This window comes from Streptomyces sp. NPDC093598 (genome assembly GCF_044764825.1).
Lineage (GTDB): Bacteria > Actinomycetota > Actinomycetes > Streptomycetales > Streptomycetaceae > Streptomyces.
In genome coordinates this window covers 1,068,924-1,182,405 of sequence record NZ_JBIWIV010000002.1, presented here as the reverse complement: position 1 = coordinate 1,182,405, position 113,482 = coordinate 1,068,924, and the positions used below count along the sequence as shown (strand labels likewise).

At 72.1% G+C, this 113,482-nt stretch carries 101 protein-coding genes and 3 pseudogenes (2 of these 104 only partly in view); 49 read left to right on the top strand and 55 right to left on the bottom strand.

Annotation, left to right across the window (positions count from 1 at the left end):
- Positions 1-216, bottom strand: the 5' end (the start) of a protein-coding gene (locus ACIRDU_RS11385; protein WP_403577102.1) for a SpoIIE family protein phosphatase. It extends 2,232 nt beyond the left edge of the window; only the first 216 of its 2,448 coding nucleotides appear in the window; the start codon lies at positions 214-216; the stop codon falls past the left edge of the window.
- 404 nt (positions 217-620) lie between these two features.
- Here ACIRDU_RS11385 and ACIRDU_RS11380 point away from each other — a divergent pair, with 404 nt between their 5' ends.
- Positions 621-2,777: a SpoIIE family protein phosphatase gene (locus ACIRDU_RS11380; RefSeq protein ID WP_403577403.1), complete on the top strand. Its 2,157-nt coding sequence runs from the start codon at positions 621-623 to the stop codon at positions 2,775-2,777.
- A gap of 113 nt (positions 2,778-2,890) precedes the next feature.
- On the opposite strand, the gene ACIRDU_RS11375 is transcribed toward ACIRDU_RS11380, so the two are convergent.
- On the bottom strand, positions 2,891-4,240 hold the full coding sequence (locus ACIRDU_RS11375; RefSeq protein ID WP_403577100.1) for a S1 family peptidase: 1,350 nt from the start codon (positions 4,238-4,240) through the stop codon (positions 2,891-2,893).
- A 744-nt stretch (positions 4,241-4,984) separates the two neighbouring features.
- Here ACIRDU_RS11375 and ACIRDU_RS11370 point away from each other — a divergent pair.
- The 9 genes from ACIRDU_RS11370 to ACIRDU_RS11330 all read left to right on the top strand — a co-directional run bounded on the left by ACIRDU_RS11370 (position 4,985) and on the right by ACIRDU_RS11330 (position 14,592).
- Entirely contained in the window at positions 4,985-5,200 is a 216-nt protein-coding gene (locus ACIRDU_RS11370) for a type A2 lantipeptide (protein WP_390977767.1), read from the top strand.
- Positions 5,201-5,317: 117 nt separating this feature from the next.
- On the top strand, positions 5,318-6,124 hold the full coding sequence (locus ACIRDU_RS11365) for an HlyD family efflux transporter periplasmic adaptor subunit (RefSeq protein WP_403577097.1): 807 nt from the start codon (positions 5,318-5,320) through the stop codon (positions 6,122-6,124).
- Positions 6,121-8,346, top strand: coding sequence for an NHLP family bacteriocin export ABC transporter peptidase/permease/ATPase subunit (locus tag ACIRDU_RS11360; RefSeq protein WP_403577095.1), 2,226 nt, complete (start codon positions 6,121-6,123; stop codon positions 8,344-8,346). Before ACIRDU_RS11365 ends, ACIRDU_RS11360 begins: the two co-directional genes overlap by 4 nt.
- Before the next feature lies 1 nt (position 8,347).
- A complete protein-coding gene (locus ACIRDU_RS11355; RefSeq protein WP_403577093.1) occupies positions 8,348-11,209 on the top strand; it encodes an NHLP bacteriocin export ABC transporter permease/ATPase subunit in 2,862 nt (953 codons plus the stop codon).
- A 188-nt stretch (positions 11,210-11,397) separates the two neighbouring features.
- Positions 11,398-12,408: a Ppx/GppA family phosphatase gene (locus tag ACIRDU_RS11350; RefSeq protein WP_403577091.1), complete on the top strand. Its 1,011-nt coding sequence runs from the start codon at positions 11,398-11,400 to the stop codon at positions 12,406-12,408.
- A gap of 48 nt (positions 12,409-12,456) precedes the next feature.
- Positions 12,457-12,657 carry a hypothetical protein gene (locus ACIRDU_RS11345; RefSeq protein ID WP_403577089.1) on the top strand — a complete coding sequence of 67 codons (201 nt, stop codon included), beginning with the start codon at positions 12,457-12,459 and terminating at the stop codon, positions 12,655-12,657.
- Between the two features lie 62 nt (positions 12,658-12,719).
- Positions 12,720-13,727, top strand: coding sequence for an iron-containing redox enzyme family protein (locus ACIRDU_RS11340; protein ID WP_403577087.1), 1,008 nt, complete (start codon positions 12,720-12,722; stop codon positions 13,725-13,727).
- Positions 13,728-13,748: 21 nt separating this feature from the next.
- Positions 13,749-14,405: a HemK2/MTQ2 family protein methyltransferase gene (locus ACIRDU_RS11335; RefSeq protein WP_403577085.1), complete on the top strand. Its 657-nt coding sequence runs from the start codon at positions 13,749-13,751 to the stop codon at positions 14,403-14,405.
- Positions 14,386-14,592 carry a CDGSH iron-sulfur domain-containing protein gene (locus ACIRDU_RS11330; protein ID WP_010040530.1) on the top strand — a complete coding sequence of 69 codons (207 nt, stop codon included), beginning with the start codon at positions 14,386-14,388 and terminating at the stop codon, positions 14,590-14,592. Before ACIRDU_RS11335 ends, ACIRDU_RS11330 begins: the two co-directional genes overlap by 20 nt.
- Before the next feature lie 164 nt (positions 14,593-14,756).
- On the opposite strand, the gene ACIRDU_RS11325 is transcribed toward ACIRDU_RS11330, so the two are convergent.
- Positions 14,757-15,191 (bottom strand): protease inhibitor, encoded by a 435-nt coding sequence (locus tag ACIRDU_RS11325; RefSeq protein WP_403577083.1) that lies wholly within the window; start codon positions 15,189-15,191, stop codon positions 14,757-14,759.
- A 326-nt stretch (positions 15,192-15,517) separates the two neighbouring features.
- Between ACIRDU_RS11325 and ACIRDU_RS11320 the strand changes: the two genes are divergently transcribed.
- The 3 genes from ACIRDU_RS11320 (at position 15,518) to ACIRDU_RS11310 (ending at position 18,080) form a co-directional block, all read left to right on the top strand.
- A complete protein-coding gene (locus tag ACIRDU_RS11320) occupies positions 15,518-16,075 on the top strand; it encodes a hypothetical protein (protein ID WP_403577081.1) in 558 nt (185 codons plus the stop codon).
- A gap of 58 nt (positions 16,076-16,133) precedes the next feature.
- Positions 16,134-16,829 carry an alpha/beta fold hydrolase gene (locus ACIRDU_RS11315; protein WP_403577079.1) on the top strand — a complete coding sequence of 232 codons (696 nt, stop codon included), beginning with the start codon at positions 16,134-16,136 and terminating at the stop codon, positions 16,827-16,829.
- Positions 16,830-16,910: 81 nt separating this feature from the next.
- Entirely contained in the window at positions 16,911-18,080 is a 1,170-nt protein-coding gene (locus ACIRDU_RS11310) for a lactate 2-monooxygenase (protein ID WP_403577077.1), read from the top strand.
- 58 nt (positions 18,081-18,138) lie between these two features.
- Here ACIRDU_RS11310 and ACIRDU_RS11305 read toward each other — a convergent pair whose 3' ends face one another.
- The 3 genes from ACIRDU_RS11305 to ACIRDU_RS11295 form a co-directional block, all read right to left on the bottom strand.
- Positions 18,139-19,761 (bottom strand): RICIN domain-containing protein, encoded by a 1,623-nt coding sequence (locus ACIRDU_RS11305; RefSeq protein ID WP_403577075.1) that lies wholly within the window; start codon positions 19,759-19,761, stop codon positions 18,139-18,141.
- Between the two features lie 321 nt (positions 19,762-20,082).
- Positions 20,083-20,460, bottom strand: coding sequence for a toxin Doc (locus tag ACIRDU_RS11300; protein ID WP_097222448.1), 378 nt, complete (start codon positions 20,458-20,460; stop codon positions 20,083-20,085).
- 3 nt (positions 20,461-20,463) lie between these two features.
- Positions 20,464-20,709 (bottom strand): hypothetical protein, encoded by a 246-nt coding sequence (locus ACIRDU_RS11295; RefSeq protein ID WP_030845137.1) that lies wholly within the window; start codon positions 20,707-20,709, stop codon positions 20,464-20,466.
- A 175-nt stretch (positions 20,710-20,884) separates the two neighbouring features.
- Between ACIRDU_RS11295 and sigJ (ACIRDU_RS11290) the strand changes: the two genes are divergently transcribed.
- Positions 20,885-21,817, top strand: a complete 933-nt coding sequence (sigJ, locus tag ACIRDU_RS11290) for an RNA polymerase sigma factor SigJ (RefSeq protein WP_403577073.1) — start codon at positions 20,885-20,887, stop codon at positions 21,815-21,817.
- Positions 21,818-21,916: 99 nt separating this feature from the next.
- Here the strand turns inward: sigJ (ACIRDU_RS11290) and ACIRDU_RS11285 are convergent, their stop codons facing one another.
- From ACIRDU_RS11285 to ACIRDU_RS11275, 3 genes are all read right to left on the bottom strand, one after another.
- Positions 21,917-22,708: an alpha/beta fold hydrolase gene (locus ACIRDU_RS11285; protein ID WP_403577071.1), complete on the bottom strand. Its 792-nt coding sequence runs from the start codon at positions 22,706-22,708 to the stop codon at positions 21,917-21,919.
- Between the two features lie 75 nt (positions 22,709-22,783).
- On the bottom strand, positions 22,784-25,027 hold the full coding sequence (locus tag ACIRDU_RS11280) for a glycoside hydrolase family 9 protein (protein WP_403577069.1): 2,244 nt from the start codon (positions 25,025-25,027) through the stop codon (positions 22,784-22,786).
- 153 nt (positions 25,028-25,180) lie between these two features.
- Entirely contained in the window at positions 25,181-28,276 is a 3,096-nt protein-coding gene (locus ACIRDU_RS11275) for a glycoside hydrolase family 2 TIM barrel-domain containing protein (RefSeq protein WP_403577067.1), read from the bottom strand.
- 257 nt (positions 28,277-28,533) lie between these two features.
- On the opposite strand from ACIRDU_RS11275, the gene ACIRDU_RS11270 reads away from it, so the two are divergent.
- On the top strand, positions 28,534-30,918 hold the full coding sequence (locus ACIRDU_RS11270) for a SpoIIE family protein phosphatase (RefSeq protein ID WP_403577065.1): 2,385 nt from the start codon (positions 28,534-28,536) through the stop codon (positions 30,916-30,918).
- 111 nt (positions 30,919-31,029) lie between these two features.
- A complete protein-coding gene (locus ACIRDU_RS11265; RefSeq protein WP_403577400.1) occupies positions 31,030-32,289 on the top strand; it encodes an SLC13 family permease in 1,260 nt (419 codons plus the stop codon).
- Between the two features lie 12 nt (positions 32,290-32,301).
- Here ACIRDU_RS11265 and ACIRDU_RS11260 read toward each other — a convergent pair whose 3' ends face one another.
- Together ACIRDU_RS11260 and ACIRDU_RS11255 are read right to left on the bottom strand one after the other, a co-directional pair.
- Positions 32,302-34,536, bottom strand: a complete 2,235-nt coding sequence (locus ACIRDU_RS11260; protein ID WP_403577063.1) for a ricin-type beta-trefoil lectin domain protein — start codon at positions 34,534-34,536, stop codon at positions 32,302-32,304.
- A 372-nt stretch (positions 34,537-34,908) separates the two neighbouring features.
- Positions 34,909-35,847, bottom strand: a complete 939-nt coding sequence (locus ACIRDU_RS11255) for a helix-turn-helix domain-containing protein (RefSeq protein WP_403577061.1) — start codon at positions 35,845-35,847, stop codon at positions 34,909-34,911.
- A gap of 63 nt (positions 35,848-35,910) precedes the next feature.
- Here ACIRDU_RS11255 and ACIRDU_RS11250 point away from each other — a divergent pair, with 63 nt between their 5' ends.
- Positions 35,911-36,753, top strand: a complete 843-nt coding sequence (locus ACIRDU_RS11250) for a phytanoyl-CoA dioxygenase family protein (RefSeq protein ID WP_403577059.1) — start codon at positions 35,911-35,913, stop codon at positions 36,751-36,753.
- A 17-nt stretch (positions 36,754-36,770) separates the two neighbouring features.
- Here the strand turns inward: ACIRDU_RS11250 and ACIRDU_RS11245 are convergent, their stop codons facing one another.
- Positions 36,771-37,739 (bottom strand): aldo/keto reductase, encoded by a 969-nt coding sequence (locus ACIRDU_RS11245; protein ID WP_403577057.1) that lies wholly within the window; start codon positions 37,737-37,739, stop codon positions 36,771-36,773.
- A gap of 202 nt (positions 37,740-37,941) precedes the next feature.
- Positions 37,942-38,400 carry a nuclear transport factor 2 family protein gene (locus tag ACIRDU_RS11240; protein WP_403577055.1) on the bottom strand — a complete coding sequence of 153 codons (459 nt, stop codon included), beginning with the start codon at positions 38,398-38,400 and terminating at the stop codon, positions 37,942-37,944.
- A gap of 95 nt (positions 38,401-38,495) precedes the next feature.
- Between ACIRDU_RS11240 and ACIRDU_RS11235 the strand changes: the two genes are divergently transcribed.
- Positions 38,496-39,047, top strand: a complete 552-nt coding sequence (locus tag ACIRDU_RS11235; protein ID WP_403577053.1) for a TetR/AcrR family transcriptional regulator — start codon at positions 38,496-38,498, stop codon at positions 39,045-39,047.
- 9 nt (positions 39,048-39,056) lie between these two features.
- Here the strand turns inward: ACIRDU_RS11235 and ACIRDU_RS11230 are convergent, their stop codons facing one another.
- Together ACIRDU_RS11230 and ACIRDU_RS11225 are read right to left on the bottom strand one after the other, a co-directional pair.
- Positions 39,057-39,254 carry a ferredoxin gene (locus tag ACIRDU_RS11230; RefSeq protein WP_403577051.1) on the bottom strand — a complete coding sequence of 66 codons (198 nt, stop codon included), beginning with the start codon at positions 39,252-39,254 and terminating at the stop codon, positions 39,057-39,059.
- 13 nt (positions 39,255-39,267) lie between these two features.
- Positions 39,268-40,463, bottom strand: a pseudogene (locus tag ACIRDU_RS11225) (cytochrome P450).
- 348 nt (positions 40,464-40,811) lie between these two features.
- Here ACIRDU_RS11225 and ACIRDU_RS11220 point away from each other — a divergent pair.
- Both ACIRDU_RS11220 and ACIRDU_RS11215 read left to right on the top strand, forming a co-directional pair.
- The gene (locus tag ACIRDU_RS11220) at positions 40,812-41,444 is read left to right on the top strand and encodes a LysE/ArgO family amino acid transporter (protein ID WP_403577049.1); all 633 of its coding nucleotides are present in this window, start codon (positions 40,812-40,814) and stop codon (positions 41,442-41,444) included.
- Between the two features lie 114 nt (positions 41,445-41,558).
- Positions 41,559-42,008 (top strand): nitroreductase family deazaflavin-dependent oxidoreductase, encoded by a 450-nt coding sequence (locus tag ACIRDU_RS11215; RefSeq protein ID WP_403577397.1) that lies wholly within the window; start codon positions 41,559-41,561, stop codon positions 42,006-42,008.
- Between the two features lie 87 nt (positions 42,009-42,095).
- Here the strand turns inward: ACIRDU_RS11215 and ACIRDU_RS11210 are convergent, their stop codons facing one another.
- The gene (locus tag ACIRDU_RS11210) at positions 42,096-43,016 is read right to left on the bottom strand and encodes a cation diffusion facilitator family transporter (protein WP_403577047.1); all 921 of its coding nucleotides are present in this window, start codon (positions 43,014-43,016) and stop codon (positions 42,096-42,098) included.
- Positions 43,017-43,155: 139 nt separating this feature from the next.
- Here ACIRDU_RS11210 and ACIRDU_RS11205 point away from each other — a divergent pair, with 139 nt between their 5' ends.
- Complete coding sequence (locus tag ACIRDU_RS11205; RefSeq protein ID WP_403577045.1) at positions 43,156-44,181, top strand: glutathione S-transferase family protein; 1,026 nt, start codon at positions 43,156-43,158, stop codon at positions 44,179-44,181.
- Positions 44,182-44,222: 41 nt separating this feature from the next.
- Positions 44,223-44,519 (top strand): DUF4235 domain-containing protein, encoded by a 297-nt coding sequence (locus tag ACIRDU_RS11200; protein ID WP_403577043.1) that lies wholly within the window; start codon positions 44,223-44,225, stop codon positions 44,517-44,519.
- Positions 44,520-44,892: 373 nt separating this feature from the next.
- On the opposite strand, the gene ACIRDU_RS11195 is transcribed toward ACIRDU_RS11200, so the two are convergent.
- Both ACIRDU_RS11195 and ACIRDU_RS11190 read right to left on the bottom strand, forming a co-directional pair.
- Positions 44,893-45,285, bottom strand: coding sequence for a VOC family protein (locus tag ACIRDU_RS11195; RefSeq protein WP_030845174.1), 393 nt, complete (start codon positions 45,283-45,285; stop codon positions 44,893-44,895).
- A 79-nt stretch (positions 45,286-45,364) separates the two neighbouring features.
- Complete coding sequence (locus tag ACIRDU_RS11190; protein ID WP_403577041.1) at positions 45,365-45,829, bottom strand: pyridoxamine 5'-phosphate oxidase family protein; 465 nt, start codon at positions 45,827-45,829, stop codon at positions 45,365-45,367.
- Positions 45,830-46,661: 832 nt separating this feature from the next.
- Here ACIRDU_RS11190 and ACIRDU_RS11185 point away from each other — a divergent pair.
- A complete protein-coding gene (locus ACIRDU_RS11185; RefSeq protein ID WP_403577039.1) occupies positions 46,662-48,170 on the top strand; it encodes a hypothetical protein in 1,509 nt (502 codons plus the stop codon).
- 198 nt (positions 48,171-48,368) lie between these two features.
- On the opposite strand, the gene ACIRDU_RS11180 is transcribed toward ACIRDU_RS11185, so the two are convergent.
- From ACIRDU_RS11180 to ACIRDU_RS11155, 6 genes are all read right to left on the bottom strand, one after another.
- Positions 48,369-49,619 carry a cytochrome P450 gene (locus ACIRDU_RS11180; protein ID WP_403577037.1) on the bottom strand — a complete coding sequence of 417 codons (1,251 nt, stop codon included), beginning with the start codon at positions 49,617-49,619 and terminating at the stop codon, positions 48,369-48,371.
- Complete coding sequence (locus ACIRDU_RS11175; protein WP_403577035.1) at positions 49,616-50,218, bottom strand: GTP-binding protein; 603 nt, start codon at positions 50,216-50,218, stop codon at positions 49,616-49,618. The genes ACIRDU_RS11180 and ACIRDU_RS11175 overlap by 4 nt, the downstream gene beginning before the upstream one ends.
- Positions 50,199-50,570, bottom strand: a complete 372-nt coding sequence (locus tag ACIRDU_RS11170; RefSeq protein WP_030845180.1) for a DUF742 domain-containing protein — start codon at positions 50,568-50,570, stop codon at positions 50,199-50,201. Before ACIRDU_RS11170 ends, ACIRDU_RS11175 begins: the two co-directional genes overlap by 20 nt.
- Positions 50,567-50,977 (bottom strand): roadblock/LC7 domain-containing protein, encoded by a 411-nt coding sequence (locus ACIRDU_RS11165; RefSeq protein WP_003994857.1) that lies wholly within the window; start codon positions 50,975-50,977, stop codon positions 50,567-50,569. The genes ACIRDU_RS11170 and ACIRDU_RS11165 overlap by 4 nt, the downstream gene beginning before the upstream one ends.
- Complete coding sequence (locus ACIRDU_RS11160) at positions 50,974-52,740, bottom strand: ATP-binding protein (protein WP_403577033.1); 1,767 nt, start codon at positions 52,738-52,740, stop codon at positions 50,974-50,976. Before ACIRDU_RS11160 ends, ACIRDU_RS11165 begins: the two co-directional genes overlap by 4 nt.
- Positions 52,741-53,003: 263 nt before the next feature.
- A complete protein-coding gene (locus tag ACIRDU_RS11155; protein WP_403577031.1) occupies positions 53,004-53,948 on the bottom strand; it encodes a GlxA family transcriptional regulator in 945 nt (314 codons plus the stop codon).
- Between the two features lie 71 nt (positions 53,949-54,019).
- Between ACIRDU_RS11155 and ACIRDU_RS11150 the strand changes: the two genes are divergently transcribed.
- Entirely contained in the window at positions 54,020-54,970 is a 951-nt protein-coding gene (locus tag ACIRDU_RS11150) for an NADP-dependent oxidoreductase (protein ID WP_403577029.1), read from the top strand.
- Positions 54,971-55,324: 354 nt separating this feature from the next.
- On the opposite strand, the gene ACIRDU_RS11145 is transcribed toward ACIRDU_RS11150, so the two are convergent.
- Together ACIRDU_RS11145 and ACIRDU_RS11140 are read right to left on the bottom strand one after the other, a co-directional pair.
- Positions 55,325-56,431 (bottom strand): NAD(P)-dependent alcohol dehydrogenase, encoded by a 1,107-nt coding sequence (locus tag ACIRDU_RS11145; protein WP_403577027.1) that lies wholly within the window; start codon positions 56,429-56,431, stop codon positions 55,325-55,327.
- A 23-nt stretch (positions 56,432-56,454) separates the two neighbouring features.
- Entirely contained in the window at positions 56,455-57,909 is a 1,455-nt protein-coding gene (locus ACIRDU_RS11140; RefSeq protein WP_403577025.1) for an aldehyde dehydrogenase family protein, read from the bottom strand.
- 103 nt (positions 57,910-58,012) lie between these two features.
- On the opposite strand from ACIRDU_RS11140, the gene ACIRDU_RS11135 reads away from it, so the two are divergent.
- The 4 genes from ACIRDU_RS11135 (at position 58,013) to ACIRDU_RS11120 (ending at position 60,520) form a co-directional block, all read left to right on the top strand.
- Entirely contained in the window at positions 58,013-58,450 is a 438-nt protein-coding gene (locus ACIRDU_RS11135; RefSeq protein ID WP_403577023.1) for a MarR family winged helix-turn-helix transcriptional regulator, read from the top strand.
- Positions 58,451-58,642: 192 nt separating this feature from the next.
- Positions 58,643-59,020 carry an anti-sigma factor antagonist gene (locus tag ACIRDU_RS11130; protein WP_403577021.1) on the top strand — a complete coding sequence of 126 codons (378 nt, stop codon included), beginning with the start codon at positions 58,643-58,645 and terminating at the stop codon, positions 59,018-59,020.
- A gap of 102 nt (positions 59,021-59,122) precedes the next feature.
- Positions 59,123-59,785, top strand: a complete 663-nt coding sequence (locus ACIRDU_RS11125) for a DUF4230 domain-containing protein (protein WP_403577020.1) — start codon at positions 59,123-59,125, stop codon at positions 59,783-59,785.
- A gap of 189 nt (positions 59,786-59,974) precedes the next feature.
- On the top strand, positions 59,975-60,520 hold the full coding sequence (locus ACIRDU_RS11120) for a VanZ family protein (RefSeq protein WP_403577018.1): 546 nt from the start codon (positions 59,975-59,977) through the stop codon (positions 60,518-60,520).
- A gap of 193 nt (positions 60,521-60,713) precedes the next feature.
- Here ACIRDU_RS11120 and ACIRDU_RS11115 read toward each other — a convergent pair whose 3' ends face one another.
- Both ACIRDU_RS11115 and ACIRDU_RS11110 read right to left on the bottom strand, forming a co-directional pair.
- Positions 60,714-60,950 (bottom strand): hypothetical protein, encoded by a 237-nt coding sequence (locus ACIRDU_RS11115; protein WP_403577016.1) that lies wholly within the window; start codon positions 60,948-60,950, stop codon positions 60,714-60,716.
- A 66-nt stretch (positions 60,951-61,016) separates the two neighbouring features.
- The gene (locus tag ACIRDU_RS11110; protein ID WP_403577014.1) at positions 61,017-61,826 is read right to left on the bottom strand and encodes an SDR family oxidoreductase; all 810 of its coding nucleotides are present in this window, start codon (positions 61,824-61,826) and stop codon (positions 61,017-61,019) included.
- Between the two features lie 123 nt (positions 61,827-61,949).
- Here ACIRDU_RS11110 and ACIRDU_RS11105 point away from each other — a divergent pair, with 123 nt between their 5' ends.
- From ACIRDU_RS11105 to ACIRDU_RS11090, 4 genes are all read left to right on the top strand, one after another.
- The gene (locus ACIRDU_RS11105; RefSeq protein WP_403577012.1) at positions 61,950-62,990 is read left to right on the top strand and encodes a PHP domain-containing protein; all 1,041 of its coding nucleotides are present in this window, start codon (positions 61,950-61,952) and stop codon (positions 62,988-62,990) included.
- Between the two features lie 39 nt (positions 62,991-63,029).
- Positions 63,030-63,695 carry an HAD family hydrolase gene (locus ACIRDU_RS11100; protein ID WP_403577010.1) on the top strand — a complete coding sequence of 222 codons (666 nt, stop codon included), beginning with the start codon at positions 63,030-63,032 and terminating at the stop codon, positions 63,693-63,695.
- 166 nt (positions 63,696-63,861) lie between these two features.
- The gene (locus ACIRDU_RS11095) at positions 63,862-65,043 is read left to right on the top strand and encodes an aromatic acid exporter family protein (RefSeq protein ID WP_403577008.1); all 1,182 of its coding nucleotides are present in this window, start codon (positions 63,862-63,864) and stop codon (positions 65,041-65,043) included.
- Positions 65,044-65,251: 208 nt separating this feature from the next.
- A complete protein-coding gene (locus ACIRDU_RS11090) occupies positions 65,252-66,280 on the top strand; it encodes an SDR family oxidoreductase (protein ID WP_403577006.1) in 1,029 nt (342 codons plus the stop codon).
- 88 nt (positions 66,281-66,368) lie between these two features.
- On the opposite strand, the gene ACIRDU_RS11085 is transcribed toward ACIRDU_RS11090, so the two are convergent.
- The 4 genes from ACIRDU_RS11085 to ACIRDU_RS11070 all read right to left on the bottom strand — a co-directional run bounded on the left by ACIRDU_RS11085 (position 66,369) and on the right by ACIRDU_RS11070 (position 72,293).
- Positions 66,369-66,641, bottom strand: a complete 273-nt coding sequence (locus ACIRDU_RS11085) for a hypothetical protein (protein ID WP_403577004.1) — start codon at positions 66,639-66,641, stop codon at positions 66,369-66,371.
- 61 nt (positions 66,642-66,702) lie between these two features.
- Positions 66,703-67,992, bottom strand: a complete 1,290-nt coding sequence (locus ACIRDU_RS11080) for an ROK family protein (RefSeq protein WP_403577002.1) — start codon at positions 67,990-67,992, stop codon at positions 66,703-66,705.
- A 107-nt stretch (positions 67,993-68,099) separates the two neighbouring features.
- The gene (locus ACIRDU_RS11075; RefSeq protein ID WP_403577000.1) at positions 68,100-69,071 is read right to left on the bottom strand and encodes a phosphotransferase family protein; all 972 of its coding nucleotides are present in this window, start codon (positions 69,069-69,071) and stop codon (positions 68,100-68,102) included.
- A gap of 30 nt (positions 69,072-69,101) precedes the next feature.
- Positions 69,102-72,293 carry a cytochrome P450 gene (locus tag ACIRDU_RS11070; protein ID WP_403576998.1) on the bottom strand — a complete coding sequence of 1,064 codons (3,192 nt, stop codon included), beginning with the start codon at positions 72,291-72,293 and terminating at the stop codon, positions 69,102-69,104.
- Between the two features lie 152 nt (positions 72,294-72,445).
- Between ACIRDU_RS11070 and ACIRDU_RS11065 the strand changes: the two genes are divergently transcribed.
- The 5 genes from ACIRDU_RS11065 to ACIRDU_RS11045 all read left to right on the top strand — a co-directional run bounded on the left by ACIRDU_RS11065 (position 72,446) and on the right by ACIRDU_RS11045 (position 77,511).
- Positions 72,446-73,093 (top strand): PAS domain S-box protein, encoded by a 648-nt coding sequence (locus ACIRDU_RS11065; protein ID WP_403576996.1) that lies wholly within the window; start codon positions 72,446-72,448, stop codon positions 73,091-73,093.
- A 104-nt stretch (positions 73,094-73,197) separates the two neighbouring features.
- Entirely contained in the window at positions 73,198-73,692 is a 495-nt protein-coding gene (locus ACIRDU_RS11060) for an FBP domain-containing protein (protein ID WP_403576994.1), read from the top strand.
- Between the two features lie 111 nt (positions 73,693-73,803).
- Positions 73,804-75,057: an aromatic acid exporter family protein gene (locus ACIRDU_RS11055; protein ID WP_403576992.1), complete on the top strand. Its 1,254-nt coding sequence runs from the start codon at positions 73,804-73,806 to the stop codon at positions 75,055-75,057.
- 46 nt (positions 75,058-75,103) lie between these two features.
- Complete coding sequence (locus tag ACIRDU_RS11050) at positions 75,104-76,210, top strand: hypothetical protein (RefSeq protein ID WP_403576990.1); 1,107 nt, start codon at positions 75,104-75,106, stop codon at positions 76,208-76,210.
- 107 nt (positions 76,211-76,317) lie between these two features.
- On the top strand, positions 76,318-77,511 hold the full coding sequence (locus tag ACIRDU_RS11045; RefSeq protein WP_403577394.1) for a lactonase family protein: 1,194 nt from the start codon (positions 76,318-76,320) through the stop codon (positions 77,509-77,511).
- Here the strand turns inward: ACIRDU_RS11045 and ACIRDU_RS11040 are convergent.
- From ACIRDU_RS11040 to ACIRDU_RS10980, 13 genes and pseudogenes are all read right to left on the bottom strand, one after another.
- Positions 77,479-78,207, bottom strand: coding sequence for a DUF2470 domain-containing protein (locus tag ACIRDU_RS11040; RefSeq protein ID WP_403576988.1), 729 nt, complete (start codon positions 78,205-78,207; stop codon positions 77,479-77,481). The two genes, ACIRDU_RS11045 and ACIRDU_RS11040, sit on opposite strands and share 33 nt — an antisense overlap.
- An 85-nt stretch (positions 78,208-78,292) precedes the next feature.
- A pseudogene (locus ACIRDU_RS11035) lies at positions 78,293-78,388 on the bottom strand (TetR/AcrR family transcriptional regulator); the annotation flags it as partial.
- A 135-nt stretch (positions 78,389-78,523) separates the two neighbouring features.
- Positions 78,524-79,366 carry a pentapeptide repeat-containing protein gene (locus ACIRDU_RS11030; RefSeq protein WP_403576986.1) on the bottom strand — a complete coding sequence of 281 codons (843 nt, stop codon included), beginning with the start codon at positions 79,364-79,366 and terminating at the stop codon, positions 78,524-78,526.
- Positions 79,367-79,396: 30 nt separating this feature from the next.
- Positions 79,397-80,308, bottom strand: coding sequence for an RNA polymerase sigma factor SigJ (gene sigJ, locus ACIRDU_RS11025; protein WP_403576984.1), 912 nt, complete (start codon positions 80,306-80,308; stop codon positions 79,397-79,399).
- Positions 80,309-80,341: 33 nt separating this feature from the next.
- Entirely contained in the window at positions 80,342-81,076 is a 735-nt protein-coding gene (locus tag ACIRDU_RS11020) for a PIG-L deacetylase family protein (RefSeq protein WP_403576982.1), read from the bottom strand.
- A gap of 50 nt (positions 81,077-81,126) precedes the next feature.
- The gene (locus ACIRDU_RS11015; RefSeq protein WP_403576980.1) at positions 81,127-82,428 is read right to left on the bottom strand and encodes an alpha/beta fold hydrolase; all 1,302 of its coding nucleotides are present in this window, start codon (positions 82,426-82,428) and stop codon (positions 81,127-81,129) included.
- Positions 82,429-82,537: 109 nt separating this feature from the next.
- Entirely contained in the window at positions 82,538-83,563 is a 1,026-nt protein-coding gene (locus tag ACIRDU_RS11010) for a LacI family DNA-binding transcriptional regulator (RefSeq protein ID WP_403576978.1), read from the bottom strand.
- An 88-nt stretch (positions 83,564-83,651) separates the two neighbouring features.
- Positions 83,652-85,076 (bottom strand): BNR repeat-containing protein, encoded by a 1,425-nt coding sequence (locus ACIRDU_RS11005; RefSeq protein ID WP_403576976.1) that lies wholly within the window; start codon positions 85,074-85,076, stop codon positions 83,652-83,654.
- A 16-nt stretch (positions 85,077-85,092) separates the two neighbouring features.
- Positions 85,093-85,413 carry an L-rhamnose mutarotase gene (locus ACIRDU_RS11000; protein WP_376644912.1) on the bottom strand — a complete coding sequence of 107 codons (321 nt, stop codon included), beginning with the start codon at positions 85,411-85,413 and terminating at the stop codon, positions 85,093-85,095.
- Positions 85,414-85,430: 17 nt separating this feature from the next.
- A complete protein-coding gene (rhaS, locus tag ACIRDU_RS10995) occupies positions 85,431-86,513 on the bottom strand; it encodes a rhamnose ABC transporter substrate-binding protein (RefSeq protein ID WP_403576974.1) in 1,083 nt (360 codons plus the stop codon).
- Between the two features lie 30 nt (positions 86,514-86,543).
- A complete protein-coding gene (locus tag ACIRDU_RS10990) occupies positions 86,544-87,554 on the bottom strand; it encodes an ABC transporter permease (protein WP_403576972.1) in 1,011 nt (336 codons plus the stop codon).
- The gene (locus ACIRDU_RS10985) at positions 87,547-88,587 is read right to left on the bottom strand and encodes an ABC transporter permease (RefSeq protein ID WP_403576970.1); all 1,041 of its coding nucleotides are present in this window, start codon (positions 88,585-88,587) and stop codon (positions 87,547-87,549) included. Before ACIRDU_RS10985 ends, ACIRDU_RS10990 begins: the two co-directional genes overlap by 8 nt.
- Positions 88,584-90,101, bottom strand: a complete 1,518-nt coding sequence (locus ACIRDU_RS10980; protein ID WP_403576968.1) for a sugar ABC transporter ATP-binding protein — start codon at positions 90,099-90,101, stop codon at positions 88,584-88,586. The genes ACIRDU_RS10985 and ACIRDU_RS10980 overlap by 4 nt, the downstream gene beginning before the upstream one ends.
- Positions 90,102-90,362: 261 nt before the next feature.
- On the opposite strand from ACIRDU_RS10980, the gene rhaI reads away from it, so the two are divergent.
- From rhaI to ACIRDU_RS10940, 8 genes are all read left to right on the top strand, one after another.
- Positions 90,363-91,523 (top strand): L-rhamnose isomerase, encoded by a 1,161-nt coding sequence (gene rhaI, locus ACIRDU_RS10975; protein ID WP_403576966.1) that lies wholly within the window; start codon positions 90,363-90,365, stop codon positions 91,521-91,523.
- A 105-nt stretch (positions 91,524-91,628) separates the two neighbouring features.
- Positions 91,629-93,668 (top strand): bifunctional aldolase/short-chain dehydrogenase, encoded by a 2,040-nt coding sequence (locus ACIRDU_RS10970; RefSeq protein ID WP_403576964.1) that lies wholly within the window; start codon positions 91,629-91,631, stop codon positions 93,666-93,668.
- A complete protein-coding gene (locus ACIRDU_RS10965) occupies positions 93,665-95,113 on the top strand; it encodes a rhamnulokinase family protein (RefSeq protein ID WP_403576962.1) in 1,449 nt (482 codons plus the stop codon). Before ACIRDU_RS10970 ends, ACIRDU_RS10965 begins: the two co-directional genes overlap by 4 nt.
- A 70-nt stretch (positions 95,114-95,183) precedes the next feature.
- A complete protein-coding gene (locus ACIRDU_RS10960; RefSeq protein ID WP_403576960.1) occupies positions 95,184-95,939 on the top strand; it encodes a (Fe-S)-binding protein in 756 nt (251 codons plus the stop codon).
- Positions 95,936-97,423, top strand: coding sequence for a LutB/LldF family L-lactate oxidation iron-sulfur protein (locus ACIRDU_RS10955; protein WP_403576958.1), 1,488 nt, complete (start codon positions 95,936-95,938; stop codon positions 97,421-97,423). Before ACIRDU_RS10960 ends, ACIRDU_RS10955 begins: the two co-directional genes overlap by 4 nt.
- Complete coding sequence (locus tag ACIRDU_RS10950; RefSeq protein ID WP_403576956.1) at positions 97,420-98,070, top strand: lactate utilization protein C; 651 nt, start codon at positions 97,420-97,422, stop codon at positions 98,068-98,070. Before ACIRDU_RS10955 ends, ACIRDU_RS10950 begins: the two co-directional genes overlap by 4 nt.
- A 351-nt stretch (positions 98,071-98,421) precedes the next feature.
- Complete coding sequence (locus tag ACIRDU_RS10945) at positions 98,422-99,279, top strand: AAA family ATPase (RefSeq protein WP_403576954.1); 858 nt, start codon at positions 98,422-98,424, stop codon at positions 99,277-99,279.
- A complete protein-coding gene (locus tag ACIRDU_RS10940) occupies positions 99,276-100,634 on the top strand; it encodes a VWA domain-containing protein (protein ID WP_403576952.1) in 1,359 nt (452 codons plus the stop codon). The genes ACIRDU_RS10945 and ACIRDU_RS10940 overlap by 4 nt, the downstream gene beginning before the upstream one ends.
- 111 nt (positions 100,635-100,745) lie before the next feature.
- On the opposite strand, the gene ACIRDU_RS10935 is transcribed toward ACIRDU_RS10940, so the two are convergent.
- The 3 genes from ACIRDU_RS10935 to ACIRDU_RS10925 are packed head-to-tail and all read right to left on the bottom strand — an operon-like array spanning position 100,746 to position 102,823.
- A complete protein-coding gene (locus ACIRDU_RS10935; protein ID WP_403576950.1) occupies positions 100,746-101,105 on the bottom strand; it encodes a cupin domain-containing protein in 360 nt (119 codons plus the stop codon).
- A 60-nt stretch (positions 101,106-101,165) separates the two neighbouring features.
- Entirely contained in the window at positions 101,166-102,146 is a 981-nt protein-coding gene (locus ACIRDU_RS10930) for a pyridoxal-phosphate dependent enzyme (RefSeq protein ID WP_403576948.1), read from the bottom strand.
- On the bottom strand, positions 102,143-102,823 hold the full coding sequence (locus ACIRDU_RS10925) for a transcriptional regulator (RefSeq protein WP_403576946.1): 681 nt from the start codon (positions 102,821-102,823) through the stop codon (positions 102,143-102,145). Before ACIRDU_RS10925 ends, ACIRDU_RS10930 begins: the two co-directional genes overlap by 4 nt.
- 186 nt (positions 102,824-103,009) lie before the next feature.
- On the opposite strand from ACIRDU_RS10925, the gene ACIRDU_RS10920 reads away from it, so the two are divergent.
- The 3 genes from ACIRDU_RS10920 to ACIRDU_RS10910 are packed head-to-tail and all read left to right on the top strand — an operon-like array spanning position 103,010 to position 105,650.
- Entirely contained in the window at positions 103,010-103,930 is a 921-nt protein-coding gene (locus ACIRDU_RS10920; RefSeq protein ID WP_403576944.1) for a metal ABC transporter solute-binding protein, Zn/Mn family, read from the top strand.
- Entirely contained in the window at positions 103,927-104,775 is an 849-nt protein-coding gene (locus ACIRDU_RS10915; RefSeq protein WP_403576942.1) for a metal ABC transporter ATP-binding protein, read from the top strand. The genes ACIRDU_RS10920 and ACIRDU_RS10915 overlap by 4 nt, the downstream gene beginning before the upstream one ends.
- Positions 104,772-105,650: a metal ABC transporter permease gene (locus ACIRDU_RS10910; protein WP_403576940.1), complete on the top strand. Its 879-nt coding sequence runs from the start codon at positions 104,772-104,774 to the stop codon at positions 105,648-105,650. The genes ACIRDU_RS10915 and ACIRDU_RS10910 overlap by 4 nt, the downstream gene beginning before the upstream one ends.
- Before the next feature lie 7 nt (positions 105,651-105,657).
- Here ACIRDU_RS10910 and ACIRDU_RS10905 read toward each other — a convergent pair whose 3' ends face one another.
- Together ACIRDU_RS10905 and ACIRDU_RS10900 are read right to left on the bottom strand one after the other, a co-directional pair.
- Positions 105,658-107,355 carry an amidohydrolase gene (locus ACIRDU_RS10905; protein ID WP_403576938.1) on the bottom strand — a complete coding sequence of 566 codons (1,698 nt, stop codon included), beginning with the start codon at positions 107,353-107,355 and terminating at the stop codon, positions 105,658-105,660.
- A 29-nt stretch (positions 107,356-107,384) separates the two neighbouring features.
- Positions 107,385-108,124, bottom strand: a pseudogene (locus ACIRDU_RS10900) (LLM class flavin-dependent oxidoreductase).
- A 121-nt stretch (positions 108,125-108,245) separates the two neighbouring features.
- Here ACIRDU_RS10900 and ACIRDU_RS10895 point away from each other — a divergent pair.
- Positions 108,246-108,818, top strand: a complete 573-nt coding sequence (locus ACIRDU_RS10895; RefSeq protein ID WP_403576936.1) for a MarR family winged helix-turn-helix transcriptional regulator — start codon at positions 108,246-108,248, stop codon at positions 108,816-108,818.
- Between the two features lie 14 nt (positions 108,819-108,832).
- Here the strand turns inward: ACIRDU_RS10895 and ACIRDU_RS10890 are convergent, their stop codons facing one another.
- The 5 genes from ACIRDU_RS10890 to ACIRDU_RS10870 form a co-directional block, all read right to left on the bottom strand.
- Positions 108,833-109,537, bottom strand: a complete 705-nt coding sequence (locus ACIRDU_RS10890; protein ID WP_403577392.1) for a gamma-glutamyl-gamma-aminobutyrate hydrolase family protein — start codon at positions 109,535-109,537, stop codon at positions 108,833-108,835.
- Positions 109,522-111,012: an aldehyde dehydrogenase gene (locus tag ACIRDU_RS10885; protein WP_403576934.1), complete on the bottom strand. Its 1,491-nt coding sequence runs from the start codon at positions 111,010-111,012 to the stop codon at positions 109,522-109,524. Before ACIRDU_RS10885 ends, ACIRDU_RS10890 begins: the two co-directional genes overlap by 16 nt.
- A gap of 63 nt (positions 111,013-111,075) precedes the next feature.
- A complete protein-coding gene (locus ACIRDU_RS10880; RefSeq protein WP_403576932.1) occupies positions 111,076-112,536 on the bottom strand; it encodes an APC family permease in 1,461 nt (486 codons plus the stop codon).
- Between the two features lie 133 nt (positions 112,537-112,669).
- A complete protein-coding gene (locus ACIRDU_RS10875) occupies positions 112,670-113,272 on the bottom strand; it encodes a TetR/AcrR family transcriptional regulator (RefSeq protein WP_403576930.1) in 603 nt (200 codons plus the stop codon).
- A 62-nt stretch (positions 113,273-113,334) separates the two neighbouring features.
- Positions 113,335-113,482 carry the 3' portion of a fumarylacetoacetate hydrolase family protein gene (locus ACIRDU_RS10870; protein WP_403576928.1) on the bottom strand. 698 nt of this gene lie beyond the right edge of the window, so only the last 148 of its 846 coding nucleotides appear in the window; its start codon lies beyond the right edge, outside the window — the gene reads right to left on this strand; its stop codon occupies positions 113,335-113,337.

Sequence of the window (113,482 nt, the reverse complement as noted above, 5' to 3'; positions counted from 1 at the left end):
GACTCCGGCCGACTCCATCAGGCACAGCAGCTCGCCGTCCTCGCTGGGCGCGTACACGGCGGCGAACGCTGCACCGGCGAAGACGAGCGCCTGTTCGAGGACGCGACGCAGCCGTTCGGGCGACTCCTGATCGGCCGCGATCGCTCTGAGGGCACCTTCGGCACGCAACGTTCGCGTTCCGCGCTCTCGGGCGCCCTGACTGACCACGTTGGCCATTACAGCGCTAATAGGACACCTGCGCAGCCCCTGCGGGCGTTCCGTGGACCGGCGCTGACGCGAACGCTCGAAAGAGACCGAACATGTTTCCACGCATGCGTTCCGCACGGTGTTCTCGTGACAGGCGTGACTGTCCGGGCACGGCGTGTGGCTGGAAAGCTCGGTCCTCGTCAGGACGTTGAGCGCGTCCCCATTGTTCGCGAGTGACCCTGCGTGGGCGCGAAGAACCGGCCCCGGTCGGGGTCGGTGGGCGCTCCCTCCGCGGCCGGAACCTGTGTGACCGACCGTGACCGACGGTAACCGGGGTCGAGTAACCAGGACCGTTCCCGTACCGCTCGTCGTGCGGGACGGGCCGTCAGGGGGGAGATTTGTTCCTGGACCCGGTCGCGCGGCCGTGCGAGGAGGTGGTCGGCGTGTCCGACGGGCAGTCGTCCGCGCAGGCACCGGCAGCCGCCAGGACGCCGGTCGGGCGTCCCCTGCTCTCCCTGGCGCTGGCTTCGATGATGGACGAGGTGCACGCCCACTCCGGCGCGGTGTACCTGATGGTGCCGGACCAGCCGGTGCTGGAGATGGCGGTGATGGCCGGTCTGCCCCGGGCGTTCGCGGCCCCCTGGGAGCGGGTGGCCCTGAGCGCGTCGATCCCGGTCGCCGACGCGGCACGCGAGCGGCGGCTGGTGTGGGTCGGCGGCGAGGAGCAGATGGCCCGCCACTACCCGCGGATCGCCGTGGTGCTGCCCTATCCGTTCGCCCTGGCCGCGGTGCCGGTCGCCACCGAGTCCAGGGTGTACGGCGCGGTCTTCGTGACCTGGCCCGGCGCGCATCCGGCGGAGATGTCCGACCACGAGCGCGAGCATCTGACCGCGGCCTGCGGCCGGCTGGCGGTCCGGCTGGAGCGTGCCGCGGAGCACAGCATCCCGCCGTATCCCGAGACCGACATGCTGGCCTCGCCCCTGGTGAGCGGTCTGGCCGGCACGCTGGGCACGGTCGAGGCGGCCCGGATGGTGAGCCGGCTGCCGTACGGACTGGTCTCGCTGGACCTGCACGGACGGATCGGCTTCGTCAACGCGGCGGCGGGTGAGCTGCTGAACGTCCCCGTCAGCCGGCTGCTCGGCACCCAGCTGTGGGCGTCGGTGCCGTGGCTCAACGACCCGGTGTACGAGGACCGTTACCGGGCCGCGCTGCTGAGCCAGCACGTCACGTCGTTCGTGGCGCTGCGCCCGCCCGGTGAGTGGCTGTCGTTCCGGATGTACCCGAGTACGACGGGCCTGAGCGTCCGCATCACCCGGTCCAAGGCCGTGTCGCGGATGAACCGGACCACGCCGCCGCCCGACGGGACACCGTCCCGGCTCGTCACCATCTCGCAGGTGCTGGACCTGGCCGGCGCCCTCACCGAGGCGGTGGGGGTGCAGGACGTGGTGCAGCTGGTCGCGGACGAGATCGCCCCGGCGGTGGGCAGCCAGGCCCTCGTCGTACTGGGCTCGCGGGCGAACCGGCTCCAGGTGCTCGGGCATCGCGGGTACCGGGACCCGCACGTCGTGGAACGGTTCGACGGGATGCCCCTGACCGAGTCCACACCCGGCACCCAGGTGCTGCGCACGGGGGTGCCCGCGTTCTTCGAGTCGCAGGAGCAGCTGGAACGCCTGTACCCGGCGCGGATCGCGACCCCCGACGGGTTCGCGGCCTGGGCCTTCCTGCCGCTGATCGCCCAGGGCCGCCCGGTGGGGACGTGCGTGCTCTCCTACGCCGAGCCGCACCCCTTCCCGACGGAGGAGCGGGCGGTCCTGACCAGCATGGCCGGGCTGATCGCGCAGGCGCTGGAGCGGGCGCTGCTCTACGACGCCAAACACCGGCTCGCCCACGGCCTTCAGGAGGCGCTGCTGCCGCACTCCCTGCCGTCGCTGCCGGGCATCGAGGCGGTCGGCCGCTATGTGCCGGCCACTCAGGGCATGGACATCGGCGGCGACTTCTACGACCTGGTGGGCACCCAGGGGACGGCGGCCGCGGTGATCGGGGACGTCCAGGGGCACAACGTGACGGCGGCCGGGCTGATGGGGCAGGTCCGCACCGCGGTGCGCGCGTACACGACCGTGGGACAGGCTCCCGAAGAGGTCATGCGCAGCACCAACCGGCTGCTGCTCGACCTGGGGTCCGACCTCTTCGCCAGCTGCCTGTACCTGCGGCTCGACCCGGAGCACGGGCGGGCCGTGATGTCCCGGGCCGGGCATCCCCCGCCGCTGCTGAGACGGCCGGACGGCCGGGTGCGCGTACTCGACCTGGCGGGCGGCCCGCTGCTGGGCATCGACGCCTCGGCGGTGTACCCGACGACGGAGGTCGCCCTGCCGCCCGGTTCGCTGCTCGTCCTGTACACCGACGGGCTGGTCGAGTCCCCCGGCACGGATTTCGAGGAGGCCCTCGCCGATCTGGGCCGGCGGCTGGCCGACGCCGGGGACCAGCCGCTGGACGAACTGGCCGACAGCCTCGTCCACCAGGAGCGGCACCGGACGGACGGGGAGGAACGGCTCGACGACATCGCGCTGTTGCTGATCAGGGCCCTCGGGTAGGCCGGCGGGCGCCGGCACCCGGACGGGAACGCCGGTGCGCCGGCCCGGTTCCGCCAGGAAGGGGGCGGAACCGGGCCGGCGGCGTCGGACCGGCCGACGGCTTTCGGAAGGGGTCAGCGGGACTCGGTCAGACCGGAGTCGTCCTCGACACCCTGACCCGCGTCCTGACCGGCCCCCGCACCCGCTTCGTCGCCTCCGGCCTGCTCACCGGCACCGGCCTCACCGGCACCCGCACCGGCCTCTTCACCGGCGCCCGCACCGGCCTCTTCACCGGCGCCCGCTTCGCCGCCCGCACCGGCTTCCTGGCCCGCACCGGCCTCACCGGCACCGCCGCCCGCGGCACCGCCCGCGCCGAGGGTCGCGCCGACCGCCTCCAGGGCGGTGGTCACCGGCTGGAAGAACGTCTCGCCGCCGACCGTGCAGTCACCGCTGCCGCCGGAGGTCAGGCCGATCGCCAGACCGTCCTGGGTGAACAGCGAGCCGCCGCTGTCGCCCGGCTCGGCACAGACGTTCGTCTGGATGAGGCCCGTGACGGTGCCCTCCGGATAGTTCACCGTGGCGTCGAGGCCGAGGACCTGGCCGTCGTTGAGCCCGGTGGTGCTGCCCATCCGGAAGACCTCCTGACCGACGGTCGCCTCCGCGGCCTCGGTGATCTGGACGGTCTGGTTTCCGATGTTGACCTCGCTGGGCGCCTCGGTCGCCGGGTCGTCGTACTTCACGAGTGCGAAGTCACCGTCGCCCGGGAACGTGGACTGGTCGACGGTGGCGATCGGCTGACCGCCCTGGGTGTCCGACCACTCGTTGCCGCCGAGGGTGCAGTGACCGGCCGTCAGGAAGGCGGGCGAGCCGTCGCCCGCGGTGACGTTGAAGCCGAGGGAGCAGCGCGAGCCGCCCGCGAAGATGGCGTCGCCGCCGGAGACGAACGGCTTGAAGGTGCCGGCGGACTTCTTGAGAGTGGCCATGCCGGAGCCGAGCTCCTGCACGGTGGATTCCAGTCTGTCCCACTTGGCACCGGTCACGGTGCTGTCCGCCGTCACCAGGAGCTTGTTGGTGCGCGGGTCGATCGACCACGAGGTGCCCGCGATGGTCGCCTCGGACTTCAGCGTCGACGCTCCGTCCTGGAGCTCCGACCAGCTGTTGTCGACCTCGCGGACCTTCGCGCCTGCCGCCTTCGCCTGCACGATCACGTTGTTGTTGTCGCCCGGTACGACGTTGACGACGAGCTGCTGGCTGTCGCCGTCGTAGTAGGAGCCGCCGAACGCCTCACCGAGGAGCCCGGAGAGCTGCGAGGCGAGATCCGAGGCGTCGCCCGCCTTCAGTGTCTTCGGCGCGGCCGCCGCGTCACCGGACGAACCGTCCTGGGAGGCGTTGGCGTTGGGGAGCAGGATCGCGGCCGCGCCGAGCGCCACCACGCTGCCCGCCGCTATCGCGGCCTTGCGCTTCGGAATTCGCTTGTGACTCAAACTTCTCTCCTCCTGGGGGACGGAGTATGTGCCGCCGTCCGGCAGCTACTGGGGGGCGCCTGGATGGCTGTTGGTACGCACGGGCCGCACGGGGCGTTCAATTCCGTTTGCAAGTGATCCGTTCGCATCGCGGAATCAGCCAACTCCCGGGACCCCCGCACCGACACGTCCGGTCCGTCACCGCCCTGTTCCGATGGGCCGGTCCGGCAGGGCGGGTTCGGTGGCCCGTGGTGAGTTATGGCCGGATGACGGCCTTTCAGCAGCGGCCGTCACTCCGCCACAGCGGAACGGAACGCTCCGTATTCGCCCGGAAACGATCTGTCGCCATCACGGAGTCGAATCCCGGCTTCAGCGAATCTGCACATCGAATGCTCAACCCGGTCACCGAAAGGAGGGTTATCCACACCCCGGCCGCGTCGGTCACGCCTTTGGGGCGGGAGTGCCGGATTCGCCGCCCCGGGGAGCAAGGGCCCTGATGCGCCGATGCCGTGACTCATGTGAAGGACTCGCTCCCAAGCGGTGCACGGATCTGCACGGATCGGTGCGGCTGGGACGCAAGTTGCCTGGTGAGACGGCTGGTTGATTGGAAGCACGCAGCCGCAGCGTGCTTTGATCCATCGCACCGTGAGGGCCGCGAAGGGCATGCGGAAACGGATGCCCGGCGCTCGCGGTCGCGGCCGTCATCTGTCCCCAGAGGGGGCCGCTCCCCCCTTGTGAGATATCCATATGAAGGGATGTTCCATCATGAACTCCACCCCCCAGGTTGAGACCGTCGAGATCGCCGACGCCGAGCTCGACGCCGTCTCCGGCGGTCTGGCCGTGAACGCCGTGAACACCGTCACCGACACGGTGAACGGCATCGCTCCGGTTTCCGGCCTGGTCGACACGGCCGTCGGCACCGTCGAGGGCGTCACCGGCCTGAACACGGCCCCGGTCACCAACCTGGTCGCCGGTCTCTGATCGAGCCCCAGTGCCGTTGAGTCCCGGAGCCGCAGCCGGCGGTTCCGGGTTCTTCGGGTGCCGTGACAGTTTCCGTCGCGGCCGTCAGTACCTCTTCTACGGGTGAGGGAAGTTCCCTTGCAGTTCCGCCAACAGGCCCTCGCCAAACTCCAGTCACCGGAGGAGCTCGACCTGCCGGTGCGGTTCGCCCGCCCGCAGGGCTGGCTCGTGCTCTCGGTGACGGTGGTCGCGATGGCGGCCGCCTCGGTGTGGGCGGTGACCGGTTCGGTGGCCTCCACCGTCAGCGCACCCGCCATCCTCACGCACGGACAGGGCAGTTACGTCCTCCAGAGCCCCGTCGCGGGCCAGGTCACGGCCGTGCTCGCGAAGCAGGGCCGGCAGGTGCCCGCCGGCTCCCCCGTGCTCAAGGTCCGTACCGCCAAGGGCGAAACGGTCGTGCGCACGCTCGACGGGGGCCGGGTCTCCGCGCTCGCCGCGACCGTCGGGCAGATCATCCGGACCGGCGCGAACGTCGCCGCCGTCGAGAAGGTCGCCCACACCCGGGACCCGCTGTACGCGACCGTCTACGTCCCCGCCGAGAACGCCGCCTCGATCCCCGACGACGCCGCCGTGGACCTGACCGTGCAGTCGGTTCCGCCGCAGGAGTACGGCGTGCTGCGCGGCCACGTGAAGTCCGTGGACCGCTCGGCCCAGTCCCCGCAGCAGATCGCCTCGTTCCTCGGGGACAGCCAGCTGGGCGAGCAGTTCACCGAGAAGGGCAGGCCGGTGGCCGTGACGGTCCGGCTGGACAGGTCGTCCGCCACGAAGAGCGGCTATGCGTGGTCGTCCGCGGACGGGCCGCCGTTCAAGCTGACCTCCATGACGCAGGCCTCCGCTTCGATCCGGCTGGCCGACCAGCGCCCCGTCGACTGGCTGCTGCCATGAGCACGACCGCACAGGAACCCCGGAGCAGGCGCCGCGCCGCCCCGCCGAAGCGCAAGGTGCCCAAGGCCCGGGCGAAAACCGTCCGCACGCCCACCGTGCTCCAGATGGAGGCCGTCGAGTGCGGCGCCGCCTCCCTGGCGATGGTGCTCGGCCACTACGGCAAGCACGTCCCGCTGGAGGAGCTGCGCATCGCCTGCGGCGTCTCCCGTGACGGCTCGCGCGCCAGCAACCTGCTGAAGGCGGCCCGCTCCTACGGCCTGACGGCCAAGGGCATGCAGATGGACCTGGCCGCCCTCGCCGAGGTGAAGTCCCCGGCCGTCCTGTTCTGGGAGTTCAACCACTACGTCGTCTACGACGGCATGGGCCGCCGCTTCGGCCGCCGCGGCGTCTACATCAACGACCCCGGCAAGGGCCGCCGGTTCGTCCCCATGGAGGACTTCGACGGCAGCTTCACCGGTGTCGTCCTGGTGATGGAGCCCGGTGAGGACTTCGCCCGGGGCGGCCGCAAGCCGGGCGTCCTGGGCGCGATGCCCGCCCGGCTGCGCGGCACGGCCGGCACGATGCCGGCGGCGGTGCTGGCGAGTCTGCTGCTGGTGGCGGTCGGCGCGGCGGTGCCCGCGCTCAGCCGCACCTACATCGACGAGTTCCTGATCGGGAACCAGACCTCGCTGCTCGGCGTGCTGTTCACGTCGATGGCGGCGTGCGTGCTGCTCACGGTCGTGCTGACCTGGCTCCAGCAGGCCAACCTGCTGCGCGGCCGCATCATCTCCTCCACCCTCTCCAGCGCCCGCTTCCTGCGGCATCTGCTGCGGCTGCCGGTGACGTTCTTCTCCCAGCGCAGCCCGGCCGACCTGGTGCAGCGGCTCCAGTCCAACGACGCCGTCTCCGAGACCCTCTCCCGCGACCTCGCGGCGGCGGGCGTGGACGCGGTCGTCGTCGTCCTGTACGCGGTGCTGCTGTACACCTACGACCCGCAGCTGACGTTCGTCGGCATCGGCGTGGCGCTGCTGAACATCGTGGCCATGCGCGTCGTCATCCGGCTGCGCGCCACGCGCACGGCGAAGCTGCGCGCGGACACGGCCCGCCTCACCAACACCGCCTACTCGGGCCTTCAGCTCATCGAGACGATGAAGGCGACCGGCGGCGAGGACGGCTACTTCCGCAAGTGGGCCGGGCAGCACGCCACCACCCTGGAGGAGCAGCAGCGGCTCGGCGTGCCGAGCGCCTGGCTGGGCGTGGTCGCGCCGACGCTGGCCACGCTCAACAGCGCGCTGATCCTGTGGATCGGCGGCATGCGGGCGGTCGAGGGGCACATCTCGGTCGGTCTGCTGGTCGCCTTCCAGGCCCTGGTCACCCGGTTCACGGCTCCGCTGACCCGGCTGAACGGCGTCGCGGGCCGCATCCAGGACTTCGCGGCGGACGTGGCCCGGCTGAAGGACGTGGAGAACTTCAAGGCCGACCCGCTCTACGGCCGTCCCGGCGCCGGCGAGTCCACGCGCCGCCTCCAGGGCCATGTCGAGCTGGAGAACATCACGTTCGGCTACAGCCCGCTCGACAAGCCGCTGCTCACCGGCTTCGACCTGACGGTCGGCCCCGGGCAGCAGGTGGCGCTGGTGGGCGGCTCGGGCAGCGGCAAGTCCACGGTGTCCCGGATGATCTCCGGGCTGTACGCGCCGTGGGAGGGCGTGATCCGCATCGACGGGCAGCGCATCGAGGACATCCCGCGCGGGGCGCTGGCCGCCTCGGTCTCCTTCGTCGACCAGGACGTGTTCCTCTTCGAGGGCACGGTCCGCGACAACGTGGCGCTGTGGGACCCGTCGATCCCGGACGACGCGGTGGAGGACGCGCTGCGCGACGCCGCCCTGTACGACGTGATCACCCGCCGCCCCGGCGGCATCCACAGCAGGGTCGAGCAGGACGGCCGCAATTTCTCCGGCGGGCAGCGCCAGCGCCTGGAGATCGCGCGGGCGCTGGTACGCCGGCCGAGCATCCTGGTGCTCGACGAGGTGACGAGCGCGCTGGACGCGGAGACCGAGCAGGTCGTGATGGACAACCTGCGCCGGCGCGGCTGCGCCTGCGTGGTGATCGCGCACCGGCTGAGCACGGTGCGCGACAGCGACGAGATCGTCGTCCTGCAGCACGGCACGGTCGTGGAGCGGGGACGGCACGAGGACCTGGTGGCCCGCGGCGGCGCGTACGCGGCACTGGTCAGGGAGCGGTGAGATGACGGCCGTTCACGAAGGGCACGACGGCGACCTCGTGCTGGGCGCCTTCGGGCAGACGGGCTCGCGCATCGACTGCGCCGGGTTCAACCGCCTCGACCTCGAAGGCCCGCAGGTGCTGTGGCTGGTGGCGTCCGGAGCCGTCGACCTGTTCGCGGTCGACGCCGGACAGCAGGGCCACTGGCACCATCTGGGCCGGCTGGAGGCGGGATCGCTGGTGCTCGGCCCGGTGCCGGGCCCGCAGCACACCCTGGTGGCTCGCCCGCTGCGGGACTGCGTGGTGCACCGCATCGGCCTGCGCGAGCTGTACCAGCCCGCCAACACCGCGACCTGGTCGTACGACGAGTACGGCAACCCGCAGTACGTGCCGCCGACGACGAGCCCGCTGGAGTACGCGCTCGCCCTGGGGGTCGGCCGCAGCCTGTCCATCCTGTTCCAGGCGCCGATGGCCTCCGAGCGGACCGCCGCCCCCGGGGGTCCCCCCGCGCGAGCGTATTCGAGCGTGGGGGAGGACGACGAGGTGTTCTGGATGCAGGTACCGCCCGGCAGCGTGCAGTACGGCTCGCTGTACGGCGCGGAGGCCGCGGCCGACCTGCTGATGGACCCCGCGCTGTGGCAGTCCATGGTCGACCAGCAGTACCGGCTGCTGACCACGCTGGACCGCTGGATCGAGCAGCTGGAGCGCACCCACGAGACGCGCACGGCCGCGGGCATCAAAGCCGGTGAGGCGGTACGCGCCCAGGCCGACCAGACGCTGCTCGCCTCCATCGGCAAGCGGTCGTCCAAACGGACCACCGCGGCCGACGCCGACGCCACGTACGCGGCCTGCAGGCTGGTCGGGCAGGCGGCCGGGATCCGCCTCACCGAGCCGACCCAGAAGGGCACCGGAGGCGATCGCCTCGACCCGGTCGAGCAGGTCGCCCTGGCCTCCCGCGTCCGCACCCGGGCCGTACGGCTCGACGGCCGCTGGTGGCGGGACAACGTGGGGCCGCTGGTCGGACAGCGCGCCCTGTCCGGCGCGCCGGTGGCGTTGCTGTGGCGGCGCGGCGGCTATGTCGCGGTGCATCCGTCGACCGGCCGTGAGACGCCGATCGAGAAGGCCAACGCCGACGAGTTCGAGCCGCGCGCGGTGATGTTCTACCGCCCCCTGCCGGAGCGGGGGCTCAGTCCGCTGAGGCTGCTGCGATTCTGTATGCAGGGCATGCGCGGCGACCTGACCGGTCTGCTGCTCAGCGGTCTGGTCACGGTGGCGATCGGCGCGCTCGTGCCCGTCGCGACCGGCAAGGTGCTCGGCGAGTTCGTGCCGAAGGCGCAGACGGACCTGATCGTGCAGGTGTGTCTGGCGGTGATGCTGAGCAGCGTGGTGGCCGCAGCCTTCATGCTGTTGCAGAACCTGACCATCCTGCGGCTGGAGGGCCGGATCGAGGCCACGCTCCAGCCGGCGGTGTGGGACCGGCTGCTGAGACTGCCGACGAAGTTCTTCACCGAACGCTCCACCGGTGAGCTGGCCAGCGCGGCCATGGGCATCAGCTCGATCCGCAGGCTGCTGGCGGGAGTCGGGCCGACGGTCGCCCAGTCGGTGACGGTCGGCGCGATGAACCTGGGGCTTCTGCTCTGGTACAGCGTGCCGATGGCGATGGCCGCGATCGGCATGCTCGTCGTGATCGCGGCCGTCTTCCTGGGACTCGGACTGTGGCAGGTGCGCTGGCAACGGCGTCTTGTGGTGCTCTCCAACAAGCTGAACAACCAGGCGTTCCAGACGCTGCGGGGCCTGCCCAAGCTGCGGGTGGCCGCCGCCGAGAACTACGCGTACGCGGCGTGGGCCTCGGAGTTCGCGCGCAGCCGTGAGCTCCAGCAGAAGGTCGGCCGCATCAAGAACCTCACGACGGTGCTGGGCGCGGTGTATCTGCCGCTGTGCACCCTGCTGATGTTCATGCTGCTGGCCGGTCCGGCCCGGGGTTCGATGTCGGCGGCGGCGTTCCTCACGTTCAACACCTCGGTGACGATGGTGCTCACCTCCGTCACCCAGCTGACGGGCGCGTTCGTCTCGGCGGTGGCCGCGCTGCCGCTGTTCGAGGAGATCAAGCCGGTGCTGGACGCCACGCCCGAGGTGCGTACGGCGAGCACCCGGCCGGGGCCGCTGACCGGGGCGATCGAGGCGCGGCGGGTTTCCTTCCGCTACTCGGACGACGGTCCGCTGGTCCTGGACGACGTGTCGTTCGAGGTGCGGCCGGGCGAGTTCGTCGCGGTCGTCGGCCCGAGCGGCTGCGGCAAGTCGACGCTGCTGCGGCTGCTGATCGGCTTCGACCGGCCCGTGTCGGGCAGCGTGCTCTACGACGGGCAGGACCTGGCGGCCCTGGACCAGTCGGCGGTGCGCCGCCAGTGCGGGGTGGTGCTGCAACACGCGCAGCCGTTCACCGGCTCGATCCTGGACGTCATCTGCGGCACCGAGCCGTACACGCCGGAGGAGGCGATGGCCGCCGCCGAGATGGCCGGTCTCGCGGAGGACATCAAGCGGATGCCGATGGGCCTGCACACCATCGTGGCGGGCAGCGGAGCCGTCTCCGGCGGCCAGCGCCAGCGGCTGATGATCGCCCAGGCGCTGATCCGCCGGCCGCGCATCCTCTTCTTCGACGAGGCGACCAGCGCCCTCGACAACGAGACGCAGCGCACGGTCATCGAGAGCACCAAGGCCCTCAACGCGACCCGGATCGTCATCGCGCACCGGCTGTCGACCGTGATGGACGCCGACCGGGTCGTGGTGATGGAGGACGGCAAGGTCATCCAGCAGGGCCCGCCCGCGCAGCTCCTCGCCGACACGCACGGCCGGCTGCACGAACTGGTGCGGCGCCAGATGGCGTGACGTAGCGCACTGCGGTCCCGGGCCACGATCGAGAGCCACCACCGCCTTCACCGGCGCGGGGGGCCTGAGCAGGACGCGCAGGCGGCGCCGGTCGGTGCATGTGACCGTCGGGAGCTGCGGTGGCGAGTCCTCGCCGGTGCGCAGCGTGCGCTCTGTTGGCCCGCCTCGCAAATGGGTACCCACCGCGCATGCGAATCAGCGTGGTGGACGTGGGATCGAACACGGTCAGACTTGTGGTCGCGGACGCGGCGGACGGGGTGCCGCTGCCCGTGCACACCGCCAAGTGGCGACTCAGGCTGTCCGAGCAGGTCGCACCGGGGGGACCCATCCCGGAGGGGGCCGTGGGGCAACTCGTCGACGCGGTCGCCGAGGCGAGCAGGACCGCCACCCGGTGGGGTGCGGCGGGGCCGCTGGCGTTCGCGACCGCCGTGGTGCGCAACGCGCCGAACCGGCAGGAGGTGCTGCGCACCGTCCGCGCCCGTACGGGCGTCGACCTGTGCACCCTGCCGGGCGAGGTCGAGGCCGAGCTGACCTTTCTCGGGGCCCGGCGCTGGATGGGCTGGCGGTCGGGCCCGCTCGCCCTGCTCGACATCGGCGGCGGCACTCTCGAAGTCGCCTTCGGGCGCGGCCGGTTGCCCGACTTCGTGGCGTCGCTGCCGCTGGGCGCGCGGCGGCTGACGCACGAGTTCTTCGAGGAGGAGGACCCGCCGTCGCCGGAGCGGGTGCGGGCGCTGCGCCGCAAGGTGCGCCATCAGCTGCGGGACGTCGCGGCGCGGATCCGCTGGGAGGGCCCGCGCACCGCGGTCGCCACCTCCCGCACCTTCCAGCAGCTGGGGAGGCTGTGCGGCGCGGCGCCCGGACGCCACGGCCCGTTCGTGGACCGGCAGATGTACCGCTCCGACCTGCGGGCGGCGATCACGCAGCTGTCCGCCCTGCCGGCCGCCGAACGCGCGCATCTGCCCGGCATCTCCGCACCGCGCGCCGCGCAGAGCCTGGCGGGAGCGGTGGTCGGGCACACCGCACTGAAACTGACCGGCATCAAGGCCGTCACCGTCTGCCCCTGGGCGATCCGCGAGGGCGTGCTGCTGCGCCACATCGAGGACGGCCCCTCCTGGTGGGCGGAGGTCGTCCGCCACAGCGCGGAGGCAGCCCCTCCGGACCCGGTGCCTCTGCGCATCGCCTCCTCCGCCACCAGCTGAACACCCACCGCCATGACCGGATGTACCGAACACGGGAAGGAGACCGCCGTGTCCGCGCACAAGGACCACGACCGGGACAAGGACCAGCACAGCACGCCGCCCGAGACCGCGCTCGAGGAGGTGCTGCGGGAGGTCGCGGACGCCGAGAACCGCAGCCGGGACTCCGCCGAGCAGCGCCGCCACCGGGGCGAGGCCGGGGATGCCGTCACCCCCAACACGCGCGCGCAGGGGGAGTCGGACGGGGACTGACGGGGACCAGGCGGGTGTCACACGGCGGGTGACCTCCGTCGCCGGGCGGGTACCCGGCGCGCATGGAGCACGAAGGACCACGACTGCCCACCCCGCGCGGCCCGCTGAGCAGGGGTGTCGACGCCTACCTGCGGAGCGCCGGGCGGCTTCCCCGCCTGGAGGACGTCGCCCGGGCCGAGGTGTACGGCGACGACCTCCAGCTCGCCCTGTACCTCTGCTACGAGCTGCACTACCGCGGCTTCGCCGACGTCCCCCCGGAGCGCGAGTGGGACCCCGACCTGCTGCGCGTCCGCGCGGCCATGGAGCACCGCTTCCTGTCCGCACTGCGCACCGACGCCCACGCCCACGACAGCGTGGAGGAGGCACTCGCCGGCCTCCTGGTCGAGCCCGTCGACGGTACCGGCGTCAGCCATTTCCTGCGCGACGAGGGCGAGCTGTGGCAGGTGCGCGAGTACGCGGCCCAGCGCTCCCTGTACCACCTCAAGGAGGCGGACCCGCACGCCTGGGTGCTGCCGCGGCTGTACGGCCGGGCGAAGGCGGCGATGGCGGCGGTGGAGTTCGACGAGTGGGGCGGCGGCCGCGCCGACCGTGTGCACGCCTCCCTGTTCGCCGACCTGATGACGGACCTGGGCCTGGACACCACCTACGGCCGCTATCTGGACGCGGCGTGCGCCGAGGCCCTGGCCACGGTGAACATGATGTCCCTCTTCGGGCTGCACCGGGCCCTCAGGGGCGCTCTGGTCGGCCACTTCGCGACGGTCGAGATCACCTCGTCACCGGGGTCGCGGCGGCTCGCCGAGGCGATGCGCCGCACGGGCGCCGGACCCGCCGCCGAGCACTTCTACGACGAGCACGTCGAGGCGGACGCCGTCCACGAGCAGGTGGTGCGTCACGACGTCATCGGCGGGCTGCTGGAGCAGGAGCCGCATCTCGCCCCGGACGTCGCCTTCGGCATCGACGCCACCGAGTTCGTCGAGGAACGCTTCGGCGCCCGGCTGCTCACCGACTGGCGTGCGTCACGTTCGTCACTGCGTGAACCGCTTGCCCGGGAAACGACTCATATCTCCTGATGGCCGGGGTACCCGGCATCCGTGACTGCACTGGTACCCCCGGGCGTGTACGCCCCTCAGGAAGACACCGAGCTACTGGCCGGTGCCCTGTCCGACGAGCCGCTGCCCCCGGCCGCGGAAGTCCTCGACGTGGGCACCGGCAGCGGCGCCCTGGCCCTGGAGGCCGCGCGCCGGGGCAGCCGTGTGACCGCTGTGGACGTGTCCTGGAGCGCTGTATGGGCCGCCCGGCTGAACGCCAGGCTGGCGGGGCTTCCGGTCCGTATCCGGCACGGCAATCTGTTCGATCCCGTGCGCGGAGAGACGTTCGATCTGATCCTGGCCAATCCGCCGTACGTGCCGGCGCCGGACGGTCATCGCAGGCCGCCGCGGGGCGCGGCCCGGGCCTGGGACGCGGGTGACGACGGGCGCCTGATCGTCGACCGGATCTGCCGGGAGGCGCCCGGTCTGCTGCGGCCGGGCGGGGTGCTGCTCCTCGTGCAGTCGGCACTCAGCGGCCCGGATCAGACCGTCGGGCAGTTGCGCGCGGCCGGCCTGAAGGCCGCGGTGACCCGTCGGCGCCGGATCGAGTTCGGGCCGGTGCTGCGCGGCCGGGAACGCTGGCTGCGGGAGCGGGGGCTGCTGCCCGCCGCCGATGACAAGGAAGAGCTGGTGGTCGTCCGTGCCGAACTCCCCGTCTGACCGGTCCGCCGCGCCACGTCGCGTCACCGTCCAGCGCAAGGGCCCGTTGCTGATGGAGGGCCCGGTGGAGGTGGAGCTGGAGGACGGCTCCGTCGTCACCTCCGACCGCTTCCGCGTGGCCCTGTGCACCTGCCGCCGCAGCCGCCGCTACCCGTGGTGCGACACCAGTCACCGCGACCGGGCGTGACGTCCCTGGCGTAGAAAAGCCCAGGGGCCGGCGGGCGGCCCCACTCCGCCCGCCGGCCCCCTTGCGCGAGATCGCGACTCCCCGTGACAACGGCCCGGCTCCCCAGCCACGGCCCGCTGCGCTTCACGGATTCAGCGCGATCCCGGTCTGTGGGATCGGCCCTCTCAGAAGGAGAAGACGCCCGTGCCGTAGGCGTTCTTCATGCAGTCGTTGGAGAAGGTGCGCTCGTAGGAGACGCGCCGGCCCTGCCAGACTCCGTCGACCGTGACGACCACGGGGTCGTACTGCTTGGTGCACATCACGCCCTCCTTCGCGGTCAGGGCGTCGAAGTCACCGCCGACGCCGCTCAGTTCGGCGCAGGCCGAGCCGGCCGCCGGGTGCGTGCCGGCGGGCCTCGGGGCACAGGTCAGAGTGACCGCGCGTTCCGGAGTCGCTGTGATCGCGCTCTCACCGTGGCCCACCGTGAGGACGAGGGCCGACGGGGCGTAGAGCGCGGTGGGGGCCTGACCCGGGGTGGCGAGCGCGGCCCCGGAGAGGGGTCCGCAGACGGCGGTGGCCGTCAGGCCGAGGGTCATGGCCCAGCGCGCGGTGTTCCGCATTGTGTGCATCCTTCCGCATCGATTACATCGGGTGCCGTTCCGTGCTCGGTCGGTGCCCGGAGCGGCGAGCGCGAGTCTGCCGAGTCCGCCGCGGAAACACACATCGACCCCACGGGTTTCAGTAACATTGCGTATTTAATCAGTGGCGCGAAGTTACGGAATCCGCACGGGCAAAGCCCGTAACTGCGCGGCCTCCAGAGTCACGAAGCGGCCAGATGGCCGATTTCCCTGCGTTCGTTAATCGGCCTGAAACATTCCGATTCCGCTCTCGGCCGACTGCTTTGCGACCCCTTGTGTTCATGGCTCGGTCGAGTAATCGTCATTACATGATTACTACAGAGCAGCGAATCAAGCTTCGCGGCTGGTTCGCCGGCCGCCTGCCCGACGACCTCTTCGAGGAACTGACCGAGATCACGGTCGACCGCGAGGAGATCACCGTGATCGGCCGCGTCCCCGAACCCCGGCTGGCCGAGGACGCCCCGGCCGCAGAGCGGGAGGCGGCCCTGGAGAGCCGGGTGCAGGAGTTCCGGGAGCGCACTCGCGAGGACCGGATGGCCGTGGCCCGGGAAGCCGAGCACCGGTTCCGCCGTAAGGTGTCCTGGGGGGTGGAGTGCGGCGGACGGCGGACGCTCTTCACGCACGTGGCCGCGCCGGTCATGACGCGGCTGCGGCAGCCGGAGCGCCAGGTCCTCGACACCCTGATCGCCGGCGGCGTCGCCCGCAGCCGCAGCGACGCGCTGGCCTGGTGCGTGCGCCTGGTCCAGCGTCATACGGACGACTGGCTCGCGGAGCTGCGCGACTCGCTCGAACACGTGCAGCGCGTCAGGGCCCAGGGTCCGGACGCCGAGCCGGATCGCACACCGCCCACGGACGACCAGGAGTGACCCCGGAACGGGCCCGGGCGCAGGGAACGTTGTCGGACCCCTCGGCTACGTTGCCCGCATGACCGACTTCGTACTGGTGGCAGGGACATGGCTCGGGGCGTGGGCATGGGACGAGGTGGCCGCGGAGTTGCGCGGCGCGGGGCATGACGTCCATGCGCTGACGCTGTCGGGCCTCGCCGAGAAGCGGGACACACAGCCGGCCGGGCAGCAGACGCATGTCCGGGACATCGTCGAGGAGGTGGAGCGCCTCGATCTGCGGGACGTCGTCCTGGTCGGGCACAGCTACTCGGGCATCCCGGTCGGGCAGGCCGCCGAGCGGATCGGCGACCGGCTGCGGCGGGTGGTCTTCGTCGACGCCAACGTGCCGGTGGACGGGGAGTCGTTCCTGTCGGGCCGGCCCAGCGACCACGTACGGAAGGCGATCGACCGCCATGCCGGACACTGGCCGCCGCTCGGTCCGGAGGACTACGCGGGGCAGGGGCTGACGGACGAGCAGATCGCCCGGATCGTGGGCGCGACCCCGCACCCCGGTGCCACGCTCACCGAGCCGGCCGTCCTCGCCCGCTCCCTCGGCGCGCTCCCGGCGACGTATGTGAAGTGCCTGCTCGACGGGGACGAGCCGATGCCGGCGGTGGCCGCACTCCTCGAGAGCGACAGCTGGGAACTGGTGGAGCTGGACACCGGGCACTGGCCGATGTTCTCGCAGCCGCGCGCACTGGCCCACGTGCTGCACACGGCGGCGGCCCGGCCCTGATCCACCGCCGCGCATACCGCTCGGTATCGTCGGCCCTACGGCGCGGTCTCGGCGAGGAGACGACGAGAGGCGGGGCGTACGGTGGGCAAGCACTGGGCGGACTTCCAGTACGAGATCTATCTGAACGGGATGACGGGTGCCGTACCGCGGCTGCCCACGGATCTGACCCGGCTGGAGGAGCTGACCGAGCAGCGGCTCGGGCCCGGCCCGGTCGGCTATGTGGCGGGAAGCGCCGGCAACGGCAGTACGGCCCGGGCGAACCGGACGGCCCTGGAGCGCCGCCGGATCGTGCCGCGCATGCTGCGGGACGTGCACGAGCGCGACCTGTCGGTCGAGGTGCTGGGCCGCGCCCTGCCCGCCCCCCTCGCGCTGGCCCCGGTCGGTGTGCTGTCGATCATGCACCCGGACGCCGAGTCGGCGGCGGCGCGGGCCGCCGCGGCGCAGGGCGTGCCGTACATCCTGTCGTCGGCGTCGAGCACGCCCATGGAGCAGGTCGCCGAGGCGATGGGGGACGCCGAGCGCTGGTTCCAGCTGTACTGGCCGAAGGACCCGGAGGTGGCCCGCAGTTTCCTGAACCGGGCGAAGGCGGCCGGGTTCACCGCGCTGGTCGTCACCCTGGACACGCCGCTGCTGTCGTGGCGGCCGCGCGATCTGGACCAGGCCTACCTGCCGTTCCTGCACGGCGTCGGCACGGCCAACTACTTCTCTGACCCGGCCTTCCGGGCAGGCCTGGCCAAGCCGGTGCACGAGGATCCGAACGCGGCCGTGATGCACTTCGTCGGCATGTTCTCCGACCCGGCCAAGAGCTGGCCGGACCTGGCGTTCCTGCGGGAGAACTGGGACGGCCCGATCGTCCTGAAGGGTGTCCTGCACCCGGACGACGCGCGACGGGCCGCCGACGCCGGCATGGACGGCGTGGTCGTCTCCAACCACGGCGGCCGCCAGGTGGCCGGCTCCGTCGCGGCGGCCGACGCGCTCCCCCGCGTGGCGCAGGCGGCCGGTGACCGGCTCGCCGTCCTCTTCGACAGCGGCGTGCGCACCGGCGACGACATCTTCAAGGCCCTCGCCCTGGGCGCCCGCGCGGTCCTCGTCGGCCGCCCGTACGTCTACGGTCTCGGCCTGGACGGCCGAGCGGGCGTCGAGCACGTCATCCGCTGTCTGCTCGCCGAACTCGACCTCACCCTCGCCCTGTCGGGCCATGCGACACCGCGCACGCCCGGCCCGGCCGACCTCGTCGAGGATCCGGCCTGACGGTGGGCTGCGCGGCGCGTTCGCCGCGCAGCCCCGCTCGGACTCAGGGGGCCCGCCGTCACGCCGTCCGGCCGTGGGACAGCGTCACGTGACGGGCCGCCGGGTCGTCCTGCTCCTCGATCGAGAGGGAACCCGCCGTCGTCGGCAGCGGCTCCGACTGCCAGCGCTGGGCGTCGGAGGAGCGGTCGCGGACCTTGACGACGATGTCGGCGCCCGGGTCGTCGTCGGCCGGCGTGAGGGCGAGCCGCTCGTCCCAGCGGGGCAGCAACTCCCCCTGCACGGTGAGGTCGTAGCGCACGTCGTCACCCCGCTCGGCATCCTCGTCGGCGCAGGTGCCGAGGACGACGACGCCGGCGTCCTTGTGGGAGTCCAGGCACAGCCCCGGATCGGCGACGCTGCGCAGCAGACCGTCGTCCTCGTACGTCCACTGCTGGGTCCACACCGCCGAGCACTCCGCCAGCTTCGTGCCCGAACCCTCCTTCGGCAGGTCCCGGATGTCGAGGCACAGGTCGGCACCCGCGTTGCGCAGCCGCGTCACGCCCGGTGCCGCGGGAAGGCCGGCGGTGCCGGGCGGCGCCGCCGACGTGGAGCCGTTGCCGCCGGCCGCGCTGTTGGAGCCGGCGGGGTCGGCCTCGCCGCCGTCGTAGGACGAGGCGCTGATGATGAGCACCGTCGCCAGCACCCCGGCCGAGACCGCGCCGACGCCCGAGAGCAGTGCCCGTGAGGAGCGCAGCGCCTCCGGGACCCGGGCGGGCACGGGGAGCCGGGACAGCAGCCCGTGCCGCCCGCCGCCCCGACGCCCGCCACCGCGCCGGCCCGCGCGAGCGCCCCGCGTGCCGTGCGACGCCCGTCCCGGGCGCGAGTCGAGGTAGCGGCGGGCGCCCCAGCCGAGCACCGCTTCCGCGATCAACGGCCCCAGCGGGCCCTCGAAATGGCTCAGTTGCTCTGCCGCGTTCCGGCAGTAGCGGCACTCCTCCAGATGCTGCTGGACGTCCGGCAGCAGTGCGCCGCCGCGCCGGATCGGGACGTCGAGGAGGCGGTTGTAGAACCGGCAATCGTGGGTCGGCGCGAGTTCGCGATGGGCGAGTACACAACCCTCCCGGAATTTGTCCCGCGCCTGTTCGAGGGCCGCCGACGCGATGTCGGCGTCCATGCCCAGCAGTCCGGCGGGGACGCTGAAAGGATCTGCCTCGACCTCGACGTGCCAGAGCAAACAACGCGAGGCCGCGGGAAGTGCCTGGAATGCCCGCTCCGCGAGGGTGCGATTTTCGGGAGTCATGGACGTCGCCGCGCGCAGCCCGCGCCCGCCCGCCGGTTTCTGCAACGCGGGCAGAACGGCTGATATTCGATCGTCGCCGGACCACTCGCGGATGGTGTCGCGCACGGTCACCAGAAGGGCCGGGCGCAGTGCGACGGCCGACTCGCCGAAGGCGAGACGGTTGAGGGTCCGGTGGAAGGCGGTCCCGGTCACCATGGCGGCGACCTGCGCCGACGAGGCGAGACAGATGACCGCGTAGTCGTGCACCGGCTGGTAGTGCCGCGCCATCAGCAGCGCGACGGAATGGGCGGCGACCTCGCCCTCCGGGCTGCCTCTCAGCGGGGCGGCGAGTGATTCATCGGATTCCCCCGGATCCCCGCCGGGCGGGGGATACGGGGGACGAGGGGGGTGGGGGGTGGGCACTGAGATGGTTCCTTCCCACGCATGTGACACACAGGAGTCCTGCCGCCGAAAAAGGAGGCCCGGTTGGTGCGTACCTCTTTTGGCGCGGCGCGGGAGGTGAGAATTCACCGACGGCGAATCGGACGCGGTCCACAAATCACGTGCGACACCCGGCCTTTCCCCCCGCACGCGTGTTTCACTCTTGCACAACCCCCACACGGCCAACAAGGCGCCCGGACAACATCCCCGCCATTGACAGGAAGTCAGAAACGGAGAACGGATGCGCGAGGATCGCACCCGTTTTCGACATTTCCCTGCGCCCCGTGCGCATCGGGCAGTTCCTCAGATCTGCCAGGAGCGCAGCCGGTCCGCCGCACCGTAGACGTCGGTCGCGCCGGACAAGAGGTCGCGGGCCAGGTCGACGAGGGCGCCGTAGGGCGGGTCGATGCCGACGCCGCTGACGAACATGTACGCCACGGCGGTCGCGCAGGCGAACCGGGCGTTGGCCGAGGGCAGCGGCCGGAGCACCGTGATGGTGTGCAGCAGCGCGGCGGCCCGCCAGGCCGGGTCGGAGTTCACCCCGAGGCGCGGCGGGTCGACGCGGTGCCGGGCGACGGCGGCGACCAGCGCGGAGAAGTCGTTGACGGTGGGCTGGTCCGGCAGGACCTCCTCGTGGCGCTGAAGCAGCCAGGGCACATCGATGTGGATCACGGGCGCCATGGGTCAGGCAGCCCGCCCTTCGCCCTTGGCGGGCGGTTCGTCATCGGGGAACGCGGCGGCGAACTCGTCGGCGTGGGTGGCGAAGAACCGGCGGAAGGCCTCCGCGCCCTCCTGCAGGGCCCGGTGGCGGGCTATGTCGGCCGCGGCCGCCTCCCGCACGAGGGCCTTCATGGACGTACCGCGCTCCTTGGCGATCTGCCGCAGGTCCTCAAGTTCGCGGTCGCTGAACTCCACGTTGAGAGCTGGCATGCATTCACGGTACCGCTCGGGTACTGACTCGTAAATATCCCCAGGTCAGGAAGGCTGCCGGAAGGTACCGAGGACCGGACTCGCCTGAGATGTGGGTCACATCGGACCGTGCGATGTCACATTCCGGGGCCCTGCCCGGCTCGCAGTGGTGAGCGCACCCGAGGGAGGCCCACGCATGACCGAGAGCTCCGTACCCGGCACCGACGCCCCGCTCGACGCGGCGACCGGGGTGTTCGTCGACCATCGCGAGCTGCTGTTCGGCGTCGTCTACAACATGCTCGGCAGTGTCGCCGACACCGAGGACGTCCTTCAGGAGACATGGCTGTCCTGGACGGCCCGCGGCGGGAGCGCTGCCCTGGCCGGCATCGACCATCCGCGCGCCTATCTCGTCCGGGTGGCGGTCAACCACGCGCTGCGCCGGCGTGCCGTGATCAGCCGCCGGCGGGAGACGTACGTCGGCCCGTGGCTGCCCGAGCCCCTGGTCGAGGCGGAGGACACCGAGACAGCCGAGACCCCGGCCCTGCGTTCGGAGTCGGTGTCGCTGGCGATGCTGGTGGTCCTGGAGTCGCTGACGCCGCTGGAGCGGGCCGTGTTCGTCCTGGGTGAGGTGTTCGGCTACCCGCATGCCGAGATCGCGGAGATCATCGGCCGTTCCCCCGCCGCCGTACGGCAGTTGGCACACCGGGCCCGGGAGCACGTGCACGCGCGGCGCCCGCGGTACGAGGCGCATCCACGGGTGCGGCGGGAGGCCACCGAGCGGTTCGTGCGGGCGGCGCTCGGCGGGGACATCGCCGAACTGATGGAGGTGCTCGCGCCGGACGTCACGGCGTGGACGGACGCCGGCGGCAAGCGCCGGCGGGCGAGCCTGCGCCCGGTGCACGGCCGGGACAAGGTGACCCGGCTGCTCACGGCGGGCCGGGGCGGGCCGGACCACCCCGTCTGGCGCTACCGGCGCGTGAACGGCGACGACGCGGCGGTGCTGTTCGACGGCGACGCGCCGTTCGCCGTCCTGGTCCTGGACCTCACCCCGGAGGGCGACCGGGTGCGCGGCATCTACGTCGTGGCCAACCCGGACAAGCTCGCCCATCTGCCCGGGGCGGCGGCGTGAGCGCCGGGCCCGGTGAGCGGCTCGCCGACTGGTTCGACGGGCGGCTCGGCAGCCACACACTCGGCAGGAAGTACCTGCGCACGATAGTGGCCGGGCCGGTCAGGAGTGGGCGCGGCAGAACTCCCGGACGGTCCGGTTGAAGGGCTCCGGCGCCTCGATGTTGCTGAGGTGCCCGATGCCGGGGAGCACGACCAGCGTGGCCTGCGGGATCGCTTCGAGGAACTGGTGGGCGACGGGCTCCACGGGTGAACGCGCGTCGAGCTCGCCCCACAGCAGGAGCGTCGGTACCTCGATCCTCGGCAGCAGGTCCCGCTGATCGGCCTCGGCCATGACGGTGAGCTGGGTCCGCATGCTCCGGGGGCGGGTGCCGGCCGACATCACGGAGAGCAGGCGGACGGCTTCGGAGGGTGGCTGCCCGGCGAAGAGGCCCGGCATGGTCGGTGCGAACGCCTCGGCCGGGACCGCGAGCATCCGCTCCGCGCCCTCGACCCGTGCCCGTACGTCCGCCGCGGGCAGCGAGCCCTTCCAGCCGGCGTAGGTGTCGACGAGGAGCAGTGTCCGGACGAGTCCGGGGTGGTGCCGGTAGAGCTCCAGCACGACGGTCCCGCCCCAGGACAGGCCGAGGACGTGGGCCGGGCCGAGGTCGACGTCCTCGATGACGGCCGCAAGGCAGCGGGCGTAGTCGGCCAGGGTGAAGGAGAGCGGTACGTCGGAGGAGCGGCCTGCGCCCGGTTCGTCCCAGGCGACGACGGTGAACTCGTCGGCCAGTTCCTCGGCCTGGCCACTGAACAGCCGGGCGTCCGTCGTGGCGCCGTGCGCGAGCACGAGGGGCGGGCCCCGGCCCACCCGGTCGTACGCGACCTCGATGCCGTCGACCCGCACCGCTGGCATGACACCAGGCTACGCGGGCGTGCCGGGGGGCGTCCTGTCGGCGGACTCCCCCGGCACGCGGCACGCTGTCCGGCTCTACCCCTGGTCCGCCACGAAGGAGGCCATGCGGGTCAGGGCGGCGTTCCAGTTGATCGTGTGCTCGTTGGTCGACCAGGACTGGATGTCGTCGATGTAGCAGAACTGGCCGACGCAGCCCTGGAGCTTGCTCTGTGCGTAGGGGTCCTGGATGCTCGAGTTCGGCCCGCCCGCGAGGGTGCCCTTCGGCGGGCCCGGCTGGTTCGGGTCGAGCTGGCGGGCGTACCAGCGGCTGTGCTGGTTCTGCGCGCTCACCTCGCCGTAGCCGGTGACGTAGGAGATGTTCAGCGCGTTGCGGCCCAGGATGTAGTCCATGCTCTGCAGCGCGCCGTTCCGGTACTTCGAGGCGCCGGTGAGGTCGTACGCGGTGGCGAGGACGACGGCGTTGTTGAGGATCTGGTGGCTGGAGCCCCAGTCGTAGATGTTGCCGTCGGGTGCGTACGGCATGCCGTAGGGGTGCGCCTTGAGGGTCGCCAGGTAGCGGTCCGCGCCCTTGACGACGGACTCGCGCACCTTGTCCCGGCCCGGCAGCCTGCTCGGCACCATCGCGAGGTCGAGCCGGCCGGCCGCGCCGGTGCGGGCCCAGTCGAAGCCGATCGGCTTGAAGAGGTCGGCGGTGTGGACCGGGGACTTCAGGATGTACTCCTCGAACCGCTTCTCCCCGGTGGACAGGTACAGCTCGGCCGCCGCCCAGTAGAAGTCGTCGGTGACGTCGCTGTCGGCGTAGGCACCACCGCCGATGCCGTCGCTCTCGGAGGCGAGGCGGTCGGGGTGGGCGAGCGCCGCCGCCCAGGCCTTGCGTGCGGCTGCCAGTGCCTTGTCGGCGAAGGGCTTGTCATACGGGCGGTACAGACGGGCCGCCTGCGCGGCCGTGGCGGCCAGGTTCAGGGTGGCGGCGGTGGACGGCGGGTGCAGCTCGCGCTTCTGCGGGTCGTCATGGGGCATCAGCGGCAGGCCGGTCCACTGCTCGTCGTGCATCTTGTGGTGGGCCATGCCGGCCAGCGGCTTGCCGTCGGGCACCTGCATCTTCAGCAGGAACTCCAGCTCCCAGCGGGCCTCGTCGAGGAGGTCCGGAACCTTGTTGCCGCTCTCCGGGATGGCGAGCGTGCCGTCCCCGAGCTTGTCCGCCTGCCCGGTGCGGGCGTGCCGCGCGCGTTCGTAGGTGCTCAGCAGCTCCCAGGTGGAGATGCCGCCGTTGACGACGTACTTGCCGTGGTCGCCGGCGTCGTACCATCCGCCGCTGACGTCGAGGGTGTAGTCGCAGACACCCGGCTGGCAGGGCACGGCGGTGTCGCCCTTGTTGGGCGCCACACCCACGTGACCGGCCGGACGGCCGTAGCCGGGCCGCAGGTCGTCGCGTATCGCGAGGCCGCTGCGCTGCGTGTAGTAGTACTTCGCCGAGTCCAGCCGGAGCCGCTCGTAGGCGCTCGCGTCGATGTCGAAGGGCCGGCTGGTCTCGCCGTCGGCGACGAGCGTGAAGCCCGTGCCCTTCGTGCGGAAGGTGCCGAAATCGATCGAGTGGACGTTCTGCCCGGAGGAGGCGTCGACCCCGCGCGGCAGGGTCGCGCCCCGGGCGACCACCGTCCCGCCCGAGTTCTTGAGCTGCCAGGGCAGCTTCGCCGTGGCGTCGGTGACCAGGGTGGCGTTCTTCGGGCCGGCCGGCAGATAGGCGACCTGGTTCACGCGCACCCGGGGCCCGGTGTCGGGCTCGTACGGTTCCGGCGCCACGCCGCCGAGCAGCGAGACGTCGTCCATGCAGAAGCGCCAGGCGTCCGCGCTGCCGCCGAGCTGGAAGCCGACCTGCCCCTGGGCGGTGTCGACGGGCGAGGTGAAGGTGTACGAGTAGGTGTCGCCGGAGACGCTGAGCTGCGGTGTGACCTCGTGGTAGGTGTCGTACGGCGACACCGACAGGCCGACGATCGCCCGCACCACGTGCCCGGCGGGTGTCCCGGTCGCGCTGAACGAGAAGCGGTACGACTCCCCCTTCACGAGGGTGATGTCGTTCTGCCCGACAGCGGCGTCCCAGCGGTTGGCGGTACCGCCCGGGACATCGGCGCAGAGCCTGCCCTCGGACAGGCCCGCGGTGACGTTGCTGGTCGTCCACCAGGGCTCGGTGGCGGTGTCGAAGGTGCCGTTCCTGACCTGCTCTGTCTCCTCGGCCCCGGCCGGCGCCGAAGGCAGCGCGGTGAGCGCGGTCGCCAGCAGGGCCGTCAGGGACAGGAGAGCGGTTCTGCGTCGTTTCACGTCTGGGCTCCTCTGCGGAGGTGCGGGTGGCGCTCGGCGTGGGAGCGCTCCCAGAGGCGTACGCAGGCCATGGTTGTGGCTGATGTGACGCCCCGTCAACGGTCCGGACGAGACTGGCTGTTCACCGCCCGTCCGGACCGTGGGGCCGGGCGTTCAGGCCGCCGGGGCATCCAGCCGGCTGATGCGGAGCGCGCCTTGGGGCTCGCCGGGGTGGCGGCTCGTCAGGGTGAGCCGGATTCGGGAGCCGCGGACGGCCTTGAAGGTGATCACGGTGGGGGCGTCGGAGGCGGCGGCCCAGCCGATCTCGGTGTCCCGCACGGCCTGCCACGTACGGCCGTTCCACACCGCCACCTCGATCGCCGCGGGCAGGCTGTGCGTGGCGTCCACGGTGAAGGAGACGTCCACCCGGTCGTAGCGGCGGGTGCGCCCGTGGTCGACCGAGACCCAGTCCTCGGCCCGCGCCCCGTCGAAAGCCGGCAGCAGGGCCGTGGCCTGCTTGAAGAAGCCGTTGGACCAGCCGGTGGCCGGATCGCCGTCGAGCATGGCGGCGGGCAGCGTGTCCGGACGTCCGGAGTAACTGGCGTCCGCGTGCGGGAGGCCGACGGGGGACGGGTGCTCGGGCTTGAAGGCGGCCGGGGCCGTCTCGGCCCGGTCTTCCGCCCGGGTGGCGCGTACGGTCGCCGTGCCCGGGCGCAGACCGTCGGCGCGGGCGGTCACCTTCAGCGCGCCCGCCCTGGTGCCGGACCGGACGATGGCGAGGGCCTTGCCGTGGAAGGCGGTCCGGGTGCTCGCCTGGTAGCGCTCGGCGCTCTCCTGGCGGCCGTTGTCGAGCCCTGCGAGGGAGCCGCCCGCCGCCTCGAAGGACAGCAGGTGCTCCGCGTCGGGCACCACCACACCGCGCCGGTCGACGACCTCGGCGGTCACGAAGACAAGGGAACGGCCGTCCGCGGCGACGGACTCGCGGTCCGCGGTCAGGCGTATCGCGTGCGGGGCGCCGGCGGTGCGCAGCACGTCGGTGGCGACCACCTTGCCGTCCTGCCGTGCGACGGCCTTCAGCTCGCCCGGCGCGTAGGGCACCTTCCAGGTCAGGTGGAGCTTGCCGGCGCTGCCGTTCGGGCTGGTGTAGCTGCCGGGGTAGGGGCCGTCGGTGAAGCCCTTGTCGTCGCCGGTCGCCTCGGTCGTCTCCAGGTACGCCCGGCCGTCGACGGTCTTCTTGGTGTCGAAGCGCCGTACGCCCAGGGACTTCCCGTTGAGGTACAGCTCGACGGTGTCGACGTTCGTGTACGCCCAGACCTCGACCGTGTCGCCCTTCTCGTGGTTCCAGGTCATCGGCAGCAGATGGACCATCGGCTCGCTGATCCACTGGCTCTGGAACAGGTAGTACATGTCCTTCGGGAAGCCCGCCGTGTCGACCGCGCCGAAGAAGGACGCCTTGACCGGGAAGACGTCGTACGGCGTGGGCTCGCCGATGTAGTCGATGCCCGACCAGAGGAACTGCCCGGCGAACCACTTCCGGTCCCGGTCCTTCTTGTGGCCGTACTCGCCGCTCATGGTCCAGGAGGCGAGGTTGTTGTCGTAGGAGGAGGTCGCGCGTCTGCCCGGCGTGTGGTTCTCACCGGTGTTGAGGTGCTCCGGTTCCTGGTAGGCGCCGCGGGTGGAGGTCTCGGAGGAGGACTCGGACTCGAAGAGGAAGAGGTGCGGGTAGGCCGCGTGCAGCTGGTCCACCGACTTGGCGGTGTTGTAGTTGAGGCCGAGGCCGTCCAGCTTGGCCAGCATCAGATCGGCCGCGGAGCCCTTGGCCGGCAGACGGCGGTACTTGTCGGAGCCGATGACCAGCGGGCGGGTGTCGTCGGCGGCCCTGATCGCCTCGATGATCCGGTCGGCCATGGCGAGTCCGGCGGTGGAGGTGGAGTCGGGGACCTCGTTGCCGATGGACCAGCTCAGCACGGCGGGCGAGTTGCGGGCCGCCAGCACCATCTCGGTGGCGTCCTTCTCGCACCACTCGTCGAAGAAGCGGCCGTAGTCGTACCGGTTCTTGCCGGTGCGCCAGCAGTCGAACGCCTCCACCAGCATGATGACGCCCAGCTCCTCGCACACCTGGATGACCTCGGGCGCGGGCGGGTTGTGGGAGGTGCGCAGGGCGTTGACGCCCATGGACCGCATGATCTCCATCTGGCGGCGGACGGCGTCGACGCTGACGGCGGCGCCGAGTGCGCCCAGGTCGTGGTGGAGGTCGACGCCCTTGATCTTGTGGTGGGTGCCGTTGAGGAAGAAGCCCTCGTCCGGGTCGAAGCGGAAGGTGCGGAAGCCGAAGACGGTGCGGTAGGTGTCGGTGGTTCTGCCGCCGACCCGCAGTTCGGTGTGCAGGGTGTAGCGGTGCGGGGTCTCGAAATCCCACAACTCGGGGCGCCGGACCGTGAGTTCCTGGTTCTCGGTCCGCTCGCCGGTGACGGTGGCGGTGGCGGAGGTACGTGCGACCGTCCGGCCCTTGCGGTCGACGATCCGGGAGACGACCTCGACGTCCGCGTCCGTGCCCGAGACGTTGACGACGGAGGTGGCGACCCGTACGACGGCCCGTTCGGCGGTGATCTCGGGCGTGGTGACGCGGGTGCCCCAGCGGGCCACGTGGACCGGCTCGGTGATCACCAGGCGGGCCTCGCGGTAGATGCCGCTGCCCGAGTACCAGCGGCTGCTGGGGAGCCGGTTCTGGACCTTGACGGCGATCACGTTCTCGGTGGTGCCGTCGGTGTGCATCAGGTCGGTGAGGTCGAGGGCGAAGCCGGTGTAGCCGTAGGGGTGGCGGCCCGCCTCCTTGCCGTTGCAGTAGACGGAGGAGTCCATGTAGACGCCGTCGAACTCCACCGAGATCCGCTTGCCGGCGAGGGCGGGCGGCAGGGTGAAGGCCAGGCGGTACCAGCCGAGGCCACCGGGCAGGAAGCCGGTGCCGCTGGTGGTGCCGTGCTCGGTGGTGGGGGTCTGCTCGATGCTCCAGTCGTGCGGGACGGCGGTCTCGCGCCATCCGGAGTCGTCGTAGCCGGGCAGGTGGGCGTCGGCGTAGGCGCCGGTGGGGTCGGTGAGGCCGCCCGGGTTCACCAGCGCGAACCGCCAGCCGTCGCGCAGGGCGACGGTACGGCGGCCGGACGCGCCGCGGGGGTCCCCGGCGGCCCACGCCTCCGGGGCGGTGAGCAGCGTTCCGGCCGCGGGCGCGGCAGCGGAGGCGAGCAGAACCGATCTGCGAGTGACCGACATGACGATGCTCCCTCATCAGGGCCCAGAAGTACTCACAACTAATCGCGAACAAACAGATTCTGTCGATGTGTCACACAGGGCCGTCAAGGGTGCGGGAGCCTCCTTCTGCCTCACGGGACGCTTCGGCCGGATCCGCGCCACGACCCCGGCCGGGGAGGCGGTACCGGGGTTACCGGTCCACGCCGGGCGCTCACGGACTACGCTGGAACTCAACCGACCTCCCTGTTCACTGTGAGTGCCCGTATGGAGTCGCGACGATGAGCCCGGACGAGGCGTTCGACGACGGCGTGGCCGCCCGTGCCGTCATCGCCGCCGACGGCACGCTCACCGGGTGGAGTGAGGGCGCCCGCCGTCTGCTGGGCCACACGGCCGACGAGGTCGTGGGCCGCCCGGCCGCCGCGCTGCTGGCCGACGGCGCCGACGCGCCGCCCGTGCCGGACGACTCGCGCTGGAGCGGCACACTCACCCTGCGCCACCGCGACGGCCACCCCGTGTCCGTGTGGGTGCTCGCCCACAGCCGACCGCCGGACGGAGCGGAGACGACCGACTGGCTCGCGGTGTCCCCGCCGGCAGCCGCCGTTCAGGAGCTTCCGGACGACCCGCTGGTGCGCATGGCCCTGACACAGTCGCCCTGCGCCACGATGATCTTCGACGAGCGGCTGCGGCTGCGCGGCGTCAACGAGGCCATGGCCGACCTCCTGGGGCTGCCCGCCGGGCGGCTGCCGGGCCTGCGGCCCACCGACATCGGCAGCCGGCCGCAGAACGCCGCGCTCGAAGAGCATCTGCGCCAAGTGCTGAGCACCGGCCGGCGGCAGGACATGCAGACCTACATGAAGGCGACCGGCGAGAGCCGGGGCGCGCACGCCTGGCTGGCCCGGATGGCACCGCTCACCGACGGCACCGGCCAGGTGCGGGGCGTGTGCGTGACCGCCCACGACTTCTCCGACCAGTACCGGGCCCGGGAGCGGCTGCAACTGGTCAACGAGGCGAGCGTGCGCATCGGCACCACCCTGGACGTCACCCGTACGGCCCAGGAGCTGGCGGACGTGTGCGTCCCGGCGCTCGCCGACTTCGTCAGCGTCGACCTGCTCGACCCGCAGGAGCACGGCGGCGAGTCCGCAGGACCGCCGGCCCCGCCGGTGAACCTGCGCCGGGCCGCCCACCGGTCGGTCAACGCGGGCAGCCCCGAGGCCGTCGCCAAGCCCGGACAGGTCGACGTCTACCCGGAGAACTCCCCGCAGGCCGCCTCGCTGGTCGCGGGGCGCACGGTCGTGGCCTCGGGAGCGTCCGGCAACCTCGAACAGTGGCTCGCCTGGGACCCGGTCCGCTTCCGGCGGATCCAGGAGTACGGCATCCACTCCACGATGTCCGTGCCGCTCCAGGCCCGCGGCACGACCCTCGGTGTCGCCGTGTTCACCCGCTTCCGGAGCCCCGAGGCGTTCACCGAGGACGACGTGCTGCTGGCCGAGGAGGTCACGGCCCGGGCCGCCGTCTGCATCGACAACGCGCGCCGCTACTCCCGCGAGCGCGAGACGACCCTCACCCTCCAGCGCAGCCTGCTGCCCCGCACTCTGCCGCGCACGGCGGGGGTGGAGGCGGCCTCCCGCTACCTGCCGGCCACCCGCTCCGGTGTGGGCGGCGACTGGTTCGACGTGATCCCGCTGTCCGGGATGCGGGTCGCCATGGTCGTCGGCGACGTCGTCGGCCACGGCATCCAGGCCTCCGCCACCATGGGCCGGCTGCGCACCGCCGTCCGCACCCTCGCCGACATCGACCTGGCCCCCGACGAACTGCTCACCCACCTCGACGACCTCGTCGTCCGGCTGTCCCAGGAGTCCGGCGGCGGCAACGGCACCGGAGAAGTGGGCGCGACCTGCCTCTACGCGGTGTACGACCCGGTGTCGCGGCGCTGCAACCTGGCCCGGGCCGGGCATCCGCTGCCCCTGCTGGTGCCGCCGGACGGCCCGGCACAGCAGCTCGACCTGCCCTCGGGTCCCCCACTGGGCGTCGGGGGGCTGCCGTTCGAGTGCGCCGAGGTGGAGCTGCGGGAGGGCAGCGTCCTGGCGTTCCACACGGACGGGCTGCTCGTGAGCCGCGAGCGGGACGTCGACGCGGGCAGCCTGATGCTCCGCGAGGCCCTGTCGGCGCCCTCCGACTCCCTGGACGAGACCTGCGACCGCGTGCTGCACACCCTGCTCCCGCCGGGCGGGTCCACGGACGACGTCGCCCTGCTGCTGGCCCGCACCCGCGGCCTGCCGTCCGCCCAGGTCGCCACCTGGGACATCCCCGCCGACCCGGCGCTGGTGGCCCCCATCCGCAAGCAGGTCGTCGACCAGCTGGAACGCTGGCAGCTGCTCGCGGCCACGTTCACCGCCGAGCTGGTGGTGAGCGAGCTGGTCACCAACGCCATCCGCTACGGCGCCCCGCCCATCCGGCTGCGGCTGATCCATGACGCGTCCACCCTGATCTGCGAGGTGTCCGACACCAACCACACGGCGCCGCACCTGCGCCGGGCCAAGACCTGGGACGAGGGGGGTCGTGGTCTGCTCCTGGTCGCCCAGCTCACCCAGCGGTGGGGCAGCAGGCACACCGCCGAGGGCAAGACGATCTGGGCGGAGCTGACCCTGCTCGAAGAGATCTGAACCTCCTCCGGGCAGCGGCCCTGACCAGGACGGCGGGGCCGCCGAGGGTCTCTTACCGGCGCCTGGTTTCATGGGCGGGCACGACCTGATCACGCCCCGGAGGACCCCGCCCTGAACACCCCGCTCGCCGAAGTCCTGTCCGTGGCGCTGCTGGCCGCCGTGCTCGTCTGGGCCGTCGCCCGCCCCAAGGGGCTGCCCGAGGCCCTGCTGGCGGTGCCGGCCGCCGGGCTCGCCATCGCCCTCGGAGCGATCTCACCGGACCACGCCTGGGAGGAGATCCAGCGGCTGGGGCCCGTGGTCGGATTCCTCGCGGCCGTGCTGGTGCTCGCCCACTTCTGTGACGTCGAGGGGCTGTTCACGGCGTGCGGAGCGTGGATGGCCCGCTGGGCGGCGGGGCGCCCCACGCGGCTGCTGACCGCGGTGTTCGCGCTGGCGTCCGTCATCACCGCCGTGCTCAGCCTGGACGCGACGGTCGTCCTGCTCACACCGGTGGTCCTCGCCACCGCCACTCGCATGGGCGTCCGCGCCCGGCCTCACCTGTACGCCTGCGCCCATCTGTCGAACACCGCCTCGCTGCTGCTGCCGGTCTCCAACCTGACCAATCTGCTGGCCTTCACGGCGAGCGGGCTGAGCTTCACCCGCTTCGCGGCACTGATGACGCTGCCCTGGCTGGTCGCGATCGCCGCCGAGTACCTGGTGTTCCGGCGGTTCTTCGACGACGAACTCGCGGCGCCCCTCCCCTCCCCCGACCCCGCGCCGCGTCCCGAGCCGCTCCCGCTGTTCGCCCTCGTCACGGTCGGCTGCACGCTCGCCGGGTTCGTGGTGGCCTCCGCCGTCGGCATCGCGCCCGCGTGGGCCGCGCTGGCCGGTGCCCTGGTGCTGGCCGGGCGGGCACTGGTACGGCGCCGGGCCACACCGCTGACGGTGCTGCGGTCCGCGGCCCCGGCCTTCCTGGCGTTCGTGCTCGCGCTGGGGGTCGTGGTGCGCGCGGTCGTCGACCACGGGCTCGCCGACGCGCTCCGGCGTGTGCTGCCGGGCGGAACGGGCCTGCTCACGCTGCTGGGCGTGGCCGCGCTGGCCGCCGTGCTGGCGAACCTCATCAACAACCTGCCCGCGGTGCTGGTGCTGCTGCCCCTGGTCGCCGGTTCCGGCCCGGGCGCCGTGCTGGCGGTACTGCTCGGTGTGAACATCGGCCCCAACCTGACCTACGCCGGGTCGCTGGCGACCCTGCTGTGGCGGCGGATCGTGCAGCAGCACGGGCACCGGGTCGGGCTCGGCGAGTTCACGCGGCTCGGGCTGCTCGCCGTACCGGCCGCACTGGTGCCGGCCGTGGTGGCGCTGTGGCTGTCCCTGACCGTCCTCGGCGCCTGAGCGCGCGCCGGATCAGCGGCGGCCGCCTCCGTCGTAGCCGTATCCCTGGCCCCCGTAGCCATAGCCGTAGCCGGGGTAGCCGTAGCCCGGGTTGCCGTACCGACCGTCCGTGTCGCAGTAGTACCCGTGGTCGTGGCAGGACGAGTCGGTGGCGGCCGGGCTGCTCGGCGCCGGCTGCGGGGCCGAGGAGGTCGCGGACGGGGTCGGTGTGGGCCCGGGCGTCTTCGACGGTGTGGGGGTCGGCGTGGGCGTGGGGCGCGGTGCGGGAGCGGCGGCGTTCCAGGTGACGGCCTCCATCCGGAGGTCGGCCTTGGAGGTGTCGATCACCCAGCGCTGGGCCTCGTCGTCCGCCCGGGACTTGACGACCAGGGCGCCCGAGCCGTCGGTCGCCGCCGGGGCCAGGGCGAGATCCTGATTCCAGCGGGGCACGAGAGCCCCCTGGAGGGTGAAGTCGTAGCGGATGTTCTTGGGGTCGGGCCGGTCAGCGCCCGAGCACGGGGCCAGCCGCACCGAGTAGCCGAGCCGGGAGTCCAGGCACAGGTCGGGGGCGGCGCCGTTGCGCAGCAGCCCATCGGTCTCGTACGTCCATTGCTGGGCGGAGTCGGCGGTGCAGGTCGTGAGCTCGGCCTCCCCGCCCTCCACGGCCTTTTTGCCGTCGATGCCCACGCACAGGCCCGAGGCGACGTTGTGCAGCCGGCCGCGCAGGGCGCCCTTCTTGGCGTCGCCCGCCCCGGCCCGCGACGGGTCGGTGGCCGACTCGGCCGCGTCGGAGTCGGGGGCCTCCTCGGCGGGCCGGTCCGGGGCGCCGTCGCCGGAGCTGCCGGTGGACCACAGGACCAGCGGCAGCGCGACGAGGCCGCTGACGGTCAGGATGCCCGCGGTGAGGTTGCGCCGCCGGGCGGCGCGGCGGGCCGTCTTGTGGGCGGATCTTCGGGCGGCGGTTCGGGGGCCTTCGGGCCGACGGCCGGGCGAGGCGGTGGCAGGCGGTACGGAGTGCCCCGTCGGCGCGGGGACCGGAGCCTGTACCGCCTCCAGGGCCGGGTCCGCGCCCTCGGCGACGGGAGGGGGCGGCGGCACGACCGCCGGGCCGCCCGGGGCGGTGAACGACTCCCCGACCGTGCCTGCGAGGGCGACCGGATCCGGGAAGACCTCACGCGCCGTGCCGGCCGGGTCCCGGAAGACCTCACGCCCCTCACCGGCCGGATCGGGGAAAGCCTCACGCGGTGCACGAACCGGGTCCGGAATGATCTCGTACGCCATACCGGCCGGGTCCGGGAAGACCTCGCGCGCCAGGGCCACCGGGTCCGGGATCAGCTCGCGCGCCGCACCGGCCGGGCTCTCGGCGACGGCCGCACCGGCCGATCCCCCGCGCCGCCCACGCCCCACGGCACGCCCACCCCCGGCGCTCTCCCCCGCATCGCTCGCGCGGCCCTCCGCGTAACCCCGCCCGCCCCAGCCCAGCACCGCCTCCGACAGGGCTACACCGAGGGCGTGGTTGAACTGGTCGAGCTGGTCCGCGGTGTCGCTGCAGTGCCCGCAGCCCTCGATGTGCGCGCGTAGATCGGGGTCGACGGCGAGACCCCCGCGCCGGTACGTCACGTCGAGCAGGCGCAGATAGCGCCGGCACTCCTCGTCGGGGGCGAGTTCGCGGTGCAGCTGGAGGCACTCCTCGCGCAGCCGGTCCCGGGCCCGGCCCAGTTCGACGCGGGCACCCTCCTCGTCGAGGCCGAGCAATCCGGCCGGGGCGGTGAGCGGTTCGGCCTCGACCTCGACATGCCACAGCAGGCAGCGGGCCGACTGGGGCAGCCTCTGGAAGGCGCCGGACAGCAGACGCCGGTGCTGCGACGGCAGCAGACGGGCGGCGGGCCGCTCCCCCTCGCCGGTCCCGGACAGCAGCTCCGGGTGGAGCATGTCGCACCGGTGGTCACCGGCCCACTCGGACGCGATACGCCGTACGGTGACGAGCAGGTGGGGCCGCCAGGCGGAGGTCGGACCGTTCTGGCGGAGGGTCTCGCCGAACAGCCGGGTGAACGCGGCAGTGGTGAGCATTCCCGCGGAGCGCGGGCCGTCGGTGCACAGCCGGGCGTAGGCGAAGGCCGCCTCCCAGTGCCGGTCCAGCAGCTCGCCGACGGGATGCAGCGCGGGCGTCGCCCCGGTCCACTTCCTGAGCTCCGTGCTCAGTTGCTCGTCGGTCGCGTCGAACCTGCGGGCCGAGGCCGGGGAATTCGACGGGCCTGCGTCTTTCACGCTGCATTCCTCTCAAGGACATGCGGAACAAAGTCCGTACCAAGGGGTATGCCGGCCCGTCGGCCTCGCGCATACGAAAGAAAGGCGTGATGTGGGCACGCCGACACGGCACACCTTTGCACAGCTCAGGGACGGGGAACAAGTGATCTCGCGGTTTCGTGCATTGTGGGCGCGGCCAGCACCTTTTGACAGAATGTCAATCGGCGGAGCGAAAGGCATTTCCGTGCTGTCTGCCCGCTTTAGCGACTGGTATTCGCCCGCCTCCCGAAGCCTCCCGGAAACCATTGAGCCACCCCCTGCACAGCAGCTCACGCCGCCCACCGCCTTTCCGCGCCGGCCTTTCGGCGCCGCACGCGGAACCAATGGCGATGCTCAGCCGGGTGGCCCGCCCTGCGTCGTGCGGTACGCCCCGGGCGGTGCCCCGTAGCGCTCGCGAAAGGCGCGGTTGAAGTGGAACGGGCTGGCGAAACCCGAGGCCGCGGCGACGCGTTCCACGGGCAGGTCGGTGTTCTCCAGCAGCCGGGCGGCGTGGCGCAGCCGCGCCTCGCGCAGGGCGCGCATGGGTGACTGGCCGAGCTGCCGGTGGAACAGATGGGCGAAGCGGGACGGCGACAGCGCGACGTCCTCGGCGAGCGAGCGGACGGTGTGCCGGGCGCCAGGGTCGGCGTCGATCAGCTCCTGGGCGCGGCGGATCCGTGCGTCGAGGCCCGGCCGGGGCGCCGTCGGGCGGGCGCCGGCGGTGGTGAGGAGGACGATCTCCTCCAGTGCGCACAGGGCCAGTTCACGGGCCGCGCTGCCGTGCGCCACGGCGACCCGCGCGTCCGGGGACGCCGCGTCGGGCGGTGCCCCGGTGCCGGTCCAGCGGGCGTCGGCGAGCATCCGCCGGAACGCCGTCCCGACGCGGTCGTGCACCGCGGCCGGAGCGGAGGTGACCACGTGGACCCCGTCGCCGGCGTCGTACGGCCGTAGCCACGCGGCCCACGACGGGCGGGCCTGGCAGTGCGCCCACCAGAACCGCCAGTGCCCGGCCCCGGCCTCGACCTCGTAGCCGTGCGGGACACCCGGGGCGAGCACGACCAGGTCCCCCGTGCCGGCCGAGGCCCGCACACCGCCCTGCCACAGCTGTCCCCGGCCGCCGGTGGTCCAGGTGAAGAGCCAGCTCGCGGACCCGTGCGGCCTGCTGACGCGGTAGCCGGGCGGCTGGTCGAAGTGGCCGAGCACGACCAGCCCGGGCGGCGGGGCAGGGTCGCCGCGGTCTCCGGTGCTCCCGTGCTCAGCAGTGTCGGGCAATCGGTCAGCACGCACGGGCATCCTCCTCGGCGGCCGGTCGGCCTAGCGTTTCGAACCGAGGACACCTGACCGAGGAGTGCGTTCATGACAGTCACGGGCAACGGCGCCGTCGGCGCTTCCATCCTGGACCCCGCCGGGCTCCGGCGGTACCGGGAGGGTTTCGAGGAGGACGGTTTCACGGTGGTGCGCGGGCTCTTCGGGGCCGACGAGATCGACCGGCTGTGCGGCGAGTTCGCGGCGCTGCGGGCGGCCGGTCCGGTGCCCGGGCACTTCGAGCCGCGCGCGGCGGACACGCCGGGCGCGGATCCGCTGCACGTCTGGCCCCGGGTGATGCACCCGCACGAGATCAACGACCTCGCGCGTGAGGTCCTGCTGGACGCCCGGCTGCGCACGGTTCTGGAGGTGCTCCTCGGGGAGGAGGTGCTGGCTGCGCAGAGCATGTTCTACTTCAAGCCGCCGGGAGCCCGGGGGCAGGCGCTGCACCAGGACAACTTCTATCTGCGGGTGGAGCCGGGGACGTGCGTGGCGGCGTGGGTGGCCTGCGATGCGATCGACCGGGAGAACGGCGGGCTGGAGGTCGTGCCGGGCACGCACCTCATGGACTTGTTCTGCCCGGAGACGGCAGACCCGGAGGTGTCCTTCGCCCGGGAGTACGTTCCGCCGCCGGCCGGCCTGGCGCCGGTTCCGGTGGACATGGCGCCGGGGGACGTCCTGTTCTTCAACGGGAGCCTGGTGCACGGGTCGCAGCCGAACCGGGCGGCCGATCGGTTCCGGCGGTCTTTCATCGGGCACTACGTGGGGCGGTCGGCGGAGCGGATCGGGCGGTTCTACCGGACGCTGGCGATGAGCGGGGCGAGGGTGGAGCTGACGGAGAGCGAGGGGGCGGGGCCCTGCGGAACGGAGTTCGCCCCGCAAGGGCCGCACTGAGCTTCCGGGAACCCGCTTCAGTGCCCGGCTATGGGGTGGGGGCCGTACGGGCGCTGGAGTTCCTCCAGCTCCTTGTCGCTCAACCGGATCTCCACGGCGGCCACCGCGTCCTCCAGATGCCCGGGCTTGGACGCTCCGACGATCGGGGACGTCACCGTGGGCTGGTGGAGCAGCCAGGCGAGGGCGATCTGCGCGCGGGGGACGCCCCGCTCCCCGGCGATGCGGGTGACCGCCTCGACGATGCCGCGGTCGCCCTCCTGGTAGAGGGTGCCGCCGAAGGTGTCGGTGGCGCTGCGCCCGGTCGTGGTGTCCCAGTCCCTGGTGAGGCGGCCGCGGGCGAGCGGGCTCCAGGGCAGGACGCCCACGCCCTGGTCCGCGCACAGGGGGAGCATCTCGCGCTCCTCCTCGCGGTAGATCAGGTTGTAGTGGTTCTGCATGGAGACGAAGCGTGTCCAGCCGTTCAGCCGCGCGGTGTACTGGGCCTTGGAGAACTGCCACGCGTACATCGAACTCGCCCCGATGTAGCGGACCTTGCCCGCCCTGACGGCGTCGTGCAGGGCCTCCATCGTCTCCTCGACCGGGGTGTGCGGGTCGAAGCGGTGGATCTGGTAGAGGTCGACGTAGTCGGTGCCGAGGCGGGTGAGGCTCTGGTCGAGCTCGGTCATGATCGCCTTGCGGGACAGTCCGCCCCCGTTCGGCCCGGGCCGCATCCGGCCGTGGACCTTCGTCGCGAGGACGATCTCGTCGCGGCGGGCGAAGTCGCGCAGGGCCCGGCCGACGATTTCCTCGCTCGTGCCGTCGGAGTAGACGTTCGCCGTGTCGAAGAAGTTGATCCCCGCCTCGACCGCCTGCCGGATCAGCGGGCGCGATGCCTCCTCGTCGAGGGTCCACTCGTGCGTGCCGCGGTCGGGCAGACCGTAGGTCATGCACCCCAGACAGATCCGCGAGACGTCCAGGCCCGTCGAACCGAGCTTCACGTACTGCATCGTTGCTGCTCCTGCCTTCGGAGGGTTTCCACGGGGAGCGTACGTGTTCGCGTGCGCTCGAAGACGCGGCCGGACTCACGCCTGACGGGCTGATCAGCTTGCTGACGTCCGCGGCGATGCCCGCGGCGCAGACGACGACGTAGAGGAAGGGCTTGCGAGCGGCCTGTTCGGTCATCCGGGGAACCCTGGCGACCGCCCGGACTCACCGGACGGGGAACGTGGTGCCGCGCTCCGACTCCGGTCGTGGACCGTGGATGCGGCGCTCCCTCTCCTCGATCGGCACGTCGTTGATGCTCGCCTCGCGGCGGGTCATCAGGCCGTGCCCGTCGAACTCCCACAGTTCGTTGCCGTACGAGCGCCACCACTGCCCGTCTGCGTCGCGGCACTCGTACTGGAAGCGGACGGCGATGCGGTTGCCGTCGAAGGCCCACAGGTCCTTGCGCAGGGCGTACTCCCGCTCGCGCTCCCACTTGCGGGTCAGGAACTCGGCGATCTCGGCGCGGCCGGTGACGAAGGTGTCGCGGTTGCGCCAGACGGAGTCCGGCGAGTAGGCGAGGGAGACCTTGTGCGGGTCGCGGGTGTTCCAGGCGTCCTCGGCGGCCTGGACCTTCTGGGCGGCGGTCTCGCGGGTGAAGGGCGGCAGCGGCGGGCGGTCGGTCATGGATGCTCCCTGTCGGCAAGGGAGAACGAGCGTTCTCCATTAGGCTGCTGCTACCGTAGGAGAACGCTCGTTCTCGCGTCAAGGAGGGTCCGTCCATGGACAGCGCAGTGGCCCGGGAGCGGGCGCTGGACGCCGCCGAGGAACTGTTCTACGGGCGGGGTGTGCAGTCCGTCGGCATGGACGACGTCCGCGGCACCTCCGGCGTCTCGCTCAAGCGGCTCTACCAGCTGTTCCCGGCCAAGGAGCACCTGGTGGAGGCCTATCTGGAGCGGCGCGACACGCGCTGGCGCGGGCAGCTGGCCGAGTACGCCGAGCGGCACGGGGAGCCACGCGAGCGGATCCTGGCCGTCTTCAACTGGCTCGGCGAGTGGTTCGGCGAGCCGGGCTTCCGCGGCTGCGCCTGGCTCAACGCGTACGGCGAGCTGGGCGCCACCTCGGCGCGCGTGGCCGCCCAGGTGCGTGCGCACAAGCGGGCGTTCCGGGAGTACCTCGGCTCGCTCGTGGCGGATGCGGGGCTGCCCGACGCGCTGGCCGGGCAGCTGTTCCTGCTGGCCGAAGGCGCCATGGCCACGGCGGGCGTCACCAGGAGCGCCGAGCCCGCGGCCGAGGCGCGCGAGGCGGCCCGGCGGCTCCTGGACGCCGTGTGAGAGCGGAGGTCAGCTCACCGTCCCGGACACGGTGATGGCGCCGACCGGGCAGGCGCGGGCCGCTTCCCGCAGCAGCGGGCTGCCGCTGTCCTCCCCGCCCGGCAGCAGGGTGCTGTAGCCGTCGTCGTCCTGGGTGAACACGTCCGGGGCGGTCAGGGCGCACTGACCCGCGCCGATGCAGACGTCCTCGTCGATGTCGATGTGCATGTGCGGGGCCCTCTTACCAGGTCACGGGGAGTTCCAGCATCCCCTGGATCGTGTCGCCCGGCTTGAAGGGGATCTCCTCGGCCGGAGCGGCCAGGCGCAGGGTGGGCAGCCGGTCGAAGAGGCTGTGCAGGGCGATCTCCAGCTCGGCGCGGGCGAGGTTCTGGCCGAGGCACTGGTGGATGCCGAAGCCGAACGCCACGTGGTGACGGGCCGGGCGGCTCCAGTCGAGCGTGTCCGGCTCCGGGTAGACCGTCTCGTCGCGGTTGATGACGGAGGTCGCGAAGACCACGCCCTCGCCCTTGCGGATCGTCGCCCCGGCCACCTCGATGTCCTCGACGGCCAGGCGCAGCATGCCGTCCGCGATCGACAGCATCCGCATCAGCTCCTCGACCGCGGCCGGCAGCAGCCGGGGGTCCGCGCGCAGTTCGGCGAGCCGTTCGGGGTGCTGGAGCAGGGTGAAGGTGCCGAGCGAGATCATGTTGGCGCTCGTCTCGTGGCCCGCGACCAGCAGGATGAGGGCCATGGCGATCAGGCCCTCGCGGTCGAGGTCGCCCTCACGCAGCTGCCGGTGGACCAGGTCGTCCAGCAGGCCGGTGCCGCGGTCCCGCTGCTTGCGGTCGATCAGCTCACCGAAGTACGTCTCCAGCCGGTCCCGGGCGTCCAGGACGTCGGCGGTCTCCGGGCCGCGCAGCAGCCTGCGGGACTGGGTCTCGAAGAAGTCGTGGTCGGCGTACGGGACGCCGAGCAGGGCGCAGATCACCATGGACGGCACCGGCAGCGCGAAGGCGCTCACCAGGTCCGCGCCGGGCCTTCGGCGATCATCGCGTCGAGCCGTTCGTCCACGATCTGCTGGATGCGTGGCCGGAGTTCGACGGCCCGCTTGAGGGTGAAGTCCCCGACGACCATGCGCCGCTGGGCGCGGTGCTCGGGGTCGTCGACGCCCAGCAGGGCCGTTCTGCGGTTGCGGATCCCGGCGAAACGCTGGGTGGGGGCGGGGAAGCCGGGCCGGTCGCGGTCGGACGAAAGACGGGGGTCGGCCAGCAGCGCGCGGGCGGTGGCGTGCCCGCTGACGAGCCAGGCCTCGCGGCCGTCGAAGAGGGTGATCCGGGTCAGGGGGCGCTCGGCGCGCAGCGCGTCGTAGGCGGCGGGCGGGTGGTAGGGGCAGGTCCGGCTCTGGGGGAAGGCGACGGGTGCGGTCGTGTCCGTCATGAAGACCTCGCAGACGAGTAGTGCGTCGTGCCGATCTTCATTAGATGCCCCAGGCACCTATGGGGCGACGCGAAGTTCGGCCAGATCGCCGGCGACGGCAACATGGCCGGGGATTGCCGTCCTCCCGTTCGAACACCCGAACTGTGGCCCGGGTAGCGGGATCGGCGTCCCTGCCCGGACACGAGTGTCGCGACCCCGATGCGAAAACCGGTTGTCGGTACGGCGGGGCAGGCCCCAGGATCCAGCCATGTCTACGTTCACTGTTCTCCTGCCGCTGTCCGTCGCCGCTTCCGCCGCGCGCCGACAGCAGCAGTCCGGCCGCCGGGGAGGACCGACTCCGCCGCGGTCATGACGGCCGCGCTCGTCGCGGGGCTGCTCGCCGGATACGGCATCGCCGTCCCCGTGGGCGCCGTCGGGACCTACCTCGTCTCCCTCACGGCCCGCACGTCCCTGCGCACCGGTGTCTGCGCCGCGCTCGGCGTCGCCACCGCCGACGGGCTCTACGCCCTCGCGGCCACGCTCGGGGGCACGGCCCTGGCGTCCGCGCTGCGGCCGGTGCTCGGGCCGCTGCGATGGGTCTGCGTGCTGGTGCTGCTCGCACTGGCGGCATGGGGCGCGGTCACCGCCCTGCGCGAGTACCGCGGCCACCGGCTCGCGACCCGGTCCGCCCCCGCTCCCCCGGGCCCCGCCCGGGCCTATCTGGGCCTGCTGGGCATCACCCTGCTGAACCCCACCACCGTCATCTACTTCGCGGCCCTCGTGCTCGGTTCCCAGGCCACGGGCCCGGCCGGCCCTCTGGAACAGGGCGTGTTCGTGCTGGCCGCCTTCGCCGCCTCCGCGAGCTGGCAGGTGCTGCTGGCCGGGAGCGGGGCACTGCTCGGCCGCGCGCTGACCGGCCATCGGGGGCGGCTGGTGACGGCACTGGTGGCGAGCGGGGTGATGACGGCGCTGGCCGTGCGGATGGCGCTCGCGCCGGGGTGAGGTCGGCTCGGGGACCCCTGAGACCGGATCCGTCGGGGTACGGATGATTCCCGGGGGCACGGGTGTTGAACACAGGCGGCGATGAGCCGCCGACCGACGATGGGACGGATGGTCATGCCTCTCGAGGGCGAGTACGAACCCAGTCCGACGCAGTGGGTGCGCAAGCAGGTGGAGCTGTACGAGAGCTCCGGCGGTACGCAGGGGACGACGCTTCAGGGCTCGAAGATGCCCGTCGTGATCCTGACCTCACGGGGTGCCAGGAGCGGGAAGCTGCGCAAGACACCGGTGATGCGGGTGGAGCACGAAGGGCGTTACGCCGCGGTGGCCTCCCTCGGCGGGTCGCCCAAGCACCCCGTCTGGTACTTCAACCTGCGGGCCGACCCGCACGTGGAGCTCCAGGACGGGCCGGTGAAGCAGGACATGACCGCCCGTGAGGTCACGGGCGAGGAGAAGGCGGCGTGGTGGGAGCGGGCCGTCGCGGCGTACCCGGCGTACGCCGACTACCAGAAGAAGACCGACCGGGAGATTCCGGTGTTCGTGCTGGAGCCGGCCGAGGCCGGCTGAGGCGGGGCCGGCTGCCCGGTGCGGGCAGCCGGCGGGCAGTTCTTCCTTCCCGTGTGCATGAACCGGCTTCGACGGGGCACGCGTGGTTCAGGCCCCGCCGCGTTCCCCCGTCGCGGCGGGGCTTTCCGCTGCCTCGCGGGCCGGTCGGTCGGTCACGTCGAGGAATATCTGGGCCGCCTCGGGCACCATCCGGGCGATGGATCGCTTGATGCGGACGGCGACCTCCTCCACGCGCTCGCTGTCCAGGCCCGGCACCAGGTCGACGCGGGCGGCCACCAGGGCCGTGTCGAGGCCGGTCTTCATCGTGAACAGCGCCTCCACGCTGTCGATCTCCGGCTGGGCCCGCAGCAGCGCCTCTATCCGCCCGCTCGACTCCGGGTCGGCCGCCTCGCCGATCAACTGGTCACGGGCGTCGCGGCCCAGCCGGAAGGCCACGTAGACCAGCAGCGCGCCGATCGCGAGTGAGGCCGACGCCTCCCACACCACCTGCCCGGTGACCATGTGCAGCGCCATGCCCACGATGGCCAGGGTGACGCCGAGTACCGCGGTGCCGTCCTCGGCGACGACCGTCCGCAGGGCCGGATCGCGCATCCCGGCGGCCGTGCCGCCCTGCCGGCGCACCTGGTACAGCGCCCGCAACAACGAACCGCCCTCCGCGAGGAGGGCGATTCCGAGCACGATCAGGCCGGCCACATAGCCGCCGAGTTTCTCCTGTGAACCGCTCGTCAGGGCCTCGAAGCCCTGGAAGAAGGAGAAACAGCCGCCCATGACGAAGATCCCGACGGCCGCGAGGAGCGACCAGAAGAACCGCTCCTTGCCGTAGCCGAAGGGATGACGCCGGTCGGCGGGGCGGCGGCTGCGGCGCAGTGCCGCGAGCAGGAACACCTCGTTCATACTGTCGGCCACCGAGTGGGCCGCCTCGGACAGCAGGGCGGGTGACCCCGCTGCCAGGCCGCCGATGGCCTTGGCCACCGCGATCACCAGATTGGCCGCGAGCGCCACCAGCACGGTGACGCGTGTCCTGTGATCACTTCCTTCATCAGTCACCCACGCCGATTGCCCCGGTCGGCGGTGCTCACACCGTGCCGTCGGCGGAAAACGGGGAACGCGTTCACCAGGGCCCACGTACGGCAAGGAGGTCACCCCCATGAGCCGCGACGACGGCGACGACGGCAACACCGGCTACGGAAGGAGGGCGTTCAAACGGTCCAAGGCACATTTCGCGGACCGGATCACCGCGGACGGCGGGGACGGCTGGCCGGTGGAGGCCGGCCGCTACCGTCTGGTCGTCAGCCGGGCCTGCCCGTGGGCGAGCCGGTCACTGGTCTCCCGGCGGCTGCTCGGTCTGGAGGACTCCCTGTCCCTGGCCGTTGCCGACCCGATCCAGGACGACCGCAGCTGGCGCTTCACGCTGGACGAGGAGGGCCGCGACCCGGTCCTCGGCATCCGCTATCTCAGCGAGGCCTATGACCGCCGGGAGAGCGACTACCCCGGCGGGGTCAGCGTGCCGGCGGTCGTGGACGTGCCCAGTGGGCAGCTGGTGACCAACGACTACCAGCAGCTCACCCTCGACCTCGCGACCGAGTGGTCGGCCCTGCACCGGGACGGCGCGCCCGACCTGTACCCGGACGCGCTGCGCGACGAGATCGACGAGGTGATGGCGGACGTCTACGAGGACGTCAACAACGGCGTCTACCGCGCGGGTTTCGCCACCGGGCAGCAGGAGTACGGGGCCGCCTGCACGGGCGTGTTCCGGCGGCTGGAGCTGCTCGCGGCCCGACTGGAGCGGCAGCGGTACCTCGTCGGCGACACGATCACCGAGGCGGACATCCGGCTGTTCACCACGCTGGTCCGCTTCGACGCGGTCTACCACGGCCACTTCAAGTGCAACCGCTGGAAGCTGACGGAGAACCAGGTGCTGTGGGCGTACGTCCGCGACCTGTACCAGACGCCGGGGTTCGGCGACACCGTCGACTTCGACCACATCAAGCGCCACTACTACCAGGTGCACACGGGCATCAACCCGACCCGCGTCGTCCCGCTGGGCCCGGACCTGTCCGGCTGGCTGACCCCGCACCACCGCGAGGAGCTGGGCGGCCGGCCGTTCGGTGACGGCACGCCGCCCGGGCCGGTCCGCGCCGAGGAGCGGATACCGGCGGCGCACACCCCCTGACCCCCTTCACCCCTCACCACTTCAGCGAACAAGGAGTTCCCGTGGCAAAGAAGAAGAAGATGTCCCTGGCCTACCAGCCGCTCGGGTTCGTGCTCGGCTGGTCGGGCGGCTGGCTGGCCGGCCTCGCCTTCCGCAAGACGTGGATGGCGATCCGGCACGAGGAGGACGCCCCCGACGCGCTGGACAAGGACCGCAGCTGGGGCGAGGTCCTGGTGGCCGCCGCGATCCAGGGCGCCATCTTCGCGGTGGTGCGCAGCGCCGTGGACCGCGCGGGCGCCAAGGCCATCGAGCGTTCGACCGGCACCTGGCCGGTCGGCGAGAAGGGCGGCCGGGACTGACAGCCGCCCGGCCCCGCCCGGCCCCGCCCGGCGGCCGCCGGGCGGGGCCGGCCTGCGCTCACCCGTCCACTTTGATCGCCTTCATGGTGAGGTGGACTCGAGGCGCAGCAGGAAGTAGTCGGGCGTGCGTACATCCGCCGGGATTCGACGAGCCTGCTGAGTATTCTCGCCGGCACGGCCCTCCATGTGGCCTTGGCCCAGCACGCTCTTCACCCACTGACCCCCGACCGGCAGCGGGCCGCACGGCCGGACAGCGGGTCCGCCCTGTCCCGGATCGGTTTCGACGTCCTCGGGCGCCTCGCCCTGGACGAGTGCGAGGCGCCGAAAGCAGATCTCACGGTCCGGCCGCTGCCGGCGTCCGGCCGAACCGCGCTCAGCCCTGTTTGGGGGCCGTCGGTGCGGTGCGGCGCAGGGTGAAGGAGTGGCCTGCCGGGTCGGCGTAGCCGCGCTCCTCCAGCGGGCCCGAGGGCTCCTTGGCCTCCAGGGGGCGGCCGCCGAGGCTGATGACGCGGCGTTCGACCGCGTCGAGGTCGTCGACCACGAACTCCAGATGGGCCTGGAGGGAGTTCTCGGGGCGCGGCCAGCTGGGCGGGGTCGCGTTGACGTCCCGGCGCAGTGCGATCCGGAAGCCGTCGGCGCTCTTGATCTCCACCCGGTTGGCGGTGGCGTCCGACTCCTCTCCCTCCAGCAGTTCCTTGTAGAACACGGCGAGCTTCTCGGGCTCGGCACAGTCGAGCACGAGGACCCCCGCTTTCACCAGTGCCATGTCTCCTCCGCAGGATCGCGGTCGCGGGGCGGTCGTGCCCCGCGGACCCGTACCTTGCGGATATCCCGGACCGGCGGTTTCAGTCGGTCTTCAACCACCGTCCGTCGCGCATGAGTTCGCGGCCGTCGAGTTCGTCGGCCTCCCGCCAGGCCTGCACCCGCCGCGGCACGACCCGGAAGTAAAGGTACGGCGTGGCGAGCCGGCGGGGGTCGAACCCGGTCTTGGCGGCGAAGAGTTCGGCGTCCTGCTCGGTCAGCTCGCCGGGCTGGACCGTCTCGACGGTGCCTTCGACGAGGACGACGTCACGGGTCGGCCCGATGCCCACCCGCGCCCGGCCGGACGCGGCCAGGTTGCGTCCGGTGGGACTGGACGCGGGTGTGGCGAACAGCAGGTACGAACCGTTCCAGAGGAAGGACAGCGGGACGAGGTACGGAGTCCCCGTCGCACTGTCGGCCGTGGCGACCCAGGCGTCCACGTCGTGTTCGAGACGGTGCAGGGTGTCCTTCTTGCGCTGCTCAGCGCTGCGTGCCGGTGCGGACGTCATCTCGGTGCGCCTCCTGGAGAGTCGTCGAACGGACTGCGACCAGTGTGGCGTTCCGGGCCTCCGGAGGCTCGGCGGACAAGCCGGTACCGAGTGAGGGAGGAGGGAGTATACGCAGCTCATGCGCTTCGGGCAGTAACGGAGATCACGGCAGGGTCACGGAATGGCTCATTCACGTCGTGGGCAGCCTCGTACCGCTTCTCGGTTCAACTTTCGAACTGCGAAGTCCAGTTCGAGTGCGCGGGCGGTCACGGCACCGTCCGTTCGCAGGGGTGGGGGACTCTGCGTTCCGTCTCCCGAAAGGAAACGCATGCCTCAGGACGTCCGGTTCGACCTGCCCTTCGACACCCCTGTCAGCTACCCACACGCCTCGGGCGAAGTAGCGCATCTCGGATCCAGTGGTCGCGCTACGCCTGACGGGCCGCGAGTGCTTCCTGATCAACACAGCTGAGGCGGCTCACGGTCGTTCGCAGCAGGAGCCAAAGCCGGTCGCGTGAGTCCGGCTGTCCGGCGAGGCCGTCGCGGCAAGTACACAAGATTCCCGGACACGGCCGGTCAACGACCACGGTCGATCGATTCCGTTGCCAGGACCACAGCTTATGGGGAGACCGGTGTGAAATCTCGAGTCGCAGGTGCTGTTCCGAAGGCGTCCGCCGACAGCTTGCTCCCGGCGCAGCCAAGCGCCCAGCTCCAGCCCACGGAGGCGGGGAACGCCCTGACCCGCCTCCTGGTGAAACACATCAACGGGAGCACTGAGCAGTACCGAAGGTCCCAGAACGCCGCTCAGCAGCGGCTGAACGCATTCGGCTCCCCCCACTCCAGCACCACGCTGCATGTGGAGGGAGCCCTCCATCTGGCGCGGCCCGCGTTCCTCCCGCCCGACGAGGAGGGCTACGCCAGGTTGAGGCACCTCGACACCAGCCTGCGCATGATCGAAGCAGCCTTCCCCCAAGTCAGCACCGACATCGAGGTCTGCAGACTGACCTGCGCGATGCTGGAAGGGGCCTGGAGGAGCCGGGCACTCACCCCGCCGCGCGAGGAGGAGCAGACAACCGTCTGCGCCTGCCCTCTGTGCCGTCGGCTGCCCACGCCCCCCGCACGCACGCTGGACGACTACCGTTGGCGGCAGAGCGCCGGCCGTCCCCTCAGCGTCAAGACCTGGCCACACCGCCGGGAACTCGACAGCGTCCTGACCGGTGGATGGTCCTGGACCCGGCAGATGAACGACCTCGAACGAGACCTCGGCCACCGCCACCGCTTCGAGGACGACATCCTCGTCTTCCACGAATACAAACGCGTGATCGACACCATCGACACAACGCGCCTCACCCGACACGTCGAAGACCGCCTGGCCGAGAATTTCAGCACCAACAGCGCACGGGCCCTGGTCTCCGGACTCTTCGCAGCCCACAAGCGATCCGTCGACGAGTACTGGCTCCGACAGCACGACGCGGGCAGCGTCATGCTCCCCCAGACCAACCCGCTCAACCAGAGCACCTACTCAGCCCTGCAGATGCTGGACTGCCTGTTCTGGCACGTCGCTCCGGACACCGAACTCTGGCAGGAAGAAAACCTCGCCTCCCTGCTGCTGTGCCGCGTCATCGACGACATGGCCGACGTACGAGCCGACGCCCTCACCGGCGAGATCAGCAACTTCTGGCTCGCCGAAATGCCCACCCACACCAAGGCGCTCTACGCTGCCTGCGCGATAGCCCTCGTCAAGTACGGCTGCATGCCCGAGGCCCACAGCCCGATGTGGAACACCTGGCTGATGACCACCACCATCGTCTGGATGGGGCTCACGGGCCGCCACGCCCTGTGGTTCGACGGCATCACCCAGGGCCTCCCTCCGGCCGAGGAGTGCCCGCTGTGCGACCTGCAGCCCAACCCATGCACCGGCATCCTCACCCACGGCACCACCCTCACCATCGCCCCGCGGCCCACCACACCAGCACTGAGCACCCGGACCGCCGAGCTGTCCGCACGCTGTCGAGCCCAATACCCCCGGACATGGCCTCTCTTCGACGCCGAGCTCCATGCCTTCGAAGCCCTGCACGGCCCGTGGTACGGCAACACGGACAGCACATGGGAGATCTTGCGCCGTACCTACATCGCCGCAGTGGAGGCATCCAGCGCCGCACCCTCGCCGGACCGCGCCCGTCATGTCCAACAAGACGCCGGCGTAGTCGGATCCGAGAGGTTCCACACCCTGCACGACCCTCAGACCGGGAGGGAAGACACCGCACTGCTCGCCTACATGTTCGGCTGTGCCCACCCGCATTTCCTCTGGAACGCCACGGGATACCGGCCCACGGGCGTCGCAGGCGACTGGCTCGACGGCTGACGCCTCGACCTGAAGGCCCGGACCGCTGCTCGCACCCGCCTGGTGGTGGTGGGGGCCCGGCCTGCGCCCGGCCCCACCGCGGACGCGAAAGCACTGCCAGGGCATGGCCGTACTCGGCTGCGGCGCTTACCACCGCCTGCACCCACGTACGGCGTTGCCCGGCCGGAAGCCGGCCGGGCAACGGTCTGCCGGCGTGGCCTAGACGGCGAACTCGACCGGCAGGCTGTCCAGCCGGGACTCCCACGTGGAGGCGGTCGAGCTGAGTTCTTCCGGCGGTACCGCCAGGCGCAGGTCCGGCAGCCGGTGCAGCAGGACGTCCACGCCGATCTCGATGATGGACTGGCCGATGTTCTGCCCCGGGCACTCGTGCGGTCCGGAGCTGAACGCCAGGTGCGACTGGTTGCCCTGCACGGCGACGGCCGAGTCGGGCCGTACCTCCGGGTCGACGTTGCCGGCGGCCAGGCCCAGGATGAGCAGTTCTCCCTCCTGGACGTGATGCCCTCCGAGCTCCAGGTCGGCGGTCGCGAACCGGCCCGGCAGCACGGACAGCGGCGGGGTGTCCCACATGACCTCTTCCACCACTGAGGAGATGTTCAGCTCCCCGCTGACCAGACCGGACAGCCGGGCGGCGTCGGTGAGGACCCGTTGCAGGACCCGGGCCAGCAGGTTGCTGGTGGTGGTGTGCGCGGCGATCAGCACCAGGCGCAGATGGCTGACCACCTCGTCGTGGTCGAGGCCGGCCGGGTGCTCCAGCAGGGCCGTGGCGAAGTCGGAGCCCGGCTCGGCCCGCTTGCGCTCGGCGAGTTCCGCGAGGATCTGCATGATGCGGTCGTTGTGCTCGAGGGCGCCCTCACCGCCCTTGAAGACCTGGGCGCACGACTCGATCAGGCGTAGCCCGTCCGCCGCGGGCAGGCCCAGCATCCTGGTGAGCACGAGCATCGGCAGTTGCTCGGCGTAGTCGGCCACGAGGTCGGCGCGCCCGGCGTCGGCGAACGCGTCGATCTGCTTGTTCGCGAAGTACGTGACGTGCCGCCGGATGCCCCGGGCGGCCGCCGCCTGCAAGCCGTCGGTGACGGCGCCGCGCAGCCTGCGGTGCGGTTCGCCGTCCTGGGACACACAGTCGGGGCGCCAGCCGACCATCGGCATGATCGGCGAGGTCTCCTCGATCCGGCCCTCCCGCCAGTCCCGCCAGATCCGCGCGTCCCGGCTGAACTGGCGGGGATTGTCGAGCACCCGCCGGTTGTCGCGGTATCCGAGGACCAGCCAGGCGGGCACGTCGCCTTCGAGCAGGATCGGCGCGACCGAGCCGTGCTCCTTGCGCAGCCGCTCGTAGATGCCCATCGGGTCAGTTGCGGCGTCCGGGCCGTACAGCCTGGTCAGGTCGGCGCCGTGGTGGGCGACGGGGCAGCCCCGCACGGCCTGGAGTCCGGATTCGGTCGAGTCGTTCATCGGGGCTCCAGGGCCACGGCCGAGCGTTCCTTCAGATGGTGGATCAGGGCGACCAGGACGTCCCGGCTGGAGGACCGGTCGCGGGCGTCGAAGGCCACGACCGGGGTGTGCTCGGGGATGTCCAGGGCGTCCCGGATCTCCTCCACCGGGTAGTTCCGCGAGTCGGGAAAGACGTTCAGCGCGACCACGAAGGGGACTTCCAGCCGCTCCATCTCCTCGATCGCCCGGAAGCTGGACTCCAGGCGGCGCGTGTCCACCAGGACGACCGCGCCGAGGGCCCCCTTGAACAGCCCGTTCCACAGGAACCAGAACCGTTCCTGCCCGGGCGTGCCGAACAGGTACAGCACCAGGCTCTCGTTGATGCCGATCTTGCCGAAGTCCAGGCTGACGGTGGTCTGCGTCTTGTCGGCGACGCCGATGAGGTGGTCGACGTCGGCGCTGGCCTGGGTGAGCGTCTCCTCGGTGGTGAGCGGCTTGATGTCGCTGACCGACCGGACCATGGTGGTCTTCCCGGTGCCGAACCCGCCGGCGATCATCACCTTCACCGAGCGGGTGTCCCCGGCCGAGCCTCCGGGTTGGTCAAAGCCTTTCAAGTCCACTGAGTACCTCCTCAAGGAGCGCGAGGTCGGGCCCGCGGCCGGCTTCGTGTGCCGGGATGGGGTTACGGGCTTCGACGCGACCTGCGTCCAGCAGGTCGGACAGCAGCACCGCGAGAATGTTGAAGGGGAGCCCGAGGTGAGCGCCGAGTTCGGCGACCGACAGCGGGTCGCGGCAGCGGCGGAGTATCTCCTCGTGCTCGTGCTGCATGCCCGGTAACGGGGCGGCGCGGGAGACGACCAGGGTCGCCACGTCGAGGCTCGACGCCGAACCGCCCGGTCCGCTGCGCCCTCCGGTGAGGACGTAGTAGCGCTCGAGACCGGACGGGTCCGACGGCCTGCGGGGAGCACTCATCCAGAGTGCTCCTCCAGGCGCGGAGTGGTGCCGAGGAGCTCACCCATCCTGCGGGCCAGGTCCCTCATCTGATGCCCGAGCAGGCCTTGGTCGAGGCCTTCCCTGGCGAGGACACCGAGGTACGTCTCCACACCCGCGCGCACGACGAAGAGGTGCCCGCCGTCCACCTCGATCATGGCCAGGCGCAACTGGCCGGCGTACTTGGGGAACTGCTCGGCGACCGGCTGGGCCAGGGCCTGCAGGCCTGCCACCACGGCGGCGAAGCGGTCGACGTCGTCGGGGTCTTCGGCGCCGTAGGAGGTGATGGCCTTGCCGTCGCTGGAGGCCACGAGGGCGAAACGGATCTCCTGGATGCTCTCGACGAGATCGCGCAGCGCCCAGCTCACGTCTGTTCCTTGTTGCGTCATGAGGAGTGGTCGCTCTCTTCGGTGCGGTGCTCGGTGTACTCGCCTCCGGCGAGGGGGTCGCGGTCGTCGGCCGCCGGGGAGGCCTCCGCCGCGTCGCGTCCGGCGGTGGCGAAGGCGGCGAGCCCCGAGAAGGACGCGTCCGGCGGGACGGCGGCGACGGTGCCCCGGTCGGTCCGCTCGGCCGGCCTGGGCGCCTCCGTCTCGCTCCGCCTGCTGCGGCGCCGGGGCAGTCCGCCGGGCGTGGTCTCGCCGGTCTCCGCCTGCGCGGCCGGTGCCGGCGCGGTGACCGTCTCGCGGGCCGGTGCTGCCGTGGCGGTGCGGACCTCCGGGTCGGGCGCGGCCGGTGCGGTCGCGGCCGTGGGCAGCGGGCTGAAGTACTTGTGCGGGACCACGATCACCACGGAGGTGCCCAGCCACGGCGAGTCCGCGAAGGTGACGCGGATGCCGTAGCGGCGGGCGAGGGCGCCGACGACCCGCAGGCCGATGTTGGCGTCCTCGGTGATGCCGCCGAGGCCCGCGCCGGGCGCGGTGCCCGCGAGGGCGTGCTCGGCCTCGCGCTTCTTCTCCTCGCTCAGGCCCTTGCCGGAGTCCTGGATCTCGATGCCGACGCCGTTGGGTACCTCCTTGCCGGAGATGAGCACCGGCTCGGTGGGCGGCGAATAGCGGGCCGCGTTGTCCAGGAGGTGGGCCAGGATCAGCGTGAGGTGGTCCACGAGGCCGCCGTCGACGCCCAGTTCGGGCAGGTGGCGCACCTGGATCCGGTGGAAGTCCTTGATCCGGCCGATACCGCCGCGCACCACGCTCAGCAGCCGCTGCGGCTCCTGCCACTGCCGGCCGGGCCGGTCCGAGCCGCCGAGCACACCGATGCTCGCGGCGAGGGAGTCGGCGGGGCCGAGTTCCTGGTCGAGCTCCATCAGGCCCCGGGCGACGGCCGGCAGCCGGCCGTGCTCGCCCTGCATCTCGTGCAGACGGCCGCGGAGCTTGCTGGTCAGGACGTGGATGCGGTTGCCGATACTGATCACGGCCTGCTCGGCGGAGGTGGAGCGGTCGAACTCCGCCTCCAGGCCGATCAGGGAGGTGCGCAGCAGCTTGCGCAGGTGGGCTTGGAGCTCCGCACTGACCTTGGCGCACTGGTTGACGGTGGGCAGCAGGTCGTCGATGGCGTCACCGGCACGCAGCTTCTCCATCGCGTCGGGCAGCTGCTCGTCGGCGAGCCGGGCGACCGCGGCGAGCTGGTGGGAGAGCTGCTCCTGCCAGACCTCGGCCTGGTCGGCGAGCTGGGCCTCGTAGGACGTGGCCTGCTCGGTCAGCCGTTCCTCATAGGCCCGGGACCGGTCGGCGAGCTGCGTCTCGTAGGTCGCGCTCTGGTCGGCGAGCTGCGTCTCGTACGTGGCGCTCTGGTCGGCCAGGCGCCGCTCGTACATCGCGTTCTGCTCGTTGAGCTGGGACTCCAGGCCGGCGCGCTCGGCGGCGAACTTGCGTTCCAGGGCCGCCACATGCTGCTGCCACTGCTGGTTGTGCTCGGCCTGCGTGGTGCGGAAGGAGTTCTCCGCCCGGTGCAGTTGTGCCCGGGTGCGCAGCAGCAGCCGTACGCACACGGCACCGGCCGCCGTCGCCGCGACTCCGGCGACGGCCGCGGTTATTCGCTCCGAGCTCATGAACGTGGCGGCAACGGTCCCGCCTCCCAAGCCCAGCGGCATCAACCACCAGCTGTACCAGGCGACAGGGGCCCGCGCCGCCGGTGGCGGAGTGGCGAGTTCCATCTGCATCCTTCGAAGCAACACGAACGAACAGGGGGGGTGTGTGGACCGCACTCATGAGTACGCACCGAGAGTCGACTGGACACGATCGCGTCAACTCGCAGCGCCGAGGGGAACCTTATCGGGTTTGGACCCGAAAGGATCAAACTCGCCCCCCGCCGGACGTGAGGGTTCCGTCACGCTCCGACAGAAGGCAACAGGTCGACAAATGTCTTTGCTGTCAGTGGACTTGGGCGTGCACCAGCCGCGCACGCGTGCCGCCGACGTCAGCGGGCGGTCTGGAACGTGCGGCGGTAGGCCTGCGGGGAGACCCCGATCGCCGCGTGCAGGTGCTGGCGCAGGGAGGCACCGGTCGCGAAGCCGACCCGGCCGGCGATCTGATCCACCGTCAGGTCGCTGGACTCCAGCAGGTGCCGGGCCCGGACCACGCGCTGCTGGATCAGCCAGCGGCCGGGGCTGAGACCCACCTCGTCGTGGAAGCGGCGGGCGAAGGTGCGCTGGCTCATCCGGGCGTGGCCGGAAAGGTCGGCCAGAGTGAGCGGTTCGTCGAGGCGCTCCAGGGCCCAGGCGCGGGTGGCGGCGGTGCTCGCGGCGCCCTGTTCGGGGACGGGCTGCTCGATGTACTGGGCCTGGCCGCCGTCCCGGAAGGGCGGGACGACGCAGCGGCGCGCGACGCTGTTGGCCAGGTGGCTGCCGTGGTCCTTGCGGACGAGGTGCAGGCAGATGTCCACGCCGGAGGCGGCCCCGGCGGAGGTGAGGAAGGGGTGGTCGTCGACGAACAGGACGTCCGGGTCGAGGTCGACGCGCGGGAACATGCGCCGGAAGTGGTCGGCGACCTGCCAGTGAGTGGTCGCCCGGCGCCCGTCGAGGAGGCCCGCGGCGGCGAGGACGAAGGCACCGGTGCAGATGGAGACGATGCGGGTGCCGGGGCGGATGAACGCGAGCGCCGCCAGGACCTCGTCGGACACCTCGTCGGTCAGATGGGAGGGTGCGACGGGCGCGATCACCACGGTGCCGGCCGTGGCCAGGATGTCGGGGCCGTGCTCCACGGTGACGCCGAAGTCCGCGTCGGTCCGCACCGGACGGCCGTCGACCGAGCAGGTGACGACCTCGTACCGGCCGTCGGCCGCGCCCAGGATCCGGCTGGGGATGCCCAGCTCGAAGGGGTACACCCCGTCCAGGGCCAGGACCACCACTCGCTCACGTCGCATGGCACGATTCTATCGAATGTTGGCAATCTTGCCATTGGCGGGCGGCGGGCGGACCGGCACGCTGGTTGACCATGAGCACACAGAACACGATGCGAGTCATCAGCCAGGACGTCCTCGGCGGTCCCGAGGTCCTGAAGGAAGTGGAGATCGAGCGCCCGGTACCGCGGCCCAACGAGGTACTGGTCCGAGTGCGGGCCGCCGGGGTCAACCCGACCGACTGGAAGCACCGCGCGACCGGCGGTTTCCTGGGCGAGCCGCCCTTCGTCCTCGGCTGGGACGTCTCCGGGGTGGTGGAGGCGGTCGGCATCGGCGTCGTGGCCTTCGCACCCGGTGACGAGGTCTTCGGCATGCTGCCGTATCCGTACGGGCACGGCTCGCACGCCGAGTACGTCATCGCCCCGGTCCGCGCCCTCGCCCGCAAGCCGGCCGGCGTCGACCACACCCAGGCGGGCGCGCTCCCGCTGGTCTCGCTCACCGCCTGGCAGGCGCTGACCGAGCACGCGCAGCTCCAGCCGGGGCAGCGCGTGCTGATCCACGCCGCGGCCGGCGGGGTCGGGCATGTGGCGGTGCAGATCGCCAAGGCGCGCGGCGCCTACGTGATCGGCACCGCGAGCGCGGGCAAGCACGGGTTCCTGCGCGACATCGGCGTCGACGAGACGATCGACTACCGCGAGACGGACTTCACCGAGACCGTGAAGGACGCCGACGTCGTCCTGGACACGATCGGCGGCGACAACTCCCTGCGCTCACTGCGCGTGCTGCGCCCCGGCGGTGTGCTGGTCTCGATCCTCCCGGGCGGCTCGGACGACCTCTACGAGGAGGCCGAGCGGCTCGGTGTGCGGGCGCTGCGGATGCTGGTGGACGCCGACCGCGGCGGCATGGAGGCGATCGCGGAACTGGTCGAGGCGGGGAAGCTGCGCGCCACCATCGCCGGGACCTTCCCGCTGGCCGGAGCCGCCGAGGCACACGCCCTCGGCGACACCGGACGCACGACGGGAAAGCTGGTGCTGCTGAACGACTGAGCGGACCGTCAGACCGAACGCGCCGACCGGCCGGGCAGTGCGTGCCCCCGGCCGGATAGCGGCCGAGCGCGCACGGGGCAGCGGGTCGGGCGCCTGCCGCGGGGGGCCAGGCGGGCGTCCGCCTTGCATGAGGGGCCGGGCGAGCGTCTGCCGCGTGGTGCCGGGTGTGCAGGCGGCCGTCAGGCACCCGCCACGCACGTGGCGCGCCAGGCCGGCGTCCGCCGCGTGGTGGCCGGTGTGAAAGTGGCCGTGTGGGAGTAGCCGGTAGGGCGCTGGTCCTCGGGTGGTTTCCCGTCCTGGTCGTTCGGGCGTCTTCCGACGAGCCGTTCCGCCGCCCGGTCCCTGCCGACCGTGTCAGAACGTCAGGACCGGCTTGATCGTCTTGCCCGACCTCATGTCCTGGACCGCCCGGTCGATGTCCCCGAAGGGGTACGTGCCGATCAGGCGGTGCAGCGGGAGCCGCCCGTCCTTCACCAGGCGGACCAGCGCCGGGATCATGGTCTGGGTCTCGCTGTCGCCGAGGGTGAGGCCGACGATCCGCTTGCCGCCGAGGAGGCCGTTGACGTCCAGGGCGACCTCCGTGCCGAAGGGCGGGGCGCCGACGACGACCAGGGTGCCGCGGGCGGCGAGCGCGTCGACGCCCTGGCGCAGGACGGCGACATTGCCGGTGGTCTCCACGACCCCGTCCGCGCCCTGACCGCCGGTGATCTCGGCGAGGGCAGGGGCGAGGTCCGTGGCACTCGTGTCGACGGTGTGGGTGGCGCCCAGCTCCTGGGCCAGCGACAGGCGTTCGGCGACCCGGTCAACGGCGACGATCCTGGTGGCCGGGGTGAGGGCCGCAGCCATCACGGCGGACAGGCCGACCGCGCCGGCGCCCAGGACGACGACCGTGCCGCCGGTCTCCGGCTTCAGAACGTTCCACACGGCCCCGACACCGGTCTGTACACCGCAGCCCAGCGGGGCGATCGACTCCAGCGGCACGTCCGGGTCGACCTTGACGAGGCTGCGTTCGTCAGCCAGGGCCCGCTCGGCGAAGGAGGACTGGCCGAAGAAGTGGCCGCCCAGGGTCTCGCCGCCCCGGCTGATGGTGCTCGTCCCGTCGGCCCGGCGGCCGCCGATCAGGTTCAGCGGCAGCCAGGTCGCGCAGTACGCGGGGTGCCCGCCGCGGCAGTTGCGGCAGTCGCCGCAGGAGGTGAAGGAGAGCAGGACGTGGTCGCCCGGCGCGACGCCGGTGACGGCGGAGCCTACGGCTTCGACGACGCCCGCGCCCTCGTGGCCCAGCACGCCGGGCAGCGGGAAGGGCAGTCCGCCGCTCGCCACCCCGAGGTCGGTGTGGCACAGGCCGGCGGCGACCATGCGGACCAGCGCCTCGTGCGGGCCGGGTGCGTCGAGGACGACGTCGGAGAGGGTGAAGGGCGCGCCGCCGGACTCGACGACCGCGGCACGGGTGGTGGTGGGCATCGCGATGACTCCTTGGGAGTGTCTCAGCCGAGCGAGACGACGACGGACTTGACCTTGGTGTAGCCGGCGAGGGCCTCGGGCCCGTACTCCCGGCCGTAGCCGGAGTCCTTCACCCCGCCGAAGGGGACCGCGGGGTCGAGCATCGCCCAGTCGTTGACCCAGACGATGCCCGCCTGGAGCCGGTCGGCGACCCGGTGGGCGCGGGCGAGGTTGCTGGTCTGGACGCCCGAGGCCAGGCCGTACGGCGTGGAGTTGGCGAGGGCGACGGCCTCGTCCTCGTCGTCGAAGGGCTGCACCGTGAGGACCGGGCCGAAGATCTCCTCCTGGATCACGCGGGAGTCGTTCGTCAGGTCGGCGATGACGGTGGGCCGGTAGTAGTAGCCGCCGTCGAGGTCGAGCCGCTCGCCGCCACAGACGATCCGGGCGCCCTCCTTGCGGGCCAGGGCGACGTACTCCTCGACCTTCTTCAGGTGCTTCTCGGCAGCCATCGGGCCGATGACCGTGACCGGGTCGCGCGGGTCGCCCACCGGCACACCGGGCACGGCCTCGGCGAGGATGCCGAGCAGCGTCGAGTACACCGAGCGGGCCACCAGCAGGCGCGGGCCGCCCATGCAGAACTGGCCGGTGTTGAAGACGAACCCCTTGATGACCGCGCCGACCGCCTTCTCCAGGTCGGCGTCCTCGAAGACGATGTGAGCGGCGTTCCCACCGAGTTCCATGGTGACGGGCTTGAGTGCCTCGCCGGCGACGCTCGCCACATGGCGGCCGATCGCGGTGGAGCCGGTGAAGGCGACCTTGTCGACGCCGCGGTGCCGCAGCAGCGCCTCGCCCGCCACCGGGCCGGTGCCGGTCACGACGTTGACCACGCCGTCGGGGACGCCCGCCTCCTGGAGCAGCCGGGCCATGCACAGGGCGCTGAGCGGGGTCTCGTCGGCGGGCTTGTGGACGACGGTGTTGCCGGCCGCCAGAGCCGGGGCGATCTTCGAACCGGCCAGGATCAGCGGGAAGTTGAACGGGGTGATCGCGGCGACCACCCCGAGGGGCTCGCGCTTGGTGTAGGCGAGGGCGTTCATGGGGACGTCGCGCAGGGCGCCGTCCTGGCTCTGGGCGAGATGGGCGTAGTACTCGTAGTCATTGGCAGCGTTGGTCACGTCGACCGCGCCGCACAGCGTGATCGGTTTGCCGACGTCGAGGCTCTCCAGCGCGGCGAGCTCGTCGGCGTTCTCCCGGATCAGCTGGGCGACCCGGTACAGCACCCGGCCGCGCTCGCGGCCGCTCAGGCCGGACCAGGCACCGTCGTCGAAGGCCTCGCGGGCGGCGCGTACGGCCGCGTCGACATCGGCGGGGCCCGCTTCGGCCACGGTGGTGACGACCGTGCCCCGGGACGGGTCGACCACCCCGGTGCGCGCCCCGTCGGCCGCCTCGCGCCATCGGCCCCCGATGAACAACTGCCCGGGTGTGCTCTCGAAGGTGGTCATCGCCACTCCTCAGCATCGTCGCCAAGATTTCAACAAACAGGATTCCTGTCTGTGCGCAGTCTCTTTACGGACAGGTTTCCTGTCAATGGTCTAGCCTGCCCTCATGCTCGACTCACAGGTGACCAAGGCACCCCCTTCCCTGCTCTACATGGTCAAGCAGGTGGAGCTCGTCGTGCGCTCCCATCTGGACGAGCTGGTCAGACCCTCCGGGATCACCGCTCTTCAGTACACCGCCCTGACCGTGCTGGAACGGCATGACGGACTGTCCGCCGCCCAGCTGGCACGCGACTCCTTCGTCACCGCCCAGTCCATCGCGGACCTGGTCCGCTCCCTGGAGGGCCGCGGGCTGGTGTGCCGGGAGCGCAACCCCCGCAATCGCCGTGAACTGCTGATCCTGCTCACCGACTCCGGCCGCGAGCTGCTCGCCCGGCACGCCGGGCCCGTCCGGGAACTGGAGGAGCGGATGGTGCGCGACCTCACGGCGCACCAGACGGAGCAGTTCCGTCAGGCGCTCACCACGGCGTGGCACGCCCTGTCGTAATACGGAGCACGCCCCTGCGATGCCCCCCGCGTACGCCCCGGCGCGAACCTCGGCCAACTCGGCCGGAATTCAGAGACATATGTCAATCGAACATGCTCAAATTCACTCGTTGGAGGGTAACTTGCAGGGCGGGGAACGGTGTTGAGGCCGTAGCCCTCCCCACGCACGGAGCAGGCTGGAGGCGATCTCGTCGTGCGGCAGGAACCTGCACCGCTCACCCGGCATCTGCGCGTCCGCCAGGAACGGGGGCACACGGTGCTGGAGTTCCGCGGCGAGATCGACCTCGCCGCGGCGACGGAGATCGCCCCGCATCTGGACCGGGAGACGAACCGCCCCGCCGCCCGGGTCGTGATCGATCTCAGTGGGATCGAGTTCTTCGACTGCTCCGGCCTGCGGCTGCTGTACCGGGCCCGCAGCCGTGCGCTCGACCGGCGGGGATATGTGCTCCTGGTCTGCTCGCATCCGCTGACCCTGCGTGTCCTGCGGATCACCGGACTGTCCCGGCTGCTGCCTCCGCAGCCGACGCTGGACGCGGCGCTGGAGCAGCCGGAGGCGACGTCCCGCCCGTGACGAGTGCGCCCTGCGTGCTTCCGCCGAGGTCGTCCGATCCCGACTCGGCGGTCTGGCAGGGGATGTGGCGGGCATCCGGACAGGAGGAAGGAGGGCCGTTGCATGACGACTCCCGTCAAGCGTCTCCCCAGGCGCATGCCCGGCTGGGCGAAGGTGGTGGCAGCGTTCGTGCTGGTGCTGGTCGTGTTCTTCGCCGGGCTCCGGCTGAGCGTGCTCCCGGGCCTGAAGGACCTGTTCGGCACCGACACCCACGACCGGTCCGGCCCCGCGCTGCTGAAGTCCGTCCAGGACATCAGCCGTTACCACGCCGCCTCCGGCAACTTCCAGGTCGTCGTGGACCTGGAGAAGGACGCCAAGCTCCTGCCCGACGCGATCCGCGGCACCCGCACCCTGTACGTCGGCGCGGGCACCGTCGACGCCTATGTCGACCTGGGCAAGGTCGGCGAGAACGACGTGAAGGTCAACGGCGACCGCACGTCCGCCACGCTCCGGCTGCCCCACGCGCAACTGGGCAAGCCCGCCCTCGACCCCGACCGCTCCTACGCGGTCTCCAAGCAGCGCGGTCTCCTCGACCGCCTCGGCGACCTCTTCTCGGACAACCCCAACGGCGAACAGGCCGTGCAGAAGCTCGCCGTACGGCACATCGGCGACGCGGCGAAGGAGAGCGAGCTGACCGCACGCGCCGAGTCGAACACCACCGGCATGCTCGAGGGCCTGCTGCGCTCCCTGGGCTTCAAGGAAGTGCGTGTCTCGTACGGGAGCTGATCAGCTTCCGAGGACCCCGGGGCACTCCCGGCCGGGAGTGCCCCGGCGGAACGCGGGAAACCGAGGGTGGAAACGGTCCCCGGCGATACCGCCGGGGACCGTGGCCGGGAACGCCCCCCCACGGCATCGTCGGCCCGCCCGGGGGTAACCGCCTTGTCACGCAGGGAAGTTGAAGACTGGAGGATCCCCATGGCCAGTGCAGCCTCACGTCCCCGGACCACCGGGTCCGGGAGCGAGCGACGCCCGCTCCCGTGGCCCGTCCGGCTGCTGGCGATGCTGTGCGCGTTCCTGTTCATGGTCGCCTTCGCCGTGGTGCTGGCCCGGCTGACCCTGCAGCCCTCGCCCGCCTCGGAGGCGCTGACCCACAGCAATCTGCAGCCGGGCAGTTCCGTGAAGGCCTATCTCGACCAGCCCGAACTGCGGGACGCCGTCAAGCAGATCGGCGGCAACATCCTGCTGGGCGTGCCCTTCGGCGTCCTGGTGCCGGTGGTCGCGCCCCGCACCCGCGGCATCCTGCGCGTGCTGCTCCTCACCGCGCTCGTGATGCTGCTGGTGGAGTTCGCGCAGGGCGCCCTGGTCACCGGACGCGCCTTCGACATCGACGACGTCATCCTCAACACGACGGGCGCGCTCATCGGTTACCTGCTCCTGGGGCGCCGGCTCAGCAGGGCCGTGCACGCACGCAGGCCCCGCCCGGGCCGGGCGGGGAAGGAACCGTCGGCCGGCAAGGCCTAGGGGGTGTCCGCAAAGTCGCGTCGTTCGCCCGGAGGGCGGGCCCCGCGGCGTTCGGTGCGTGCTCTCGGCGTGCCGGGCGGGCACCCGCGTACTGGTTGTACTTGGGTGTTCGCCCGGTGCGGCGAGAGTGCGTGCCGGGCGTCGCGGGGCAGGCGGGACTTTGCGGACACCCCCTAGGGCACGGCGACAAGGCTCAGTGCACGGTCCAGGTGAACTTGTCTCCGCCCACCCAGCGGACCACGTCCGGGTCGTCCATGTCGTGCACGGTGATGCCGAACGCGGCCGCGGCCGTCAGTACGTCGGTGACGGCGCGGGCCTCCCCGACCACCTGGCCGTCGATCTCCACGATCCGGAACGGCGGTGTGCCCGGCTGCACCCCGAGCACCATGATCCGCGGGTGGGACATGTACGGGCTCGCGCTTTCGGTCATGCATCGAGCGTAGAACGCAACCGGCGGCGGCGCGGGTTCAGGGCGCCCGCCGGACCGGCCGCCCGCTCAGGGGCGTCGCCAGTCGTCACCGGTCAGGTGTGAGCCGGCCTGCGGACCCATCCGGAGCATGCCGCCGTCCACGCTCCACGAGGCGCCCGTGACGTACGAGGCGTCCGGGCCGGCGAGGAAGGCGATGACGGCGGCGACCTCGCGGGCGTCACCGGGCCGGCCGAGCGGGATGCCCGGGCGGTTCTCGGTGTGCGGGTCGGTGTCCTCCTGGCCGGTCATGGGCGTGGAGATCTCCCCCGGCGCCACGGCGTTGACGGTGATGCGGTGCTCGGCCAGTTCGAGCGCCATGACCTGGGTGAGCAGCCCGAGACCGCCCTTGGCGGCGCAGTAGGGGGCGGCGCCCACCCGCGGCTGGTGCTCGTGGACGGACGTGACGTTGATGATCCGGCCCCCTTCGCCCTGCCCGATCATGTGCCGGGCGGCCTTCTGCCCGCACAGGAACGGCCCGACGAGGTCGACGTCCAGGACCTCGCGCACGTCGGACAGCTCCAGGTCGAGGAAGGGCGTCATGGTGCCGGTGCCGGCGTTGTTGACCAGCACGTCGATGCGGCCGAGCCGCTCGGACAGGTCGTCGACGGTGTCGGCGGCGTCGGGCAGCCGGGTGAGGTCCATCCGGGCGACCTCGGCCCGCTGCCCGTGCGAGCGCACCTCGTCGGCCGTCTCCTCGGCGCCCTTGCGGTCGCTGTGATAGGTGATGCCGACGTCCATGCCCGCCCGGGCCAGGCGTACGGCGGTGGCCCGGCCGATGCCGGAGTCGGCGCCGGTGATCACGGCGACCTTGCCGGGTGACGCGCTGGGGACGGACATGACGAGCCTCCTCGTCGACGGGGTCGGGACGAGGCATCGCAGTACCCGGGGGGATACCGGGCAAACCGCCCGCCCGTCGTGCGGCCCGCCGGGCGCTGGGGAACTCTTGAGGTGGAGGTGGCGATGGACCCCGTCGAGGCACTGGACCGGATCGCCTTTCTGCTGGAGCGGTCCCTGGCACCGACCTACCGCGTGCGGGCCTTCCGTACGGCGGCCCGGGTGCTGAAGGACCTGGGCGAGGACGAGGTGCGCCGGCGGGCGGCGGACGGGTCGCTCGAGAAGCTCAAGGGGGTCGGTCCGAAGACCGCGCAGGTGGTGCGGGAGGCGCTGGCCGGCCAGGTGCCCGGCTATCTGTCGAAGCTGGAGGGTGAGGCGCGGGAGCAGCCGGCCGTGCGGGGCGGGGAGAAGCTGCGGACGCTGCTGCGGGGGGACTGTCATCTGCACTCCGACTGGTCGGACGGCGGCAGCCCGATCGAGGAGATGGGCCGGGCCGCCGCGGCTCTGGGGCACGAATGGGCGGCGCTGACCGACCACTCGCCCCGGCTGACGGTGGCCCGCGGGCTGTCGCCCGAGCGGCTGCGGGAGCAGCTGGACGTGGTGGCGGAGCTGAACGAGACCTGGGCGCCGTTCCGGCTGCTGACCGGCATCGAGTGCGACATCCTCGAGGACGGCTCGCTCGACCAGGAGCCGGAGCTGCTGGACCGGCTCGACGTGGTGGTGGTGTCGGTGCACTCCAAGCTGCGCATGGATGCCCGGTCGATGACCCGGCGGATGGTGGCCGCCGTACGCGATCCGCATGCGGACGTGCTCGGGCACTGCACGGGGCGGCTGGTGACCGGGCGGGGGCGGCCGGAGTCGGAGTTCGACGCGGACGAGGTGTTCGCGGCGCTCGCGGAGACGGGCACGGCCCTGGAGATCAACAGCAGGCCGGAGCGGCTGGACCCGCCGCGGCGGCTGCTGCGCCGGGCCGTGGACGCGGGGGTGCTGTTCTCCGTCGACACCGACGCGCACGCGCCGGGGCAGCTGGACTGGCAGATCAACGGATGCGCTCGGGCGGAGGAGTGCGGGGTGCCGCCCGAGCGGGTGGTGACCACGTGGTCCCTCGACGAGCTTCTGGCCTGGACGCGTGAGCGGCGGGTGCCGTCCGGCGTGGCGGGCGGCTGACGTGGTACCCGCGCGGCCGGAGACGAAGGGACTGCACTTATGGGAAGCGCGGGACGGGCGGCCGTGTTCGACGTCGACGGCACGCTGGCCGACACCAACCATCTGCATGTCGTGACCTGGTGGGAGGCCTTCCGGCAGGCGGGCCACCAGGTGCCGATGCACGCCATTCACCGGGCCGTGGGCCTGCCGTCGACCGATCTGATCGCCCATCTGCTGGGCGACGACCGGGACCCGGACCAGGACGCCGACATCAGCGCCGGACACAAGGCGCTGTACGGGCAGTACTTCGACCGGCTGCCCGCGCTGCCGGAGGCCGGAGCGCTGCTGCGGCGGCTGCACCGGGACGGCTGGACGGTGGTGCTGGCCACCTCGGCGGGCGGCGCCGAGCTGGGCGCGCTGCGCCGGGCGATCGACGCGGACGAGGCCATCGCCGCCACGGCCAGCGCCGACGACGTCGACGAGGGCAAGCCCGCCCCCGAGCCGGTGGAGCACGCCCTGGAGCTGGCCGGGGTGCCGGCGGAGCGGGCGGTGTTCATCGGCGACACCGTGTGGGACATGCGCGCGGGCAGCAGCGCCGGGGTGCGGTGTGTGGGCGTCCTGTGCGGCGGCATCCCGCGCGCCGATCTGGAGGAGTCCGGCGCGGCCGCGGTCTACGCCGACCCCGCGCACCTCCTGTCCGCCCTCGGCGACAGCCCGCTGTCATGAAGCGACGTGAAACCCCCGGTCGCGCGGATACCCGCAGCACATGACGCGTGTGACGAGTGCGGTACGGCGGGCGGCGGGAGCCTTCCGCGGGCGGCGGGACAGGGACGGGGACACGGGAGCGGCCTCAGGTGCGCGGCCCCGGGGAGCTCCGACGGCTCAGGGGCGGATGCGCAGCCTGGGGCAGGGAGCGCGCGCCGTGCGGCCGGTGGATGCCGTGCGGCGCGACACGCGGGGTGCCTTGAACGCCGTACGAGCGGCGTGGCGCGGGCCCGGCCGGGAGCGGGATCTCGTCGTCCAGTCGCTGAAGGCGGCCGGGGCGGCGGTGCTCGCCTGGCTGGTGGGCGGCGTCTGGATGGGCGACCCGCTGGCACTGATGGCGCCCTGGGTGGCGCTGGTGCTGGTGCAGGCCACCGTGTTCAGCTCGCTGGTGCAAGGCGCGCGGCAGTTCGGGGCGATCTGCGTCGGCACCCTGGTCGCCTCGGGGGCGCAGGCGATCACCGACGACACGACGGGAGCGCTCGCCCTGTCCGTGCCGGTGCTGATGCTCCTCGCGAACTGGCCGCGCTTCGGTGACCAGGGCATCTACGCGGCGACCACGGCCCTGTTCACCATCTCCTCGGGCATGGTGAGCCTGTCCGCCGTCGGGCATCGGGTGGGGCAGGCGGCGATCGGCGCGGTCATCGGCGTCGCCGTCAACGCGCTCGTGCTGCCCCCGATCCACCTGCGGGACGTGCGGGAGAACCTGGCGGCGCTGGCCCGGGAGGCCGGGGGCGTCCTGCACACCGTCGCCGCCGATCTGCGCGAGGGCGAGTGGGACGCGCAGACCGCTTCAGGCTGGGTCAGTGCCTCGGCCCGGCTGGACCACCGCCTGAAGGCGCTGGGCTCGGCGCGCCGCTGGAGCCAGGAGAGCCTGCGCCTGACCTACGCCCCGCTGCGCGCCCTGCACCGTGTACCGCACGAGGGTGTTCTGCCCGCGGTGGACGAGGACGAGCGGCTCGGCCGGGTCACCGGGCACGTCACCACGCTCACCCGGGCCCTCGCGGTGTCCGTGGACGACAACCGGTCGCCCGCCCCGCCCGAGGGTCCGGCCCTGCACGCGTACGCGCGGCTGTTGGAGCTGATCGGGGACGCCCTGCGGGCGCAGGCCGACAGCCTGCGCGACGGCGGCGTGACCGCCCGGCCGGACGACGAGACCGAGAAGGCGATGCGGGAGCTGCACGAGGAGTTGCAGGAGAAGCTGCGCCATCACGCCGGGGAAGGGGCCGCCCACACCGCCGTCCTGGGCACGCTGCTGCTCCAGGCGGAGAACCTCTGGGCCGAGACCGTCCCGGGCGACCAGGAGGGGTGACGCAGTTCACCGGGCAGGTGGTCCGGGCACGGAACACCCAGCGGTGGTTGCCCGTTGAACAAGGCGTGGGTCCGGACAGGACCCGCCCCTGAGCCGCCCCGGCCGTGATTCCCCCGTCCGGCCGGGGCTTCTCTCCGCCCACGTGCAATCCGCGCCACCCGGGTACTCGGCTCCTCTCGCGGAACCACGCGGCCGAGAGGAGCGCGAAGTGAGCAGCGCAGCAGGCATGAGGGTCGTCGTCACGGGCGCAACCGGCAACGTGGGCACCAGCGTGGTGCGCCTCCTCTCCGAGGACCCGGAGGTCGCCTCCGTGCTGGGCCTGGCCCGGCGGATTCCCGACTGGTCGCCTCCGAAGACGGACTGGGCCGCGGTCGATCTGGCCTCCGAGCGGTCCGATCTGGTGGAGCAGTTCACGGACGCCGACGCGGTGGTCCATCTGGCGTGGGCGTTCCAGCCGACGCACGACCCGGCGGTGACGTGGCGCACCAACGTGCTCGGCAGCATGCGGGTCTTCGAGGCGGTGGCGGCGGCCGGAGTGCCGACGCTGGTGCACGCCTCGTCGGTCGGCGCGTACTCGCCGGGCCCCAAGGACGAGAAGGTGGACGAGTCCTGGCCGACGCACGGCTGGCCGGACGCCGCGTACTGCCGGGAGAAGGCCTATCTGGAGCGCGCGCTGGACACGTTCGAGCGCGACCGTCCGGGGACGCGGGTGGTGCGGATGCGGCCCGCCTTCCTCTTCCAGCGGGAATCGGCGAGCGAGCAGCGCCGCATCTTCGGCGGCCGCTTCCTGCCCGGCCCGCTGGCCCGCCCGGAGCTGCTGCCCTTCCTGCCCGACATCCCGGGGCTACGGGTGCAGGCGCTGCACACGGACGACGCGGCGAACGCCTACCGGCTGGCCCTGCGCTCCGATGTCCGGGGCGCCTTCAACCTGGCGGCCGACCCGCCGATCGACGCGCGACTGCTGGGCGAGATGTTCGACGCGCGCCCGGTGCGGCTGCCGCGCACCGCGGCCCGGTCGGCGATCGCCGCCGCCTGGGGCCTGCATCTGCTGCCCGCCTCCCCGCACCTGTTCGACGCGGTGCTGCGGCTGCCGCTGATGGACTCGACGCGTGCGCGTACGGAGCTCGGCTGGCGGCCGGAGCACACGGCTCCCGAGGTGCTGGAGGAGTTCCTGCTGGGCCTTCAGCAGGGGGCGGGGGCGCCGACAGAGCCGCTGCGGGGACGCAAGGTGGGCTGATCCTGGGCGCCCGCGAGCGCCCCGGGACATGCCCGAGGGCCGCAGCCGACCCCCACAGCCGGCTGCGGCCCTCGGTGGGATGCCCTCCTCAGGCGGAGGGCTCGTCCGGCACCGGGTGCTCGGGGTGGACCGTTCCCGAGCGCGGTGCTCCCTGCCGGCCAGTCCCCGCTTCGTCCGTGTCGGGGACGTCACCGGCGGGCTCTTCGGTCTCGTCGTCGCTCTCGCGCGTGTCCTTGCCGGTACCCGTGAAGCGCGGGGCGACCTCCCACGGGTCCTCGCCGTCGTCGGCCTGCTGGTCCGGCATGTCCCGCGGGATGGGCTCACCGTTCTCGCCGGGTCCTTCGAGGCGGTGGTCGGTCACGGCGTGCTCCCTTCTGTGGTCCGGGCGTCACGCGAGTACCTCCGCGGTGATCGGCGAAACCTCAGCGCGGTGTCCGCTCCTGAAGCGCCGTGCGCCAAGCGGGGAGCTGGTACTCCGGAGCCGGGTCGGGGCGCCGTCCGCCGCGTGCGAAGAAGTCGGCCAGCGGCAGGATAGCGGCGCCCACCGTGACCGCGTCCGGCCCGAGCCTCCCCAGGTCGACGGTCACTTTCCCGGCCGGGTGGCGCAGTGCGTACGACATGGCGTGGCGGCGTACGGCGGGCAGGAAGCGCGAACCGAGCGCCAGGCCCGCCCAGCCGCCGATGAGGATGCGCTCGGGCTGGAAGAGGTTGATCAGGTCGGACAGGCCCGCGCCCAGGTACTCGGCGGTCTCCTCCAGGACGGCCAGCGCGACGGGGTCGGCCGCAGCGCCCTCGGGCGGGTAGGCAGCGGCGAGCATCGTGGTGAGGGCGCTCTCCTCGTCGGTGCTCTCCGGGACCCGGCCACCCTCCTCCCGCCAGCGGGCGAGCAGCGATTCGGCGCCCGCGTACGCCTCCAGGCAGCCGAGGGCCCCGCACCGGCAGCGACGGCCGCGGACCCGTACGGTCAGATGCCCCCACTCGACCGCGCGGCCCTGCTCCACGTCGGGGGTGACGAGGCTCGCGCCGACGCCGGAGCCGAAGAGCACCACGACGGCGTTGCGGGCGCCGCGCCCGGCGCCGAACCACATCTCGGCCTGCCCCAGCGTCTTCGCGCCGTTGTCGATGAAGTACGGGACGGTGTCCGGCAGGGGCGAACCGGCGCGGAGCAGGGCCTCCAGCGGGACGGCGTCCCAGCCGATGGTCTGCCCGTGCACGAGCGCGCCGCGGTCGGGGGTGCGCTCGACGATGCCGGGGACGCCGACGCCGGCGCCGAGGAGCCGCTCGGGCGCGAGGCCCGCGGTGTCCAGCACCTCGGCGATGCCCTGACGGATGTGGTCGACGATGACCTCGACCTCGTAGCGCTGCGGCGTGAGCGGGTGCTCGGCGCGGGCGAGTTCGGTGAGGGTGAGGTCGAAGAGCTCGACGCGGACCCGGGTCTCGCCGACGTCGACGCCGATCATGTGGCCGCTGCCGGGCGCGACGCGCAGCAGGGTGCGGGGGCGGCCGCCGTCGGAGTCGACGCTGCCGGCCTCCTCGACCAGCCCGTCGGCGACCAGGTCGGCGACGACGTTGCTGACGGAGCCGGAGCTCAGGCCGGTCGCCGGGCCGAGTTCGAAGCGGCTGAGCGGACCGTCGAAGTAGAGCCGTTGCAATACCGCCGTGCGGTTGGCCCGCCTGAGGTCGCGTACCGTGCGCCCGTTGCGCGCCGCCATGTGAATCCCCTCGCATCCCCTGTCCGACCTGCAACATACCGTCGGGCGGGGCTCGGCGCGACATTCCTCCACCCCTTATTTCACGATGTGAGCTAACTGGTGTCCGGTCAGGCGGACCGGGAAGTCTCCTCGATCTCGTCCAAGGCCGCGACGAGCTCCGGGCCGACCCTCTCCCGCACCCAGCGCTCCTGCTCCTCGCCGGCCTGCCGGGGAACCGTCTCGGTGAGCATGATCAGGTACAGGTAGGCGCGGTACAGGGCGAGCCGCAGGCGGGCCGGGGCGCCGAACCCGGCCCGGCCGCCCTCCTCCCGGTAGCCCAAGAGGAACGCCTCGTCGTCCCTGATGTCGCCGAGCAGCGCCAGGGAGACGAAGTCGGCCAGGGGGTCGCCCCAGAACATGCGCTCCCCGTCGATGAGGCCTCCGATGCGGGCCCGTCCGCCGGTGCGGTCGACGAGGATGTTGCCCCGCCACAGGTCGAAGTGGACCAGACACGCGTCGGTGACCTCGTCGAGGGCTCCGTACGCGGACGCGGCGGCGCGGGCCACCGCGTCGACGGGGCGCGGCAGCCGGGCCCCGTAACGCCGGGCGTCGTCGAGGACGGCGTCGAACATCGTCGTGAACGCGGTCCGCCAGTCGGGCACGAGCGGGCCGAGGGCGCCGGAGGGATAGCCGAAGCCGGGTCCCCTCACGCGGTGCAGGCGGGCCACCTGGCGTCCCAGTTCCGTGCGCAGGGCGGTGTGCTCCGCGTCGGTGAGCGTGTCGTCCCACGGCTCGCCAGGGACGGCCGTCATCAGCAGGTAGTCCTCCCCCGCGGACACCTCCCGCGGGGCGGGGACCCCGGCCCGGGCGGCCGAGCGGTAGAACTCGGCCTCGGCGGCCAGCAGCCGCTTCTCGTGCCGCATGCCGGGGACGGCCGCGGCGGGCGGGATCTTCAGCACGTAACGGCCGCCGTCGGTGAGGCGGAGTTCCTCGACCGTGTTGTACGTGCCGCCGGTCAGCGGGGCGAGGTGGGCGAGACTGCCGGGGTCCAGGCCCGCCGCCCGAAGGATGTGCCGGGCCCGTTCCCAGGAGTCCACCACCGTGTGCCCACCCCTCCCCTGCCGTTTCGGTCAGCCGGCCGCGTACACGTCCTCGACGTAACGCCCGTCCGCGATCAGCCCGTCGAGCCACTGCTCGGCGGCCTTCTCGTCCGTGCCGTCGACGGCCCGCGTGTGCTTGCGGAACAGCGTACGGAACGCCTCCCGCACCCCGGGCGCCATTCGGGAACCGTCTCCGCAGACGTACACCCGGGCTCCGGCGTCCAGCAGGGCCCAGACCTCGTCGGCCTCGGCGGCGATCCGGTGCTGCACGAACCGCACCTCTCCCTCGGGGGTCTCGCTGAAGGCGGGCCGCAGGGAGACGGCTCCGGCGGCCTCGGCGGCGCGCAGTTCCCCGGCGTGCAGGAAGTCCGCGTCGGGGGCGTCACAGCCGAAGTAGCAGAGGGCGGGGGCGAGTTCGGCGCCCGCCGCGACGGCCGCCGCACGGTCGGCGATGACGCCGCGGAACGGGGCGAGGCCGGTGCCCGCCGCGACCATGACGACCGGTGCCGAGTCGTCGGCGACGTCGATACGGAAGGCCTCCCGGCAGGGCTGCACCCGCGCGTACACGGTGTCACCGGGCTCCAAGGTGGTGAGGTGGCCGGAGCCGGTGCCCCGGTAGACGCCCCTGCCGGAGCGGGCCGGTGCCTCCAGCAGCGAGACCATCAGGTCCACATGGCAGGGGTCGGCCGCGGGCGAGGAGGAGATGGAGTAGTGGCGCGGGCGCAGCGGGGTCAGGAGGTGCAGGAGCAGGGGCCAGTCCAGAGCGCCCCGCAGCGCCGGGTGGTCTTCCAGGATCTCCACGAGGGTGCGCGGGTCGTCGGTGAGGGTGGCCAGGGCCGCACGCTCCGGCGGGCACGGGTTGGCGGCGGCGAGCGCGGCCAGCTGCCCGGCGCTCGGGCGCTCCTGCAACTCCACGTGGTGGGTGAGGAGCTGCCGTACCGTCACGGGCCGGTCGACGGCGATGCCGTCGCGGCGCGGGCGGGTGGCGCGGATGTCCAGGACGGTGTCGAGGTCGGCGCCGAGCGCGGTGGCGACCCGAGTGACGACGTCAGGGGCGTTGGCGGGGAGCACGGTGAGGTGGTCGGCCGTGCGGTAGGTGACGCCGTCCGGCAGCGCGACGCGGACCAACCGCTTGCGGCGCGCGTAGCCGGGCGCGGTGAGGTCGCGTGCCTCGGTGACGCGCATGGGGACGAGTTCGTGCCGTTCGGCCAGCGCGTCCAGCGGGCCGCCGGTCAGGGTGCGGACCTCGTAGGCGGTCGTGGGCTCGGGGTCCGGGGTCGTGGCGTCCGGGTCGCCGTAGCGCTCCAGGAGGGCGGTGCGCAGGGATGCCGTGAAGGCGCGGACGGTGCCGGTGAGGTCGCCGGAGGCGTCGGCGGCGGCGCGCTCCAGCAGCCGGACGGCGCCGCACTCGGCGAGCCGTTCGTCGATCCGGGTGGGGACGTGCTGGTAGGTGGCGGCCCAGTTGCGGTCGCCGACGCCGAGGACGGCGTACGTCACGCCGGACAGGTCGTGGGTCTCCTCCAGCCGGGCGGCGAAGGCGGTGGCGTCGTCGGTGGGGCGGCCGTTGTAGGAGGCGGCGGTGATGACGACGGGCCGGTCGGCGGGCAGGCCGCCCGCGTAGGCGTCGAGAGGTGCCACCTCGGTGTCGCAGCCGATCGCTGCGGCCTCGTCGGCGAGCTGGGCCGCGAAGTCGCGGCAGGTGCCGTAGTTGCTGCCGTGCAGGAAGAGAGCGGCCGTGCCGGGGCGGACGCGGGCGGGCAGGCCCTGCGGCTCGGCCGACTCGGCGTCCTGGGCCGGGGCTGCTCCGGGCAGCGGGGTGTGGACGCGGTCGGCGGAGGTGCGCGGGGTGAGCGCGAGGGTGAAGCCCTCGGGCTTGAGGGTGAGGGTCTCCTTGACCGTGAGCCGGTAGTCGGCGTGATCGCGCAGCCGGTAGCGGTGGACGAGCATGGCCAGCAGCATGGTCGCCTCGTGCAGCGCGAACTGGCGCCCGATGCAGGCGCGCTCGCCGGTGCCGAACGGCTTGAAGGCGTGCACCGGGCGCTCCGCCTCCGCCTCGGGCGTGAAGCGGGAGGGGTCGAACAGCTCGGGGTTGTCCCCCCACACGGGCTGCCGGTGCAGCATCGGCGCGAGGACCAGGGCTGACTGTCCGGCGCGCAGCGGGATGCGCCCGCCGAGCAGGGTGTCCTCGCGGGCCTGCCGGGAGAAGACGGCGGCGGTGGGCCAGAGCCTCAGGGCCTCGTTGAGCACCTGGCGGGTGTAGGTCAGCCTGCCGACCTCGTCGTACGTCGGCTCGGGGTCGGCCTGGTCCCCCCACAGCTCGTCGACCTCGCGCCGCACCAGCTCCAGGGCGGTGGGGTGCTTGGCGAGGTAGTACAGCGCGAAGGACATGGCGCCGGAGGTGGTCTCGTGGCCCGCGATCAGGAACGTGATGACCTGGTTGCGGATGTTGGCGGTGTCGAGTGTGGTGCCGTCGGCCGGGTGCTCGGCGGTGAGCATCAGGCCGAGGAGGTCGTCGGCGTCGCTCTGGTCGGTGCCGGTGCGGGCGGCGATGACGTCGTCGACGACCCGGGCGAGGTAGGCGGAGTCGGTGCGGAAGGCCGCGTCCCGCGCCGAGTAGTCCTGGCCCGGCACCCGCGCGAGGCGGGTCATGCTCCACTCCAGGCAGCGGACCATCGACTCGACGAAGGGGTGCGGTTCGGTCCGCTCGAAGGAGCCGAAGTCGTAGCCGAAGCCGGCGAGTCCGATGGTGTCGAGCGTCATGCGGGTCATGTCGTCGGGGACGTTCACCGGCTGCCCGGCCCGGGCGTCGCGGTCCCAGGACGCGATGAGCCGGCGGGCCACCTTCAGCATCACCGGATGGTAGGTGCGCATCGAGCCCAGCGCGAAGGCGGGCATCAGGATGTCGTGCGCCTTGGCCCAGTTGGGCTCGTCGTTGTACGCGGTGAACAGGCCGTCGGCGGCGAACTCCCGGACGTTCTCCAGACCGGGCCCGATGTGCTTGGCGAACCGCTGCTCGTCCGCGAGGTCGGCCACCAGGTCCAGGTCGCCCACGAACAGGGTGTCCCGCCCGTACAGCCGCCGCACGAACACGGACCCGTGCTCGCGCATCAGGTCCATGGCCTGCTGGACGGGCGCACCGCCGGGTCCGGTGGCGGAGATGTCGGCGACGGGGACGCCGGGGAGGGCGTCGGCGGTCAGGGGAGTCTGTCCGGTGGGGGGCATGACGCGGCAACTGCCTTTCGCGGTACGGAAGTACTGCGCTCCAGCGTGATCCACGCGGCCCGGGGGGCGGTGCCGCGGCACTGCATGATTGTGTAGTGCGAGCAGATGCGCCGCTCTTGCGCGGGAGCGGCCCGGCGTGGCAGGAGAGGCTCGTGGACCTGGCCCGGCAGGAGGCCGTGACGTGGCGCAACCGCGCCCTGCTCCTGTTCGACCGGGTCGCGATGCCGGTCGCCGTGTGCGACGTGTACGGGGCGGTGCTGCTGGCCAATCCGGCAATGGCTGCGGAGTGCGGTACGACGCCGGGGCGGCTGCGCGGCCGTGACGTGCTGGAGTTGTTCAGCCCTCGGGAGACCACGCAGGTGGAGCGCATCGCCGAGGCCCTGCGACTGCGCCACCGCTCGCGCTATCAGGTGTCGGTGCGCTGGCAGGCACCCGGCAGCACCGAGCGCTACGGCGAACTGACGGCGGATCCCGTCAGCGACACGGTGGAGGACACCCCGGCCCTGCTGGTGATGCTCCGGGTGGACACCGAGCCCGCCCCCTCCCCCGCCGTACCCGCCGAGCGGGCCCGGGTGGCACCGATGGAGGCCCGCATCCTGGCCCTCCTGGCGGCCGGCGCCACGACGGCCCGGGCGGCCCGCGAAACCGGCCTCACCACCGACGGCGTGACCTACCACCTGCGCCGCCTGTCGTCCCGCTGGGGTGCGTCGAACCGCACGGAGCTGGTGGCCCGGGCGTATGCGCTGGGGGTGCTCAGGGCCGGGGTCTGGCCGCCCGGTGTTCCGGCCGGCGAGGCCTGACGAAAATCCGGTGGCCCCGTGCCGGCGCGGCTGTCTACCCTGACCCGGCCCCCTGAACCTAGGACCCCTAGGTTTTGCGACGACCACTCCCGAGGAGACCTCCCATGAAGCCGCTCACGGAGCAGGACATCCGCGCCTCCTTCATCAACTGCTCGAAGGGAGAGGCCAAGCGCCTCGCCGTGCCCCGGGATCTCGGCGAGCGGCCCTGGGACGACCTCGACTTCCTCGGGTGGCGGGATCCGGGGGCGCCGGATCGGAGCTACCTGGTGACCGAGCGGGAAGGGCGGCCCGTCGGGGTCGCGATGCGGTTCCAGGCCGCGCGGCGCGGGTTCCTGCACCGCAGCATGTGTTCGCTGTGCCTGACCACGCACCCGCGGGGCGGCGTCGCGCTGATGACCGCGCGGAAGGCGGGGGCGGCCGGGCGTGAGGGCAACTCCGTCGGGGCGTACATGTGCACCGACCTCGCCTGCTCCCTGTACCTGCGCGGGAAGAAGGCGCTGGAGACCGGGTCCCGGTTCGAGGAGAGCCTCACCCTGGAGGAGCAGATCGAGCGGACCACGGGCCATGTGGCCGCCTTCCTCGACAAGGTGTCCGCCTGACCGCCCTCGGTCGCCCGCTGTTTCCCCCGGCATTAACGTCCTTCATGAGCGTCCCTCATGGATGTGATCATGGATGCGTTCGTTACGCCGGGGAAGGGGAACAGCCTGAGGATGCGAGAGGTACGTGAGTGGACGGCGCACGCCGAGCGGATCGTGAGGAAGCGTCGTGATCCCGTGGTCGTCCAGACGCTGCGGTCCGCGATCGCGGCGACGATCGCGTATGTCATCGCGCTGCGGCTGAGCCCCGAGCCGGCACCTCTCACCGCTCCCCTGACGGCGCTGCTGGTCGTGCAGGTGACGCTGTACGCCACGATCACCAACGGCTTCCGGCGGGTGAACGCCGTGGTGACCGGCGTCCTCGTCGCCATCGCCTTCAGCCTGCTGGTGGGCCTGACCTGGTGGAGTCTGGCACTGCTCCTCGTGGCCTCGCTGGCCGTGGGCCGGCTGGTCCGGGTGGAGGAGTACGTACCCGAGGTCGCGATCAGCGCGATGCTCGTCCTCGGCGTCACCAGCGTCGGGGACACCGCCTGGGCCCGGGTGGTGGAGACGCTGATCGGCGCGGTCGTCGGGCTCGCCTGCAACCTGCTGCTGGCTCCGCCGGTGTGGGTGGAGGAGGCGGGCGAGTCGATCGAGGGGCTGGCGCGCCGGCTGCGGCAGCTGATGCTGCGCATGGGCGAGGAGGCCGCCGGCGGCACGCCCGTGCACCGTGCGGAGAAGCAGCTGCACGAGGCGCGCCGCCTGGACCACGACATCGTCGAGGTGGACGCGGCCCTCAGACAGGCCGAGGACAGTCTGCGGCTCAACCCGCGCGTGCAGGACAGCGTGCTGCACCGGGTCGTGATGCGCACCGGCCTGGACACGCTGGAGATCTGCACGGTCGTCCTGCGCGTGCTCGCCCGCTCCCTCACCGACCTCGCGAAGGAGCGCGAACCCGAACCGCTGTTCGGGGCCGAGACGGGCGCCGCCCTGGAGCAGCTGCTGTCCCAGATCGCCGACGCCGTGGTGAGCTTCGCGGTGCTGGTGACCACCCATCTCAGCGCGAGCGCCGAGTCGGCGGAGGAACGTCTCGCCGCGGAACTGCGCACCGCGGCGGGCACCCGCGACAAGCTGGCCCTGCTGCTGCGCGAGGAGGCCGAGCGCGACCTCGGGCACTGGCAGCTGCCGGGTGCCGTTCTGACGGAGGTCAACCGCATCCTCGACGAGCTCGACACCGAGCACCGCACCCGGCGCCTGTTCGAGGAACTGGACCGTGTGTCGCGCGAACAGCGCGCCCGGATGCCCCGGCTGACGCGGCTGCGGGAGCGGCTGGGCGTCACGGAACAGATGTGGCGGAACCGCGCGGGCTTCGGCGGGCGTTCTCGCTGAGGGGAACGTCGGCAGGGGGCCGGCACCTGATGCGAGGAGCGGGCCGATGGCCGACACGACCGTGCGGATCGACGGGAACACACTGCGGCTGCCGGGCGGCGTGGCCGTGCGGTTCGTCCGCACCCTGCGCCTGCCGGAGACGGGCACCCATCCGCTGCCGCCGGGCCTGGGCGAGTTCCCGGTGCGGCGGGTCGCGGACTACGGGGACAGGGTGCCCGAGGCGTGGCGGGCGCGCGACGGTGTGATGCTCCCGGTGTATCTGCGCGAGGCGATGTGGCTGAGCTTCGCGGGCACGTCGGAGCCGGCCGCGCTCCAGGTCGGCGTCGGCAAGGTGTGCGCGGTCTCGGGCCGCCCCTGGAGCGACCGTCTGGCGCGCGGCCCGCAGAACTATGTGGTGCTCCCCCGCCAGCCGTGGCTGGACGGCATCAACTCCGGCACGGGCACGGTCCGTCAGTTCGTGGCCGTTCCGCTCGGCCTGGGGGCCACCGTCGAGGGGCAGGTCACGGGCGAAGAGGTGTTCGGCGGCGTCCAGTTGCAGTCCTTCGCGCTGAACGACCGGGAGCTGGCGCGGTGGCGTGAGGAGGAGCGGCAGCGGGCGGAGCGGAAGAGGTCGATGGCCCCGCCGAGTGGCTACGGCGCCGCGATGCCCATGGCGGCCCCGCCCTCGTCGGGAGGTTTCGGTGCCGCGCTGCCCATGGCGGCCCCGCCCGCGCCCGGGGCGGTCCCGGCGCCCGCCGCCGGTGCCGCCCCGGCGGGTCCGCCGCGCGCGGCGGTGGCGATGGGCCTCGGCGTCGGCGGATCCATGCGGCAGGAGGTCTACCAGGACGACCGGCCACTCACGGACTGGTCGGAGCAGCCGCAGGGGCGGGTGTTCGTGCACCTGGTGACGCCGCCGGAGTGGCGCCGCATCACCGGAGAGGCCGCGCCGCCGTCGCCGGTGGACCGGGCCGCGTACACCCGCGCGGGTCTGCCCTGGTTCGACTACTACGACGAGGACGCGGAGGACCTGGCGTCCACGGACACGCTCCAGTCCGTGAAGCCGGTCGGCGACTGGCTCGGCGACGACCACGACCCCTGGCAGCCGCCCACACCCGGGCAGGTGCAGCAGCTCAAGGACGCCCCGGGCAAGCCGGTCGAGGACGGGGACTGGTAGCCCGGCCCGTTGCGCTTCGTGCAACACCCTGCCGTTGTTGCACCCGACGGTCGAAGAACGTCAAGGTGGCTGTCACGACCGGGACGAGTGACGATCTGAGGGGCGACATGGACAGTGGTGGCTGGAGCAGGCGCCGGTTCGTCGGTGCGCTGGCGGGCGGGGCCGCGGCGGCGGCGCTGTCGGCCTGCGACAACACGCCGACGACCACGACGACTCCGACCCCGGCGCCCGAGGCCAGTACGAGCCCGTCGCGCGAGGCCCGGCGCCCCTCCGGGCCCCGCCCGCTGTACCTCGGCACCTACACATCCGCCGAGGGCGGTGGCAAGGGCATCGGCCTGGCCACGTACGACGAGGCGACGGGCCGGATCACCGGCACCGGCACGATCACCGGCGTCGGCGACCCGTCGTATCTCGCGGTACACCCGGACCGCCGCACGCTGTACGCGGTGGACGAGCGCGACGACGGTGCCGTGACCGCCGTCCGGCTGTCCGACCGTAAGGTCCTGGGCAGCCGTAGCACCGGCGGCGCGGCCCCCTGCCACCTGTCGGTGCATCCGGGCGGGCGCTGGCTGCTCAGCGCGAACTACGGCTCGGGAAGTGTGGCCGTGCACCCCGTCGGCGCCTCGGGCGCGCTCGGTGAGCGCACCGACCTCGTCCGGCACTCCAGCCCGCCGCCCGGCCCCGGCCAGGAGGGCCCGCACGCCCACCAGGTCGTCACGAGCCCGGACGGGGGTCATGTACTCGCCGTCAATCTGGGGACGGACACCGTCCACACCTACCGGCTGGACGAGAAGGCGGGCACGCTCACCGAGGTCGCGCAGGCGCAGACCCGGCCGGGCGCGGGGCCGCGCCATCTCACGTTCCACCCGGGCGGCCGGTACGCGTACCTCGCCAACGAGGTCGACAACACGGTGGCGGTCTGCTCCTACGACAAGGCCTCCGGCCGGGTGACCGTCGGCGAGTCGCTGTCCACGGGCACGGGTTCGGGCACGAGCTACCCGGCGCAGATCCTGGTGACCGCCAACGGCCGGTACGCCTTTCTCGCCAACCGCGGCCACAACAGCCTCACGCGCTACGCCGTCGAGGCGGACGGCGCCCGGCTCAAGCTGCTCGACACGGTGCCGGTGGGCGGGGACTTCCCACGGCAGATCGCCTTCTCACCGGAGGGCAGGCTGCTGTTCGCGGCGAACCAGAAGTCCTCCACCGTCACCGTCTTCCACGTGGACGAGACCAACGGTGAACTGCGGCGCGCGGGCGAATCGTTCCCCTCACCCGTCGCCGTCTGCGCGCTGCCGCTGTAGGGCCCGCGGGCAGGACACGGCACCGGCCTGGCCGAGCAGGACGTGCATGCGCTCGGTGAGCTGCGCGACGTCGTCGGCGGGCGCGTGGAACGCGAGGCGTACGTCGCCGTGGGCGCGGGCGCGTTCGATGCGCAGCGTCAGCCCGTGCCGGTCGATGGCGAGCGGCTGGACACGCACCGCGCCGTGCAGGCTGTCGGAGTCGACGAGCCGGGTCAGTCGCTCGACGGCGTCGGGGTGGCACTCGGCGAGGTGGGTCAGCAGCCGGGCCTCGGCCGTGGTGAGCGGGTCGGACGCGGCGGCGGCGAACTCGTCGAGGTCCACGACCACGGAGCCGGACGGCTGCCGGAGCACCACGCGCGTGGGCGTGAAGGCGAGCCTCTCTCCCTCGACGGCGAACCAGCCCGCGAGCCACAGCCGGGCGCGGATCCGGTTGCGGACGGGGACGGGCGCGACGTCGGCGAACTCCAGCACCGCGGACGGCTCGCCGCGGGGCGCGCAGATCGCGGCCGCGAGCAGGGCGCTGTCCTCGGGCACGTCCACGAGCACCCGGCCGTCCTCGCCCACCGTGTGCGCGCCGACCAGTTCCTGGCGCGTTCCCCCCGCGGTCACCGAGCAGGACCACGCGGCGGCGAGCACCGAGCGCGCCCGTTCCGCGGCGGCGGGAACCGCCGTCCAGCTGTGGCTGTCGTCACCCATCCCAGACCTCCTTAGGTAAGGCTCACCTAACCTACCGAAGATCGGCGTGCACGCCAACCATGTGGCGTGATCTTTGCGAGGCCTCTCAAGGAGTGAGGACGCCCAGCAGGGCGCGTGCACACAGCTCGCGCACCTGTTTCCGGCTCGACTCCGTGTCGCGCAGCCACTCCAGACAGACGGCCGCTCCCATACGGCGCGGGGCGTGGGCGCTGGTGCTGACGCCGATGCTGCACCGAACCCCGACGGACGGCTGACGCTGACGCCGGAGGGCCTGCGGCTGCGCCCGGAGCGCCGCACCGCGGTACGGGAGCCGGCCTCAGACCTGCGCTGTCCAGTGCCCGGGGCGGTTGACTGACCCGGGCAGCCGGGTCCCGGCGCTCCCCCGGGCCGCGTTCAGCTGCGGCTGGGTGAGGAAGAACGCCCCGGTCAGGTCGGCATCCGTGAGGTCCGCGTCGCGCAGGTCGGCACCGATCAGGTCGGCGCCCCGCAGGTCCGCGCCGGTGAGATCGGCGGCGATGAGGCAGGCGCCGCGGAGGCTGGCACCGCGCAGGTCGGCGCCTTTGAGACGGGCGCCCATGAGGTCCGCGCCCCGGCGGTCCTTCCTGCGGCCCTTGGTGCCGGCCCTGGCCAGCTCGCTCGTCCTCAGCAGCAGGACGTTGACCTCCTGACGGTGTGACGCCACGTCCAGTCCGGCGAGCTCCTCCGGGGTCCCGGCGGTGAACTCCCGGGTCTTCTCCAGCGCCTTGCGCAGCTCGGCATGGACGGGGCGGGCCGCCGGCAGGGCGAGCGCCTCGGTCAGGTACCAGAGCAGCTCGTGCAGCTGCCGGACGACCGGGAACACGTCGAACATGCGGCGGGCCTGCTCCGGCGATCCGGAGCGCCAGTCCCGGCCGCCGAACGTGATCTGCGAGACCTGCTGTCCGGCACCGAAGCAGTCGTAGACCGTGCAGCCAGAGAATCCTTTCTGCCGGAGCCTGGCGTGGATGCCGCAGCGGTGGTCCTCCCGGAGGTTGCGGCAGGGTGTGCCGGCGGCCTTGTCGACCGCGAAGTCGGCCGAGGCGGCGAAGGGCAGGGCGACGCAGCACAGCCCGAAGCACCGCTCGCAGTCGCCGCGCAGGTCCGCCTGCTCGGCCTGGTGATCTCGCATGCCGTTCAGCATACGGAACGACAATTCACCGGTGAGATGCGGTCACCCCGCCGCCCCAGGCGCCTCCAGCCGCTCCAGCCGCTCGGGGTCGGCCAGGATGTACATGCCGGTGATGCGGCCGTCGGCGATGGTGACGCCCATGACCGACCGGACGCGGCCCCCGGGCGCGTCGACCATCCCGATCGAGCCGTTGACCAGCACCAGCTCCGCGGACTGCACGAACGGGGTGAACATGAGCGCCTGCTCCGCCACCGCCTTCGCGCCCTGGACCACCTTGGAGGCGGCCGCGCCCCGCACGAGCGCGCCCGAGTCGGCCCGCAGCAGCACATCCGGGTGCAGGACGGCCAGCAGCGCGTCGAAGTCCCCGGCGCGCGAGGCGGCCAGGAAGGCGTCGAGCACCTCCTTCTGCCGGCCGAGGTCCGGATCCGTCGACGGCGTGGCGCCGCGTACCCGGCGCCGGGCGCGGCTGGCCAACTGCCTGGTCGCGGCCGGGCTGCGCTCCACGATCGGCGCGATGTCGTCGAACGGCACGGCGAACATGTCGTGCAGCACGAACGCGAGCCGCTCGTCGGGTGCCAGGTTCTCCAGCACCACGAGCAGGGCCAGGCCCACGGAGTCGGCCTGGAGCACCTCCTCGGCCGGGTCGATGTGTGACAGGGGCCGGAGCACCGGATCCGGGACGAAGGCCCGCACGGTGTCCTGGGTGTCGCCCATCGGCTCCTCGCGGCGCGCGGTGCGCGAGCGCAGCAGGTCCAGGCAGACCCGGCCGGTCGCGGTGGTGAGCCAGCCGCCGAGGTTCTGGATGTCGGCCGTGTCCGTGCGGCTGAGCTTCAGCCAGGCCTCCTGGACGGCGTCCTCCGCCTCGGAGAGCGATCCGAGCATGCGGTACGCCACCGCCTCGAGGTGTCCCCGGTGTTCCTCGAACCGGTCGGCCAGTTCCTCGCTGCCTGTCATGGTCTCCCCCGTCATCCGCTGATCAACCGCTGATCATCTGCTGAACAGTTCGAACGCCACCGCCGGCCGGCCCCCGAACCGCTCCCCCGTCCTCTCGGCGTGCTGCGTCAGGAAGCCGCGCACGTACGTCTCCGGGTCCTCGCTGGTCAACACCTCGATGTAGGTGCGGTGTTCCAGCAGGGAGCGCACCGCCCGTTCCATCCCGGGCGTCGCGTCGACGGCGTGGGTGGGGGTGCTGGAGCCCGCGACGGCGACCCAGCGCACGCCGTCCCAGGGGTCGAGGCCCTGTTCGATGAGCTCGGGGAAGATCCACCGGTTGCCGGCGTCGCCGGCCGCGTCGAGCGTGGCGCGGCCCACGGCCACGTGGTCCGGGGTGTTCCAGGCGACGCCGCCCCAGGTGTCGCGGTGGTTGAGCGTGATGACCAGCTCGGGCTTGTGCCGGCGGATCGCGGCGGCGATGTCGCGGCGCAGGGCGGTGCCGTACTCGACGACGCCGTCCTTGTGGTCGAGGAACTCCACCTCCGACACGCCGACCACCGCCGCGCTCGCCCGCTGCTCCCGCTCGCGCAGCGGCCCGCACCGCGCGGGTTCGATCGTGTCGATGCCCGCCTCGCCCCGGGTCGCCAGCAGGTAGGCGACCTCGCGGCCCTCGTCCGTCCAGGCCGCGATCGCCGCCGAGCAGCCGTACTCGAGGTCGTCCGGGTGGGCCACGACCGCGAGGGCACGCCGCCAGTCTTCGGGCATGGGCTGGAGTTGAGTGGTCGTCATGTCCGCAGACTAATCCCCGCCGCCGGCATCACCACGGGTCCGGCACGGCATCACGCCTCGCCCCGGACGAGCGCGAGCAGCCGGTCGAGCACGCGGGGGCCGCCGGTGCGGATGCCGTCGTGCTCGAACTCGTCCGTGATCCAGGTGCGCAGGCCGCGGATCGTGCGGGCGGTGCGCAGGGAGTGGGCCGTGTCGACGTACATGTCGTCGTGGTAGACGGCCGCCACCACCGGCACCGTGTTGGTGGCGAGGCGGGCGGGGTCGTACAGGGGCGTCCAGTCGGTGCGGGCGGCGAGCAGGTCGGCGGTCTCGCGCAGCGGGCGCAGGGCCGGGTCGCAGTCGAACATCCAGGGGTGAATCGATTCTCCGGTGAACAGGAAAGGCTCGTCGCCCGCGAGGGCCTTGGCGGCGTCGAACTGCGGGAACTCGGCGCGCATCCGCTCGGCCGACCAGGCGGTGGGCCGGGCGTCCTGGCCGTAGATGGACTCGTGGATCAGGGCGTACAGCGGGTGGCGGGCATAGGAGAGCATGGCCTGCACCTGCTCCTGGAACGCGTCGGAGAGCGTGAAGCCCCGCGGGGTGCGGACGAAGGCGTTCTCGAGGAGGTAGTGCAGGCGGTGGGTGCCGTCGCCGGTGCCGAGGGCGATGCCGAGGGACTGGAACGCCTCGACGGTGAGCCGGTAGCCGTTCGGCAGGACCACGTCGTGGGTCAGCAGGTGGTCGGCGATGCGGCGGGCACGCTCGGCGTCCTGCGGGTAGCGGGCGTAGTGGGCGGTGACCTTGCGTTCGATGCGCGGGAAGGCGGCCCGGTAGATGTCGTCGGCGTGGGCGTCCAGGGAGGGCAGGCCGCCGGTGATCACGGCGGTGGCCAGGCCCTCGGGAGCGAGGGACAGGTAGGTGGTGGCGCAGAAGCCGCCGAAGCTCTGGCCGAGGACGGTCCAGGGCTTACCGCCGGTGACCTGCGCACGGATGGCCTCGCAGTCGCGGACGATCGAGTCGGCGCGGAAGTGCGTGAGGTAGTCGGCCTGCTCGGCGGGGCCGCCGAGCAACGGGAGCGTCTGCCGGTTGGCGGGCGCGCTGTGGCCGGTGCCGCGCTGGTCGAGGAGCAGGACGCGGAACTCCTTCAGGGCCCTGCCGAGCCAGCCCGGCCGACCGACGGACCGGTCCGCGCCGAAGCCGGGCCCGCCCTGGAGGTAGAGCAGCCACGGCAGGTCCTGGTGCGTCTTGTCGCTCGCGACGACCTCGCGGGCGTACAGCTCGATCGTCTCGCCCTCGGGCCGGTCGTGGTCGAGGGGGACACTGAAGCGGCGGTCGGTGAGGACGACTCCGGGCTGGCGGTAGCTGAGGGTCAACAGGGCTCCCGGGACGGACGGATTTTCGGGCCGCGTCCCAGTTCATCACAGCGAACGTCCGGGCGGAGGCCCTTCGGATCATGAAATCCCGCTGAACGGCGGTTCAGGTTCAGCGGGCGGAGAGGCTGGAGCGGCGCACCACCAGCTCGGGCTGGAGGACGACTCGCCGGTGCTCGTGCGGCCGGGCCGTGCCCTCCTCCTCCGTCTCCTCCAGGAGCAGGTCGGCGGCCATGGCGCCCATGGTGACGGCGGGCTGCCGGACCGAGGTGAGCGGGACGGCCGCTGCGGCGGCGAACTCGATGTCGTCGTAGCCGACGATGGCGAGGTCGTCGGGGACGCCGACACCGGCCGCGTACATGGCCTGAAGGACACCGAGGGCCAGCAGGTCGTTGGCGCAGAACACGGCGGTGGGCCGGTCGGCGAGACCGAGCAGCCGGGCCCCGGCGTCGCGGCCGGCGGTGACGTCCAGCCGCTCGGTGGGCAGTTCGCGCAGCGCGTCGGGGCCGAGCCCGGCCTCGGCGAGCGCTTCGAGGGCGCCGGTGCGCCGGTCACGGACCTGGTTCAGGTCGGGCGGGCCGCTGACGTAGGCGAGGGAGCGGTGCCCGGCGTCGACGAGGTGGCGTACGGCGAGGGCCCCGCCCGCCACGTCGTCGACGGACACCGAGCACTCGGTGGTGCCCTCGGCGACCCGGTCGACCAGGACGAAGGGGATGCCGTGCCGGCGGAACGTCTCGATGTTGCGGCCGGTCGCGTCGGCGGGTGTGAGCAGCACGCCGCGCACCCGCTGCTCGGCGAAGAGCGACAGGTACTCGGCCTCCTCGCCCGGGCTCTGGGCGCTGTTGCAGACCATCACGCCGAGTCCGGCCTGCCGGGCGGCGCGCTCGGCGCCGCGCGCGACGTCGACGAAGAAGGGGTTGCCCATGTCGAGGACGAGCAGCCCCATGATGCGGCTGCGGCCCGCGCGCAGCTGGCGCGCGGACTCGCTGCGGACGTAGCCGAGCCGGTCTATCGCGGACAGCACGCGGGCCCGGGTCTCGGTCGCGACCGTGTCCGGGCGGTTGATCACGTTCGAGACCGTGCCGACGGAGACTCCGGCGACGCGGGCGACGTCCTTGATACCCACCGACTGGGCCATCGGGCAGGGACCTCCAGAGGGGAGATGAGGGGGTGGCGGCCGGGGCGGCATCACATTACCGGCATGCCGCCCCGGGGACCGGATGCGGTCAGGCGGGCAGCCGGAAGTCCGTCACGTGCAGCGCCGAGGGCGTCGTACCGCTGGACTTCTCCTGGTACATGAAGGACAGCACCCCGTCCTGCGCGACCCGCGTCTCGTCGATGACGACCTCGCCGAAGGCGCCCAGGCCGCTGCCGTCGAAGAGGAGCCTCCAGTCGGTGTATCCGGAGGCTGCGGAAGCCCCGGCTATCCGGCCGAAGGGGAAGATCGCGTACGCGTTGTCGTACTTGTCCAGGATCAGCTTGGTGCGCTGGCTGGAGTTCAGCGGGACCGGGATCTCGGTCTTCTGCCAGGTGCCGGAGGCGTTCCTGCGGACGTGGAAGGCACGGCCGTTGGCGGTCCGGTTCGCGACGTAGTTCGTGGTGCACTGGCCGAAGCGGCCGGGGACGTAGGAGATGATCGCGTGCGGCCGGCCCGCCGAGTCGGTGAACTGGCTCTCCTGGTTCATCAGGGAGTGGTCCGGGTTCAGCGGGTCCACGACCAGCCCGGCGTCGTTCACCGACACCTTGTCGGAGCCGCCGGTGACGCCGACGACGGTGCCCGCGTTGTTGCGCCAGGTGCGGCCGCGGTCGTCGGAGTAGACGTAGCCGGTGTCGTGGTTGGTGATGCCGCCGCTGTTGCACATCACGGCGCCGTTCTGCTCGCGCCAGGTGAAGAAGGAGTGCAGGCGGCCGTTGCGGTCGTAGTCGATGCCGTGCAGGTACATGTTGCGGGCCGTCGAGGAGCCGTGCTCGCTGGTGTACGTGCCGGTGGAGGCGGACCACTCGCCTAGGTTGGTCCACTTGGTGCCGTCGTACTCGGCGAGGGCGTTGCGGCCGTTGCCGGAGACGGCGACGCGGTAGCTCAACTGAAGCTTGCCGTCGGGCGTGGCGACGAACTGCGGGTAGGTGAACTGCGAGGTCAGCGCCAGCCCGTCGAGCGTCGACTGGGGCGCGCCGAAACGGCTCGCGGTCCAGCTCAGGCCCGCGGGGTTGTCCATGAGCCCGGCGACGGACTTGACGTAGGTGAAGCCGTCGCTGTGGGAGTCCATGTTGAGGTGCAGCCGGCCGTCGACCTTGGAGACGCCCATGGAGATGACGTTGTGGGAGTCGTTGTACCGCAGGGTGTGCCCGACCTTCACGGTCGACCAGGTGCTCGCGCCGAGGGCGCGGCGGCCGACGACGGCGTTGCGGTCGGCGGTGTACCAGACGGCGTACTGGTAGCCCTTGTAGGTCAGCAGGCCGTTCTTCTGGAACGCGTTGTTGTTGACCAGTCCGTCGTACGACACGAAGAACAGGGCCTGTCCGTCGAGCGTGGTGGTGCCGGTCCGGGTGACCGAGGGGCCGGGGTCGGCGGCCCGGGCGGTGCCGGCGGCGAAGGCGGGGGTCACCACTGCTCCGGCGAGGGCGGCGGCCAGCAAGGTACGTCTGTGCATCTCGTGGACTCCTTCGTCATGCGAGGTGGAACACTTCCGTGAGCGGTTTCATGGCCTCGTCGGGCCGGGCGCCGTCCAGCGACTCGAAGAACGGCGCCATCTCCGCCTGCCAGCGGGCGTTGACGTCGGTGGCTTCCATGCCGGCCTGGGCGGCCGCGAAGTCCTCGGTCTCGAGGTAGCCGACGAGCAGTCCGTCCTCGCGCAGGAAGAGCGAGTAGTTGTGCCAGCCGGTCTCCGAGAGCGCCCGGAGCATCTCGGGCCACACGGCGGCGTGCCGCTCGCGGTACTCGTCGAGGCGCTCCGCCCGGACCTTCAGCAGGAAGCACACGCGCTGCATCAACAACCCCTCAGGGACTAGAAGTTGAACTGGTCGATGTTCTTGGCGTCGAACACGGTCGGCTTGCCGAGGCTGATCACGCCGTCCTTGCCGATGGTGTACTCGCCCATGGAGCCGGCCTTGAAGGTCTCGCCCTCCTTGCCGGTGATCTGCCCGGAGGACAGCGCGACGGCGGTCCGGGCGGCCAGCTCGCCGAGCTTCGCGGGGTCCCACAGCTCGAACGCCTCGACGGTGCCGTTCTTGACGTACTTGCGCATGTCGTTCGGGGTGCCGAGACCGGTCAGCTTGACCTTGCCCTTGTACTTGGAGCCCGACAGGTACTGGGCGGCGGCCTTGATGCCGACGGTGGTCGGGGAGATGATCCCCTTCAGGTTCGGGTACTCCTGGAGCAGGCCCTGGGTCTGCTGGAAGGACTGCTGGGCGTCGTCGTTGCCGTACGCGACCTTCACCAGCTTCATGTTCTTGTACTCGGGCTTCTTCAGCTCGTCCTTCATGAAGTCGATCCAGGTGTTCTGGTTCGTCGCGGTCTGCGCGGCGGACAGGATCGCGATCTCGCCCTTGTAGTCGATCTGCTTGGCGAGCAGCTGCACCTCGGTACGGCCCAGGTCCTCGGCGGAGGCCTGGGAGACGAAGGCGTTGCGGCAGTCTGCGGTGGTGTCGGAGTCGTAGGTGACGACCTTGATGTCGTTCTTCATGGCCTGCTTGAGCGCCGTGCACAGGGCGCCCGGGTCCTGAGCGGACACGGCCATCGCGTCGACCTGCTGCTGGGTGAGCGTGTTGACGTACGACACCTGCCCGGCGGTGTCGGTCGCGCTGGACGGCCCGACCTCCTTGTAGCTGGACCCCAGCTCCTTCAGCGCCTTCTCGCCGCCCTTGTCGGCGCTGGTGAAGTACGGGTTGTTGACCTGCTTGGGCAGGAACCCGACGGTGAGCCCCTTCTTCGTGGCGGCGTTCGGGTCGGCCTTGCCGGCGGTGGCGGCGGAGGCGCCCTCGTCGGCGACGTCCTTCTTGGTGGTGCCGCCGCAGGCGGTGAGTGCCAGGGCCAGAGAGGTGGCGGTGGCGAGGGCCGCGCAGCTGCGGCGCACGGTGGACTTGCGCATGTCGATGGTCCTTTACGAGGAAGGGCTGGGTTACGAGGTGGGAGTCGAGGCGGCTCTGCGGCCCGCCCTCGCGGTGGAGAACTGCCGTACGACCCGGGGGCCGAGCACGGACAGAACGAGCAGGACGCCGGTGACGACGATCTGGGACTGGGCGGACACGTCCTTGAGGCTCATCACGTTCTGCAGCGCGCCGAGGAGGAAGACCCCGGCGATCGCGCCGCCCAGCGTGCCCTTGCCACCGTCGAAGTCGATACCGCCGAGCAGCACGGCGGCCACGACGGACAGTTCGAGGCCGGTGGCGTTGTCGTAACGGGCGCTGGCGTAGTGCAGCGCCCAGAAGATGCCGGTCAGTGAGGCCATCAGACCGGTCAGGGTGAACAGGATCAGCTTCTGCCGCTTGACCCGGACGCCGGCGAAGCGGGCGGCCTCCTCGCTCGCGCCGATCGCGAACAGCGACCGGCCGAACGGTGTGGCGTGCAGCGCGACCACGGCGATGGCGAGCAGGACGAGGAACGGCAGCAGGGCGTACGGGATGAACGTGTCGCCGATACGCCCGGCCGCGAAGTCCAGGTACTGCGTCGGGAAGTCGGTCACCGCGTCGGAGCCGAGCACGATCTGCGCGACGCCCCGGTAGACGGCGAGCGTGCCGATGGTCACGGCGAGGGACGGCAGCCCCAGCCTGGTCACCAGCAGCCCGTTGACCAGCCCGCACACGACACCGAGCAGCAGGCAGATCGGGATGATCGACTCGATGGTCATGCCCTGGTTCCACAGGGCGCCCATCACCGCGCCGGACAGCCCGGCCGTGGAGGCGACCGACAGGTCGATCTCGCCGGAGACGACCAGCAGGGTCATCGGCAGTGCGATCAGCGCGATCGGCAGCGTGTTGCCGATCAGGAACGACAGGTTGAGCGCGTTGCCGAACCCGTCGACGAACCCGAAGGAGAAGAGCAGGACCACGACGAGCAGGGCGCCGACGGCGGAATCCCACCTCTTCAGGCCGGACCAGCCGGCCGCTCGGCTCGGGGAGATGTCAGCCATGGCGGGCGTTCCTCTTCTTCAGGGCGGAGGCCACGCGCAGCGCGACGATCCGGTCGACCGCGATCGCGAGGATGAGCAGGATTCCGTTGATGGCGAGCACCCAGACGGAGCTGACACCGAGGGCGGGCAGCACGCTGTTGATGGAGGTCAGCAGCAGCGCGCCGAGGGCCGCGCCGTAGACGCTGCCGGAGCCGCCGGTGAAGACGACGCCGCCGACCACCACCGCGCTGACGACGGTCAGTTCGTAGCCGTTGCCGGTGCCGGAGTCGACGTTGCCGAACCGGGCGAGGTACATCGCGCCGGCGAGTCCGGCGAGGGCGCCGCAGAAGGTGTACGCGGCGAGGATCCGCTTGCGGACGGGGATGCCGGCGAGGCGGGCGGCCTCGGGGTTGGAGCCGAGCGCGTACAGCTCGCGGCCACTGGCGAAGTGCTTGAGGTAGTAGGCGGTGGCGATGAGCACCGCCAGCGCGATCAGCGCCAGGTACGGCACCGCCGAGATGCCGCCCGAGCCGAAGTCGACGAATCCGCCGGGCAGATCGGCCGCGGTGATCTGGCGGGAGCCGACCCAGATGGAGTCGATGCCGCGGATGATGTAGAGCGTGCCGAGGGTGACGACGAGCGCGGGCACCTGGCCGAGGCTGACGAGCAGCCCGTTGAGCAGTCCGAAGCCGATGCCGAGCAGCACGGCCAGCGCGATCGCCACGACGGAGTCGCCGCCGCCCTGGAGATAGGTGCCGGCGGCGAAGGCGCTGATGCCGAGCGTGGATCCGACGGACAGGTCGACGTTGCGGGTGATGACGACGAGGGACTGGCCGGTGGCGACCAGGACCAGGATCGTGGCGTTGAGCAGCAGGTCCTTGATGCCCTGTTCGGAGAGGAACTCGCTGTTGCCGGCCTGGGTGACGGCGATCATCACCAGGAAGACGAGCAGGATCGCGAGTTCGCGCATCTTGAAGACGCGGTCGACCAGCCGGGTGCCGCTCGACTTGGGCACCTCGGCCACAGGGGCCTCTCGGGGAGTGACGACCGTCATGCGGCGGCCCTCCCGGTGGCTGCGGCCATCACGGTTTCCTCGGTGGCGTCGGTGCGGGGGATCTCTGCGGTGAGCCGGCCCTCGTGCATCACCAGCACGCGGTCGGCCATGCCGAGGATCTCGGGCAGGTCGGAGGAGATCATCAGGACGGCCACGCCGTCGGCGGCCAGCTGCGACAGCAGCCGGTGCACCTCGGCCTTGGTGCCGACGTCGATGCCCCGGGTCGGCTCGTCGACGATCAGCACCTTCGGGCCGGTGGCCAGCCACTTGGCGAGCACGACCTTCTGCTGGTTGCCGCCGGAGAGGGTGTTGACGGTGTCGGCGATACGGGCGTACTTGACCTGGAGCCTGACGGCCCAGTCCAGGGAGCGGCTGCGCTCGGCGCCGCGGTCCATGAGCCCGGCCTTGACGGTCGTGCGCAGCCCGGTGAGGCCGATGTTCCGCTCGATGGACATGTTCATCACCAGGCCCTGGGCGCGCCGGTCCTCGGGGACCAGGGCGAGTCCGGCGGCCATGGCGGTGGAGGGCGCGCCGTTGACCAGCGCCTTGCCCTGGACGGAGACCTCGCCGGCGTCCCAGCGGTCGATGCCGAACACCGCCCGGGCGACTTCGGTGCGCCCGGCGCCGACGAGTCCGGCCAGGCCGACGATCTCGCCGTGCCGTACCTCGAAGGAGACGTCGGTGAACACGCCCTCGCGGGTCAGCCGGCGCACGCTCAGGGCGACCTCACCGGGCTTCACGTGCTGCTTGGGGTAGAGCTCGTCGAGGTCGCGGCCGACCATGCGGCGCACCAGGTCGTCCTCGGTCATGCCGTCCAGGGGCTCGCTGGCGATCCAGGCGCCGTCGCGCAGGGTGGTGACCCGCCGGCAGATCTCGAAGATCTCCTCCAGCCGGTGGGAGATGAACAGCACGGCGGCGCCCTGATCGCGCAGGGTGCGGACGACACCGAAAAGGCGGGCGACCTCGCTGCCGGTGAGGGCGGCCGTCGGCTCGTCCATGATCAGGACGCGGGCGTCGAAGGAGAGGGCCTTGGCGATCTCGACGATCTGCTGGTCGGCGATGGACAGACCGCGGGCGGGCCGGTCGGGGTCGAGTTCGACCCCGAGGCGCTCCATGAGGGCGGCGGTCGCATTGCGGGTGGCCCTGTGGTCGATACGGCCGAGGGCGCGGCGCGGCCGGCGGCCCATGTAGATGTTCTCGGCGATCGACAGGTCGGGGAAGAGCGTGGGCTCCTGGTAGATCACGGCGATGCCGGCGTCGCGGGCGTCACCGGGTCCGTGGAAGGCGACGGGCGCACCGTCGAGCAGCACCTGGCCGGCGTCCGGGCGGTGCACCCCGGCGAGCGTCTTGATGAGGGTGGACTTGCCGGCACCGTTCTCACCGGCGAGTGCGTGCACCTCCCCGGGGAACAGCTCCAGGGAGACGTCCCGCAGTGCGCGGACCGCGCCGAAGGACTTGGAGACGTCCTTCAGGGCGAGAACCGGGGCCGGACCCGTGGTGGACGGGTGGGTCATGAGGGCTCCTCGACGACGCCGGCGGGTCGGCCCTCTCGGCGTCGTGAAAGGTTTCAACTGGATTGCCGGGACGTTAGGCGGGCCGCGCATGTCACGTCAATGGGTTCCGGTCGAAAAAGTTTCGAGGACAGAAGGTCACGCATGAGTCACGGGAAACCGTCTTGGCCGGAGGGGTTGACACCCCTTCGGGGGGCCCATAACTTCCCCTCCTGAATCGTTTCATTCAGTGGTCGTCACGACCCGATGTCACAGGAGCCTGACGTGACCGAGCTCGCCGCGGTGAAGGCCGCTCTCAAGACCCAGGCCGTCGAGACGCCGTCGTGGGCGTACGGGAACTCGGGCACACGGTTCAAGGTGTTCGCGCAGCAGGGTGTGCCGCGCACCCCCTTCGAAAAGCTGGACGACGCGGCGAAGGTGCACGAGTTCACCGGGGTCGCCCCGACGGTGGCCCTGCACATTCCGTGGGACAAGGTCGACGACTACGCGGCGCTGGCGAAGCACGCCGAGCAGCGTGGGGTGAAGCTCGGGGCGATCAACTCCAACACCTTCCAGGACGACGACTACAAGCTCGGGAGCATCTGCCATCCGGAGGCTGCCGTGCGGCGGAAGGCCGTGGACCATCTGCTGGAGTGCGTCGACATCATGGATGCGACGGGCTCGGCGGATCTGAAGCTGTGGTTCGCCGACGGCACGAACTATCCCGGCCAGGACGACATCCGGGGGCGGCAGGACCGGCTGGCCGAAGGGCTGGCCGAGGTCTATGAGCGGCTCGGGGACGGGCAGCGGATGCTGCTGGAGTACAAGTTCTTCGAGCCGGCCTTCTACACCACGGACGTGCCGGACTGGGGGACCGCCTACGCGCACTGTCTGAAGCTCGGGCCGAAGGCGCAGGTCGTCGTCGACACGGGGCACCATGCGCCGGGGACCAACATCGAGTTCATCGTGGCGACGCTGCTGCGCGAGGGGAAGCTCGGCGGGTTCGACTTCAACTCGCGGTTCTACGCGGATGACGACCTCATGGTCGGGGCCGCCGATCCGTTCCAGTTGTTCCGGATCATGTACGAGGTCGTGCGGGGCGGTGGGTTCTCGCCCGACGTCGCTTTCATGCTCGACCAGTGTCACAACATCGAGGCGAAGATCCCGGCGATCATCCGGTCGGTGATGAACGTGCAGGAGGCCACGGCGAAGGCGCTGCTGGTCGATGGTGCCGCGTTGGGGGCGGCGCAGCGGGCGGGGGATGTGCTGGAGGCGAATGCCGTGGTGATGGACGCGTACAACACGGATGTGCGGCCTCTGCTGCGGGAGGTGCGGGAGGAGATGGGGCTGGACCCCGAGCCTCTCGCTGCGTATCGGCGGTCCGGGTGGGGTGAGCGGATCGTTGCTGAGCGGGTGGGTGGGCAGCAGGCCGGCTGGGGAGCGTGAGCGTCTGCCGGGTTCTGCTCGATGCGGGCTGCGGACCGGTTGTGGCTGGTCGCGCAGTTCCCCGCGCCCCTGAGATACACACTCTCTGTTGCAAAGGAACTGTTCATGGCTGTTCATCCCGAAGCTGATGCTCTGCTCGCCCGGTCGCACCGGCTCGGCAGTGATCCCCGGAACACCAACTACGCGGGGGGCAACGCCTCCGCGAAGGGCACCGGGACCGACCCCGTCACCGGCGGCGACGTCGAGCTGATGTGGGTCAAGGGATCCGGCGGTGACCTCGGGACGCTGACCGAGGCGGGGCTGGCCGTGCTGCGGCTGGACCGGATGCGGGCGCTCGTGGACGTGTACCCGGGGGTCGAGCGTGAGGACGAGATGGTCGCCGCGTTCGACTACTGCCTGCACGGCAAGGGTGGGGCCGCTCCCTCCATCGACACCGCCATGCACGGGCTGGTCGAGGCCGCGCACGTCGATCATCTGCACCCGGACTCGGGTATCGCGCTCGCCTGTGCCGCCGACGGGGAGAAGCTGACCGCCGAGTGCTTCGGGGACAGCGTGGTGTGGGTGCCGTGGCGGCGGCCCGGTTTCCAGCTCGGGCTGGACATCGCGGCCGTGAAGGCGGCCAATCCGCAGGCGATCGGGTGCGTTCTCGGCGGCCACGGGATCACCGCCTGGGGTGACACCTCCGAGGAGTGCGAGCGGAACTCGCTGCACATCATCCGCACCGCCGAGCGGTTCCTCGCCGAGCGGGGCAAGGCCGAGCCCTTCGGGCCGGTGATCGAGGGGTACGCCGCGCCGGGTGCCGCCGAGCGGCGAGAGCGGGCCGCCGCCCTCGCGCCGTACGTGCGCGCCCTCGCCTCCCAGGACCGGCCCCAGGTGGGGCATTACAACGACTCCGAGGTCGTGCTCGACTTCCTCGCGAGCGCGGAGCACCCGCGGCTCGCCGCGCTCGGGACCTCCTGCCCCGACCATTTCCTGCGCACCAAGGTGCGGCCGCTGGTGCTGGACCTGCCGCCGAGCGCACCGCTCGACGAGGCGATCGCCCGGCTGAAGGAGCTGCACGCCGAGTACCGCGAGGAGTACGCCGCCTACTACCGGCGGCACGCCGAGCCGGACTCCCCCGCCATGCGGGGCGCCGACCCGGCGATCGTGCTGGTGCCGGGCGTGGGCATGTTCTCCTTCGGCAAGGACAAGCAGACCGCCCGGGTGGCGGGCGAGTTCTACGTCAACGCCATCAACGTGATGCGCGGGGCCGAGGCCGTGTCCGCCTACGCGCCGATCGAGGAGTCCGAGAAGTTCCGGATCGAGTACTGGGCGCTGGAGGAGGCCAAGCTCCGGCGGATGCCGAAGCCCAAGGCGCTGGCGACCCGGGTGGCGCTGGTGACGGGTGCCGGGAGCGGCATCGGGAAGGCCATCGCGCACCGGCTGGTGGCCGAGGGCGCGTGTGTCGTGGTCGCCGACCTGAACGGGGAGAACGCCGCCGCCGTCGCCGAGGAGCTGGGCGGGCCCGACAAGGCCGTCGCGGTGACGGTGGACGTCACCTCCGAGGAGCAGATCGCCGAGGCGTTCCGCGCGGCCGTGCTGGCCTTCGGCGGAGTCGACCTCGTCGTCAACAACGCGGGGATCTCGATCTCCAAGCCGCTGCTGGAGACCTCCGCCAAGGACTGGGACCTCCAGCACGACATCATGGCGCGTGGGTCCTTCCTCGTGTCGCGGGAGGCGGCCCGGGTGATGATCGCCCAGGAGCTGGGCGGTGACATCGTCTACATCGCCTCGAAGAACGCCGTGTTCGCCGGTCCCAACAACATCGCCTACTCCGCCACCAAGGCCGATCAGGCGCACCAGGTGCGGCTGCTCGCTGCCGAGCTGGGCGAGCACGGGATCCGGGTCAACGGGATCAACCCCGACGGTGTCGTGCGCGGCTCGGGGATCTTCGCCGGCGGGTGGGGCGCCAAGCGGGCCGCCGTGTACGGGGTGGAGGAGGAGAAGCTGGGTGAGTTCTACGCCCAGCGGACCATCCTCAAGCGCGAGGTGCTGCCGGAGCATGTCGCGAACGCCGTGTTCGCGCTGACCGGTGGGGACCTCACTCACACGACCGGTCTGCACATCCCGGTCGACGCCGGCGTCGCGGCCGCCTTCCTGCGATGAGCACGGCCGTGAAGTCGTACGCCGCGGTCGACCTCGGCGCGTCCAGCGGGCGTGTCATGGTCGGCCGTGTCGGCCCGGACAGCCTGGAGCTCGCCGAGACCCACCGCTTCCCCAACCGGCCCGTCCGGGTGCCCGAGGGGCTGCGGTGGGACGTGCTCGGGCTGTACGCCGGGATGCTGGACGGACTGAAGGCGGCCGGGCAGGTCGACTCCGTCGGCATCGACAGCTGGGCCGTCGACTACGGGCTGCTGGACGCGGACGGGGCACTGCTCGGCAATCCCGTGCACTACCGGGACTCCCGGACGGAGGGTGTCGCGGAGAAGGTGTGGGCGACCGTGCCCGCGCGGGAGCTGTACGCCGCGACCGGGTTGCAGTACGCGCCCTTCAACACCCTGTACCAGCTGACGGCGGCGCGATCGACGGCTCAGCTCGCCCAGGCCCGGCGGGTGCTGCTGATGCCGGACCTGCTGACGTACTGGCTGACCGGCGAGCAGGGCACGGAGCTCACCAACGCGTCCACGACCCAGCTGATCGATCCGCGCACCCGCGACTGGGCGTACGGCCTCGCGGAGCGCCTCGGTGTCGACCTCGGGCTGTTCGCGCCGCTGCGGCGGCCCGGTGATCCGGCGGGGGTGCTGCGGCCCGAGGTGCTGGAGGAGACCGGGTTCGCCGGTCCCGTGCCGGTGACGGCCGTCGGGTCGCACGACACCGCCTCGGCGGTCGCCGCCGTGCCCGCCTCGGGTGAGCGGTTCGCGTACATCTGCACGGGCACCTGGTCGCTGGCCGGTCTGGAGCTGGACGCGCCGGTGCTGACCGAGGAGAGCCGGGCCGCCAACTTCACCAATGAGCTGGGGCTGGACGGCACGGTCCGCTATCTGCGCAACATCATGGGGCTGTGGCTGCTCCAGGAGTGCGTGCGGGCCTGGGGCGACCCGGATCTGGGCGCGCTGCTGCTGGAGGCGTCCAAGGCTCCGGCGCTGCGGTCGGTCGTGGACGCGGGTGACGCGGCGTTCCTCGCGCCGGGGCGGATGCCGGAGCGGATCGCCGAGGCCTGCCGGGTCTCGGGGCAGCCCGTGCCGGAGTCGCCGGCCGAGGTGACGCGCTGCATCCTCGACTCCCTCGCCCTCGCCCACCGCAAGGCCGTCGGGGACGCCCAGCGGCTCGCCGGGCACGCGGTCGACGTGGTGCATGTGGTCGGGGGCGGTACGCGCAACGCGCTGCTGTGCCAGCTGACCGCCGACGCCTGCGGGCTGCCGGTGGTGGCCGGGCCGACCGAGGCCGCCGCGCTCGGGAACGTGCTCGTGCAGGCGCGGGCGCACGGGCTGGTCGGGGACCTGGCCGGGATGCGGCGGCTGCTTGTGAACACACAGCCGCTCACGCGGTACGAACCCCGGGGCGGGACCGAACGGTGGCGCGCCGCGCAGGCCCGGCTCGCCCGGGACTGACGGGGTCTCCCCCGCGTCTTGTCCCCGGACTACGCTTCACTCATCCGATGATCGACCACAAGGAGCCGCGATGCGTGTCGCCCTGTTCCTGACCTGCGTCAACGACACGCTCTATCCGGACACCGGGCGCGCCGTGGTGAAACTGCTGACCAGGCTGGGCGTCGACGTGGACTTCCCGAGGGCGCAGACCTGCTGCGGGCAGGCGCACTACAACACCGGTTACCGCCACGAGGCCGAGCCGCTCGCCCGGCATTTCTCCGATGTCTTCGGCGAGTACGAGGCGATCGTGACGCCGTCCGGGTCGTGCGGGGCGATGGTGCGGGAGCTGTATCCACGGATGGGCGAGCGGGCCCGGGCCGAGGGGCGCGGGGACACCCTCGCGGCCGCACTGGCCCCGGTGGTGCCGAAGACGTACGAGCTGACCGAGTTCCTGGTGGATGTGCTGGGCGTGACGGACGTCGGGGCGTACTACCCGCACACGGTGACCTACCACCCGACCTGTCACGGACTGCGCGGACTCGGGCTCGGCGAGCGGCCGCGGCGGCTGCTGCGAGCCGTGAAGGATCTGGAGCTGGTCGAGTTGCCGGGGGCGGACGAGTGCTGCGGGTTCGGCGGCACCTTCGCGCTGAAGAACTCCGACGTCTCGGCGGCGATGGGTGCCGACAAGGTGCGCAACGCCGAGTCGACGGGCGCCGAGGTGCTGTGCGCGGCCGACAACTCCTGTCTGATGCACATCGGCGGGACGATGGCCCGGCTGCGGACCGGCATGCGGCCGGTGCACCTCGCGGAGATCCTGGCGAGCACGGAGGAGGAACCGGCCGTATGAGCGGAACGTTCGTCGGTATGCCGGCGTTTCCGGAGGCCGCGCGGGAGGCCGTGGCGAACACGACCCTGCGCGGCAATCTGCGGCACGCCACGCACACCATCCGCGCCAAGCGGGCCAAGGCCGTGTCCGAGGTGTCCGACTGGGCCGAGCTGCGCGAGGCGGGCAAGCGGATCAAGGACCACACGCTGCGCCATCTCGACCGCTACCTCGTGCAGTTGGAGGAGTCGGTCACGGCCGCGGGCGGCGTCGTGCACTGGGCCGCCGACGCGGACGAGGCCAACGAGATCGTCACCCGGCTCGTGAAGATGACCGGCGAGTCCGAGGTCGTCAAGGTCAAGTCGATGGCCACGCAGGAGATCGGGCTCAACGAGGCACTGGAGGCCGAGGGCATCCACGCCTACGAGACGGATCTCGCCGAGCTGATCGTGCAGTTGGGCAAGGACCGGCCCTCGCACATCCTCGTCCCCGCCATCCACCGCAACCGGGGGGAGATCCGGGACATCTTCGTCCGGGAGATGAGCGAGTGGGGCCGCCCCGCCCCCGAGGGCCTGACCGACACACCGGCCGAACTGGCCGAAGCCGCCCGCCTGCACCTGCGGGAGAAGTTCCTGCGGGCCAAGGTCGGCATCTCCGGTGCCAACTTCATGGTGGCCGAGACGGGCACGCTGGTGGTCGTGGAGTCCGAGGGCAACGGCCGGATGTGCCTGACCCTGCCCGAGACGCTGATCTCGGTCGTCGGCATCGAGAAGATCGTGCCGACGTGGCAGGACCTGGAGGTGTTCCTCCAGACCCTCCCCCGCTCCTCCACGGCCGAGCGCATGAACCCGTACACGTCGACGTGGACGGGTACGACGGACTCCGAGACGGCGGACGGGCCGAGCACCTTCCATCTGGTGCTGCTGGACAACGGCCGCACCGACACCCTCGCCGACGAGGTCGGCCGGCAGGCACTGCGCTGCATCCGCTGCTCGGCGTGCCTCAACGTGTGCCCGGTGTACGAGCGGGCCGGCGGCCACGCCTACGGCTCGGTGTACCCGGGCCCCATCGGCGCGATCCTCAGTCCCCAACTGCGGGGCACGGGCAGCGAGATCGACGCCTCGCTGCCGTACGCGTCCTCGCTGTGCGGGGCGTGCTACGAGGTGTGCCCGGTCGCCATCGACATCCCCGAGGTGCTGGTGCACCTGCGGGAGCGGGTCGTTCAGGGCGGCGAGGTCACCAGGGAGGGCAACAAGGTGGTGCTGCGGCCCGCGAAGGGGCATGCCGCCGAGCGGGCGGCGATGCGCGCGGCCCGCTGGGCCTTCACGCACCCGGGCGCGCTGCGCACCGGCCAGCGCACCGTCTCCCGGACGCGTCGCTTCCATCCCCGTACGCTGCCGGGCCCGGGCAAGGCCTGGAGCGGGACCCGGGACCTGCCGCCGGTGCCCGCCGAGCCGTTCCGGGACTGGTGGCAGCGGACTCGTGGCGGGAAGGACGGGGTTGAGTGAACAGCAGGGAACGGATCCTGGGGCGGGTGCGGCGCGCGCTGGCGGACGCGCCGGCCGACGAGGCGCCGATCGCGCGGGACTATCTGCGCGAGCACGGACAGCGGACCGTCGCGGAGACGGTGGAGCTGCTCGCCGAGAACCTGGCGGACTACCGGGCGGTCGTGCACCGCTGCACGGACGACGCGTTGCCGGACGTGCTCATGCGGCTCCTTACGGAACGGGGCGCGCAATCCGTGCTGGTGCCCCCCGGACTGCCACCGCACTGGCTCGAGGCGGTCGACGCGACACGCGTCCACGACCGGGCCGCGAGCACGCCGCACGAACTCGACCGGGTCGACAGCGTCGTCACCGGGTGTGCCGTCGCGATCGCCGAGACCGGCACCATCGTGCTGGACGGCTCGCCCGACCAGGGGCGGCGCCGGATCACCCTCGTCCCGGACCATCACATCTGCGTCGTACGGGTGCCGGACCAGGTGGTCTCCTCCGTGCCGCAGGGGCTCGAACGCCTCGACCCGGCCCGTCCGTTGACGTGGATCTCCGGGCCGTCGGCGACCAGTGACATCGAGCTGGACCGGGTCGAGGGGGTGCACGGGCCGCGCACGCTGGAAGTGGTGCTGGTCGGTCAGGGCAGGATCGAGTCCACGTAGCCGCCGTCGACCCGCAGGGCACCACCGGTGGGGACGGGCCTGGCCACGGCCCGGCGGGTGCTGCGCACTCCTGTGGTGCGGGCGGTGGCGTCTGCCGCGTGAGCGGAGGCTTGGCGAGGGGGGCCGTCGCTGCGGCGGCCGTCCCGTCAGCGCGTACCGCGGACGACTTCTCCAGTCGTTCCAAGACGTGCGGGATCCTCTCGCGCGGGCTGTCCGTCTCCTCCCGGGGGCCCCGGGGAAACCGATCGGTTTGCTGCCCGACCGGACGGGAACCCCGTGACAGCGTGAGTGAACAAGCGCTTAGATAGTGCCCTGCCCCGTCCGCTCCTCGCCGCCGTCCTGGAGGCCCCGTTGTTCACATCCGTCGACGACGTCTCCGCACGCCTCGCCGAGACCGGCTACCTCGCCTCGCCCGCCGTCGCCACGACCGTCTTCCTCGCCGCCCGTCTCGGCAAGCCGCTCCTGGTGGAGGGCCCGGCGGGCGTCGGCAAGACGGAGCTCGCCAAGGCGGTCGCCGAGGTCGCCCGGGCACGGCTCGTCCGTCTCCAGTGTTACGAGGGGGTCGACGAGTCCCGGGCGCTGTACGAGTGGAACCACGCCAAGCAGCTCCTGCGCATCAGCGCGGGCCGCGACGAGACGTGGGACGAGGCCCGTACCGACATCTTCAGCGAGGAGTTCCTGCTCACCCGGCCGCTGCTGACCGCAATCCGGGGTGACGACCCGAAGGTCCTGCTGATCGACGAGACCGACAAGGCCGACGTCGAGGTGGAGGGCCTGCTGCTGGAGGTGCTGAGCGACTTCCAGGTGACCGTCCCCGAACTGGGCACCATCACGGCGACGCGCCGCCCCTTCGTCGTCCTGACCTCCAACGCGAGCCGGGAGCTGTCGGAGGCGCTGCGCCGCCGCTGCCTCTTCCTGCACATCGGCTTCCCGGACGAGGAGCTGGAGCGCCGGATCGTACGGCTCAAGGTGCCGGGCCTGGACGAGGCGCTGGCCCGCTCGGTCGTGCGGGTCGTGGGCGCGCTGCGGGCGATGGACCTGCGCAAGGTGCCGTCGGTCGCCGAGACCGTCGACTGGGCGCGCACCCTGCTCGCGCTCGGCGCCGGCTCGCTGGACGAGACGGTCGTGCGGGCCACGCTCGGTGTGCTCCTCAAGCACCAGGACGATGTCCTCAAGGCGTCCGCCAAGCTCGACCTGGACGCCCTGTGACCACACCGGCGGGCGTCGCCGAGCGGCTGACGTCCCTCGTCGGGGCGTTGCGCGCGCACGGCGTGCGGATCGGCACCGGCGAGAGCGTCGACGCGGCGCGGGCGGTCGAGGAACTCGGCCTCGCGGACCGGGAACTGCTGCGCGAGGGGCTCGCGGCGACGCTGCTGCACGCGCCAGGGCAGCGGCAGGTGTTCGACCCGGTCTTCGACCTCTACTTCCCGAGCGGTGTCGGCGGCCCGGAGCAGCGGGCGGCGGGGCGGGAGGATCTGCGGGACCGGCTGGCCGACGCCCTGGCCGCCGACGACCGGGCGATGCTGGGCCGGCTGGCGATCGAGGCGGTCGACGGTTTCGGCGGCTACGGCTCCTCGTCGGAGTCGGACGGCTGGTCGTCGTACCAGACGCTCGAGCGGCTGCGGCCGCAGACGCTGCTGGCCCGCGTGCGCGACAACCTCCGGGGGCAGGGCGGTGAGGCGGGGTTCGCGGACCGGCTGCTGGAGGACGAGATCCGGCGGCGCATCGACGCCTTCCGGGCCATGGTGGCGGCGGAGGCGCGGCGCCGGGTCGCCGAGCGGCGCGGAGCGGACGAGATCGCCCGACGGGCGGTGGCGCCGACCGCCGACCGGGTCGACTTCCTGTTCGCCGGGCAGGACCGGCTGGCCGAGCTGCGCAGGACGGTTCAGCCGCTGGCCCGCAAGCTCGCGACCCGGCTCGCGGCCCGGCGCCGTCGCGCCTCCCGGGGCACGATCGATCTGCGGCGGACGCTGCGCGGCTCACTGTCGACGGGCGGAGTGCCGATGAAGCCGGTGCTGCGCAGACGGCGTCCCGCCCGCCCCGAACTGGTGCTGCTGTGCGATGTGTCGGGGTCGGTCTCCGGCTTCTCGGACTTCACGATGCTGCTGGTGCAAGCGTTGCACGACCAGTTCAGCAAGGTGCGCGTGTTCGCCTTCGTCAACCGGATCGACGAGGTGACGGGGCTGCTGGAGCACGGCAGGGCCGACCCGGAGGGGCTGGGTGTCCGCATCCAGGCGGAGGCGGCGGTCACGGGCTATCACGGCAGCAGCGACTACGGCATGGCGCTGGGCGAGTTCGCCGAGCGGTACGCGGACGCGGTCGGCTCACGCACCACCGTGTTCGTCCTCGGTGACGCCCGCACGAACCGGAGCGACCCGAACCTGCCCGCCGCGCGGCGGATCGCCGAACGCGCCCGCCGTGTGCACTGGCTGAACCCCGAGCAGCGCTCCCGCTGGGGCACCGGCGACTCGGTCGCGCCCGCCTACGCCGAGCTGGTCGAGATGCACGAGTGCCGGAACGCCCGGCAGTTGAGCGCGCTGGTGGCCCGGCTGCTGCCGGTGTGATCAGGCGGCGGTGAGCTGCGGGTAGAGGGCGGCGGGCTCGGCGGCCTACCCGGCCTTGACCTGCCGCGCCATGTCGTCGGCCAGGACCTCGAACGTGACGCGCGGTCGCCGCTAGTCCTTCTTGGCGTACTCCCTGGCCATGCTGCCCGCGAAGTCGTACACCACGCACTGCTCGTCGCCGACGACCCAGGCGTCGTGGCCGGGTGCGCAGACGAACACGTCGCCGGGTCCCACCTCGGTCTCCGCGCCGTCGTCCATGCGGATGTGCAAACGACCCGAGACGACATAGCCGTTGTGGTGGATTTGGCAGCTGTCCGTCCCGGCGATCGGGGCCACCGACTCGGACCAGCGCCAGCCCGGTTCGAAGGTGGCCACGGCGAAGTCCAGTCCCGTCATGTGGACGGCTTCCAGATGGCCTCGGGGGTAGTCGCGCCGCTCGTCCGGCTTGTCGAGCGTCTTCACCTCAAGCATGACGCTCCTCCTCGATGAGGGTGTGTTTCCATCGTCCGTCCGTCCGACGGGCGGCGCCATTCAGCGAGCGCCGCCGCCGCAGAGCTCGGCGAAGCGCCCGGCGTCGATGTTGCCGCCGGAGATGATCACGCCGACCCGCGGTGGCAGCGCGCCCGCCCGGCCGGTGAGCAGTGCGGCCAGCGGGGTGGCGCCGCTCGGCTCGACGACGATCTTCAGGCGTTCGAAGGCGAACCGCATCGCGTCGCGGATCTCGTCGTCGCCGACCAGGACGACCTCGTCGAGGAGCCGCCGGTTGACCGAGAAGGTCAGCTCTCCGGGGGTGTGCAGGGCCTGGCCGTCGGCGATGGTGTGCGGGACCGGGACGCTGACGCGCCGGCCGGCCTCCAGCGAGCGCTTGGTGTCGTCCCCGGCCTCCGGTTCGACCCCGATGGTCCGGATGCCGGGGTGCAGGGCCTTGGCCACCGTGGCGCTGCCGGCCATCAGCCCGCCGCCGCCGACCGGCGTCAGCAGCGCCCCCAGCTCCCCGGTCTCCTCGAGGAGCTCGAGCGCGGCTGTGCCCTGCCCCGCCATGACGTGCGGGTGCTCGTAGGGCGGGATGAGGGCGAGACCGCGCTCGGCGGCGAGGGCCTCGGCGATGGCGACGCGGTCGCCGGTGTAGCGGTCGTACGTGACGATCTCGGCGCCGTAGCCGGCGGTGGCCGCTCGCTTGGACGGCGGGGCGTCCTGCGGCATGACGATCACGGCGGTGGTGCCGAGCTCCCGGGCGGCCAGGGCGACGGCCTGGGCGTGGTTGCCGGAGGAGTAGGCGGCGATGCCGCGGGACAGCTGCTCGGGGGTGAGGCGGGAGGCGGCGTTGTAGGCGCCGCGGAACTTGAAGGCGCCGACGCGCTGGAAGTTCTCACACTTGAGGAAGATCTCGGCGCCCGCGAGCGCGTCCAGGGTGCGGGAGCGCAGCACGGGTGTGCGGTGGGCGACGCCCCGGAGCCGGGCTGCGGCGCCCCGGACGTCGTCGAGGGTGACCGGTGGGGTGGTGGTCGTCACGCGGGTCCTCCGGTGGAAGTGTCGTGGGCGGCCCGGGCCTGGGACAGGTAGTTGTAGGCGGAGGCGCGGGAGATGCCGAGCCGGGCGGCGACCTGTTCGACCGCACCGCGCACGGCGAAGACACCGCGGGTGTCCAGCCCGCCGAAGAGCTCCAGGCGCTCCGCGCGGTCGAGCTCCGCCCAGCTGCCCCGCTGCTGGGACTGGTGGGCGTCGACGAGGGCGTCGACCACGGCGTCGATGTCGTTGCCGAAAGTGGTGGTCGGCAGCTCCGCCGGGGCGGCACCGAGCCCGGCGAGCGCGCCGAGCAGGCCGTGCACCTGGGTGACGGCACTGACGTCCACGTTGACGCAGAGGGCGCCGAACACGGCTCCCCTGGAGTCCCGCAATACCATCGTGGAGGACTTCACCAGTGTCCCGTTGCGGGCGCGGGTGACGTAGTTCAGTTCGTCGGCCGCCGTGTCGCCGCGGGCCAGGACGCGCATGCCGATCTCGCTCATCGCGCCGCCGGCCGTCCGTCCGGTCACCGAACCGGCCACGGCGACCACCGACTGCTCCGGGTTCCGGTAGTCGTGCAGCACGACGTCGCAGATCGGCCCGAAGGTCGCGGCGATCCCCTCCACGACCGGCTTCAGCGCAGCGAGGATCGCGTCCCGCTCGGCATTCGGTTCATCTGCCATCCCGCCTCCTCTCACCTGTCCCACCTTAGACCACAAGTCCAGCTCTTGGATATACAGTCCAGCGGAATCTCCAACAGTTGGCAATGGTTTTCACATGACTTCGGCCTGAACCCGCTTGTGACATTCATTCCCATCTAGCGTGACGCCTGTCGAACACCCCTCGTGCACGTCCGTCCTGGAGGAGCCATGTCCCTGTCCACGTCCCGCCGCCTCGCGCTGCTGACCGGCGCGTCACTGGCCCTGCTCGCGGGCTGCGGCAGCTCGTCGGACCCGGCCGGGGGCAAGGGCGCACCGGCCCGCGTGGCCGTGGTCGCCTCGACGAACGTCTACGGCGACATGGTCCAGCGCATCGGCGGCGACAGAGTCGATGTCACCTCGCTCATCAGCGACCCCGACCAGGACCCGCATTCCTACGAGGCCGACCCCCAGAACCAGCTGGCCCTGTCCAAGGCGAAGGTCGTCGTCGAGAACGGCGGCGGCTACGACGACTTCGTCGACCGCATGCTGAAGGCCGGCCACAACGACTCCGCCCAGGTGATCAACGCGGTCGAGGTGTCCGGCAGGACCGCGCCCAAGGGCGGGGAGCTCAACGAGCACGTCTGGTACGACTTCCCCACCGTCGCCAAGGTCGCCGACCGGATCTCCGCCGCCCTCGCGAAGGCCGACCCGGGCGATGCCGCCGCGTTCGAGAAGAACACCGCCGCCTTCAAGGCGAAGCTCACACCGCTGGAGGCCGAGGAGGCGCGGATCAAGAAGGCGCACGGCGGTGAGGGCGTCGCCATCACCGAGCCCGTGCCTCTGTACATGATCGAGGCGAGCGGCCTGGTGAACCGGACGCCCGCACAGTTCAGCGAGGCGATCGAGGAGGGCGACGACGTCTCCCCGCGGATCCTCCAGGAGAGCCTCGCCCTGTTCAACGGCAAGAAGGTGAAGGCACTCGTGTACAACGAGCAGACCTCGGGCCCGCAGACCGAGAAGGCCGAGGCGGCGGCCAAGGCGGCCGGCATCCCCGTCGTGCCCGTCACCGAGACCCTGCCCAAGGGGAAGGACTACCTCGGCTGGATGACCGCCAACGTCGACGCGCTCGCCGGAGCGCTGGCCAAGTGACCCCGATACCCCGGCGGGACGGCGCCCCTGTCATCGATCTGCGGGGAGCCGCCCTGGCCTACGGCGAGCGCGAGGTGTGGAGCGGCCTCGATCTCGACGTACGGCCCGGAGAGTTCCTGGCCGTGCTGGGCCCGAACGGCGCGGGCAAGACCAGCTTCGTCCGGGCGCTGCTCGGCCGGCAGCGGCTGTCCGCCGGCACGCTGACCATCCTCGCCCGGCCCGCGCGCGAGGCCGCCCGGCACATCGGCTACGTCCCGCAGCAGGCGGCGCTGTCGGCGCAGGCCATGCTGCGCGCCCGCGACCTCGTCCGGTTCGGCGTCGACGGCCACCGCTTCGGGCCGCGGCTGCGCACGGGCGGCATCCGCCGCCGGGTGGACGAGATCCTCGAGGCGGTCGGCGCCTCGGCCTACGCGGACGTCCCGCTCGGGATGCTCTCCGGCGGCGAACGGCAGCGCGTGCGCATCGGACAGGCCCTGGCGACCGACCCGCGCCTGCTGCTGTGCGACGAGCCGCTGCTGTCGCTCGACCTGAACCACCAGCGGGCCGTCACCGAACTGATCGACGCCCGGCGCCGCTCTCACGACACGGCCGTGGTGTTCGTGACGCACGAGATCAATCCGGTCCTGGGCCTGGCCGACCGGGTCCTGTACCTGGCCCGCGGCGGCCACCGGGTCGGCACCCCGGACGAGGTGCTGACCTCAGAGTCACTGTCCCGCCTGTACGGCACACAGGTCGACGTGATGCGTGTCCGGGGCCGGGTGGTGGTCGCGGGAGCACCCGACGAGACCGCCGCCCCGCCGCACCACCCCGAGCAGCCGCACGAGACGGACGGAGTGCGCGCATGACACTCGCCGACGGGATCTGGCACCAGATCTTCGACTTCACCGACTACGGCGAACTCCTCGCCCTGGTCCGCAACTCCCTCGTCGCCGGCGTGGCGCTGGGCCTGGTGGGCGGGCTGGCCGGGGTGTTCGTCCTGATGCGGGACCTGCCGTTCGCGGTGCACGGCATCAGCGAGTTGTCCTTCGCCGGCGCCTCGGCGGCACTGCTGCTGGGCGCGAACATCGTGGCGGGCTCGATCGCCGGTTCGCTCCTCGCGGCCGGCGCCATCGGCGTCCTCGGGACACGGGCCCGGGACCGCAACTCGGTGATCGGCATCATCATGCCGTTCGGCCTGGGTCTCGGCGTGCTGTTCCTCGCCCTCTACAAGGGCCGGGCCGCCAACAAGTTCGGGCTGCTCACCGGGCAGATCGTCGCCGTGGACACCCCGCAGATGTCGTGGCTGCTCGGCACGTCCGTCCTGGTGCTGGTGGCCCTGGCGGTCATGTGGCGTCCGCTCGCCTTCGCCAGTACCGATCCGGATGTGGCGGAGGCCCGCGGGGTGCCGGTGCGTGCGCTGTCCTTCGCGTTCATGCTGGTGCTCGGGCTCGCCGTCGCCCTGTCGGTGCAGATCGTCGGCGCGCTGCTGGTGCTCTCCCTGGTCGTCACCCCGGCCGCGGCGGCCGCCCGCGTCACCGCGTCGCCGGTGCTGCTGCCCGTGCTGAGCGTGCTGTTCGCCGTGGCCTCGATCGAGGGCGGCATCCTGCTCGCCCTGGGCAGCAGCATCCCCATCAGCCCCTACGTCACGACGATCTCGTTCACGATCTACGCGGTGTGCCGGGTGGCCGGCCGGTACCGGAACCGGCGCTGGGGGGCGCGGCGGACGGTGCGTGCGGCCTGAGGACGCCTCACCGTTCGAAGACGACCTGTCCGTCGAACACCGTCAGATCCACCTGCACCTGAGTGATCTCGTGCGGGTCGAGGTCCAGCAGTGGCCGGTCCAGGACGCACAGGTCGGCGGCCCGGCCCGGTTCGACGGTGCCCTTGAAGTCGTCGGCGAAGTCCTGCCAGGCGGCGGTGGAGGTGTAGGCGCGCAGGGCGTCGGCGAGGGGGACGCACTGCTCGGGGCCGCTGGGGCGGCCGCTGGCCTTGGACTCGCGCAGCATCATCGAGGCCACCCCCTGGCGCCAGTCGGGCTCGGTGATGGGGGCGTCGGAGCTGGCGCAGACCCGCACGCCGGCGTCGAGCGCGGAGCGCACCGGCCACTGGTAGGCGGAGCGTTCGGGGCCGACGACCTCGTCCATCAGGTCGGAGATGGTCCACTTGATGGCGGGGTTCATGTTGACGCCGTAGCCGTGCGCGGCGAGCTTGGCCAGGCTGCCGGGACTGATGAAGTCGCCGTGGATGACGTAGTGCCGGGCGTCGGGGCGGGGTGCGGCCGTGTTCGCGGCGAGGAAGGCGTCCACCACGAGGTCGATGGCCCGGTCGCCGGTGACGTGCACGCCGAGCTGGAAGCCGGCCTCATGGCCGAGCCTGATCATCTCGCGCAGTTCGTGCGCCTGGAGGGCGGGAGTGTCGCCGTGCACGCAGAGGGCGCCGTGGCCGCCGTCCGGGTACGGCTGGCTCATCCACGCCGTGCGGTTGGGCGGGACGCCGTCGGCGAAGATCTTGACGCCGATGGCACGCAGCAGCCGGGGGTCGGCCGACTCGGGGCGGCGCAGTTCGGCCAGTCCCTCGCGGACGTCGGCGGCGGATCCGCCCATGGGTGCGGGCAGGAGCAGGACGCTGACGCGGGCCCGGAGTTCGCCGCTCGCGGCGAGATCGGCGTAGGCGGTCCAGTTGTCGGTGCTCAGGCCGCCGAGGAGAGAGCCGGCACCGCCGGGGCCGAGGCCGGGCTCGGTGTAGCTGGTGATGCCGCGGGAGTGCAGCTCGCTGATCACGCCCTGGATGGCCCGGCGGCGCTGGGCGGGGGTCGGGGCGGGCAGTTCGGCCTGGACGAGCCGCCCGGCGGCCTCGCGCAGGATGCCGGCCGGCCGGCCGTCGGGGTCGTGGTCGATGACCCCGCCGGGCGGGGCCGGGGTGCCGGCGTCGATGCCGCAGCGGCGCAGCGCTTCGGAGTTGACCCACACCATGTGCGAGGAGAAGTCGGTCAGGCAGACCGGGTGATCGGGCGCGACCGCGTCCAGGTCCCGCCGGTGCGGGAAGCGACCGGGGTCGGCCAGGCACTCGGCGAGGTAGCCGGGGTCCCAGCCCAGGCCGATGATCCACTCGCCGTCCGGTGTCTCGTGTGCCGCCCGCCCGACCGCCGCGGCGATGCCGGCGATGGAACGCACCGCCGGGTGACCGACGTCGAGGGCGAACGGCGGCTTCGTCATGCCGTAGGCGGCGCCGTGCAGATGCGAGTCGTTGATGCCGGGCAGCACGGTCCGGCCGCCCAGCTCGACGATCCGGGTGCCGGGCCCGGCCAGGGCGCGCATCTCCGGGTCGCTGCCGACGGCCAGGATGTCCCGGCCGCGCACGGCCACGCCCTCGGCGACGGTGAACCCGGCGTCGACGGTGAGGACCTGACCCCCGGTCAGGACGAGGGTGGGAGCGGTGTCGCTCACGGACGACCTCATTTCGTGGGGAGGGTGGGTCAGCGCCCCGTGCGGGGTGCGAAGTACGCCAGGGCCGCGCCGGCCACCAGCGCGGTGCCCTGGGCCATCTGCTGCCGGAACGTCGGCACGTTCAGCGGGGTCGGGGTGCGGCGGATGTCGACGAGGCGGCGCAGGACGGGGCCGTGCAGGCGCCGGCCGCCGAACCAGAGCCGGGGGCCGTCCGGGCCGGGGGCCTTGAGCTCGAACCAGGCGTTCCGGAAGGGGGGTAGTGCGGTCCGTCGTGGGAGAGCGGGGACGGGCCCCAGGCCTTCGCCCACACCTCCAGGTGCTCGCCGGGGAGCCGCCCGCGCCGGGCGAACGGCACGCCGAGGGCGTCGTACTCGTCCCTGCTCCAGCTGACCGTGCGCTGCACGACGAGACGTCCCTCGCTGATCAGGTCGAGGGTGACGAGTTCACGGGCGAGCAGCAGGGTGTGGCGCAGCGGGGCGAGGACGGCCGCTGCGGCCAGGCGCAGCATGGAGGTGACGGAGGCGATGGCGGCGAGCAGCAGCAGGGAGTCCGGCCAGGGGGTGCGGGGGTCCTGGTTGCCAGGGAGGGCGTAGTCGCGGGGGTTGCCCATGCTGCCGGCGGCTGCCGCGTCGGGGCCGAGGACGATGTGCTCGCTGACCATCACGGCGTCGAAGCCGGCGTCCTCGGCCTCGCGGGCCCGGCGGACGGCGGCGGGCAGATCGGCCCGGCCGCCGGTGAGGGTCCAGTTCTCGCTGAGGACGAGGAGCATGCGGGGAGGGCTGGCATGACGGGTCTCCCTTTCGACTTCGTACAATTTGAGTCCGAACGATCGGACGGCGAGGTTGAGCCGCCCGTGTGTGACGCGTCGCGAACAGACGAAGGAGCCACCCGTGCCGGGGCACCGATCCATCACCGAAGCCGAGAAGCTCGCCGCGGCGAAGCTCGGCGGCATTCCGATCCGCCGGGAGCAGATGGCGGCGGTGGCGAACATCTACCGGGCCGCCTCCGCGGTGCGGCAGCACCTGGAGAACTCGGTGCTGCGCGGCTCCGACCTGACCTGGACGGCCTTCGTGGTGCTGTGGGTGGTCTGGGTGTGGGGCGAGTCGGAGACCCGGCACGTGGCGGAGGAGGCGGGGATCTCCAAGGGCACGCTGACGGGTGTCGTGCGCACGCTGGAATCCCGGGGCCTGCTGCGGCGCGACGGGCATCCGACCGACGGGCGCCTGGTGCTGCTGAGCCTCACCGCCGAGGGTGAGGAGTTCATGGCGCGGGTGTTCCCGGCGTTCAACGAGGAGGAGGCCTTCGTCACCGCGGGGCTCAGCGACGCCGAGTGCCGCCGCCTCGCCGAAGGGCTGCGGAGTGTGGTGCTCCAGGTGGAGGAGCACGGTGAGGAGCGGCGGCAGTCTCTGCTGGGCGGCGCCGAACCCGCCCCGCGGCGCAGCGGACGGCGGCCCCGGGGCTGACTCGCGTCGCCGCCTCACCGGGTCGCGGCCCGCACGAGCGCGTCGAACAGGCCCTGCTGGGCCGGGTCCTCGTGGGCGGTGTCCTCCGGGTGCCACTGGACGGCCGCGAACCAACCGTCGGCCTGGGGGAGTTCGAGGGCCTCGATCGTGCCGTCGGCCGCCCGGGCCGAGACGCGCAGGCCCGCGCCCAGGCGGTCGACGCGCTGGTGGTGGTAGCAGGACGCGTCGGTCTTCTCGGCGCCCGTGGCCCGGGCGACGAGCGAGCCGGGTTCCAGGGTGACGGGGTGCACCAGGTGCCGGTGTTCGCGCTCGGGGCCGCCCATGTCCTGCTCCAGGGTGCCGCCGAGGGAGACGTTGACGACCTGGAGGCCGCGGCAGACGGCGAGCAGGGGCAGGCCCGAGGCCAGTGCGTGCCGGGCGACGTCGAGGTCGAAGGTGTCCTGGAGGGTGTCGACGTCGTAGACGGTGTCGTGGGTGTCGGTGGCGCCGTAGCGGGAGGGGGCGAGGTCGCCACCGCCGGGGAGCAGGACGCCGTCGAAGCGGGATAGCCGGGCGGCCGTGCCGGTGTCCGCCGGGTGGATGCCCGCCGGTTCGCCGCCGGCCCGCCAGACGGCCTCGACCAGGGCGCGGGCGTTGACCTCGGCGGCGTACCGGAGGGCGGAGGTCCGCGCGGAGAACCGGGCGGGGATCGCGATCAGGGGCCTCACAGCTGGATCCAGGTGGTCTTGAGCTCGGTGTACTTCTCCAGCGCGTGCGCGGACTTGTCGCGGCCGTTGCCCGACTGCTTCATGCCGCCGAAGGGCACGGTGAGGTCACCCTCCTCGTAGCAGTTGACCCAGACGGTGCCCGCCTTCAGGGCACGGGAGACCCGGTGGGCGGTGGACAGGTCGGAGGTCCACAGACCGGCGGCGAGACCGTACTCGGTGGCGTTGGCCAGACGGACCGCCTCGTCGAGGTCGTCGAAGGCGAGCACGGACAGGACGGGGCCGAAGATCTCCTCACGCGCCAGTCGTGAGCCGGGGTCCACCCGGTCGAAGACGGTCGGCTCCAGGTAGGTGCCGCCCGTCTCGGCGAGGACGCGGTCGCCGCCGGTGCGCAGCCGGGCGCCCTCGTCGACGCCGTGGCGGATGTGGCCGGTCACGCGCTCCAGGTGTGCACGGCCGACGAGTGCGCCCATCTCCGTCTCCGGGTCGAGCGGATCGCCGACCTTCAGTTCGCGGGCCCGCCGGACCACGGCCTCGGTGATCCGCTCGGCGATCGAGGAGTGCACCAGGAGCCGGGAGGGGGCGGTGCACATCTCGCCCTGGTTGAAGAAGATGCCCCAGGCGGCGGTGGCGGCGGCCCGGTCGAGGTCGGGGGCGTCGGGCAGCACGATGTTGGGCGACTTGCCGCCGAGTTCCAGCCAGACGCGCTTGAGGTTGGAGTCGGCGGCGTAGCGCAGGAAGTGGCGGCCGACGGCGGTGGAGCCGGTGAACGCCAGGACGTCGACGTCCGGGTGGAGGCCGAGGGCGCGGCCCGCCGTGGGGCCGTCGCCGGTGACGACGTTGAGCACGCCGGGCGGGAGGCCGGCCTCGGTGGCGAGGCGTCCGAGGAGCAGGGCGGAGAGGGGGGAGTTCTCCGAGGGCTTGAGGACGACCGTGCAGCCGGCCGCCAGGGCCGGGGCGACCTTCCAGCCGGCCAGGGTCAGCGGAAAGTTCCAGGGGACCACCGCCCCGACCACCCCGGCGGGTTCCCTGGTGACCAGGGCGAGGGCGTCCGGGGCGGTATGCGGGGACTCGTCGGTGAGCTTGTCCGCGAGCTGGCCGTACCAGCGGAAGGTGCCGATGACGGCGCGCAGTTCGATGCCGTACGCGTCCGAGATCGGTTTGCCCATCTCCAGGCTGACCGCGAGGGCGAGTTCCTCGCGCCGCTCTTCCAGCAGGTCGGCGAGGCGGAGCAGGGCCCGGCCGCGCTCGGCGGGTGCCAGGCGCGGCCACGGGCCGGTTCCGAAGGCCCGCCGGGCGGCGGCGACAGCCGCGTCCACCTCGGCGGCGCCGCCGTCGGCGACCTCGGCGAGGACCCGGCCGTCACGCGGGGACACGACCGGGAACGTCGCCCCTCCCCCGGCCTCCTCGGCGCCGTCGATGTGATGGCCACCGGAAAGCTGGAACACCTTGGCGCGGCGCAGCCACTCGTCGTGGGGGACGGCCGGCATGGTGGACCTCCTTTGATCTCAAACGATATGGGTACGGCTGTCCGCGGACGGCGGCGCGTACGGTCAGCCGTCGGCGGCTGCCACGGCCCGGCCCCGCACCCGTGCGGCGACCATGCCGAGGGCCATGACGACCGGGACGGAGAGGGCAAGCCACAGGGCGGTGGTGCGTTCGCCGCCGATGAGGGTGGTGAAGTTGGCCAGAATGAGCCAGATCGCCCCCGCGATGCCGAGCGCGCCCAGGGCGGGCGCGATCAGCGTGTTCCAGAGGCGGGCGTCGAGGCGACCGCGGCGGAAGAAGACGACGACGGACACCGACGTCAGCAGATACAGCAGCATCATCGCCAGCACGGCGACCCCGCTGAACCAGGAGAACAGCGTCAGCACCGGGTCCTTGCCCGCCAGCGCGAAGGGCACCACCAGGAGGACGGCCAGGACCGTCTGGACGCAGCCGGCGGTCCAGGGCGCGTGGCGGCGGTTGAGCCGGCACAGCCGCAGCGGCAGCAGCCGGTCCCGCCCGAGCGAGAACAGGTAGCGGTTGGCCGAGTTGTGGAAGGTGAGGATGCCGGCGAAGAGGGACGTGGCGAGCAGGACCGGCAGCACGTCGCCCACCCAGCCGCCGAAGTCCGCCGCGATGGGCGCGACGACGAACCCGGCGCCGTCGCCGCCCTCCAGGGCCTTGCCCGCGACCGCGCTGGCCTTGGATGCGCCGTAGGAGGAGATGAGCATCCAGGAGACCAGGGCGAAGAAGCCGGTGACCACGGCGACCGCGAGGTACGTGGCCCGTGGCACGGTCTTCCTGGGCTCGCGGGCCTCCTCGCCGTAGATGGCGGTGGCCTCGAAGCCGAACATGGAGGCCACGGCGAACATGACCGCCACACCCGGGGCGCCGTCCAGGGCGGCGGACGGGGAGAAGCTCTCCACGAGGCCGAGCCCCTCGGGTCCGCCGCCCTTGAAGAGGGTGACCAGGGCGAAGACGGACAGGATGCTGAACTCCGCGAGGACGAAGACGGCGAGGACCTTGGCGCCCATCTCGACACCGGCCGCGCCGAGTGCCTGCACGACGGCCATGGTGGCCAGCGTCCAGACCCACCACGGCAGGTCGAGGCCGGTGTGGCTCGCGACCAGGCCGCTGACGATGGAGCCGTAGAGGCCGTACATGGCGGCCTGGATGGTGCAGTAGGCGAAGAGCGCGAGGCCGGCGCTGCCGGTGCCGGTGGTGCGGCCGAGCCCCTTGCCGATGTACGTGTAGAAGGCGCCCGCGTCGACCACGTGGCGGCCCATGGCGACGAAGCCCACCGAGAACAGCAGGATCACCAGGCCCGCCACCAGGTAGGCGGCGGGCACACCGGGACCGTTGCCGAGGGCCACGGCGATGGGGGCCGCGCCGGCGATACCGGTCAGCGGGGCCTGGGCGGACAGGACGAAGAAGAGAATGCCCACGACGCCGAGGGCGTTGGGCTTGAGCGTGCCTGCGGTGGGCGCGTCCGGTTTCGCCGCGTGCCGGGAGACCGTCTGACTGTCCACTCGGATCACCTGCCAGAGAGGAGGAAGGGTCGTTTCAGGCCAAACGAGTTGCCTCATCGTGGGGCTATCCGTTTGGCAAGGGGTGAGGGACGAGGAATTCCAGCGCTGCGGAACGGGAGGCGGCGGGAGAGGGTCAGGCCTTTTCGTCGCGCCGCTCGGCAAGCAGCCGCAGCACCGAGCGCAGCTCGTCCAGGGCCTCGTCGATGACCTCGCGCTCACCGAAGACCAGCTGGTGCAGGACGAGTCCCTCCAGCGTGGCGAACACCATCCGGGACAGGCCCTCGCCGACCGGGCCGGGCAGCATCTGGGTGAGTTCGCGCCGGGTCGCGCCGAAGTACTCGTCGTACAGCGACCGCAGGTGGGCCAGGAGCTCGGGGCGGCGCCGGGACTCCAGCAGCAGTTCGTACTGGAACGCCTGGAGGTCGGGGCCCGACTCGACCATGTCCGTCAGACCGACCGAGAAGTCGGCGGCCTCGCCCGTCCCCGGTTCGAGCGCGCTGCTGCGGAGGGAGGAGCGGATGGCGTGGGCCACGGCCTCCTCGATCAGCGCGTCGCGGGAGCCGAAGTGGTGCACGACCAGGCCGTGGGTGACCCCGGCCTCCTCCGCGACGGCCCGGTAGGTGAGCCTGCGCAGCCCGCCCCGGGCCACGACACGCACGGCGGCCTCCAGCAGGGCCTCACGTCCCGTGCCGTAGTTCACACGCTTGCGGGGTCGGCGCCCGGCGGGCTCGGTCATGCCCGTGACCCTACCCGGGGGCTCCCGCAGAGCAACGGGCCGGCCGGGACCCACACCCCGTGTCAGCGGCGCGGGGGCCGGATGCCACGGAACTCCCAGTCGCCGCCGAGGGCGGTCGAGAGGACCTCCTCCGACTCCGTGGGCTGGGCGCCCACGTCGGTGCGGACGGCGGTCGGGCCGGTCACGACGTGGTTGGTGAGGCGCCCGAGG

Coding starts and splice junctions, on each gene's coding strand:
- ACIRDU_RS11370 (WP_390977767.1), top strand. CDS start 4,985: ATGAACTCCACCCCCCAGGTTGAGACCGTCGAGATCGCCGACGCCGAG.
- ACIRDU_RS11360 (WP_403577095.1), top strand. CDS start 6,121: ATGAGCACGACCGCACAGGAACCCCGGAGCAGGCGCCGCGCCGCCCCG.
- ACIRDU_RS11355 (WP_403577093.1), top strand. CDS start 8,348: ATGACGGCCGTTCACGAAGGGCACGACGGCGACCTCGTGCTGGGCGCC.
- ACIRDU_RS11350 (WP_403577091.1), top strand. CDS start 11,398: ATGCGAATCAGCGTGGTGGACGTGGGATCGAACACGGTCAGACTTGTG.
- ACIRDU_RS11340 (WP_403577087.1), top strand. CDS start 12,720: ATGGAGCACGAAGGACCACGACTGCCCACCCCGCGCGGCCCGCTGAGC.
- ACIRDU_RS11325 (WP_403577083.1), bottom strand. CDS start 15,191: ATGCGGAACACCGCGCGCTGGGCCATGACCCTCGGCCTGACGGCCACC.
- ACIRDU_RS11320 (WP_403577081.1), top strand. CDS start 15,518: ATGATTACTACAGAGCAGCGAATCAAGCTTCGCGGCTGGTTCGCCGGC.
- ACIRDU_RS11315 (WP_403577079.1), top strand. CDS start 16,134: ATGACCGACTTCGTACTGGTGGCAGGGACATGGCTCGGGGCGTGGGCA.
- ACIRDU_RS11300 (WP_097222448.1), bottom strand. CDS start 20,460: ATGGCGCCCGTGATCCACATCGATGTGCCCTGGCTGCTTCAGCGCCAC.
- ACIRDU_RS11295 (WP_030845137.1), bottom strand. CDS start 20,709: ATGCCAGCTCTCAACGTGGAGTTCAGCGACCGCGAACTTGAGGACCTG.
- sigJ (WP_403577073.1), top strand. CDS start 20,885: ATGACCGAGAGCTCCGTACCCGGCACCGACGCCCCGCTCGACGCGGCG.
- ACIRDU_RS11285 (WP_403577071.1), bottom strand. CDS start 22,708: ATGCCAGCGGTGCGGGTCGACGGCATCGAGGTCGCGTACGACCGGGTG.
- ACIRDU_RS11275 (WP_403577067.1), bottom strand. CDS start 28,276: ATGTCGGTCACTCGCAGATCGGTTCTGCTCGCCTCCGCTGCCGCGCCC.
- ACIRDU_RS11270 (WP_403577065.1), top strand. CDS start 28,534: ATGAGCCCGGACGAGGCGTTCGACGACGGCGTGGCCGCCCGTGCCGTC.
- ACIRDU_RS11255 (WP_403577061.1), bottom strand. CDS start 35,847: ATGCCCGTGCGTGCTGACCGATTGCCCGACACTGCTGAGCACGGGAGC.
- ACIRDU_RS11250 (WP_403577059.1), top strand. CDS start 35,911: ATGACAGTCACGGGCAACGGCGCCGTCGGCGCTTCCATCCTGGACCCC.
- ACIRDU_RS11245 (WP_403577057.1), bottom strand. CDS start 37,739: ATGCAGTACGTGAAGCTCGGTTCGACGGGCCTGGACGTCTCGCGGATC.
- ACIRDU_RS11240 (WP_403577055.1), bottom strand. CDS start 38,400: ATGACCGACCGCCCGCCGCTGCCGCCCTTCACCCGCGAGACCGCCGCC.
- ACIRDU_RS11235 (WP_403577053.1), top strand. CDS start 38,496: ATGGACAGCGCAGTGGCCCGGGAGCGGGCGCTGGACGCCGCCGAGGAA.
- ACIRDU_RS11230 (WP_403577051.1), bottom strand. CDS start 39,254: ATGCACATCGACATCGACGAGGACGTCTGCATCGGCGCGGGTCAGTGC.
- ACIRDU_RS11220 (WP_403577049.1), top strand. CDS start 40,812: ATGACGGCCGCGCTCGTCGCGGGGCTGCTCGCCGGATACGGCATCGCC.
- ACIRDU_RS11215 (WP_403577397.1), top strand. CDS start 41,559: ATGCCTCTCGAGGGCGAGTACGAACCCAGTCCGACGCAGTGGGTGCGC.
- ACIRDU_RS11205 (WP_403577045.1), top strand. CDS start 43,156: ATGAGCCGCGACGACGGCGACGACGGCAACACCGGCTACGGAAGGAGG.
- ACIRDU_RS11195 (WP_030845174.1), bottom strand. CDS start 45,285: ATGGCACTGGTGAAAGCGGGGGTCCTCGTGCTCGACTGTGCCGAGCCC.
- ACIRDU_RS11190 (WP_403577041.1), bottom strand. CDS start 45,829: ATGACGTCCGCACCGGCACGCAGCGCTGAGCAGCGCAAGAAGGACACC.
- ACIRDU_RS11180 (WP_403577037.1), bottom strand. CDS start 49,619: ATGAACGACTCGACCGAATCCGGACTCCAGGCCGTGCGGGGCTGCCCC.
- ACIRDU_RS11170 (WP_030845180.1), bottom strand. CDS start 50,570: ATGAGTGCTCCCCGCAGGCCGTCGGACCCGTCCGGTCTCGAGCGCTAC.
- ACIRDU_RS11165 (WP_003994857.1), bottom strand. CDS start 50,977: ATGACGCAACAAGGAACAGACGTGAGCTGGGCGCTGCGCGATCTCGTC.
- ACIRDU_RS11160 (WP_403577033.1), bottom strand. CDS start 52,740: ATGGAACTCGCCACTCCGCCACCGGCGGCGCGGGCCCCTGTCGCCTGG.
- ACIRDU_RS11155 (WP_403577031.1), bottom strand. CDS start 53,948: ATGCGACGTGAGCGAGTGGTGGTCCTGGCCCTGGACGGGGTGTACCCC.
- ACIRDU_RS11150 (WP_403577029.1), top strand. CDS start 54,020: ATGAGCACACAGAACACGATGCGAGTCATCAGCCAGGACGTCCTCGGC.
- ACIRDU_RS11145 (WP_403577027.1), bottom strand. CDS start 56,431: ATGCCCACCACCACCCGTGCCGCGGTCGTCGAGTCCGGCGGCGCGCCC.
- ACIRDU_RS11140 (WP_403577025.1), bottom strand. CDS start 57,909: ATGACCACCTTCGAGAGCACACCCGGGCAGTTGTTCATCGGGGGCCGA.
- ACIRDU_RS11135 (WP_403577023.1), top strand. CDS start 58,013: ATGCTCGACTCACAGGTGACCAAGGCACCCCCTTCCCTGCTCTACATG.
- ACIRDU_RS11125 (WP_403577020.1), top strand. CDS start 59,123: ATGACGACTCCCGTCAAGCGTCTCCCCAGGCGCATGCCCGGCTGGGCG.
- ACIRDU_RS11120 (WP_403577018.1), top strand. CDS start 59,975: ATGGCCAGTGCAGCCTCACGTCCCCGGACCACCGGGTCCGGGAGCGAG.
- ACIRDU_RS11115 (WP_403577016.1), bottom strand. CDS start 60,950: ATGACCGAAAGCGCGAGCCCGTACATGTCCCACCCGCGGATCATGGTG.
- ACIRDU_RS11110 (WP_403577014.1), bottom strand. CDS start 61,826: ATGTCCGTCCCCAGCGCGTCACCCGGCAAGGTCGCCGTGATCACCGGC.
- ACIRDU_RS11105 (WP_403577012.1), top strand. CDS start 61,950: ATGGACCCCGTCGAGGCACTGGACCGGATCGCCTTTCTGCTGGAGCGG.
- ACIRDU_RS11100 (WP_403577010.1), top strand. CDS start 63,030: ATGGGAAGCGCGGGACGGGCGGCCGTGTTCGACGTCGACGGCACGCTG.
- ACIRDU_RS11095 (WP_403577008.1), top strand. CDS start 63,862: ATGCGCAGCCTGGGGCAGGGAGCGCGCGCCGTGCGGCCGGTGGATGCC.
- ACIRDU_RS11080 (WP_403577002.1), bottom strand. CDS start 67,992: ATGGCGGCGCGCAACGGGCGCACGGTACGCGACCTCAGGCGGGCCAAC.
- ACIRDU_RS11070 (WP_403576998.1), bottom strand. CDS start 72,293: ATGCCCCCCACCGGACAGACTCCCCTGACCGCCGACGCCCTCCCCGGC.
- ACIRDU_RS11060 (WP_403576994.1), top strand. CDS start 73,198: ATGAAGCCGCTCACGGAGCAGGACATCCGCGCCTCCTTCATCAACTGC.
- ACIRDU_RS11055 (WP_403576992.1), top strand. CDS start 73,804: ATGCGAGAGGTACGTGAGTGGACGGCGCACGCCGAGCGGATCGTGAGG.
- ACIRDU_RS11050 (WP_403576990.1), top strand. CDS start 75,104: ATGGCCGACACGACCGTGCGGATCGACGGGAACACACTGCGGCTGCCG.
- ACIRDU_RS11045 (WP_403577394.1), top strand. CDS start 76,318: ATGGACAGTGGTGGCTGGAGCAGGCGCCGGTTCGTCGGTGCGCTGGCG.
- ACIRDU_RS11040 (WP_403576988.1), bottom strand. CDS start 78,207: ATGGGTGACGACAGCCACAGCTGGACGGCGGTTCCCGCCGCCGCGGAA.
- ACIRDU_RS11030 (WP_403576986.1), bottom strand. CDS start 79,366: ATGCTGAACGGCATGCGAGATCACCAGGCCGAGCAGGCGGACCTGCGC.
- sigJ (WP_403576984.1), bottom strand. CDS start 80,308: ATGACAGGCAGCGAGGAACTGGCCGACCGGTTCGAGGAACACCGGGGA.
- ACIRDU_RS11020 (WP_403576982.1), bottom strand. CDS start 81,076: ATGACGACCACTCAACTCCAGCCCATGCCCGAAGACTGGCGGCGTGCC.
- ACIRDU_RS11010 (WP_403576978.1), bottom strand. CDS start 83,563: ATGGCCCAGTCGGTGGGTATCAAGGACGTCGCCCGCGTCGCCGGAGTC.
- ACIRDU_RS11005 (WP_403576976.1), bottom strand. CDS start 85,076: ATGCACAGACGTACCTTGCTGGCCGCCGCCCTCGCCGGAGCAGTGGTG.
- ACIRDU_RS11000 (WP_376644912.1), bottom strand. CDS start 85,413: ATGCAGCGCGTGTGCTTCCTGCTGAAGGTCCGGGCGGAGCGCCTCGAC.
- rhaS (WP_403576974.1), bottom strand. CDS start 86,513: ATGCGCAAGTCCACCGTGCGCCGCAGCTGCGCGGCCCTCGCCACCGCC.
- ACIRDU_RS10990 (WP_403576972.1), bottom strand. CDS start 87,554: ATGGCTGACATCTCCCCGAGCCGAGCGGCCGGCTGGTCCGGCCTGAAG.
- ACIRDU_RS10985 (WP_403576970.1), bottom strand. CDS start 88,587: ATGACGGTCGTCACTCCCCGAGAGGCCCCTGTGGCCGAGGTGCCCAAG.
- ACIRDU_RS10980 (WP_403576968.1), bottom strand. CDS start 90,101: ATGACCCACCCGTCCACCACGGGTCCGGCCCCGGTTCTCGCCCTGAAG.
- ACIRDU_RS10970 (WP_403576964.1), top strand. CDS start 91,629: ATGGCTGTTCATCCCGAAGCTGATGCTCTGCTCGCCCGGTCGCACCGG.
- ACIRDU_RS10965 (WP_403576962.1), top strand. CDS start 93,665: ATGAGCACGGCCGTGAAGTCGTACGCCGCGGTCGACCTCGGCGCGTCC.
- ACIRDU_RS10960 (WP_403576960.1), top strand. CDS start 95,184: ATGCGTGTCGCCCTGTTCCTGACCTGCGTCAACGACACGCTCTATCCG.
- ACIRDU_RS10955 (WP_403576958.1), top strand. CDS start 95,936: ATGAGCGGAACGTTCGTCGGTATGCCGGCGTTTCCGGAGGCCGCGCGG.
- ACIRDU_RS10935 (WP_403576950.1), bottom strand. CDS start 101,105: ATGCTTGAGGTGAAGACGCTCGACAAGCCGGACGAGCGGCGCGACTAC.
- ACIRDU_RS10925 (WP_403576946.1), bottom strand. CDS start 102,823: ATGGCAGATGAACCGAATGCCGAGCGGGACGCGATCCTCGCTGCGCTG.
- ACIRDU_RS10920 (WP_403576944.1), top strand. CDS start 103,010: ATGTCCCTGTCCACGTCCCGCCGCCTCGCGCTGCTGACCGGCGCGTCA.
- ACIRDU_RS10910 (WP_403576940.1), top strand. CDS start 104,772: ATGACACTCGCCGACGGGATCTGGCACCAGATCTTCGACTTCACCGAC.
- ACIRDU_RS10885 (WP_403576934.1), bottom strand. CDS start 111,012: ATGCCGGCCGTCCCCCACGACGAGTGGCTGCGCCGCGCCAAGGTGTTC.
- ACIRDU_RS10875 (WP_403576930.1), bottom strand. CDS start 113,272: ATGACCGAGCCCGCCGGGCGCCGACCCCGCAAGCGTGTGAACTACGGC.